This is a genomic window from Faecalicatena fissicatena (genome assembly GCF_016900595.1).
Lineage (GTDB): Bacteria > Bacillota > Clostridia > Lachnospirales > Lachnospiraceae > Claveliimonas > Claveliimonas intestinigallinarum.
In genome coordinates this window covers 1-109,932 of sequence record NZ_JACLYY010000011.1, presented here as the reverse complement: position 1 = coordinate 109,932, position 109,932 = coordinate 1, and the positions used below count along the sequence as shown (strand labels likewise).

At 52.3% G+C, this 109,932-nt stretch carries 98 protein-coding genes, 1 tRNA gene and 4 pseudogenes; 89 read left to right on the top strand and 14 right to left on the bottom strand.

Features of this window, described 5'->3' with window-relative positions:
• The 26 genes from H7U36_RS11640 to H7U36_RS11515 form a co-directional block, all read left to right on the top strand.
• On the top strand, positions 1-229 hold a 229-nt coding region (locus H7U36_RS11640), incomplete at its 5' end, for a hypothetical protein (protein WP_330637123.1).
• 128 nt (positions 230-357) lie between these two features.
• Entirely contained in the window at positions 358-603 is a 246-nt protein-coding gene (locus H7U36_RS11635) for a hypothetical protein (RefSeq protein WP_205156206.1), read from the top strand.
• 150 nt (positions 604-753) lie between these two features.
• On the top strand, positions 754-1,227 hold the full coding sequence (locus tag H7U36_RS11630; protein ID WP_052083945.1) for an RpnC/YadD family protein: 474 nt from the start codon (positions 754-756) through the stop codon (positions 1,225-1,227).
• A 385-nt stretch (positions 1,228-1,612) separates the two neighbouring features.
• A complete protein-coding gene (locus H7U36_RS11625; protein ID WP_033125122.1) occupies positions 1,613-1,798 on the top strand; it encodes an Nmad2 family putative nucleotide modification protein in 186 nt (61 codons plus the stop codon).
• A gap of 53 nt (positions 1,799-1,851) precedes the next feature.
• Positions 1,852-2,424 carry an Nmad2 family putative nucleotide modification protein gene (locus H7U36_RS11620; RefSeq protein ID WP_138304829.1) on the top strand — a complete coding sequence of 191 codons (573 nt, stop codon included), beginning with the start codon at positions 1,852-1,854 and terminating at the stop codon, positions 2,422-2,424.
• Between the two features lie 144 nt (positions 2,425-2,568).
• Complete coding sequence (gene spoIIID / locus H7U36_RS11615; protein ID WP_205156205.1) at positions 2,569-2,823, top strand: sporulation transcriptional regulator SpoIIID; 255 nt, start codon at positions 2,569-2,571, stop codon at positions 2,821-2,823.
• A 229-nt stretch (positions 2,824-3,052) separates the two neighbouring features.
• On the top strand, positions 3,053-4,729 hold the full coding sequence (locus H7U36_RS11610; protein ID WP_033125124.1) for a DUF8451 domain-containing protein: 1,677 nt from the start codon (positions 3,053-3,055) through the stop codon (positions 4,727-4,729).
• A gap of 4 nt (positions 4,730-4,733) precedes the next feature.
• The gene (locus tag H7U36_RS11605) at positions 4,734-4,943 is read left to right on the top strand and encodes a sporulation transcriptional regulator SpoIIID (protein WP_408610362.1); all 210 of its coding nucleotides are present in this window, start codon (positions 4,734-4,736) and stop codon (positions 4,941-4,943) included.
• A 207-nt stretch (positions 4,944-5,150) separates the two neighbouring features.
• The gene (locus H7U36_RS11600; RefSeq protein ID WP_138304833.1) at positions 5,151-6,389 is read left to right on the top strand and encodes an ammonium transporter; all 1,239 of its coding nucleotides are present in this window, start codon (positions 5,151-5,153) and stop codon (positions 6,387-6,389) included.
• 42 nt (positions 6,390-6,431) lie between these two features.
• Positions 6,432-6,791 carry a P-II family nitrogen regulator gene (locus H7U36_RS11595; RefSeq protein ID WP_081957977.1) on the top strand — a complete coding sequence of 120 codons (360 nt, stop codon included), beginning with the start codon at positions 6,432-6,434 and terminating at the stop codon, positions 6,789-6,791.
• 38 nt (positions 6,792-6,829) lie between these two features.
• Positions 6,830-8,182, top strand: coding sequence for a dicarboxylate/amino acid:cation symporter (locus H7U36_RS11590; protein ID WP_033125126.1), 1,353 nt, complete (start codon positions 6,830-6,832; stop codon positions 8,180-8,182).
• Positions 8,183-8,324: 142 nt separating this feature from the next.
• Positions 8,325-9,491, top strand: a complete 1,167-nt coding sequence (locus H7U36_RS11585; protein WP_205156204.1) for an SLC13 family permease — start codon at positions 8,325-8,327, stop codon at positions 9,489-9,491.
• Positions 9,492-9,818: 327 nt separating this feature from the next.
• Positions 9,819-11,780, top strand: a complete 1,962-nt coding sequence (locus tag H7U36_RS11580; RefSeq protein WP_205156203.1) for a PfkB family carbohydrate kinase — start codon at positions 9,819-9,821, stop codon at positions 11,778-11,780.
• A complete protein-coding gene (gene rbsK, locus H7U36_RS11575; RefSeq protein ID WP_205156202.1) occupies positions 11,749-12,666 on the top strand; it encodes a ribokinase in 918 nt (305 codons plus the stop codon). The genes H7U36_RS11580 and rbsK overlap by 32 nt, the downstream gene beginning before the upstream one ends.
• Positions 12,667-12,682: 16 nt before the next feature.
• Complete coding sequence (locus H7U36_RS11570; protein WP_205156201.1) at positions 12,683-13,303, top strand: ECF transporter S component; 621 nt, start codon at positions 12,683-12,685, stop codon at positions 13,301-13,303.
• A gap of 26 nt (positions 13,304-13,329) precedes the next feature.
• Positions 13,330-14,142, top strand: coding sequence for an energy-coupling factor transporter transmembrane component T family protein (locus H7U36_RS11565; RefSeq protein ID WP_205156200.1), 813 nt, complete (start codon positions 13,330-13,332; stop codon positions 14,140-14,142).
• Positions 14,143-14,164: 22 nt separating this feature from the next.
• Complete coding sequence (locus H7U36_RS11560) at positions 14,165-15,031, top strand: energy-coupling factor ABC transporter ATP-binding protein (RefSeq protein WP_205156199.1); 867 nt, start codon at positions 14,165-14,167, stop codon at positions 15,029-15,031.
• Positions 15,015-15,821: an energy-coupling factor ABC transporter ATP-binding protein gene (locus H7U36_RS11555; RefSeq protein WP_205156198.1), complete on the top strand. Its 807-nt coding sequence runs from the start codon at positions 15,015-15,017 to the stop codon at positions 15,819-15,821. The genes H7U36_RS11560 and H7U36_RS11555 overlap by 17 nt, the downstream gene beginning before the upstream one ends.
• Positions 15,811-16,770, top strand: coding sequence for a nucleoside hydrolase (locus H7U36_RS11550; protein WP_205156197.1), 960 nt, complete (start codon positions 15,811-15,813; stop codon positions 16,768-16,770). Before H7U36_RS11555 ends, H7U36_RS11550 begins: the two co-directional genes overlap by 11 nt.
• 148 nt (positions 16,771-16,918) lie before the next feature.
• Entirely contained in the window at positions 16,919-19,327 is a 2,409-nt protein-coding gene (locus H7U36_RS11545) for a glycoside hydrolase family 2 protein (RefSeq protein ID WP_205156196.1), read from the top strand.
• Between the two features lie 21 nt (positions 19,328-19,348).
• On the top strand, positions 19,349-20,707 hold the full coding sequence (locus H7U36_RS11540) for an MATE family efflux transporter (RefSeq protein ID WP_138304852.1): 1,359 nt from the start codon (positions 19,349-19,351) through the stop codon (positions 20,705-20,707).
• Positions 20,708-20,842: 135 nt separating this feature from the next.
• Positions 20,843-22,387, top strand: coding sequence for a glutamine-hydrolyzing GMP synthase (gene guaA, locus H7U36_RS11535; protein ID WP_205156195.1), 1,545 nt, complete (start codon positions 20,843-20,845; stop codon positions 22,385-22,387).
• Positions 22,388-23,217: 830 nt separating this feature from the next.
• Positions 23,218-23,940, top strand: a complete 723-nt coding sequence (locus tag H7U36_RS11530) for a hypothetical protein (protein ID WP_205156194.1) — start codon at positions 23,218-23,220, stop codon at positions 23,938-23,940.
• Between the two features lie 177 nt (positions 23,941-24,117).
• Entirely contained in the window at positions 24,118-25,323 is a 1,206-nt protein-coding gene (locus tag H7U36_RS11525; RefSeq protein WP_205156193.1) for a HEPN domain-containing protein, read from the top strand.
• The gene (locus tag H7U36_RS11520) at positions 25,305-25,838 is read left to right on the top strand and encodes a hypothetical protein (protein ID WP_205156192.1); all 534 of its coding nucleotides are present in this window, start codon (positions 25,305-25,307) and stop codon (positions 25,836-25,838) included. Before H7U36_RS11525 ends, H7U36_RS11520 begins: the two co-directional genes overlap by 19 nt.
• Positions 25,839-26,277: 439 nt before the next feature.
• Positions 26,278-26,469 carry a type II toxin-antitoxin system RelB family anti-toxin gene (locus H7U36_RS11515; protein ID WP_243426756.1) on the top strand — a complete coding sequence of 64 codons (192 nt, stop codon included), beginning with the start codon at positions 26,278-26,280 and terminating at the stop codon, positions 26,467-26,469.
• Here H7U36_RS11515 and H7U36_RS11510 read toward each other — a convergent pair.
• A complete protein-coding gene (locus H7U36_RS11510) occupies positions 26,453-26,902 on the bottom strand; it encodes a helix-turn-helix domain-containing protein (RefSeq protein WP_205156191.1) in 450 nt (149 codons plus the stop codon). The two genes, H7U36_RS11515 and H7U36_RS11510, sit on opposite strands and share 17 nt — an antisense overlap.
• Before the next feature lie 377 nt (positions 26,903-27,279).
• Here H7U36_RS11510 and H7U36_RS11505 point away from each other — a divergent pair.
• Positions 27,280-27,660 (top strand): annotated as a pseudogene (locus tag H7U36_RS11505) (tyrosine-type recombinase/integrase); the annotation flags it as partial.
• Positions 27,661-28,133: 473 nt separating this feature from the next.
• Here the strand turns inward: H7U36_RS11505 and H7U36_RS11500 are convergent.
• Positions 28,134-28,760 carry a TetR-like C-terminal domain-containing protein gene (locus H7U36_RS11500; RefSeq protein ID WP_052083947.1) on the bottom strand — a complete coding sequence of 209 codons (627 nt, stop codon included), beginning with the start codon at positions 28,758-28,760 and terminating at the stop codon, positions 28,134-28,136.
• A 198-nt stretch (positions 28,761-28,958) separates the two neighbouring features.
• Between H7U36_RS11500 and H7U36_RS11495 the strand changes: the two genes are divergently transcribed.
• From H7U36_RS11495 to H7U36_RS11475, 6 genes and pseudogenes are all read left to right on the top strand, one after another.
• The gene (locus H7U36_RS11495; protein WP_275951605.1) at positions 28,959-32,105 is read left to right on the top strand and encodes a YhgE/Pip domain-containing protein; all 3,147 of its coding nucleotides are present in this window, start codon (positions 28,959-28,961) and stop codon (positions 32,103-32,105) included.
• Positions 32,106-32,316: 211 nt separating this feature from the next.
• Positions 32,317-32,532, top strand: coding sequence for a site-specific integrase (locus H7U36_RS15555; RefSeq protein ID WP_052083948.1), 216 nt, complete (start codon positions 32,317-32,319; stop codon positions 32,530-32,532).
• A complete protein-coding gene (locus H7U36_RS11485; RefSeq protein ID WP_087156612.1) occupies positions 32,517-32,903 on the top strand; it encodes a site-specific integrase in 387 nt (128 codons plus the stop codon). The genes H7U36_RS15555 and H7U36_RS11485 overlap by 16 nt, the downstream gene beginning before the upstream one ends.
• A 17-nt stretch (positions 32,904-32,920) precedes the next feature.
• Positions 32,921-33,254: pseudogene (locus tag H7U36_RS15515) on the top strand (plasmid recombination protein); the annotation flags it as partial.
• A 44-nt stretch (positions 33,255-33,298) separates the two neighbouring features.
• Positions 33,299-34,237 (top strand): restriction endonuclease, encoded by a 939-nt coding sequence (locus H7U36_RS11480; protein WP_330637124.1) that lies wholly within the window; start codon positions 33,299-33,301, stop codon positions 34,235-34,237.
• 8 nt (positions 34,238-34,245) lie between these two features.
• On the top strand, positions 34,246-34,407 hold the full coding sequence (locus H7U36_RS11475) for a hypothetical protein (protein ID WP_205148278.1): 162 nt from the start codon (positions 34,246-34,248) through the stop codon (positions 34,405-34,407).
• 261 nt (positions 34,408-34,668) lie between these two features.
• Here the strand turns inward: H7U36_RS11475 and H7U36_RS11470 are convergent, their stop codons facing one another.
• Positions 34,669-35,514: a 4Fe-4S binding protein gene (locus H7U36_RS11470; RefSeq protein ID WP_205148279.1), complete on the bottom strand. Its 846-nt coding sequence runs from the start codon at positions 35,512-35,514 to the stop codon at positions 34,669-34,671.
• Between the two features lie 187 nt (positions 35,515-35,701).
• On the opposite strand from H7U36_RS11470, the gene bsh reads away from it, so the two are divergent.
• Entirely contained in the window at positions 35,702-36,673 is a 972-nt protein-coding gene (gene bsh / locus H7U36_RS11465) for a choloylglycine hydrolase (RefSeq protein ID WP_205148280.1), read from the top strand.
• 2 nt (positions 36,674-36,675) lie between these two features.
• Here the strand turns inward: bsh and H7U36_RS11460 are convergent, their stop codons facing one another.
• Both H7U36_RS11460 and H7U36_RS11455 read right to left on the bottom strand, forming a co-directional pair.
• Positions 36,676-37,392, bottom strand: a complete 717-nt coding sequence (locus H7U36_RS11460; RefSeq protein ID WP_205148281.1) for a GGDEF domain-containing protein — start codon at positions 37,390-37,392, stop codon at positions 36,676-36,678.
• 97 nt (positions 37,393-37,489) lie between these two features.
• The gene (locus tag H7U36_RS11455) at positions 37,490-37,792 is read right to left on the bottom strand and encodes a hypothetical protein (RefSeq protein ID WP_205148282.1); all 303 of its coding nucleotides are present in this window, start codon (positions 37,790-37,792) and stop codon (positions 37,490-37,492) included.
• Positions 37,793-38,009: 217 nt separating this feature from the next.
• Between H7U36_RS11455 and H7U36_RS11450 the strand changes: the two are divergent.
• From H7U36_RS11450 to H7U36_RS11430, 5 genes and pseudogenes are all read left to right on the top strand, one after another.
• Positions 38,010-38,166 (top strand): annotated as a pseudogene (locus H7U36_RS11450) (DUF2992 domain-containing protein); the annotation flags it as partial.
• Positions 38,167-38,215: 49 nt separating this feature from the next.
• A complete protein-coding gene (locus H7U36_RS11445; RefSeq protein ID WP_306465199.1) occupies positions 38,216-38,800 on the top strand; it encodes a GNAT family N-acetyltransferase in 585 nt (194 codons plus the stop codon).
• 129 nt (positions 38,801-38,929) lie between these two features.
• Positions 38,930-39,982 (top strand): helix-turn-helix domain-containing protein, encoded by a 1,053-nt coding sequence (locus tag H7U36_RS11440; RefSeq protein WP_205148283.1) that lies wholly within the window; start codon positions 38,930-38,932, stop codon positions 39,980-39,982.
• Between the two features lie 7 nt (positions 39,983-39,989).
• A complete protein-coding gene (locus H7U36_RS11435; protein WP_205156188.1) occupies positions 39,990-40,964 on the top strand; it encodes an alpha/beta hydrolase family protein in 975 nt (324 codons plus the stop codon).
• Positions 40,965-41,102: 138 nt separating this feature from the next.
• Positions 41,103-42,725, top strand: a complete 1,623-nt coding sequence (locus tag H7U36_RS11430; protein WP_205156187.1) for a phosphotransferase — start codon at positions 41,103-41,105, stop codon at positions 42,723-42,725.
• 74 nt (positions 42,726-42,799) lie between these two features.
• Here H7U36_RS11430 and H7U36_RS11425 read toward each other — a convergent pair whose 3' ends face one another.
• From H7U36_RS11425 to H7U36_RS11410, 4 genes are all read right to left on the bottom strand, one after another.
• Positions 42,800-42,994, bottom strand: a complete 195-nt coding sequence (locus tag H7U36_RS11425) for a hypothetical protein (protein WP_205156186.1) — start codon at positions 42,992-42,994, stop codon at positions 42,800-42,802.
• A gap of 211 nt (positions 42,995-43,205) precedes the next feature.
• A complete protein-coding gene (locus H7U36_RS11420) occupies positions 43,206-44,387 on the bottom strand; it encodes an iron-containing alcohol dehydrogenase (protein ID WP_205156185.1) in 1,182 nt (393 codons plus the stop codon).
• A 21-nt stretch (positions 44,388-44,408) separates the two neighbouring features.
• Positions 44,409-45,629 (bottom strand): MFS transporter, encoded by a 1,221-nt coding sequence (locus H7U36_RS11415; RefSeq protein ID WP_205156184.1) that lies wholly within the window; start codon positions 45,627-45,629, stop codon positions 44,409-44,411.
• 40 nt (positions 45,630-45,669) lie between these two features.
• Positions 45,670-47,610, bottom strand: coding sequence for an oxidoreductase (locus H7U36_RS11410; protein ID WP_275951604.1), 1,941 nt, complete (start codon positions 47,608-47,610; stop codon positions 45,670-45,672).
• A gap of 266 nt (positions 47,611-47,876) precedes the next feature.
• Between H7U36_RS11410 and H7U36_RS11405 the strand changes: the two genes are divergently transcribed.
• The gene (locus H7U36_RS11405) at positions 47,877-48,449 is read left to right on the top strand and encodes a TetR family transcriptional regulator (RefSeq protein ID WP_087175003.1); all 573 of its coding nucleotides are present in this window, start codon (positions 47,877-47,879) and stop codon (positions 48,447-48,449) included.
• 118 nt (positions 48,450-48,567) lie between these two features.
• Here H7U36_RS11405 and H7U36_RS11400 read toward each other — a convergent pair whose 3' ends face one another.
• Positions 48,568-49,434 (bottom strand): phosphoribosylaminoimidazolesuccinocarboxamide synthase, encoded by an 867-nt coding sequence (locus tag H7U36_RS11400; protein WP_275532591.1) that lies wholly within the window; start codon positions 49,432-49,434, stop codon positions 48,568-48,570.
• A 217-nt stretch (positions 49,435-49,651) separates the two neighbouring features.
• Between H7U36_RS11400 and H7U36_RS11395 the strand changes: the two genes are divergently transcribed.
• The 3 genes from H7U36_RS11395 to H7U36_RS11385 all read left to right on the top strand — a co-directional run bounded on the left by H7U36_RS11395 (position 49,652) and on the right by H7U36_RS11385 (position 51,596).
• The gene (locus tag H7U36_RS11395) at positions 49,652-50,008 is read left to right on the top strand and encodes a molecular chaperone Hsp90 (RefSeq protein ID WP_205156182.1); all 357 of its coding nucleotides are present in this window, start codon (positions 49,652-49,654) and stop codon (positions 50,006-50,008) included.
• Between the two features lie 86 nt (positions 50,009-50,094).
• A complete protein-coding gene (locus H7U36_RS11390; RefSeq protein ID WP_033126677.1) occupies positions 50,095-50,289 on the top strand; it encodes a DUF6472 family protein in 195 nt (64 codons plus the stop codon).
• 14 nt (positions 50,290-50,303) lie between these two features.
• Positions 50,304-51,596 carry a glycoside hydrolase family 3 protein gene (locus H7U36_RS11385; protein ID WP_243426755.1) on the top strand — a complete coding sequence of 431 codons (1,293 nt, stop codon included), beginning with the start codon at positions 50,304-50,306 and terminating at the stop codon, positions 51,594-51,596.
• A 469-nt stretch (positions 51,597-52,065) separates the two neighbouring features.
• Here H7U36_RS11385 and H7U36_RS11380 read toward each other — a convergent pair whose 3' ends face one another.
• A complete protein-coding gene (locus H7U36_RS11380; RefSeq protein WP_205156181.1) occupies positions 52,066-54,363 on the bottom strand; it encodes a glycoside hydrolase family 3 C-terminal domain-containing protein in 2,298 nt (765 codons plus the stop codon).
• A 212-nt stretch (positions 54,364-54,575) separates the two neighbouring features.
• Between H7U36_RS11380 and H7U36_RS11375 the strand changes: the two genes are divergently transcribed.
• The 18 genes from H7U36_RS11375 to H7U36_RS11290 all read left to right on the top strand — a co-directional run bounded on the left by H7U36_RS11375 (position 54,576) and on the right by H7U36_RS11290 (position 74,669).
• Complete coding sequence (locus H7U36_RS11375; protein WP_205156180.1) at positions 54,576-55,610, top strand: threonine aldolase family protein; 1,035 nt, start codon at positions 54,576-54,578, stop codon at positions 55,608-55,610.
• 80 nt (positions 55,611-55,690) lie between these two features.
• Entirely contained in the window at positions 55,691-56,809 is a 1,119-nt protein-coding gene (locus H7U36_RS11370; protein ID WP_205156179.1) for a 4-hydroxybutyrate dehydrogenase, read from the top strand.
• A gap of 29 nt (positions 56,810-56,838) precedes the next feature.
• The gene (locus tag H7U36_RS11365) at positions 56,839-57,135 is read left to right on the top strand and encodes a hypothetical protein (protein ID WP_205156178.1); all 297 of its coding nucleotides are present in this window, start codon (positions 56,839-56,841) and stop codon (positions 57,133-57,135) included.
• Between the two features lie 37 nt (positions 57,136-57,172).
• Positions 57,173-57,859, top strand: a complete 687-nt coding sequence (locus tag H7U36_RS11360; RefSeq protein WP_205156207.1) for a response regulator transcription factor — start codon at positions 57,173-57,175, stop codon at positions 57,857-57,859.
• Positions 57,856-58,776 (top strand): sensor histidine kinase, encoded by a 921-nt coding sequence (locus H7U36_RS11355; protein ID WP_033126674.1) that lies wholly within the window; start codon positions 57,856-57,858, stop codon positions 58,774-58,776. Before H7U36_RS11360 ends, H7U36_RS11355 begins: the two co-directional genes overlap by 4 nt.
• A gap of 114 nt (positions 58,777-58,890) precedes the next feature.
• On the top strand, positions 58,891-59,583 hold the full coding sequence (locus H7U36_RS11350) for an ABC transporter ATP-binding protein (RefSeq protein WP_033126659.1): 693 nt from the start codon (positions 58,891-58,893) through the stop codon (positions 59,581-59,583).
• Positions 59,573-62,128, top strand: a complete 2,556-nt coding sequence (locus H7U36_RS11345; RefSeq protein ID WP_205156177.1) for an ABC transporter permease — start codon at positions 59,573-59,575, stop codon at positions 62,126-62,128. The genes H7U36_RS11350 and H7U36_RS11345 overlap by 11 nt, the downstream gene beginning before the upstream one ends.
• 84 nt (positions 62,129-62,212) lie before the next feature.
• Complete coding sequence (locus H7U36_RS11340) at positions 62,213-62,815, top strand: hypothetical protein (protein WP_191493698.1); 603 nt, start codon at positions 62,213-62,215, stop codon at positions 62,813-62,815.
• Between the two features lie 110 nt (positions 62,816-62,925).
• Positions 62,926-63,729, top strand: a complete 804-nt coding sequence (locus H7U36_RS11335) for a MerR family transcriptional regulator (protein WP_205156176.1) — start codon at positions 62,926-62,928, stop codon at positions 63,727-63,729.
• A gap of 224 nt (positions 63,730-63,953) precedes the next feature.
• The gene (locus tag H7U36_RS11330; protein WP_205156175.1) at positions 63,954-64,187 is read left to right on the top strand and encodes a hypothetical protein; all 234 of its coding nucleotides are present in this window, start codon (positions 63,954-63,956) and stop codon (positions 64,185-64,187) included.
• An 88-nt stretch (positions 64,188-64,275) separates the two neighbouring features.
• Positions 64,276-65,976, top strand: a complete 1,701-nt coding sequence (locus tag H7U36_RS11325) for an SWIM zinc finger family protein (protein ID WP_052084105.1) — start codon at positions 64,276-64,278, stop codon at positions 65,974-65,976.
• Positions 65,977-65,985: 9 nt separating this feature from the next.
• On the top strand, positions 65,986-67,032 hold the full coding sequence (locus tag H7U36_RS15230) for an RQC-minor-1 family DNA-binding protein (RefSeq protein WP_242842867.1): 1,047 nt from the start codon (positions 65,986-65,988) through the stop codon (positions 67,030-67,032).
• A gap of 72 nt (positions 67,033-67,104) precedes the next feature.
• Entirely contained in the window at positions 67,105-69,789 is a 2,685-nt protein-coding gene (locus H7U36_RS11315; protein WP_330637119.1) for a DEAD/DEAH box helicase, read from the top strand.
• A complete protein-coding gene (locus H7U36_RS11310) occupies positions 69,773-71,905 on the top strand; it encodes an ATP-dependent helicase (protein ID WP_205156173.1) in 2,133 nt (710 codons plus the stop codon). Before H7U36_RS11315 ends, H7U36_RS11310 begins: the two co-directional genes overlap by 17 nt.
• 41 nt (positions 71,906-71,946) lie before the next feature.
• Positions 71,947-72,669: an AlkZ-related protein gene (locus H7U36_RS11305; RefSeq protein ID WP_033126653.1), complete on the top strand. Its 723-nt coding sequence runs from the start codon at positions 71,947-71,949 to the stop codon at positions 72,667-72,669.
• 38 nt (positions 72,670-72,707) lie between these two features.
• Complete coding sequence (locus tag H7U36_RS11300; RefSeq protein ID WP_033126670.1) at positions 72,708-73,559, top strand: Cof-type HAD-IIB family hydrolase; 852 nt, start codon at positions 72,708-72,710, stop codon at positions 73,557-73,559.
• A gap of 2 nt (positions 73,560-73,561) precedes the next feature.
• On the top strand, positions 73,562-74,299 hold the full coding sequence (yaaA, locus tag H7U36_RS11295) for a peroxide stress protein YaaA (protein ID WP_243425751.1): 738 nt from the start codon (positions 73,562-73,564) through the stop codon (positions 74,297-74,299).
• Between the two features lie 4 nt (positions 74,300-74,303).
• Positions 74,304-74,669, top strand: a complete 366-nt coding sequence (locus H7U36_RS11290; protein ID WP_033126651.1) for an MGMT family protein — start codon at positions 74,304-74,306, stop codon at positions 74,667-74,669.
• Here H7U36_RS11290 and H7U36_RS11285 read toward each other — a convergent pair.
• Positions 74,666-75,568: a DegV family protein gene (locus H7U36_RS11285; protein ID WP_205156172.1), complete on the bottom strand. Its 903-nt coding sequence runs from the start codon at positions 75,566-75,568 to the stop codon at positions 74,666-74,668. The genes H7U36_RS11290 and H7U36_RS11285 overlap by 4 nt on opposite strands.
• 63 nt (positions 75,569-75,631) lie before the next feature.
• Entirely contained in the window at positions 75,632-76,579 is a 948-nt protein-coding gene (locus tag H7U36_RS11280) for an L-lactate dehydrogenase (protein ID WP_138304246.1), read from the bottom strand.
• A 378-nt stretch (positions 76,580-76,957) separates the two neighbouring features.
• On the opposite strand from H7U36_RS11280, the gene H7U36_RS11275 reads away from it, so the two are divergent.
• The 26 genes and pseudogenes from H7U36_RS11275 to H7U36_RS11150 all read left to right on the top strand — a co-directional run bounded on the left by H7U36_RS11275 (position 76,958) and on the right by H7U36_RS11150 (position 107,847).
• Positions 76,958-80,044, top strand: a complete 3,087-nt coding sequence (locus H7U36_RS11275) for a SpaA isopeptide-forming pilin-related protein (RefSeq protein WP_205156171.1) — start codon at positions 76,958-76,960, stop codon at positions 80,042-80,044.
• Between the two features lie 4 nt (positions 80,045-80,048).
• Positions 80,049-80,264, top strand: a complete 216-nt coding sequence (locus H7U36_RS11270; protein WP_033126648.1) for a hypothetical protein — start codon at positions 80,049-80,051, stop codon at positions 80,262-80,264.
• A 5-nt stretch (positions 80,265-80,269) separates the two neighbouring features.
• Positions 80,270-80,809 carry a prolyl-tRNA synthetase associated domain-containing protein gene (locus tag H7U36_RS11265; protein ID WP_033126647.1) on the top strand — a complete coding sequence of 180 codons (540 nt, stop codon included), beginning with the start codon at positions 80,270-80,272 and terminating at the stop codon, positions 80,807-80,809.
• 85 nt (positions 80,810-80,894) lie between these two features.
• The gene (locus H7U36_RS11260) at positions 80,895-81,068 is read left to right on the top strand and encodes a hypothetical protein (protein WP_156111854.1); all 174 of its coding nucleotides are present in this window, start codon (positions 80,895-80,897) and stop codon (positions 81,066-81,068) included.
• Between the two features lie 74 nt (positions 81,069-81,142).
• Entirely contained in the window at positions 81,143-81,772 is a 630-nt protein-coding gene (locus H7U36_RS11255; protein ID WP_330635918.1) for a sugar O-acetyltransferase, read from the top strand.
• Between the two features lie 247 nt (positions 81,773-82,019).
• The gene (locus tag H7U36_RS11250) at positions 82,020-82,715 is read left to right on the top strand and encodes a response regulator transcription factor (protein WP_033126667.1); all 696 of its coding nucleotides are present in this window, start codon (positions 82,020-82,022) and stop codon (positions 82,713-82,715) included.
• Entirely contained in the window at positions 82,702-83,757 is a 1,056-nt protein-coding gene (locus tag H7U36_RS11245; RefSeq protein ID WP_052084103.1) for a sensor histidine kinase, read from the top strand. Before H7U36_RS11250 ends, H7U36_RS11245 begins: the two co-directional genes overlap by 14 nt.
• Positions 83,758-83,890: 133 nt before the next feature.
• Positions 83,891-84,841 (top strand): D-alanyl-D-alanine carboxypeptidase family protein, encoded by a 951-nt coding sequence (locus H7U36_RS11240; RefSeq protein ID WP_033126646.1) that lies wholly within the window; start codon positions 83,891-83,893, stop codon positions 84,839-84,841.
• 408 nt (positions 84,842-85,249) lie between these two features.
• Positions 85,250-85,900 (top strand): Rpn family recombination-promoting nuclease/putative transposase, encoded by a 651-nt coding sequence (locus tag H7U36_RS11235; protein ID WP_243426754.1) that lies wholly within the window; start codon positions 85,250-85,252, stop codon positions 85,898-85,900.
• Between the two features lie 181 nt (positions 85,901-86,081).
• Positions 86,082-89,241, top strand: a pseudogene (locus H7U36_RS11230) (UvrD-helicase domain-containing protein).
• A 54-nt stretch (positions 89,242-89,295) separates the two neighbouring features.
• A complete protein-coding gene (locus H7U36_RS11225) occupies positions 89,296-89,955 on the top strand; it encodes a YkgJ family cysteine cluster protein (protein WP_205156170.1) in 660 nt (219 codons plus the stop codon).
• Positions 89,952-91,040, top strand: a complete 1,089-nt coding sequence (locus H7U36_RS11220; protein ID WP_033126643.1) for a DUF3878 family protein — start codon at positions 89,952-89,954, stop codon at positions 91,038-91,040. The genes H7U36_RS11225 and H7U36_RS11220 overlap by 4 nt, the downstream gene beginning before the upstream one ends.
• Before the next feature lie 38 nt (positions 91,041-91,078).
• Complete coding sequence (locus H7U36_RS11215) at positions 91,079-91,714, top strand: endonuclease III domain-containing protein (RefSeq protein WP_033127101.1); 636 nt, start codon at positions 91,079-91,081, stop codon at positions 91,712-91,714.
• 93 nt (positions 91,715-91,807) lie between these two features.
• A complete protein-coding gene (locus tag H7U36_RS11210) occupies positions 91,808-94,099 on the top strand; it encodes an adenosylcobalamin-dependent ribonucleoside-diphosphate reductase (RefSeq protein WP_138303931.1) in 2,292 nt (763 codons plus the stop codon).
• Positions 94,100-94,280: 181 nt separating this feature from the next.
• Positions 94,281-96,113: an NAD(P)-binding protein gene (locus H7U36_RS11205; protein ID WP_205156169.1), complete on the top strand. Its 1,833-nt coding sequence runs from the start codon at positions 94,281-94,283 to the stop codon at positions 96,111-96,113.
• Positions 96,107-97,834 carry a [FeFe] hydrogenase, group A gene (locus H7U36_RS11200; protein WP_191429028.1) on the top strand — a complete coding sequence of 576 codons (1,728 nt, stop codon included), beginning with the start codon at positions 96,107-96,109 and terminating at the stop codon, positions 97,832-97,834. The genes H7U36_RS11205 and H7U36_RS11200 overlap by 7 nt, the downstream gene beginning before the upstream one ends.
• 118 nt (positions 97,835-97,952) lie before the next feature.
• Complete coding sequence (locus H7U36_RS11195; RefSeq protein ID WP_205156168.1) at positions 97,953-98,840, top strand: MurR/RpiR family transcriptional regulator; 888 nt, start codon at positions 97,953-97,955, stop codon at positions 98,838-98,840.
• Positions 98,841-99,023: 183 nt separating this feature from the next.
• Positions 99,024-100,316: an MATE family efflux transporter gene (locus H7U36_RS11190; protein WP_033126987.1), complete on the top strand. Its 1,293-nt coding sequence runs from the start codon at positions 99,024-99,026 to the stop codon at positions 100,314-100,316.
• Complete coding sequence (locus H7U36_RS11185; RefSeq protein WP_205156167.1) at positions 100,300-101,181, top strand: carbohydrate ABC transporter permease; 882 nt, start codon at positions 100,300-100,302, stop codon at positions 101,179-101,181. Before H7U36_RS11190 ends, H7U36_RS11185 begins: the two co-directional genes overlap by 17 nt.
• Before the next feature lie 15 nt (positions 101,182-101,196).
• A complete protein-coding gene (locus H7U36_RS11180) occupies positions 101,197-102,033 on the top strand; it encodes a carbohydrate ABC transporter permease (protein ID WP_076779217.1) in 837 nt (278 codons plus the stop codon).
• 62 nt (positions 102,034-102,095) lie between these two features.
• Positions 102,096-103,388, top strand: a complete 1,293-nt coding sequence (locus H7U36_RS11175) for an ABC transporter substrate-binding protein (protein ID WP_205156166.1) — start codon at positions 102,096-102,098, stop codon at positions 103,386-103,388.
• Between the two features lies 1 nt (position 103,389).
• Positions 103,390-104,895, top strand: a complete 1,506-nt coding sequence (locus tag H7U36_RS11170; protein WP_205148306.1) for a CehA/McbA family metallohydrolase — start codon at positions 103,390-103,392, stop codon at positions 104,893-104,895.
• Position 104,896: 1 nt separating this feature from the next.
• Positions 104,897-105,628 (top strand): HAD family hydrolase, encoded by a 732-nt coding sequence (locus H7U36_RS11165; protein ID WP_191429259.1) that lies wholly within the window; start codon positions 104,897-104,899, stop codon positions 105,626-105,628.
• A 51-nt stretch (positions 105,629-105,679) separates the two neighbouring features.
• Positions 105,680-106,762: an ABC transporter ATP-binding protein gene (locus tag H7U36_RS11160; RefSeq protein WP_191429258.1), complete on the top strand. Its 1,083-nt coding sequence runs from the start codon at positions 105,680-105,682 to the stop codon at positions 106,760-106,762.
• 149 nt (positions 106,763-106,911) lie between these two features.
• A complete protein-coding gene (locus tag H7U36_RS11155; protein WP_205156165.1) occupies positions 106,912-107,637 on the top strand; it encodes an alpha/beta hydrolase in 726 nt (241 codons plus the stop codon).
• Positions 107,638-107,685: 48 nt separating this feature from the next.
• Positions 107,686-107,847 carry a hypothetical protein gene (locus tag H7U36_RS11150; RefSeq protein WP_171031542.1) on the top strand — a complete coding sequence of 54 codons (162 nt, stop codon included), beginning with the start codon at positions 107,686-107,688 and terminating at the stop codon, positions 107,845-107,847.
• A 99-nt stretch (positions 107,848-107,946) separates the two neighbouring features.
• Here H7U36_RS11150 and H7U36_RS11145 read toward each other — a convergent pair.
• Positions 107,947-108,029 (bottom strand) — tRNA-Leu (locus H7U36_RS11145).
• A 162-nt stretch (positions 108,030-108,191) separates the two neighbouring features.
• Here H7U36_RS11145 and sdaAB point away from each other — a divergent pair.
• Both sdaAB and sdaAA read left to right on the top strand, forming a co-directional pair.
• The gene (gene sdaAB, locus H7U36_RS11140; protein ID WP_138303914.1) at positions 108,192-108,869 is read left to right on the top strand and encodes an L-serine ammonia-lyase, iron-sulfur-dependent subunit beta; all 678 of its coding nucleotides are present in this window, start codon (positions 108,192-108,194) and stop codon (positions 108,867-108,869) included.
• Positions 108,870-108,884: 15 nt separating this feature from the next.
• Positions 108,885-109,760, top strand: a complete 876-nt coding sequence (sdaAA, locus tag H7U36_RS11135) for an L-serine ammonia-lyase, iron-sulfur-dependent, subunit alpha (protein ID WP_205156164.1) — start codon at positions 108,885-108,887, stop codon at positions 109,758-109,760.
• The last annotated feature ends 172 nt before the right edge of the window (positions 109,761-109,932 follow it).

The following is a 109,932-nucleotide window of genomic DNA, read 5'->3' as shown; positions in this document are numbered from 1 at the left end:
TCTGAAGATTAATTTGTCAGATATTCTTCTTGATGACTGTATGAGCAGGATTGAAGAAATTCGGAGAAATCATCTTGGCTTTATGTTTGTTACATTGAATTCTACCAAAGAAGGCTATAGTCTATATTTAAGAAATGGTTTTGAAAACTTAGAGGAAGATATGCATTTTACTGCTGATGAGTCAGAAACAGAATGTACGCCCATGTATTTGTGTATTGATTTTAATTGAAACGCTTATGGAAACTTTTTGAAATATATGCTATTATATATTCAAAGCATTATATTTCTGGCAGTTTTTTTCTTTTGCGGCGTCTGCCGTGTCTGCAAGTCTGATAAGAAGATCTAAAAGAAATCTCAATGCTTTTTATTCCCATCGACAAAACAGAGAGGTTTTCTGGAGATCATGATATCTTGTCTTACTTTTACAGGCTGCCTCCTGCGATTCTTAAAAAAGGAGGTACCTATGAGCAGAAAATAAAAGAAGCAGAACCGGAAGAAGCAGGGCGGGGAAAAGAAGAGGTATCCTGTTCCAAACCGGAACTACAAATCTTCGCTTTTTACTATGGTGTTCAGCAACAAGAAGGAGCTGCTGGGACTCTATAATGCGGTAAGAGGAAAACAGTATAAGGATCCCGGCTCTCCCTGTACGAGCACCAGTCCACCTACAGCCCCAACCTTCCGCCGCCCCAGTCTATCATCTTCTACAACGGGGAGGAGAAACAGCCTGACAGGCGGATACTGCGGCTGTCCGACTTGTACGAGGTGGAGGAAGAGGAGCATAAGCTGGAGCTGGAGGCGGTGATGCTGAATATCAACGTGGGCCACAATCCGGAGCTTATGAGGGCGTGTAAGACCCTGGCGGACTATGCCAAGTACACAGCCCGCATAAGAAGCTATGCCGCGGAGCTGCCCATAGAAGAGGCGGTGGAGCGCACGATAACGGAATGTATTCGGGAGGGGATCCTTGAAGAGTTTTTAAGGAAATATCGAGCGGAGGCAAAGAGGATGAGCATATATGAGTATGACCAGGCGAGGCATATAAGACAAGAGCGGGAGGAAGCCTGGGAAGAAGGCAGACAGACAGGCAAACAGGAGGGAAAGCAGGAAGAAAAACGGACTATAGCTCTCAATCTTGTGAAAATGGGCATGGCAGCGGAACAGATTGCTCAGGCTATTGGAGAGGAGACTGTTCTGGTTGAAGAGTGGTTGACTGATACTGACAAATGAATGAGATGGGCATAAAGAAAAAATTTTTATAGAATAAAGGATAAAGGAGAAAGAGAGCGAGTCGTTTTTACCAGCCTTTATCTACCGTACAAGGCCTATGGAATTCGCCCATTTCTTTATACATGAAAAGATGATTTGGTGCCATGCCTTTTTCAGAGGTTTCCATAAGCTTCGCATGAGCAGAACTCTTTGGGACGGATTTTATGACAGACTGGTTTGTTGTTTCGATAGTGCGGTACTGTGGATAGACACCTGTTTTTTATAAATAGCAGCTTTTTAATCCGGATTATCTTTTACAGAAAGCCCCTGCTCCTCTAAAAAAGTTGGGATATGTTCCTGAAGGTTTGCGGATTCACGGCAGATAATGTTCAAGGAGGAACAGCCGATGATTGTTTATGAGTATGTTATGAAATGCGACACGGGGTTTGCGCCTAATCCGTTTTACGGAACATGCACATTGGCTTGCTGTAAGCCCAGGATACGAAAGGGGATTAAAAATTATTTGTATGAAAAAGTCAAAGAGAACATAAAAGAAAGGATAAAGCTTGAAAGAAGCAAACCGTTAGGATAAAAAAGGAAGTTATAGATCAAAAATGGAAAGGATTTTTAAAGAGTAATCCGGAAGTGTTATCTGAACTGGGCTGTGTGTCTAAGGAAGAGTTTATTACAAAACAGGATATCTTTGTCATCGGCCTGGCGGGTAAAAGCTTGCTGCCAAGGCTGGGACGAGAAAAAGAAGAAAAGCTGCCTATGGTATATGTCATGCGTGTCACTGACATATTAACATACGATGAATATTATGTAGATGGAAGATGCCAGAAGAAAATACCAAGGGAGTTTGATGTTCATGATGCAAACAATAATTCTAACATTGCTTACTGCGGAGATAATATTTATAGTGAGGGAAAACTTGCAGTAGAATCTTCATTTCATCATGAAAACGGTATTACAAATAAGAAAAATTTGAAAACGGATCTGTTTGGCGAATGTGTATTACTCTCCAGCCAGGGAAATTATATATATTACGGCCAGCACGCGGATGGAGAAACGGATATAGGGGAAGTATACAGGTATGCCGGTCATAAGAGGTTTTATTTTAACAATAATTCGGATGAAAATAAAAAGCTGAAGAATTTTATCAGTGGATTTGATGCGATTGAAAAAAAAGGGGATTATCGCACCGCCGATCAACAGTAAGATCAGAATGGAGGATATCATATAAAAGCTGTAATTTCCAGGAAGGATTACGAAGGCGATCATTGTACAGGATGATTTTGAAAGGAAAGCATGACTTTTTATTCCCCTGCATACATTGTAAAAAGAATGTATGCAGGGGTTTTTATGAAAGAGTATATTGAGGAGAGGGCAGTGGAGATCGCATGTTATATCATTGAACATAAGGCAACCGTGAGGCAGACGGCAAAGCAGTTTGGGGTCAGCAAATCAACGATACATAAAGACGTGACCGACCGCCTTCTCCAGATCAATCCGTCCCTGGCCCGGGAAGCGCGGAAGGTGCTGGATATGAATAAATCGGAGCGGCATATCCGGGGAGGGATGGCTACGAGAGAGAAATATCTTCATCAACATGGGTAAAGGGATATGGTCATCCGGTACAAAGAAATGTGCCGGGTGATTTTTTGTATATTCTTGTGTTTGGACTATAAATCAGATAGAATTAGCTTTAGAAAGTTATTGTTTAGCTATAGGATTAGTCATAAAAAGTTATAGAATTAGTCATAGAAAGTCATAGTTTAGTCATAGAATTAGCTATAGCAAGAAAGTACCAAAGGAATATGCAGATAATTGGAGAGGACAGAAGTATATGATTTATACAGATATTCAATTGAAAGAAAAAATCATACAAATGATAGAGTCGTTTGAAAGTGAAGTCGTTGAATTTAAAGAAGCGAAAACAAACTATTCATTTAATGATATTGGCAAATATTTTTCTGCGCTTAGCAATGAAGCAAATATCCGTGGCTTTCAGGAAGCGTGGCTGGTGTTTGGCATTTCTAATGACAAGAAATTTACAGGAACAGAATTCAGAAAACAAGGTGGGCTGCAGAGTCTGAAAAAGGAACTTGTAAATGGAACTAATGAACGGTTGACATTTTTGGAAATTTATGAATTGAGTATGCATAAATGTCGGATTATAGCATTTCAGATTCCTCCGGCAATCAGAGGCATTCCTACAACATGGCAGGGCGCTGCTTATGCGAGGGAGCATGAATCATTATGTCCGCTCCCAATGAATAAAGTTGACTTGATTAGAAGTCAGATTGGAATGGATTGGTCTAAAGAGATTGTCAAAGAAGCATCAGTGGAAGATTTGGATCCGGTTGCAGTAAAAAAAGCGAGAGAGCTATTTTCAAAACGACAGAGCGATAGGGGAAAAGCTCAGGAGATCTTAAGCAAGTTGTCGGACGTGGAAGTACTAAATAAAGCAGGAATTACGATTAAAGGGAAAATAACAAGGACGGCCTTACTTTTACTTGGGAAAAGTGAATCAGCTTATTTTTTCGATGGCTTTATTCCGAGAATAACATGGACGCTTTATAATGCGGATAATTCAGTTAAAGCATATGAACATTTTGACATGCCGATGCTGCTTGCTGTTGATAAAGTCTACAATAAAATACGAAATGAAAAATATCGATATATAGCAGGGCAGCAGACGTTGTTTCCAGACGAAGTAAATCAGTATGAGCCCGAGCTGATTAAAGAGATTATAAATAACTGTATTGCACACCAAGACTATCGCATGAGAGGGAAAATTAATGTAGAGGAATTTGAAGACAAGCTGGTTTTTATCAACGAAGGGGCATTTATACCTGAGACAATAGAGACAGCTTTGGAACCGGGATATAAACCGCCATATTATAGAAATGTGTTTTTATGCAATGCAATGGTTAATTTGTATATGATTGATACAAATTCAATGGGGATTCCAATGATGTATCAGATACAGAGGGATAAATGTTTTCCATTGCCAACATATGATTTAAGCATTGCGAACAGGGTAAGGGTTACGGTCTATGGAAAAATCCTGGACAAAAATTATACTCAGCTCTTGCATGCGGACACAGAATTAAATATGAGAATGGTATTTCTTTTGGACAAAGTACAAAAGAAAGAAGTAATCTCAAAAGAGAGTTTTAAGCTGCTGAAAAGACAGGGACTGGTAGAAGGCAGATATCCTAATATTTTTGTCTCTTTTAAGGTTGCAGATATTGTAGGGCAAAAGGCGGCTTATATTCGCAATAGAGGCTTGGAGGATGATATCTGTAAGCAGCTAATTGTGAAAGCATTAGAGGCAATGGGAGAAGCAAGTAAACGGGAAATAATGGAAGTGTTGGAAAATGCATTGCCGGAGGTTTTGGATGAGGGGCAGAAGTCAAAAAAAGTATCGAATTTACTACAGGCAATGAAGAAAGAAGGATTAGTGGCTGCAGAAGGAAAAACACGGCACGCGAAATGGATCTTACAGCAGAAGGAGTGAATTCATTTTAAATTTTGCACATGAACAATTATATCCGAAATTTTTTATTCCTACCTTGACACGACCAGACGTGACCGACCGCCTTCTCCAGATCAATCCGTCCCTGGCCCGGGAAGCGCGGAAGGTGCTGGATGTGAACAAGTCTGAGCGGCACATACGGGGCGGACTTGCCACCCGGGAAAAGTACAAGGGCATGCACCACCCGGCCTTGTGAATTTGACTGATAATCAAAGAGAAATCGGGAGATATTCTCTAATTTTTAACAAACTTGTTATTTAAAAAACGATTTTCCTTGATTTCAGGATTGCCATCTGCTAGACTTAGCCACAAGACAAAGACGCCTGACGGTGAGACGGTAAAACGCCTTCACCGGTCAGGCGTTTTTTCGTTTTAATCTAAAGGATACACGGGAGGTATTTTTATGGACACAGGAAACACTGGATTTATGATGGTCTGTGCGGCGCTTGTATTTATCATGACGCCGGGGCTGGCCTTTTTCTACGGCGGCCTGGTCAGAAGGAAAAATGTGGTCAACACCATGATGGCCTGTGTGGCGATCATGGGACTGTCCGTATTTATGTGGGTGCTCTTTGGCTATTCCCTTGCCTTTGGCAGCGATCACGGCGGGGTGATCGGGGATTTCGGATGGCTGGCGTTCAACGGCGTTGGCTGGGAGGCAGGCCCCTATTCAGACACGATCCCTCATCTTGTCTATGCGGGATTTCAGATGATGTTCGCTATGATCACACCGGCTCTTATCACCGGGGCTGTGGTGGGCAGGATGAAATTTAAGGCGCTGTTCGCGTTTATTGCCCTCTGGTCGGTCATCGTCTACTATCCGATGGCCCACATGGTGTGGGGACAGGGAGGCTTTCTCGCTTCCATCGGCTCTGTGGACTTTGCGGGAGGAAATGTGGTACACATCAGCTCCGGCGTGAGCGCCCTGGTGCTGGCCATTTACCTTGGAAGGCGCAAAGGCTACGAGAAGACATCCTACCGCATCCACAATATCCCCTTTGTGGTGCTGGGTGCGTCTCTGCTCTGGTTCGGATGGTATGGATTTAACGCGGGAAGCGCGCTGGCAGCAGACGGTCTGGCGGCCCATGCGTTTATGACCACGTCCGTGTCCGCGGCAACGGCTCTTCTGTCCTGGATGCTCATTGACACGGTAAAGGAGGGCAAGCCCACACTGGTAGGCGCCTGTACAGGTCTCGTGGTGGGACTGGTGGCCATCACGCCGGGAGCCGGATTTGTGCCTATCTGGTCTGCGTTTATCATCGGCGCTCTTGTGAGCCCTATCTGCTACTTCATGATCAATCTGATCAAACACAAACTGAAGATCGACGACTCTCTGGACGCCTTTGGCTGCCACGGTATCGGCGGTATCTGGGGCGGCATAGCCACCGGACTGTTCGGTCAGAGCTCCATCAACTCTGTAGCACAATGGAATGGCCTGGTGTTTGGCGAGACAGGACTGTTTATCGCGCAGGTCATCAGTATTATTGTCACCATAGCAGTTGCGGTGGTCGGCTCACTGATCTGTATCGGCATTATCCGCATTTTCACCAGACTCAGGGTGGATGAGAAGGATGAGATGATCGGACTTGACGTGACCCAGCACGGGGAAAATGCTTACCCGTCCTTCAATGGTTTTGACTAAAAGGAAATATTTTTGATAAGAGCATGAGGAGGAAGAAAATATATGCTGATCAAAGTGGAAGCAATTGTCAGAGAGGAAAAATTTGAGGAAGTGAAGGACGCCCTCAACCAGATAGAGGTCAACGGTATCACTGTGTCCCAGGTCATGGGGTGCGGCGCCCAGCGTGGGTATAAGGAAGTGGTCCGGGGATCGGAGATCGACATTTTCCTTCAGCCCAAAATTAAATTTGAGATTGTCGTGTCCTCGGAGGAGTGGGAGAAGAAAGTGATCGACACCATCCAGAAGGCAGCCTTCACCGGGGACGTGGGAGATGGAAAAATCTTCAGCTATGAGATCAGGAGTGTCATGAAGATCCGGACAAAGGAGACCGGATACGACGCGGTGCAATCGCAGTTTGAGTAAAGATTTTAAAAGATAAATAGAAAAAGGAGTAAAACGAAATGGATAAAACAGAGAACAAGAAAAAAATGTCCGTTGTTCAAAAGATGATCATCGCCCTGGTCGGCGGACTTGTAGTCGGACTGATCTTCATGTTTATCCGCAGCTCTATGCTGGACTCCGGAAATGAAGGCACATGGGACATTATCAACAAGATCCTGTTCCAGGATATCACAGCAGCTGACGGAACCGCGGCGCTTGGTCTTTTCTACATCATCGGACAGCTCTTTATGAGGGGCCTGCAGGCGGCCATCGTACCGCTGGTGCTCTGCTCCCTGAGCCTTGCCATGTGCAGCATCTCCAGCTCCTCCAAGCTGGGAAGGATCGCAGGGCGCACAGTCCTTGGCTTTGTCTGCTTCTACATCGTGGGCGCCTTCTTTGGAGGACTTGTGGCTTACGCTATGAAGACAGCCGGACTTTTCAATGTAAAGCTGCCTTCCGAGGCGGTTACAGACGCGGCCACCATCGACCAGTTCAACCCGCTGGCCACCATCGTGACAGCTGTTCCGTCCAACATCATCGAGTCCATGAGCAGCAACAACAGCATCCTGGCAGTCGTAGTAGTGGCCATCGTCATCGGCCTTTGCATGAACGTGCTGGGCGAGAAGACAGATCCCCTGAAGCATGTGCTGGAGGCGGGAAGTGAGGTCATCAACTTCTACCTGACCTTCCTCATCAACAAGGTGGGCCCTGTGGCTATCTTTTGCCTGGTATCCCGTACCTTCGCCATCTACGGCGCTGAGTACCTGGCGCCGGCGGCGGCCTACATCGTGGGAGCTATGATCACCCTGTTCATCCTGGTTGTGACCATCTATCCCATCGGTATCTGGCTGACAACAAGGCTGAACCCCTTCAAGTTTATCAAGAAGATCGCCAAGGTAGGCGTGTTTGGATTTTCCACAAACTCCTCCGCGGCGACCCTGCCCCTGAACACAAAGACAAACCTGGAGGAGCTGGGCTGCAGCAGCGAGATCACCAGCTTCGTGCTTCCGACAGGTATGACCATCAACATGAACGGAACCACCGTTATGCACATGTTCGCAGTGACCTTCATCGCCACAAGCGCGGGCATCGACGTGACACCGGCCAACCTGGTCGTTGTGGCCTTCCTCTCCATCTGCGCGGCTATGGGCTGCCCGGCTATCCCGATCGCAGGGACGACCCTGATCGTAACCATCCTCTCCGGTATGGGCTGGACCTCCGATCTGTGCATGATCGCCTACGCCCTTGTCGTAGCTATCAACCGTCCTGTTGAGATGGCGCTCCTGCCTCTGAACGTAATCGGCGACGCTGCCACAAACGTCATCGTAAACGCCAAGGAAAAAGAGATCAATCTGGACGTATACAACAGCTAAACAAACCAATTCTTTTAAATCGATCCCTTTAAATAGATGTTGCGTGAAAGAGAGACAGAATTTATAATAGAAAACGGCCCGCCGGGAGACGGCGGGCTGTTTTTGCGCCTCGGAAAATTATTCGGGGCAGGGAGAAAGAGAAATGGCGAAAAAGATTTTAAAAAATATCCTGAAAAATGAAACGGTATTCTGTGTGTCCCTTCTGCTGGCGGTCCTGTCCGCCTTTTTTGTGCGGCCGGACGGGGTCTATCTGACTTACCCGGACTGGCGCACCATTGCGCTGCTGTTCTGTCTCATGATCCTTGTGGCGGGGCTCGGGTCTAAAGGCGTGTTTACACTGATGGGACACGCCCTCCTCAGGAGAGCGGGGAGTCTGCGGGCGCTGTCTGCTATCATGGTGCTGCTCTGCTTTTTTTCCAGCATGATCATCACCAACGATGTGACACTGCTTACCTTTGTCCCCTTTACGATGCTGGTGTTCCGCATGACCGGCCACGAGGACCGGATCGTGAAGCTGGTGGTGCTGGAGACCATTGGGGCCAATCTGGGGAGCATGGCCACCCCCATTGGCAATCCCCAGAACCTGTACCTGTATTCCATCTCAGACCTCACGGCAGGCGGGTTTGCGGGGGCGGTTCTCCCTTACGCGGGGCTGTCGCTTCTGCTTCTTCTGGCTGCTGTGCTTGCGGGGAAGGATGAGCCTTTAATGGAAGTGGAGATGGAGAAGAAGACGGAAAAGCATACTGAGAAGACGGAGAAGGGGAGTGGAAGGGGCAAGCTGGTGATGGAGATCCTTCCTTTCCTGGTTCTCCTGCTGCTCTGCCTTCTGGTGGTGTTTCGGGTGCTGCCCTATATTCCGGTTCTCCTCTGCGTGGCAGTGGCCGTGGCGGTACTGAACCGGAGGCTGTACCTGGAGGTGGACTATTTTCTCCTCTTTACCTTCCTCTTTTTCTTCATTTTTGTGGGGAATCTGAAGCGGATCCCACTCGTCAGCGAGGCCCTGATCTCCGCTGTAAAGGGGCGGGAGCTGTTGACGGGCGTGCTGGCCAGCCAGGTCATGAGCAATGTGCCGGCGGCCATCCTTCTGTCGGGATTTACGGACCGGATCCAGCCCCTCCTGACAGGGGTCAACCTGGGAGGGCTGGGGACGCTGATCGCATCCCTGGCCAGTCTCATTTCCTACAAGATCGTGACAAGAGAGTATCCCCGGAGCAGGGGGAGGTTTCTGAAGGTGTTTACATTCTGGAACATTTTGTTTCTTGCGTTGCTGCTTCTGGAGGCGTTGCTCCTGGGCGGGATGCAGGGATAATATTTTTTACGGACAGTCGGCTTGCCGGCTGTTTTTTCATATCTCTGAACTTTTCTATCATATAAAGAGTTTTCCGGGCAGGATTTTTATTTATTGGAAATAATTACATCTGTTTATTCAGAATAAAAGCTGATAGGATAAGCGGAGAAAAATCTTGGCAAAAATCCCAAAAATGCAAAAGCGAAACTTGTTTAGTAAAAACCATAAATTATGCAAAATGTCGGAAAATAGTTTCGTTAACTTGTAATATTGAATAAATTCTCACAAAATGCTAATATTCAGACAAAATTAATTTACTAAAAACTTTCTGGATGGGAAGGAGGAAAAATGAACATACACGATATTGCAAGGCTTGCCGGGGTATCTGCTTCGACGGTTTCCAAGGTCATGAATGGCAAAGACCGAGATATCAGTGAAGAGACGAAGAAGAAAGTATTAGCAGTCATAGAAAAAGAAAACTATGTTCCATATTTCAAGTTCCGGGAGAAGGAGGGGCTGAAAAGCCATCTTCTCGGACTGATTATCAGACGGGATCACAGGGAAAGAGAAACAATTGTACTGAGCGCTGAACAAGCAGCAAGTTCTCTTGGCTATAGTATAGTCGTCAGCTATGCTGAAAAAGACGACGATCTTTCCCAATACGTGGATGAAATGGTGAAAAGGCAGGTCTGTGGATTGATCATTGATTCTGAGAAGAAAGTAGATTGCGGACGACTGGAAAGGGTGACCGCATATCTGAGTCAGACAAAGGAGTTTGACGAAAGGCAGCAGGTTACTTTTTATTATCGCCTGTCTGAGGCGGGACGGCTGGCAACGGAAAGGCTGATGGAGGAAGGGCATCAAAAGATTGCCTGTATTGTCCACAGGAGAGATGGGAGAATTTTGGATGGATATCGTCTGGCTGTTCAGAGCTGCAATCTTCCGCTCCAGTCGGTCTGGTCTTATGAAGGCGATTCTATTGAGGATATTGAAAAATATGGTATTCGGCAGTGCCTTGGGGAGAATGTGACGGCTGTGATTTGTGGATCCTGGGATATTGCCTGCTGTGTCTGGAAACTGATGGAGAGGACGAGGACAGTCATACCGGATGGATTGTCCATGATCGTAGTCGGAGACGGACCGATGCTGGGAATTCTTGGAGATGGTATTACGGCTGTACGGCTTCCGGCCGGCAGCATGAGCCGAGACGCCGTGGCATATCTGGTCGATATGATCGGTGGACAAAAGCAAATTGAGCTTATGAGGAAATTTCCGCCAACGGTTATAGAAAGGGGAAGTATAGTCAGGCCGGCTCAGGAAAAGCAGGGAGAGAAAATTGTTGTTGTGGGAAGTATGAATATGGATGTCACCATGGAGGTGTCCAGAATCCCGGTAAGCGGAGAGACTCAGATTGCTGAAAAGCTCCTTGTATTTCCGGGGGGAAAAGGCGGTAACCAGGCAGTGGGAGCAGGGAAACTGGGGGGACAGGTCTATATGATCGGCTGTTTGGGAAATGATATGGATGGCAAACAGCTCTATAGCGGGCTCACAGAGAACCATGTACATATGGACGGCGTGATTTTTGATACAGTTCTGCCAAGCGGAAAGGCTTACATCAGTGTGGACAGAAGCGGTGAGAGCACCATTGTTGTATACCAGGGAGCCAACAGACATCTGGATATTTCCCAAATTAACGGCTGTCGATATCTGTTCCAGGCTGCAAGATACTGTTTGCTGTCTATGGAAATTCCTGACGAAATTGTAGAATATACAATTAAATTTTGTAAAAGAAATCACACAGAGGTGATCCTTAAACCGTCGGCAACAGAGAAAATCAAAGAAGAACTCCTGCCGGAAATTGACTATTTTGTGCCAAATGAAAAGGAGTTGGATCTGTTGATCCCGGGCGAGAAAAGCCTGGAGGACAAGGCGCAGATGCTTAGAGAGAAAGGAGTAAAAAATGTTATTGTGACAATGGGGGCCAGAGGATGTTATTTGACAAACGAGGAGTATTCCCTTCATTTTTCGGGTACTGGCTTTGAGGCGGTGGATACTACCGGCGGGGCGGACTCTTTTATCAGCGCCATGGCAGTCTGCCTGAGTGAGGGGAAACACATCATACATGCGATTGGGTTTGCTATCTATGCATCCGGCATTACTGTGACAAGATACGGCGTACAACCGGCGCTTCCGGATCGGAAGGCGGTAGATGTCTATGAGGACGAGATTTATTCAAAATACAGTATGATTACAGAGCTTGCAGAAGGGAGGGAGAAAAGTGAAAAGGATTGTTGTGATCGGGAGCCTTAACATGGACTCAGTGATAGAGACGCCTCATATGCCTAAAGAAGGAGAGACCGTGTCAGGGCAGAGCGTGACCCTGGTGCCGGGAGGTAAGGGAGCTAACCAAGCCTATGCAGCCGGAATTCTGGGAGGAAATGTCAGCATGATCGGCGCGGTTGGAAATGATGCCTTTGGAACCATCCTTAAGACAAATCTGGGCAAGGCAGGGGTGGATATCTCCTCTGTGGCGGAGATAGAGGGAGCTACCACAGGACAGGCATTTATCACAGTAGATGACAGTGGAGAAAACTCTATCATCATCATCGCGGGCACAAACGGAATGGTCACAAAGGAATTTATCCAGGGGCACATAAAAAGGATCGAGGAGAGCGATATTGTGATCATGCAGCTGGAAATTCCGATTGAGACCGTGGAGTATGTGAAAGATCTGGCAGTCGGTATGGGAAAGACAGTCATCATTGACCCGGCGCCTGCAGTGGCAGATCTGCCGGACAGCTTCTGGCAGGGAGTGGACTATATTAAGCCCAACGAGACAGAGCTGGAGATCCTGTCGGGAAAATCGATGAAGACGCTGGAGGAATTGAAGGAGGGCGCCAGAGAATTTTTGAAAAAGGGTGTGAAGCATGTGATTGCTTCCCTGGGAGAAGACGGATGTCTTTTTGTCTCTGAGGAAGAAGAGAAATTCTTTCAGTCCAACAAGGTGAAAGCCGTGGATACGACGGCAGCAGGAGATAGCTTTACAGCAGCCTTTGCTTTGGCGCTGAGCGAGGGGAAGAGCTGTGATGAGGCGATACGTTTTGGGCAGAAGGTGTCTGCTATCGTAGTGACCCGCAAGGGGGCACAGACGTCCATGCCGACGTGGGAAGAAGTAGATAGAGAAGGCAGAATTTAAAAAAGGAGAAAAAGAAATGGCAAACAAGAAGAAAGAAAAAATGGATAAATTAGTATTGTTTTTACTTCCGATAGGTGTAGCTATCAACTTTGTGGGCGGACAAATTGCCGCTAATCTGGGACTGCCGGTTTACCTGGATGTGATAGGAACCGTTGCTGTCGGCGCTTTGTGCGGAGCATTTCCGGGAGCTATAGTAGGATTGGTTTCTAATCTGATTAACACAGTGACCTATCCTTTAAATATCTGTTATGCGCCGGTTAGTATCATCATCGGTATTTTGTCAGCGATCCTGTCGAAAAGAGGATTTTTCAAAAAGCCCTTAAAAATTGCGCTGGTGATCATTGTTTTTGGCTTGATCGGAGGAGGACTGAGCGCGGTGATTACATGGATTGTATATGGATTTGATTTTGGAATGCCGCCCTCATCATATATTTCAGTGCCGCTCTATAAAGTGTTCCATTTAAATAAGTTTATCTGTGAGTTTATCGGATCCTCCTGTATAGACACATTTGACAAAATTATCAGTGTTATTGTTGTGGTTGGAGTTTTAAGAGCAATTCCTCAGAGGATGCTTGCAAAGCTTCCGTTAGGAGATAATTACGTAAAAGAAGAAAATGATGAAGAAGAGGATTTTTGATAATAGCAGCGTAAGGAGCGAAAGACATGGGAAGAGATATAGAGTTAAGGGAATATTACAGAAAGAAATATCTTTCATACCAAAACAGAGGTAATTTTGTGCAGGATATGAATCCTTTGATTAAACTGAACGTATTTTTTGCCCTGGCTATATTGGGAGTCCTGATATCTGACTGGAGGATACAGCTTTCTATCTGTCTTGTCTACTATGTGATAGCCATGGCTGGAAGAAAATTAAAGTCTTTTGCGCTGTTGTACAGTGGTGTCGGAATTACTTTCTTTGTTTTTCTTGTCATTGTACGTCAGCTGTCTGTAGAAGGCTCACATGTGATGTTCTCTATTCTTGGATGGAAATGGACATGGGAAGGTCTGCAGAATGCGATTAGTATGACTCTTTCCTTATGGGTTTTCTCCGGGGCGATTATTCTGTTTTTTGACCTGACAGAAATACGGGATCTGATGTACTCTCTGGAAATGAAAGGAATGTCGCATGTGACATCCTATGTTATTTTGGCTTCCCTTCAGACGATTGTGGATCTGAAGAGAACCTCTCAGACGATTATGGATAGTCAGAGGGCAAGAGGGGTAGAGACAGAGGGAAATATTCTGGTTAGAGTCAGGGCTTTAATTCCGGTACTGAGTCCATTGTTCTTAAGCGCGCTTGCCTCCACGGAGGAAAAGGCAGTGTCTATGGATGCAAGAGCGTTTTCGGTAGAGAGAGCCCATACCTTTTTGCGGGAGCTGCGACCGACACCTAAGTATGAAGTAGTGATAGCAGTGTTGGTGGACATATGCCTGGCTGCAGTGATCTTATTGAAAATAACCGGACGGATTGGCTAGAATATAGGAAGAGGAGCACAATATGGCTTGTATTGAATTAAAAAATGTATCGTATCAATATCCGCTGAGTAAAGAAAAGGCGCTTGATGATGTGAATTATAAATTTGAAAAAGGCAGATTCTATGGAATTATCGGAGAAAACGGTGGAGGAAAGACTACACTGTGCAATCTGATCAGAGGATTGATACCGCAATTTTATAAGGGAAAACTTACTGGGACAGTCAAAATTTTGGGAAAGGAGCTACGCGAGTGGGATCCGGCAGAGCTCTCTTCAAAGATAGGATATGTGTTTCAAAATCCTTTTACTCAGATCAGCGGAATAAAGGAAACGGTATTTGAAGAAATCGCAATGGGAATGGAGAACATGGGAGTGACAAAGGAGCAGATCATTGATCAGGTAGTGACAATTTGTCAGCTTCTGAAAATTGAAGACCTGATAGAGAAAAATCCCAACGAACTGTCAGGAGGTCAGCGCCAGAGAGTCGCTTTTGCGTCAATTATTGCTATGAATACAGATATTCTTGTTATTGATGAGCCAACCAGTCAGCTGGATCCTCAGGGGACGCAGGATATATTTGAGATTATCAGGATGCTCAAAAAGGAAGGAAAAACTATTTTTCTGGTGGAGCACAAGATTAATCTTATCGCTGAGTACTGCGACGAAGTTGTTGTGATGGAAGGAGGAAAGATTGTCTTTGGAGGAACTGCCAGAGGAATTCTCTCAAATAGGGATTTGGAAAATCACGGCGCCATGATACCTGAGGCTGCAGTGTTGGGCCACCAATTAAAAGAACAGGGGATAGAACTTGACAGTATTCCGATCACAACGGAAGAAGCGGTAAGACTGATAAAGCAGAGGATAGGAGAAGAATATGGCAATAGAATTTAAAGAGGTGTCTTTTAAATATCCAAATGGCTACCTTGCAAATGAGAAATTAAATTTGACTATTCATGAAGGTGAGAAGGTTGCTATTGTGGGACAAAATGGTGCTGGCAAAACAACAGCAGTTAAGCTGATGAATGGGCTTCACAAACCTTCTGAGGGTACTGTTCTTATAGATGGAGTAGACACAAAGACAAAAACAACGGCACAAATTGCCAAAGCTGTGGGATATGTATTTCAAAATCCTGATGATCAGATTTTCAATCCTGATGTATATTCAGAGGTGGCATATATGCTGAAAAAATTAAAGCTTCCGGAAAAGGATTTAAAAGGACGTGTTAAGTGGGCGTTGGAACTGACGGATACGAAAAAATATCGAAAGAAAAATCCTCTGGATATTCCCTACCCGATCAGGAAGTTTGTTACCATTGCGGCCGTTTTAGCCACGGATCCTAAATATATTATTCTTGATGAGCCCACGGCGGGGCAGGACACGCATGGAATTAAAATATTGGAAAAGATTATGGATGAGATGACTGAAAGAGGAACGGCGGTCATTACAATCACACATGATATGGGCTTTGTGGTAAATAATTTCCAGAGAGTAATCGCTATGGCGCATAAGAACATTATTGCGGATGGCACGCCGCAGGATATTTTCTGGAATGAAAAGGTTTTAAGGGAAGCGAGAATCTGTAGGCCTCAGATCGGAGAAATATCAGCAGGACTTCAGCTTGAAAAGCAAACCTTATATATGAATGAAATAGTACGGGAGATCAAGAGATATGTGCAATGAGAAGAGAACTACAGGGGACAAAAGAAAATTTTTAATTGACTGCGATACAGGGACTGATGATGCGATCGCTATTATAGCTGCATTGTATGCCAAAGAGATAGATGTACAGGCAATTACAACGGTCACGGGTAATGTTTCGGTAAAATATACATCAGAAAATACTTTAAATCTCACTAGATATCTGGGAAGCGATATTCCTGTGTCGGTAGGTGCGTGGGGGCCGTTGAAATTACATTCAGAGATGTGTTATGCAGAGGAAACCCATGGTAAGGCAGGACTGGGGACAGTGCAGCTTCCGAAAAGTGCAGATCGGTTTGACAGGGAAAAGGCGCCGGCCTTGATTTATCGGAAAGCGGCGGAAGCAGAGGGACAGCTTGAAATCCTTGCGATTGGTCCACTGACTAATATCGCAATTGCGCTGCTTCTATATCCTTCATTAAAAAAATCTATTAAACATTTATGGGTTATGGGAGGAGCTGTTTACGGTGGAAATGTCACTCCAACAGCAGAATTTAATTTTTGGTGTGATCCTGAGGCGGCAAGACTTGTTTTGAAAAGTGGGATTCCGTGTACTTTGGTGGGATTGGATGTGACAACAAAAGCAGTTCTGACAAAAGACGATATAAAAGGGATGAAAGCTCTGGGAACAAGAGCCGGGAAAGTTGTGGCTGATATTCTGGAATTTATGGCTAAAAGACACGAGGCGGGAGGAGAGGACTTGTTAATGCACGATGCACTTGCTCTTGCGGCAGCGCTGTGTCCTTCCTGCCTGAAGTGTAAGGACTATTATGTGGATGTAGAGTGCGAGGGAGCCTATACGTATGGACATGCGGAAGTAGATGTCTGGGGCGAGACCGGGAGACAGGCCAATGCGTCTGTTGCGGTTGATATCAATGTTCCTCAATTTCGTAAATGGCTCTATGAAACGATAGCTGAAAGTAAAGAATAAAAAGAGATATATTAAGAAGCTGTTGCAGTTGATGTTAGTGCGACAGCTTCTTTATTACTGTCTTGTTAGCTTCTTGTAATATTCCTTTGTATAAGCTATCATATCTAATGAAGAAAATCGACAGTCAAACTCACAAAGGAGGGACAACATGCGCTATCAGATCAACCACAACTGGTACTTTACACAGCACTATACCGGAAGTCTGAACAGCATGCCGTCTGAGAGGCTGGAGGAGCTGGAGAGGGTTCAGCTTCCCCACACAGTGAAGATGCTTCCTCTGCGCTACTGCAACGAGAAGGATTATCAGATGGTAAGCGCTTACATAAAAGAACTGGACATTCCCAGAGACTGGGAGGGAAAATCCGTCACGCTGACACTGGAGGGCGCTGCCCACCAGGCGGAGGTGTACTGCAACGGAAAATCCGCCGGCGTCCACGGGTGCGGATACACAGCCTTTGAGGTGGAGCTCTCGGGGCTTTTGCGGTACGGCCAGACAAACCGGATCGTGGTCAAGGTGGACAGCCGGGAAACTTTGGATATCCCGCCCTTTGGCTATGTGGTGGACTATCTGACCTACGGAGGCATTTACCGCCCGGTCTACCTGGAGGTGAAGGAGAAAATTCATTTTCGGGATGTCTTTGTCATGCCGGATGACAGAAAGCATCTGGAGGTAAAGCTGGAGGCGGAGGGAGCCCGGGGCTGCCAGATCCGGGCCCGTGTGCTGGGAGAGGACGGCGAGATCTTCGCCCGGCTGGAGGAGCAGGGCTTCCAGGATCATTTCCACATGCATGTGCCCCGGGCAGGGCTTTGGGATACGGAGCATCCCCGGCTCTACACGCTGCACCTGGAGCTCCTGAAATTCGGGAATGTCATGGATACAGAGGAAGTCCGCTTTGGCTTCCGGAGGATCGAGATGAAGCCGGATGGATGCTGGCTGAATGGGAACCGGGTGAAAATACGGGGACTGAACCGGCACCAGAGCTGGCCCTATATGGGCTATGCGGCGCCGGCCAGAGCGCAGAGACTGGATGCGGACATCCTGAAATATGAGCTGGGCTGCAATGCGGTGCGCACCAGCCATTATCCCCAGAGCCATGCATTTATCGACCGGTGTGATGAGCTGGGGCTTCTGGTCTTCACGGAAATCCCCGGCTGGCAGCACATTGGCGGGGAGGAGTGGAAGGAGCAGGCTGTGAGAAATACGGAGGAAATGATCCGCCAGTACCGGAACCATCCCAGCATTTTCATGTGGGGCGTCCGGATCAATGAGAGCCAGGACGATGACGGACTCTACCAAAGAACCGTAGAGACAGCCCGCAGCCTGGATCCAACCAGGCCAACGGGCGGCGTGCGCTATCTGAAAAAGAGCCACTTGCTGGAGGACGTATACACCTACAATGACTTCAGTCACACAGGGGATAATCCGGGCTGTGATGCCAAGGCGGCAGTGACGCCGGATATGGAGAAGGCCTACTTTATCACAGAGTACAATGGGCACATGTTCCCCACAAAGGCATTTGACGATGAGGAGCACAGGAAGGAGCACGCCATGCGCCACGTCCGGGTACTGGACAGCGCGGCCTCCCATGCGGATATCGGCGGCACCTTCGGGTGGTGTATGTTTGACTACAACACCCACAAGGATTTTGGCAGCGGGGACAAAATCTGCTATCACGGCGTCCTGGATATGTTCCGCAACCCCAAGCTGGCGGCCAGCGTCTACGCCTCCTGCCAGGAGGATCGGCCGGTGCTTGCGGTCAGCAGCACCATGAGTATCGGGGACCACCCGGCGGGCCAGATCGGCGAGGTGGCGGTCTTTACCAACGGGGATAGGGTGCGTCTCTATAAAAATGATGCCCTGGCAGGAGAGTATTTTCCCACCAGGAAATATCCTCATCTTTCCCATCCGCCGGTGCTGATCGGGGGAGAGTCGCCAGCAGAGCGGACTGCGCCCGGGGCTGATGCCAGCCAGGCAAAGACATCCGGGACAGACGGAGGCCGAGCAGAGGCGGGACAGGCAGACGAGAGGCGGAGCGGCGGCCTGACAGGCTGGCTTCGCAGGCTGTATGAGGCCGTGCTCGGAAGGAAAGAGCAACCGGAAATGGATGTGAACGGCGAGGCTTCATCGCAGGAGGAGACCGACGAATACATGGGCAGCTGGGGCGTGGAGACAGCTGTGTGGAGGTTCCAGGCCCTGCGGGGCGATCAGGTCATCCGGACAGTCACCATCTCGCCGGTGGAGAAGATCCATCTGGAGGGCATCTGCGACACAGATGTGCTCACGGACGATGACACATGGGACATGGCCACCATCCGGCTGCGGGCTGTGGACCAGAACGGCAATCTGGCTCCCTACGCCCACGATGTGCTGCGGTTTGAGACGGAGGGATGCATTGAGCTGGAGGGCCCTGCTCTGGCAGCTCTCGAGGGAGGCATGTCAGGCTGCTATGTCCGCACCAGAGGGGAAGAGGGAACAGGAAGCCTGACGGTGTACCGGGGAGAAGAAAAAGAGCTGATCTTTGCGTTTGATGTAAAGGCTCACAGAGATAAGCTGTAGAAGGCTGGGGGAACGTTGAAGATAAGAACAGAAGAAACAGATAAGAAACAGTATATTTTTGATAACAGGGCATTGACGGCTCTTATCATTCCGCTGATCATTGAACAGATGCTGGCAGTCCTTGTGGGAATGGCGGACAGTATCATGGTGGCCAGTGTGGGGGAGGCGGCTGTGTCCGGGGTCTCTCTTGTGGACAATATCATGGTGCTGCTCATCAATGTGTTTGCCGCCCTGGGAACCGGCGGCGCCGTGGTGGCAGGCCAGTATCTGGGACAGCAGAGGAAGGAGAAGGCCTGCCAGGCAGCGGAGCAGCTCGTCTGGTTCATCACCGTGTGCGCAGTGGTCATCACCCTCCTTATCTACGCCTGCAAATACTGGATCCTGCACGGCGTTTTCGGTCAGATTGAGGCGGACGTCATGGGGCATGCGGACACCTACCTGATGATCGTGACTGCCTCCATCCCCTTTATCGCCCTCTACAACGGAGGGGCGGCCATTTTTCGGACCATGGGAAATTCCGAGATTTCCATGAGGGTTTCCATTGTTATGAATGTCATCAACATTTCCGGAAACGCCATTTTGATCTACGGCTTTCACAGAGGGACAGAGGGCGTGGCTATCCCCACGCTGGTGTCCAGGATGACGGCGGCCATCCTCATCATGATCCTGCTGGCGGACCGGCGGCGCGCCATCTATGTGAGACCCTCCCGCGGATACCGGCCCGACTGGGATATGATACGTAAAATATTGGGTATCGGCGTGCCAAACGGGTTGGAGAACAGCATGTTCCAGCTCGGGAAGATCATCGTGCTGAGCCTTGTCTCCACCTTTGGCACCTACGCCATCGCGGCCAACGCGGTGTCCAATGTGATCGCCTCCTTCCAGGTGCTGCCCGGCATGGCTATCGCTCTGGCAGTGACGACGGTGATCGCCAGGTGCGTGGGTGCCGGGGACTACGGGCAGGTGAAATACTACACGAAAAAGCTCCTGTGCATCACCTACGCCTGCATGGTGGTCACCAACGTGATCATTGTGCTGGCTCTGCCATTGATCCTGAAGGCCTACAATCTGTCCAGCCAGACAGCGGAGGTGACAGCGGACATTGTCATTTTCTATGCCGTGTGCTGCGTGCTGATCTGGCCGCTGGCCTTTACTATACCGGCCACCTTCCGGGCCTCCGGGGACGCCAGGATGTGCATGGTCATCTCCGTTGTGTCCATGTGGATCTTCCGCATTATTTTCAGCTATATACTGGGGAAATATATGGGTATGGGCGTGTTCGGCGTGTGGGTGGCTATGATCATCGACTGGGTGGTGCGGAGCATCTGCTTTATCGCCCGGTATTTCAGCGGGAAATGGAAGCACCAGGCTTTGACCTAGCCGACCAGACCGTCTGCCGGAGAAAAAACGGTTTGCGGCTGCCGGACAAAATGTCGGTTTTTGTTGCCAACAGAGCCCTGCTACTTTATAATAGAACTATTCCATTGAGGAAAAAAATACGAGGAGGAACAAGCGGTGAAAAGAGAATTAGTCATTGTACTGGATTTCGGCGGTCAGTACAACCAGCTCGTGGCGCGCCGCGTCCGCGAGAGCAATGTGTACTGTGAAATCTATTCTTACAGGACCGATATCGAGACCATCAAAAGTAAAAATCCCAAAGGGATCATTTTGACCGGCGGTCCCAACAGCTGCTATCTGGAAGACTCACCTACCTATTCCAGAGAGCTTTTTGAACTGGGCATCCCGGTTCTCGGACTTTGCTACGGCGCACAGCTTATGATGCATGTGCTGGGCGGAAAGGTAGAGCGCGCTGCTGTGCGCGAATATGGAAAGACGGAAGTGATGGTGGACCGCAGCTCCAAGTTGTTTGAAAATGTATCCGAGAATACAGTGTGCTGGATGAGCCATTTCGATTACATTTCCCAGGTGGCCCCGGGATTCCGTATCACGGCCCACACAGCTGACTGCCCTGTGGCGGCAGCAGAAAATGAAGAGCAGAAGCTGTATGCCATCCAGTTTCACCCGGAGGTGCTCCACACCCAGGAGGGGACAAAGATGCTCTACAATTTCGTTCGCGGTGTCTGTGGATGCTGCGGCGACTGGAGAATGGACTCCTTTGTGGAGAGCTCCATTGAGGGGATCCGCGAAAAAGTCGGGGACGGCAAGGTGCTCCTGGCTCTGTCAGGCGGCGTTGACTCCTCTGTGGCAGCAGGCCTTCTGTCAAGAGCCATCGGCAAACAGCTCACCTGCGTATTTGTAGACCACGGCCTTCTCCGCAAGAACGAGGGAGACGAGGTGGAGGCGGTCTTCGGACCGGAGGGTGACTTTGACCTGAACTTTATCCGGGTCAACGCCCAGGAGCGCTACTACAACAAGCTGGCAGGCGTGACCGAGCCGGAGCAGAAGCGCAAGATCATCGGCGAAGAGTTTATCCGTGTGTTCGAGGAGGAAGCAAAGAAGATCGGCGCAGTGGATTTCCTGGCCCAGGGCACCATCTACCCGGATGTGGTGGAGAGCGGCCTTGGCGGCGAGTCCGCAGTGATCAAATCTCACCACAACGTAGGCGGGCTCCCGGATTATGTAGATTTTAAGGAAATTATCGAGCCGCTCCGCGACCTGTTCAAGGACGAGGTCCGCAAGGCAGGCCTTGAGCTTGGCATTCCGGAGGAGCTTGTGTTCCGTCAGCCCTTCCCGGGCCCGGGACTTGGCATCCGCATCATCGGCGAGGTGACAGCTGAGAAGGTGCGCATCGTCCAGGATGCAGACGCCATCTACCGCGAGGAGATCGCAAAGGCCGGATTGGCCGGGGAGATCAACCAGTATTTCGCGGCCCTGACCAATATGCGCTCTGTCGGTGTCATGGGAGATGAGAGGACCTATGATTACGCCGTGGCCCTGAGAGCGGTGAAGACCATCGACTTCATGACAGCCGAGGCAGCGGAGATCCCCTTTGAGGTGCTGCAGAAGGTGATGAGCAGGATCATCAATGAGGTCAAGGGAGTTAATCGGGTGTTCTATGATCTGACGAGTAAGCCGCCCGGAACAATCGAGTTCGAATAGGAGAGTAAATCCCACAATCCCAGCATTTATGCGGGGTTGCGGGATTTTTCTATGTCTCGTGACAATCAAATGACAATAATTAGTATTTATTTAGAGAGTTTAGACTTCTTTATTAACAGTTTTTCTTGACGGTCTTGAAATTCATTTGCTTGAGACAACATTCCTATAGAAGTATAATAGTTAATAGCTTGTTCGCAAATATTTATTGCAGAATTGAAGTCTTTTGCTTTTCAGTCTTAGAAAGGAAAAACATATCATTAATCCTTTTTTCTTCTTCTTTGAGATAACTATTCTGCATTGTTGAAAGATTAGAAATATCTTCTAAACAGTATTTTATACATAGCTCCAAATATTTATCATCAATGGCCCGATATTTGTAATAAAAATTTTGAAGGGCAATTAAGGCAAAATGTTAATCAGTTGAACCAATTTTAGCTTTTTGGTAATCTGAAAGTAAAAGAGTTTCTTGCGAAGTATCAAAAGAGAGTACTTCTTTAGGATGTTTTTGGGGTGTGGCTTTTTTCTCTGGTGCAGTTCCTTTTTTTCGCAGTTCAGCTAATTTAGATTTAACCTCTTCATGGGTTTTTTCTAATAGAAAATAGATATCCTTTTTAAATTTGAATGAAGTTAAAATTTGTGGAACCTCAATATCCCTATCTCGAATAGAAATGTTTGCAAAAACAGGAATTTTCTGTTTAGGAAGCTTATTGAATTCAGCTTTTGTTAATAATTTTTCGCATGGGATTTCATTTCCGTTATATTTTACTCTTATATTTTCGGTTAAAATTTCAGAGAACGTATCAGGATAGTTTTTTATGTAAGTTGTTTTTGTGAATTCAAATGATTTTGCAAGGCGTATTATCTCAGGTACTGTTAATGAAAGGTTTAAACAGTATTTACATAAAAGGAAGAGATTATCAGAGAAAGCGGACTTAGCAGAGCATAATGCTACTATGCAAGAAGTTAATGAAAAATGGCTGGATCATTTGAAAAATATTGAGCAGGATATATCTTCGGCGCGGGAAAGTTGGAAAGAAGCCGATAAGAAGGCAGAACAGGCAAAGAAGAATGTGGCACAATATGAGAAAAAGCTAACGGAGATTGCGCCTATGGTAAAAGAGATGGAACGATTTGCAGAGAAATATTCTGCCAATCCAGATGAGGTGCTGCCAGAGGCTGGAACGTTGGAAACGGGGAAAACCTGCCGGGAAAAGAAAGCAAAGCCGCTGATCAAGAAGCTTGTGGTGGTGTTGCGGTCAGTTTATCGGGCATACCTTGATCTTTCTAAAAAGTTTAGTGATATGCAGAAATCTTATGATAGAGCGTTGAGTAAGGTTAATTCGCTTACTGCCCGTGTAGAAGAACTTTGGAGTGAAAACAAAGTCCTAGGGGAAAAACTGGGAGATCTTAATAGAGTAGAACGGGCTTTGGGAAGAGATACGGTTGAAACGATTGTTCAGAGGGAGAAAAGTCTGGAAGAAGCACAGAGAATACAAAATCGGGAGAGGAAAAGGAAGATAGATAGAGGAAACGATAAAATTTCTTTACATTGATATAAAAAATGCCTATAATCACACTAGGAATAATATGTTTTATAAAAGTGAAAAGAAAGTACGATTTCTTTTGGATTTACCTGTCATATTCAATAATAGAAACTATTAAAGTCTGTAGAAAAACGATTTGTAAAGTAATTAGTAAGAGAGGGATATATTTTGCTTATAAAAAGAGAGATGAATTTTGTTAAATCAGATTTAGAAGTAATACGTTTTGTTTGCTTTGAATTTGAACATTTTTCTGTTGATCAAATGGAAATATTATTGAGAGTAATTTCTAATTATTTTCAGACTGATACAGCTATATTTTCAAAAGGCAAAAATTGCATAGTAAAAAATGGTGACTCTTTTATTGAAAGAGAGCTTATAAATCAAGGCGTTAGAATATACGACGAATTACTTCCAACGTTGAAGATAGAAATTCATATTTCTGGAAAGCCAATAAAAAAGGCTATATTATATGTTAAGGCTCCTAAAGATTTGTGTAACGTAACCGATAAACATATAAAGCAGTGTGTGATTAGAATTACGAAGAAGATAAGTGCAGATATAAATTTTTTACTTTCTGCTATTGATAATGTTGAAATAAGAGAAAACTTTTTTATCCAAGATATTGCCATTTGGGATGGTGATTTCGGCGGACAATATGATTGGGGGTCGATTTATATTGATTTTGGCAATTTCATTCCAAATAGAAAAAATTATAAGGTGGCTCGATGTTGGATAAAATATGCACAATATAAAATAAATTTAATTAATCATCCTACTTTTAGTTTTATAGAAAGAACCAGTAAAATATATTTAACTCTTTTGCAATGTTTTCTGCGCTTTATTATTCATGAACCGACAGATAATCTTCCGTATATTCCCAGTTTTTTTGAAGGAAAATCTATTCTTGTTGATAGAACCGATTTATCTAATGAGTATATAAAAGATTTTGTAAACAATAGAATGGTTCCGAATGATATTGCTTCTCTTTTTTTAAAATTTGAAAAATTATCTGAAGCTGAAAAAAATGTATTTTTTAATAGTGTTAATGTTTATTGTGAGGGAATGAAACATGACGGAGCAGTCGCACTTTCTTACTATATCATTTCAATCGAGACACTTTCCGCTTATGACGCAAAAGAAAAGAATATCAATAATCAAAATAAAGTAGATATGATATGGGGATTTTTAAATAAATTATTTTCGAATTCTCAAGTAGGACATGAAATTATAGAGCAGATGTATTCTGTTCGAAGTGCTTATGTTCATAATGGAATTGCTAATAATAATTTTTTAGATGAAATATTTATTAAATCGGTAATTGATAATTCTCATTGTAAGATTATAGAAAGGATAGCTAATTTCGCACTAATATTATGGTTAAAGGCAAGATAGAACTCAGAGGATTGAATATATCGAGTAATCAAAAGTGGTATTGTAATAATATTACAAACCAAACAGCACGTTGTTGCGATACATATAATGAGGAAGGTAGCCTTGTTCAACGAATAAGTAGGTATATATTGACGGGAGAGGAAGATTGGGCGTATAATCCTCAATCTAAATGTTATTATTACCATGCAGAGAATAAGTATTATGACGAGATTGATGGTGGGAGATATGATACTATGCTATGTACGCATTTTAGATGGAGTGAAGATATAACATCGACACCGTTATATATGTTTTCAGGAGGGATTAAAAATGAAATACAATTTAATTATGATAATGGTACAGGTGGTTTAAATAATTTTATTGATTGGATAAAGAAACAATTAAATACTAAAATACCTGTTGAAGTAGTTTATATTTCAAAATATCCGTGCTATTTCGCTCCAGATTCTCACAAACGCGTGAATCAGTATCTTATGAATGTTTTTAATGAATCGTTGAAGAAATTTAACGAATGATAATTTGTATGACATGTTATCTATGTGTGGCCTATTTAAATAGAAATCTTTTATGATGTATATTTATTTTCACGTTGATGTTTTAATGGTTTGTTTTGGAATTCAATGGGGAATGTCTTAGAGAGATGCTTAATATTTCTAATCGGTATAATGCTGTTTGGTGTAAGGTTGGAAAGTGTTCTGTAAAGGGACATCCTCATCATCCGTTATATTTGAAAAAAGATTCTAGAATAGAAGCGTTTGATGTCAAAACATATTTGACTTCGTTATGAGGGAAAGAGCTATGAAATCCTTAAATGAAAGAGTGTGTTACAAAAGGGGATAATGATCGCAGGAGTGGTCCATTTTGTAGGTGTTCCACTCATATTCTACCAATAAGGGATTCGTTTTATTCTGAAAAAAAGTATCATTATATCATCAAATGAATGGAGGAATAGAAATGAATCAATTAGTTATAGGAAAATACATTTCCTTAAAGAGAAAACAGAAAAACATGACTCAGGAACAGTTGGCAGAAAAGCTAGGCGTTTCAAACAAAACTATTTCAAAATGGGAAACTGGAAAATGTATGCCTGATTATTCTATTGTTAAGAATCTATGTGATGAGTTGGAAATTACAGTTCCATTTTAGGATAGGTATAACGCCATTGATCATATTGCTCTTTGGTAATTTCGCCGGACTCCAGTTTCTCTGCCTGCTGATACCATGCGTTAAACATATCCCACATACTATGGTAGGTCATTCCGGCGTCTTTGTCCAGTCGGAGGCAGAGTTCGCCGTCCAGTTTTCCGATTTTCAGACCACGTGTATCTTCCAGTGTAAAGAGAGTGTGCATAAGTCCAATATCTGTGTCAATATCGGGAACATTCAAAGCGTTTGGCGATACTTCAAAGATCTGTGCCAATGCGTTTAAATATTTTTCTTTTGGGCTGCGAGCGCCTTTTTCATACTGGGCGATACGGACGTCTGCCTGAGAGTCGCTAAAACCCAGAAGTTTACCCAGATATTTCTGCGTAAAGCCACGGAGTAGACGGAAATAATGGATTCTTTCGCCAATAGCCATAATCATGCTCTCCTATCTGTTTTTTGATAGGTTGAGTATAACATAAAAGTATAGAAATAATCAAGAAAACCCATACAAAAAAGTTTAATAACTTCTGTAAAACCACTTGACCAATACAAAAATGTATAGCAATATGTGACTATACAAAAAGTATAGAACAATCAAAAAGAGAGGTAGACTATGGAGAAAATGTTTATGCGAGTAAGCGAAGTCATGGAGGCTCTGGATGTTTCCGAGTCTTATGCTTACAAATTGATCCGAAAACTCAACAAAGAACTGGAAAAGACAGGGTGTGTTACGATTCCCGGCAGGATTGACCGCAAGTTCTTTTATGAACAGTTTTACGGTACACAGTCATACGAAGGGAGGAATTAGAAGTGCCGGTATACAAAACTGAGAAAAATGGAACTTGGTACGCAATGGTGCGCTATAAAGACTGGAAGGGGGAGCGTAAGCAGAAATGCCAGCGTGGGTTTGCTACTAAGCGGGAGGCGCAGGAGTGGGAACGGCAGTTTCAGTTGCAGAAACAAGCAAATATGGATATGACGTTAGAGAATTTCTGCAAGTTGTATGAGGCAGATGTGCGTCCACGATTGAAAGAAAACACATGGCTTACTAAGGAAAGCATTATTCAAAGCAAAATTCTTCCTTATCTGGGACAGAGAAAAATGTCTGAGATTACGGCAAAAGATGTGATCGACTGGCAGAATGAAATGCGTAACCAGAAAGGGAAAACAGGTAAGCCCGTATCTCCCACCTAAATGAAGCTGGGAGAATTGCCATGCTCAATGAGGGTTTCGGGAATGTGGAGTTGAGCGAGGCAGAAATGCAGACGCTAATCTGGCTTGTAAAACGGGCGGAAAATACTGTGGCGAATGTAGTCTCTGCGATCCGAAAGGCGATGACTTCGGATGCAAGCGGCGGGAACTGTAGCCCCGTCCGTAGGGCGGGAAAAGCCCCCGGCAGGGCGCAAAGGCAGCTTTTGATGGACGGAACGGCTGTCAAAAGTGCTTTTGCGTTACTTTCGACGAAAGTAACAAAGCTTATGCGCCGTATCCGGCGCTGATTACTACCCGACAAGGGAGAAAGGAGAGTTATTGAAGAGGACAATCAGCTTTATGACAGGGAAAAGGAGGAAAAATCAAAGAACTGAAGGAAGAGTATCAGAAAGCTCTGGAAAAGCAATAAAAATCCCGGTCAGACACAGATCCTGAAGAAGTGTCTGCCGGATCTATTCCGGCAGAGGGCTTTTGGAACCTGACAGAGGTGTCTGTGAGGGCGTGTTATCAGGATACATATGACGGAGGGCGTTCATGATCAGCCGGAAGGTGAGCTGGGCCATATATTGAGGCGTTTCATCGGTATCGGATGTTAGCCAGGTTTTCACCAGACCGATGCAGCCGGAAAGACAGAAAGAATAGGAATATTTCAGGTCTTCAATAGTGTCCGGAAAAGTCCGGCGCAGTACGTTAAGACTGTGGGTGGAAATCAGATTTTCAATGCGATGGATAAACGCGATATCCCCGTTTGGCCCCAGCAAGGCGATGCAGATATCTTTGTTTTCTGCCAGGATATGAAAAATATCCTCAATAAAAGGAAAGCTGGATTCGTTAAAGGGACTGACCGGATGATTCTGAATGGTCTGGCGGATCTCTTCCAGCAGTTCTTCTTCAATGGTGGAAAGCATATTGAAAATATCCGTATAATGGAGATAGAAAGTAGAACGGTTGATATCCACTTCCTCTACCAGTTCTTTTACAGTAATTTCTTTAATACTTTTTTCCTGCATAAGTTTTGCAAGCCCGGCTCGAAGCTGGGCTTTTGTTTTGCGGATTCTCCGGTCAGTTTTTTCTTTCATAGATTTCTCCTTTCGAAAATATAAAAAAATTATAAACCATAGACACTAGATAGACATTTTGTCTATTAATAGACGCAACGAAGGATTATTGTCGGTTGTAAGGTATTTATAACCCTAGTATAATGCGGTATGTGTAAATAATCAACATAGTATCTATTAAACTATAACTAGTTGCGCAGACAGAAAGGAGACAGGAGAATGCTGAAACTAGAGTGGAAAAAGCTACTGAGTAATAAACTCATGTTGGTAGTTATTGTTGCGATTATTGCAATTCCTACCATTTATACCACCCTTTTTCTGGGATCCATGTGGGACCCTTATGGCAATATGGACAAATTGCCCGTGGCTGTGGTGAATGAGGATAAACCGGTAGAATATGAGGGAGAAACATTAAACATAGGAAAAGAAATGGTGGAGAATCTGAAAGAGGACAGTTCTCTGAATTTTTCTTTTACAGATAAGGAAAGGGCCCGGCAGGGGCTGAAAGACGGAAGTTATTATATGGTCATTACCATACCGGAGGATTTTTCAGCCAATGCAGCCACCCTTACCCGGGAAAAACCTGAAAAAATGGAACTTTCTTATGAAACAAACCCGGGTACCAATTACATTGCTTCTAAGATGAGCGAGACAGCTATGGAGAAAATCCAGAGTTCTGTCCGGGAAGAAGTTACCCGCACCTATGCAGAAGCGGTTTTTGAACAGATCGGTAAGGCCGGGGACGGAATGGAGGAAGCGGCAGATGGTTCCGGGAAGCTCCAGGAGGGAACTCGGGCACTTGCCTCAGGAAATGAACAGATCGAAGAGAATTTACAGGTTCTGGCAGATAGTACTCTGGTATTCAGAGATGGCAGTCAGACCCTAGAAGAGGGACTAAAGACTTATACAGATGGAGTAACAGCCGCAGACAAGGGAGCACGTGAACTTCAGGATGGGGCCAGTGAACTGAACAAGGGGACGAAAACCCTGGACAGCGGGGCAAAAGAACTTGCTGGCGGAAGTGAAAGCCTGGATGCAGGAGCCCAGTCCCTGGAAGAGGGCATGGGACAGTTAGAAGGAAAGATCCCGGGACTTTCTCAGGGAGTCCGGGCATTATCCCAGGGGTCTTCCCAGCTTGCCGCAGGTGTCAAGACAGCGGGAGAGGGAAGCAAAAGTCTGAAGGCAGGAGCTGAACAGACAGACAGGGGTCTTGCATCTTTACAGGAAGGACTGGATCAGCTGAACAGTGCAGCATCCCAGCTTCCCGGGCAGACACAGAAACTTCAGGAAGGTACAAATGAGGTTTATGAAGGGGCAGCTCAGCTTTCCCAGGGAATGAAGCTTCTGGAAGAACAGGCAGTCCCCGGCATTTCTGCCAGTATTGATCAGGTAAACGGACAGCTGCAGGATGGAGGAAAACAGGTTTTTGACTCTGTGAAAGAGGGCGCGGACCAGTTAAAGTCCAGTACCGATCAGCTCCTTGCGGGGATTCAGGGAACGGAGAGCATGTCCCAGGAAACAGGAAGTGGGGACCAACTGGGCGATACTTTAGAGGGGAATGCCCAGGAAGCCGGAAACCAGGCAGAGGCAGCCCAGGCTGCGGCAGAAAATCTGGGAGGTGTGGAAAGTACAGACGCCTCTTATTTAAGTGATTCCTTGCAGCAGGCAATTGATTCAGGAGATATAGATGCAGTGGCATCCGTTGCCTGGGAGGCAGTGGCAGCTGCACAGCAAAACGCCGATGCAGCCAATGAGGCGGGAAGCCGTCTCCAGGAAGCTTCTCAGGCTCTTGGGAACAGCAGTGCCGCCCTGTCTCAGGATCAGCAGACCATGGCAGAGGCAGCCCGGCAGGCCCGGGATATGACCGGGGCCGGTTTGGCAGGGGAAAATTCTACAGACCTGAGCAGTGTGGTAAAGGGTCTTCAGGCATTATCAGAAGGTCTGGGACAGTTGTCTGCTCAGACAGAAACAGCCGGAGAACAGTATCTGGCAGGAGTGGACAGCGGCATGGAGCAGCTGAAGAGCGGAATCGGCACACAGGTTGGAGACAGTCTGTCTCAGCTGAGGGAAGGTGCTGACCGTCTTACCCAGGGAAGTGGAGAAGTGAACCGGGGAGTAGAACAGCTGACTGAGGCGGCACCTGCACTTGCCGGCGGAATCCAGAGTGCAAAGGATGGAGCCGGAGCACTGAAGACACAGGGAACGGAAGCACTGGTACAGGGAGCCGGGCAGCTGGATGAGGGATTTGGCCGTCTGGTACAGGGGAGTTCTGATCTGGATAAAGGAGTACAGGAAATGCAGGGACAGCTTCCGGCTCTTTCCCAGGGAGTGGAACAGCTGTCCCAGGGAGCAAAGGATCTGAAACAGGGAACTGGAAGTCTGAAGACAGGAGCCCAGACCCTTTCTCAGGGAGCAGGAACTCTTTCGGCGGGTATGGATACCTTGGTAGCCGGAACCAGCAAGTTGTCCCAGGGAACCGGCCAGCTTACTGCAAACAATCAGGCTCTTCTTGGAGGAGCGGTACAGCTGGAGGACGGAGCCTCCCAGATCAGCAGCGGAGCTTCCCAGCTTCATGATGGAAGTAAAACTCTTGGATCCGGGATTGAACAGCTGGCGGAAGGAACTAGGACTTTAAAAGACAGTCTGGCAGAGGGGGCAAAACAGATCCGGGATACGAATAAAGGAGAAGATACGGAGGATATGTTTGCAGCTCCTGTGGAAACAAAAGAAACACAGATCACCAGGGTAGAAAATAACGGCCATGCCATGGCCCCCTATATGATGTCTGTGGCACTTTGGGTAGGCTGTATTGCCTTTAGTCTTATGTATCCGCTGACAAAGTACAGCGGAAAGCTGAAATCCGGTCTGGCCTGGTGGGGAAGCAAGGCATCGGTACTGTATCTGATTGCCCTGCTCCAGGCAGCGGTGATGATCTTTATGCTTCATCTGTGTGACGGTTTTGAGCCGGTGGAAATGGGGAAAACCCTGGCGGTGGCCTGTCTGGCTTCGGTGGCTTTTATGTCTGTGATGTATTTCTTTACCAATACTTTTGGCAAAGTGGGAAGTTTCCTGATGCTGGTATTTATGGTGATCCAGCTGGCAGGTTCTGTGGGAACCTACCCCCTGGAACTGTCCGGAAGCTTTGTCCCTTATCTTCATGACTGGGTACCGTTCACTTATACGGTGGAAGCCTTCCGAAGTACCATATCAGGAGGAGAAAGTATTCAGGAAGCCGTAATATTCCTGACCGTTTTGTGGATCGTCTTTACCCTGCTGACCATTCTGGAGTTCCAGATCCGAACCCTTAAGATGAAAAGAGGAAAAAGGACTCTGGATAACTGGTTAGAGGAAAAGGGACTGGCATAAGAGAAAAAAGAAGGGAAAGGACTTTGTACTGCCTTTGAAAAGACAGTGCAGGGTCCTTTTTTTCGGCCATCCATACACTATAATTTATATAAGGTATGATATGGACAGACAGCGGGAACGGAAGCCTACGGGATTTTTCTTCAGACACCCTCCCCGGACAGTAAAAGGATAAGAAGGTATCATTGGAATTGTATGAACAGATAGGAGAAAAATGGAGGGGCCTATGGAATATAATAAGGAACAACAGGAAGTCCTGATCCAGGACTTTATTGATATGCTTTTTGTGCAGAGAAACTTGTCATCCAATACCCTGTATGCCTATAAAAATGACCTGCAGAATTTTTCCAGGTGGCTGGAAAGACGGCATTACGGGGATATCAATGACCGGAGCATCTATGAATATTTTTTTATATGCAGAATGAGATAGAATTAGCACCCCGTTCTATCCGCAGAAAATATGTTTCCATTCAGCAGTATTGTGATTATCTCAGAATGGTTTTGAACTTAAATGAGATTTTCTTCCGGTTCACGGCCAGAAAATTTCAGTTGCCAAGGACATTGCCCAGGACATTATCCAGGGAAGAGATTAAAGAGCTGATTCTGGCGGCTACTTTCCAGTATCAGCAGGCCTGGTCAGAATATAAAGAAAGACTGGCTGTCCGGAATATGTGTATAATCGAGCTGCTTTTCTGTCTGGGGCTTCGGGTGGGAGAACTTTCCGCTCTGGATATGGCAGATTACTGGCCGGAAGAGAATACAGTGCTGATTCGTGGAAAAGGGAGAAAGGAGAGTTATTGAAGAGGACAATCAGCTTTATAACAGGGCAAGGCTTTGTCAACCACAACAGCAGAAAATTCCATGCAAAGAATACAGATCCGAAACGGAGTCGCTGGAATGTGGAATACTGCAATCAGGATATTCAAGAAATATACCATGAATTATTTGATGAGGCACTTGAAAGGTATAATGTAAAGCAGACAAGGAAAGATCGAAAATCATTATGAAAAAATCCGTTCTGGAAAGCAGGAAAAACCATTTCATGAGATAATCCTTCAGATTGGAAATAAAAATGATATGGGAGCGGAAACGCCTGATGGACAGATTGCAGCAAGAATATTGGATGAATATATGATATCTATATTGCAACGCCTGCAGCGAAAGCATGGTGTGAGACTGGCGACGATTTGGATTTTGTGCGGATTCTTCATGCTCATATGCGTTTTGTAGGAGAGATGATTAAGGCCGCAGAAAGAGATGTTGTGCGAAATGATCTTTATGCTCAGGCAAAAGTATATGGGTTAAATACTGAAAAGGCCAGATGGATTGCAGGATTTTTACTTGAAGCAGGACTTTTGGAAGAACCTAGATATCTGCATTTAAGGGCTACATCGTTAGGAAAATGCTTTGTTGCTGAACTGCCCTTGGCAGAAGAGAATGCTTGTGAAACAACAGAAGAAATAAATAGGGACAATAACTGTATCGCTTCTTCTAACATGCTGATAGATAAAAATGAGCAGATTTTTGAACAGTTACACACAGCTTCAATTGATCCTAGCGCAGAAGGGAAGGCTTCTGGAGTTGCATTTGAAGAAGCTATTGCCAATATCTTTAATTTTATGGGATTTGATGCAAAACGAATTGGTGGGTCAGGTGATACAGACGTAATTGTACGTTGGAAAGACAATGAAGGAAAAAATATTATAGCGATAGTGGACGGTAAATCAAAATCCGGTGGAAGCGTATCTCATAGTGATATAAGTGATGTAGCAATAGATGCACATAAAGAAAAAAATAATGCAGAGTATGTAGCGATTATTGGGCCAGGATTTAGTGGAGATACCATACGAAACCATGCCCGCAAGAAAGGGTTTGCATTAATTACGGATGCGGAATTAATTGAAATTGCAAGAATGTCTTGCTCATTGGGGTTAAGTTTACAAGAAATCGCTCTTATCTTTCAAGTTCCCGACGGACTTTCACGTCTTGAAGAACTTATAGCCATCCGGCAAAGGGAGATGGATATTATTACATATGTAGTTTCCATGTTTGAAAAGGAACAAGATATGCTGGGCAGCCTTTCTGCTCGCGATATGTATTATTATTGCGCAATACTGATGTTTCTCCATCCTTAGAAGAACTGTTGGATGTATTTGAAACGTTGGCGCAAAATGATATAGGTGTCTTAGATCCAGTGAAGAGAGTATCCTCTGCCGAAAATATAACATATATATTGAAAAATGAAAAAAGAACAGTAAACAGACTTCGGGCATTGGCACTTGCAATAGAAAAGGGATTGGGATAAGGTACGAACCCTAGAAAAGAATAAAGGGAAAGCAAGTCGTGAAATTAAAAATAAGGCAGAGGTTTACAGTCAATAATAAGAGGAATAAAAGGATAAATTTCGGCTACCAATGTTATGAGCGAAACGGATTATGCATATAGAATGGATAAAAGCGAATAAATAAAGCCAATCATTCATAATCGGACAAATCTAAAAGCAAAGTTCGGGTAGTAAACAAAGAGCCTGAAATCCATTCAACAACGGATTTCAGGCTCTTAACAATTAAGCTTGACGTTTACCCCTTCTCTCCGGTATCCCCCTTTCGCAGGGCACATCCACCTGGCACTTCCCGCAGCCGTAGCGCATCTTCTGACTTGGGCCGCAGACTGCCCGGGTATTTTCGTTTATATAGGCGGAGCAGAGTGTGTGATCCTTGCCAGCCAGACAGCCCTTTGTCCTGTCGATGGCCTGGGCCGGACAGTTGCGCTGGCATTTCCCGCACATGATGCAGTAGTCTGTGAGTCCCTCGTAGGGGCGTTCTGTAATGGGAAGAGCGCAGGAGGTAATGACGCTGCCAAAGCGGCCGGCTATGCCCTTCCGGGTGATGAGGCCCTTTGAGAGGCCAAAGGTTCCCAGGCCGCAGATGTAGGCTGCGTGCCGCTCTGACCAGTTGGACACGTAATCGGCCACCATTCGGAAGCGGGGATCCAGGGAGGGACAGACGGCCGCGTAGCCTTTCTCTTCCAGGATGGAGCACAGCTCTCGGCCCACGGCGGCTATCATCTCCTGGCCCTCGATGCGCCCGTGAAGCCACTCATCTGCCGGACGGATACCGGCTTTTGCATTAGCTCTGCGGACCTGGTCCGTGAAGGGGAAGAAGTAGGAGATCACGGTTCTGGCTCCGGGCAGCCAGTCCTCCGGCAGCAGGACATCCGGGTGCATGACCTGAGGCTTTTTCCACGTGTGGAAGAGTGGGTCATGGGCGTCCCCAAAGCCGAAGATGGGAGCGTCGTAAATGGGCATGCCGGCCAGCTCCTTTCGTATGGCATCCTCCGGCTTTATGCGGTTCCAGCCGCCGGCGAGGATTTTCTGCTCCAGCCTGTCTGTGATTTCTTTTTCTGTGATCATATCCGCAGCACCTCCTGGTAAAAATTCATCTAAATGGATCTTCCTATACGTCAATATGAATATCCTCTTTCTATAAATATATCATATAAACAGAGAAAAATAGAAGACAAAGCTCTTCTGGTATGAGATCATGTATATGGATCATATGTACGGCAGATACTGAAAATACAAAAAGGAGGCGGCAAGCATGTGTACCTGTATCACATACGAAAATGGAGATTTTTATTTTGGGCGAAATCTGGACCTGGAGTATTCCTTTGGCGAACGGGTGGTCATCACGCCGAGAAATTTTCCCCTCACATTCAAAAGGATGGAACAAATGAGTCATCATTACGGCATGATTGGCATGGCGGCGGTGATGAGAGAGTATCCCATGTACGCCGAGGCGGTCAACGAGAAAGGACTTGGTATGGCGGGGCTGAATTTCCCGGGAAATGCCGTCTATCCCAGGGAGAGTAAAAAGAAATACCAGGTCACTCCCTACGAGGTGATCCCCTGGATACTGGGGCAGTGCTCCTCTGCGAGGGAGGCTGTGGAATATCTGAAGGAGACAGATCTGGTGGGCCTTCCCTTTGCGCCGGAGGTGCCCCTGGCGCCGCTGCATTTCATGCTGGCGGACCGGCAGGAGGCATGGGTGGCTGAGCCGATGGAGGAGGGGCTGGAGCTTTATGAAAATCCCTTCGGAGTGCTGACAAATAACCCGCCATTTCCCTTTCATCTCATGAATATACGGCAGTACATGAACCTGACAGCCCGGGCTCCGAAGAACCGGTTTGGCGAGGGGCTGGACATGGAGCCCTTCGGGCAGGGGATGGGAGCCATCGGACTTCCGGGGGACGCGTCTCCGGCCTCCAGGTTTGTGCGGGCCGCCTTCCTAAGATGGAACTCCAGGGCGCCCCGGGAGGAGTCGGCAAATGTGTCCCAGTTTTTCCATATCCTTGATAATGTGGCTATGGTGAGGGGGATGGTCCTGACAGAGGAGGGGAGGGAGGACATCACCACCTACTCCTGCTGTGTCAACGCATGTACCGGAGTCTACTATTTCAAGACCTATGACAACCACAGGATCCAGGCAGTGGATATGAGAAGAGAAGACATGAATGGAAGCGGGCTGATTTCCCATGAGCTGCCACTGGGGGAGGATATTCGGCTCCTGTAGTCCTATGAAGGGTATGTGTCCAGCAGACAGTGGCAGTTTTTCCCCATTCCCTTGGCTGTGTAGAGAGCCTTGTCTGCCAGTCGGAACAGTTCATCGTAGGATTCTATAAAGCCGCTGGAAATCCCGCATCCGATACTGCAGGTGATGTGAGTGCTTAATCCGGGAAGCTCGATTTCAGAAATCTGCCGGTGGATGGAGCGGCATTTCTTCTCAAGCATATCCTGTGTGAGCGCTCCGATGAGAAGGATCACGAACTCATCGCCTCCAAATCGTCCGACAATGTCAGTGGATCGGAAAAGCTCCGGAAGCCTGTTTCCGATGCGGCTCAGCAGCTGGTCGCCGGCATAGTGGCCCAGACTGTCGTTGACTGCCTTAAAATTGTCGATGTCAAAGATCAGGAGCGCGCAGGGGTGGGGAAGAGAGGAGATGTCTTTTTGCAGATAAGCCTTTACGGAATCCTCAAAAGCCTTTTTGTTTAAAATGTCAGAGAGAGCGTCCCGCTGGCTGAGCTGCTGGTATTGCAGCCTCAGGTCAAAATCCCTGGCCCGAAGGTGAAGAATCGTGTGCGCGATGACAAAGGAGAAGGCAATACCTACAATAGAGGCAAAAATATCATACTGTGCAATGAAGGCCATTTTGTAGGACAATGTCAGCGTAACGAAGAGCGCTTCAAAGCAGAAAATGAGCAGATAGCTCAGCCAGAGCGGCAGGATAAACATAGCGGGCAGCGCAAGGCAGAGGGGAGCAAAGAAGGATGCGGGAGCTTCCCTTGAAGTATATACATCAATGAGAATGATAAAGAAAGCGACAACCACTTCAAAAACAATGCACAGGAAAGTTACAAAACGGAAATTCCCCCGCTTCAGCTTCTGATATAAAAGAGGAAATGAAGAATAATACCAATGAGGAGGGAAGGAACCAAAAATGCTGCGGCGTCATTTTCCACCCGGGGATAATCAGGGGAGTCAGCAGAAAAAACAGGAGAAGAAAGCCCACTGTGGACAGGCTGGCAAGCTGGAGAAGCCGCAGATTCTGCTGCGTGATTTCCGGAGATGCGGACTGAAAATACTGCCTTTTCTTTTCAACATCATTTTTAACGTATTGCTTTAAAGAAACCATAGCGCCCTCCGGTCTAATTTTGCTTATATTATATACCAATTAGGTAATGAATGCTATATCATGAACGACAAGGTTTTGACAAGGCAGAGGAAGTTTAATAGTAAAAATGCCGGAGGCTTTCCGGTGTTTTGTGGATAAAATGCCGGCAATGTGATAAAATCAGAGGGCAAAGATAAAAACGCAACGTGGGAGCCCGTCTCCTGCAGAGCCGGTAGGTAGTCCGGCTGTGGCAGCTGGTGTAAAGGAGCCTGCCCGCAATCCCAAAAGGATCCAGCGGGATGTGAAAAGGCAGGTACAGAGCGCAGGGATAGGCACAAGAGCGCAGGTTTGAGCTGAAACAGCAGAAAAAGAAGGAGAAACATAAGGGCAGGTGACGCTGCCCGTTTTCTCTTTGAGATGAAAAAAGCAAAGGAAGAGCAGAGGATGACTGAGAAAAGAGCAGAGAATACGACTGAAAAAACGACCAGGAAGATGACCGTGAAGACGACCGAAAAGGAAAGCGGCCGCACAGAAGAGCGGTTTGAGATCCGCCTGATCCGACGGCCGGAGGTCCGGGAGGCAGCGGAGGCAGAGCGGCTGTGTTTCCCGCCCAATGAGGCGGGGGCCAAGGAGGTCGTAAGGGACAGGGCCTTCCTGGCGGGAGAGCAGTTCCTGGTGGCTGTGGACAGAGAGACGGGGAAGATCGCGGGCTATCTGAATGGCCTTGTGACGGAGGAGTCCACCCTGCGGGATGAATTTTTTAAGCAGACAGAGCTCCACGACCCAAGGGGAGTCAATGTCATGATCCTCAGCCTGGGGGTACTGCCGGAATATCGCCGGCAGGGGCTGGCCTCGGAGCTGATGGCCTGCTATGTGAGGCAGGAGCGGGAGCGTGGACGCAGGATGCTGGTTCTGACCTGTCTGGAGGAAAAGGTGGAAATGTACCGGAAGATGGGGTTTGAGGACAAAGGCATGTCCCAGTCCTGCTGGGGCGGCGAGAGCTGGCATGAGATGACATACATCCTGTGATAAAACATAACCTTCGGTTAAAAAAACTTCCTGAAAATTAAGAACCGTTCAATATACACCCGGATATCCGTCTGCTACAATAACAGTAGTGAAGGCCTTCGCAATAAAAATGAGGAGGAACAGACTGTTATGCAGATGAAAGATGTGATACGAAGAAAACGCAGGGAATTCAATCTTACCCAGGAGCAGATGGCGGAGTATCTGGGCGTGTCGGCCCCCGCTGTGAACAAGTGGGAGAGCGGCGCCACCTACCCGGACATTTCCCTTGTCCCCGCCCTGGCCCGGCTTTTGAAGACAGATCCCAACACGCTGATGTGCTTTCGGGAGAGCCTGACCCGGGAGGAGATGGCAAAGGAGATGAACGAGGTGGCCCTGATTTCCCAGGAGGATGGAATAGAGGCAGCCGTCACCCGGGTCAGAGACCTGGCGGAGGAATATCCCTCCTGCGGGGAGCTCCTGTGCCAGCTGGCCACTATGCTGCGGGGGCTTGTGATCCTTAGGACGGCAGGAGACGAGCTGCGGCAGGAGTGCCAGGAATATGCGGTCCGGCTGTACGAGAGGGCGGCAAAATGTGACGACCCCGTGTCCGCGGACCGCGCCACATATGCGCTGGCCTCCCTCTGTATCCAGGAGGAGGACTATGAGAGGGCGGAGGAATACCTGCAGCGCCTTCCCGAGTACAGTTCGCTGGACAAGAGACAGCTGCAGATTTCCATGTATATGAAGCAGGAGAAAAATGAGGAGGCCGCCAGGCTGATCGAGCAGAAGCTGAATGGCTCCGTCGTGGAGGTCTATCTGCTTCTTAACAATCTGGCCACTGTGGCTGTGCGGGAGGGTGACCGGGAGCGGGCCCGGGAGATTGCCGGCTACGGGCGGAAGGTGATGGAGGCCTGGCAGTGGGATTACAGCGGCCTGTCCCTGGAATTTACGGTGGCCGTGGAGGAGAGAGACGGGGACCGCTGCGTGGAGCTGCTGCGGGAGCTGCTGGACTCCCTGTCCAGACCGCGGGATATGGGAAAATCCTTCCTCTTTGCCCATATTGCCACGAAGGAGCTGGATCCCGATTTTGGAGGGCAGATAAAGGATGCCCTCATGACGGCCATTGAGAAGAATGAGGAGTACGCATTTTTAAGAGAAAGAGAAGATTTTCAGGAGCTTTTCAGAGGCTTAAGAAAGAGGTGACAGAAACGTGAAGAGAGCAGTCAGCATTATTGCAAAGGGAAGCTATCACATTGGAGGGAAAAAGGTGACCATTGAGGGGAGCGCCCCGATCCAGACCAGTTTCTGGCCCGGGGGCCCGCCGGTGACCTACGACCCCAACGGAGATTTCCAGGCCGGACAGATGTACGTGCAGTACACAAGGCTGGAGGATCCGGTGGTGCCTTACCCGGTCTGCATGATCCACGGAGGCGGCTCCTCCGGCGCGCTGTGGGAGAGCACTCAGGACGGGAGACCGGGATGGGAATTCCGCTTTCTCCAGAACGGCTTCAACGTCAATGTGTCTGACGGCGTGGAGAGAGGGCGGTCCTCCTGGGCCCAGTTTCCGGAGATCAACCAGGGCCCGCCCATGTTTAACAGCTACGCGGAGCGGTGGACTACCTACCGTCTGGGGCCGAAATACGGTGTCCCCTACGAGGGAAGCCGATTCGACTACAGTAAATACGACCAGTTCATGAAGCAGCATGTGCCCAGATGGACCACCTCCAACGCCATGGTGCAGGCGGCCTATGACGAGTACTTTGCCAGCATGAAGGAGGGCATGATCGTCATGGCACACAGCCAGGGCGGACTCTTTGCCCTGGAGGCTGCTCTCAAAAACGCGGAAAATGTCAGGGGCGTCATCCTGGTGGAGAGCTCCTCCAACATGGACGTGGACAAGGTGGACGTTTCGCCCTTTAAGGATATACCGTTTCTCTTTGTGTATGGAGACTTCCTGGGCGAGGAGTACTGTATCGACGGCTACAAGTGGCCCGGCGCGTTCGCCTGGGAGGACAGCATGCGCAGGCTTCACGAGTGGCTTCTGGAGCTGGGAGGGGACAGCACCTGGATGTCTCTGCCCGAGATGGGCATAAGAGGAAACACCCACGCCTTCATGATGGAGGACAACAGCGACCAGATTGCGGATCTCATCTGCGGGTGGATGAAGGAGCATATCCACGGATGATTGGTGGGAAGAGTATATCCGTTGAGTATATCCGCTTTGATAAATGCTTCCGTTTTCCGTGCGATATGTTATAATATATCTATTTTAACAAGAAGAAAGGGGACAGGAGAGCCGGTGCGCTCTCCTGCAGAGAAGGTTATGAAAAGTTTACTGATACTTGGGGCCGGCGGATTTGGCCATATGATCCAGGAGACCGCAAAGCTTCTGGGATACGAGAAGGCAGTGTTTCTTGACGACGCGGTGAGAGACCCGGATGTAGTGGGAAAGTGCTGTGACTATGAGAGCTTTCTGGGGCAGTACGACACGGCCGTGGCAGCCCTGGGGGACAACAATATGCGCCTCCACTGGACGGAGAAGCTGATGGAGGCAGGGTACGATGTGCCGGCCATCATCCATCCGTCGGCGGTGGTAAGCCCCAGCGCATCTGTCGGCAAAGGGAGCTTTATTATGCAGAGGGCTATTGTCAACACCCACACCGTGGTGGAGCACGGAGTCCTCATCAACAGCGGCGCTGTGGTGGACCACGACTCCTACGTGGAGAGGGGCGCCCACATCGGCCTGGGGAGCGTGGTGAAGGCGAACTGCCGCATTGCGTCAAAGGTGAAGGTGGAGGCCGGAGAAGTGATCTTCTCCACCAGAAGGAAGATTGACGGCGTGGAGGACAGGAATCTGGAGGATGCCATCTACGCCTTTGGCTTTGGGAACCGGTGCAGCTATGTGAAGCCCTTTGGAGCCGGCCATATCAATGAGACCTATGCCGTGTATATGCCGGGGCAGGAGGGAGACGAGCTGTCCTACGTCCTGCAGAGGGTAAACAGCAATGTGTTCAAGGACCCGGCCGGGGTCATGGACAACATCTTCGGCGTGACTGAGTATCTGAGAAATGTGATCCGCAGGGAGGGCGGCGACCCGGACAGGGAGACGCTCTCCTACATCAAGACAAAGAGCGGATGCAACTACTTTGAGGACAGCGAGGGAGAGCCCTGGAGATGCTACAACTTCATCCCGGACTCTGTCTGCTACCAGCTTGTGGAGGAGCCGGAGCAGTTCTACCAGTCCGGCAGCAGCTTCGGCCATTTCCTGAAGCAGCTTTGCGACTATCCGGCTTCAAAATTAAATGAGACCATCCCGGATTTCCACAACACGGTAAAGCGTTTCGGCGCCTTCCAGGTCGCCCTGAAGAGGGACCTGAAAAACCGTGCCGCCTCCTGCCAGCCGGAGATTGATTTCGCGCTGGCCAGGGAGAAGGACTGCGGTGTGCTGGTGGAGCAGCAGGACGCGGGTATCCTGCCCCTGCGGGTGACCCACAATGACACAAAGCTGAACAACATCCTCTTTGATGAGAAGACGGGGAAGGGGCTGTGCATCATCGACCTGGACACGATCATGCCGGGGCTTGCGGCCAATGACTTTGGTGACTCCATCCGCTTTGGAGCCGCCACGGCAGAGGAGGACGAGCAAAACCTGGACCTCATGCACTTTGACATTTCCCTCTATGAGCTGTATGTGAAGGGGTATCTGGAGGAGACGAAGGACGTCCTGACTGAGGCGGAGATAAAGAGCCTTCCCTGGGGCGCCCGGCTCATGACGCTGGAGTGCGGCATCCGCTTCCTGACAGATTATCTCCAGGGGGATACCTACTTCAAGACGGATTATCCGGAGCACAATCTGGTGCGGGCCAGGACGCAGTTCCGCCTGGTGGACGAGATGGAGCAGCAGTTCGACCGCATGCAGGAGCTCGTGGAAAAGTATACAAGATAGTAGAAAGAAAAAGGAGCAGCGCTCTCCGGGAACCTGTGAGGACAAGGTTCTTAAGGGGCTCTGCTCCTTTTGTGTTATGTGGAATAAATCCCGTCTACAGTGATCTTCTTAAAAAAGCGGGAGAGACCGAGGGTCACGGTGTCGGCCGTGCGCAGCGGCTCCCGGTAGATCAGGACCTCGCCAAAATCGTGGGCGAAGCTCTGAAATCCCTTTCCCTTCAGGGCAGCCGCTTCATCCGGATCAGCAAACCTTGCTGATATGTTCAGCATCGGGCCGCCTCATGTGGAGCACACATGGGGGCTGAGCAGGATGTGGCGGAGACCTTTTTCTTTCATGTGGTCAGTCAGACGTTTATCCAGCTTCACTTTCATGATCATCCATCCCTTCTGTAAATGTTGTAACTGTATTGTACAGAAAAGGCAAAAGGATTTCTGTGACAAAGTTACACTTCCTTACATTTCCAGAAGGAAAGCGGAGGTATTACAGACACATCTTGAAAATGTGCTCTACATCATCTGTTGTCAGGTCCGTTATGCTGTGGAGGATGCCGCCGTGGTTCCCGGTAGCTTTCACCGCCATATCGTGGAGACGTTCCTCTGTGACGCCGAAGGCGGAAAGCCTGCTCTCAAGCCCCATCTCCTCATACAGCCAGTGGCTCAGGGCATCGATGGTCTTTTGCGCACCCTCCGTATCCTCAAGGCCGGAAGGGATGCCAAAGCATTTCTGACCGAAATGGTAGAAGACAGGAGCCGTCTCTTCGCTTAAGACATACTGCATCCATCTGGGGAAGAGGATGGCGATGCCGTGGCCGTGGGGGATTTCATAGAAGGCGGCAATGCCGTACTCTGTCATGTGGAGCGCCATGTCCTGGATACCGCCCATATCCATGATGCCGCCGGTGATCATGGCCGACAGCCAGGACAGGTTCTGGCGGGCCTCCGTGTTGTTCGGGTCTTTCACGGCAATGGCTCCGTATTTTACTGTGTTGGCAGCCATCACCTCCATCATTTCGCTCACAAATTCAATCTTGTGGTCCTTCAGGAAATAGCGGATTTCCACGATGTGGGAGAAAATATCCGCCGCTCCGACTGCTGTCTGGTAGGGGCTCACCGTGTAGGTGATGGACGGGTCGATGAAGGCAGCGGTGGGCTGGTAGCCGGCGTGCCAGGGATCCAGCTTCTCGTTTGTGTCCGCATTGGAGATGACAGCCCAGGCGTCGTTCTCTGAGCCGGCAGATGCCATGGTGGGGACTGCGATGAGGGGGAGAGCCCGGGGCTCGTCCACTTTTTTGGTCACCAGATCCCAGCAGTCTCCCTCGTAAAAGGCTGCCTGGGCGACCACCTTGGAAGCGTCGATGACAGAGCCGCCTCCCACGGCGATCACCACCTGACACCCGGCATCCCTGCATATTTTTGCAGCCCGGTTGACCGAGGTGTACTGGGGATTGGGCTCGATACCGCTGCACTCTGCTGTCTCGATGCCTGCTCCGGAGAGGATGGATATGATCCTGCCATAGAGACCGTTTTTCTTGATGGAGCCGCCTCCGTAGACGAGGAGAGCCTTGTCCCCGTGCCTTTTGACCTCCTCTGCAAGGTGGGAGAGCTGCTGGTCTCCGAAATAGATTTTTGTAGGGTTGTAGTAGACAAAGTTATTGATCTTCATAGTGAAATCCTCCTGTTTGTTTTATCTGGCGTTTTTTGTGGACGCTGCCTTTTTGTTGTGGTCCAGCTCTGCTATGGACCAGATGACTGCAAATATAATGACAATGACAAGTCCGATCTGACAGGGGAGCCTTGGGTCTGCATTTCCCGTCAGGTCAGCAACTCCTGTGATGTAAAAGCTGGTGAGAAAGCAGCCTAAATTCATGCCGCTGACAAAGAGGGCGGAGGCCATGCTCTGTTTTGACGGCGGGACATAGCCGGCAAAGCTGTTGATCGTCCCAGGCCAGACGATCTGCACGGCAATCCCGCACACGACCACACCGATGACGATCAAGGGCAGATTGTGGCCGAAGCTGAAAATGGCTGTTCCCGCGGCCCAGAGCACAAGCCCGACGGGGATCGTGAAGCGCCCTGCGGCCTTGTATACGCCTGCGAAGATCACTCCGGCGATGGCGTTACCGATGGTAAACAGGGAGGAGATGATCCCTGTCACGGCAGCTGTGCCGAGCCCCTCCTGGTCCACAATGGCGGACATGTTCAAAAGTATTGGGTAGAAGGCGAAAAACACGATCATAAACATGGCAGAGGCGAAGACTGCCATAGGGGGAAGCTTTTCGCCGGGGCTGTTCTGTGAGCGGTCAGCTGCACTGCCTTGTATACTCTGTTCGGTTTCATTTTTTTCCGGTTCCTTCAAAAAGATGAGGACCAGGATCAGCGGTATGATCAGGATGCCGTGGACGAGCCAGACATAGGATGCGCTGATGTCGCAGACGGCTCCGGATACAAGCATATAGATGATAGAGCCGGCGGACATGGCTACGGTGGCTTTTCCCAGGACGCCGGGGCGCTCGCTGTCATCAAAAAGCTTCAGGGCAAGAGTGCTCTGCAGCGGAAATCCCAGACCGATGCAGAAACCTACGATGATGCGCAGTATAAGGACTGTGGTAAAATTTGTGATAAAATACGGCAGGACGCCGGCGATGATGGTCCCACCGAGAGAGACTACGGCCATCTGTTTAAATCCTACCTGCTTCCCGAGGACAGCGCCGGCTGCCAGGGATCCCGGGATCATGAAAAGGGATGAGATAGTGGACAGCAGAAGCACAGTGCCGTAGGTTATGTCCGGGTAAAGTTCCGTGGCAATGGAATTCATGGCAGGGCTCATGATGAAAATGACATTTGCGGCAAAATACACTGCCAGAACGCTGATAAAGTTTCCTCTTTTTTGGTTGGTATTGTTCATAATAAAAATTCCTCCTCCGCTCAGACTGACAGGCGGGCTGTTAGATGCGCATGGCCACATCTACTGCTTCGTGAGTGGCTGCGTACACTTTTCCGGCCTTTTTTGCATCCCCGATGACGTATACCTCGTCGGCCAGCTCCTGGAACTCCTGGCCGAAGGGATTGTAGTTTCTTGTGCCCAGAGCCAGGACAACGCTGTCAAAGCCCTTCAGCGTGCGAACGGTCCCGCTTTCCTCTGTCAGATCGCTGTACGTGACACCATCAGTCAGGAATTCCTGAATAGCTGCATTTGTCAGAAGGGTCACATCGTGGTCTTTCAGCTCTCTGAGAAGCATGGGCTTTGCGTAGGGATCCAGGTCTGCTGCAATCTCCGGTTTCATCTCGATGACCGTTACCTCCCGGCCCTGCTCTGCCAGAAAATCAGCCGTTTCCGCTCCGATCAGGCCTCCTCCTGCCACCAGGACTCTGTGCCCGGTGACGGCCTTGCCGAGAAGGACATCGCAGGGGTTCAGCACGCCGGCGCTGTCCAGTCCCTTGATGGGCGGGGTCAGGTTTGTGCTCCCGGTCGCAATGACCAATACATCGGGATGGATTTCTTTTATCTTTTCAGTGGTCAGCTCGGTGCCGGTCATGATGTTGACTCCGTATTTCCTGCACTGCCGGATATTGTAGCCGATCATCTTGGCTATAGGGCTCTTGGAGGGTGGATAGGCGGCCGGCAGAAAAGCGCCTCCAAGGTAATCCTCACGCTCGGCCAGGTCTACCCTGTGGCCTCTGGCTGCCAGGATCCAGGCAGCCATCAGGCCTCCCGGTCCGCCACCTGCGACAAGGACGTGCCTGGCATGCTCGGTCTTATTGGAGATGTAGGACTCTTCCGTGCTGTTGAAGGGATTGACTACGCAGCTTATGGGCTCGTCGGAAAAAAGATGCATGATGCAGCCCTGCCCGCAGCTGATGCAGGGAATGACAGAGTCGTAGTCCCCGGCTTCTACCTTCTCCGGGAAATGGGGGTCAGCTATGGACTGGCGCCCAAAGGCCACCATGTCGGCGCTTCCGTCTCTAATGGCAGCCTCCGCGATCTCCGGATCCGTATACCTTCCAACCGTGATGACCGGGATGCGCACGGAGCTCTTGACCCTGGCTGCGGCCTCTGTCTCATAGCCGGGAGCCAGATAGGTGGAGCCGATACAGTAAGCCAGGCTTCCGTAAGTGGAGATGCTGACATGGATGGCTGCCGCGCCTTCCTCCTCGCACATCTGACAGACAGCTTTTGTCTCCGCTACTTCCCGTCCGCCTGTGATCATCTCAGAGCCGCTGATCCTGACAATGACAGGGAAATCGTCTCCCGCTTTTTTTCGGATATCCCGCAGCACAAGGCGGAGAAAGCGCATCCGGTTGTGGAGGGAGCCTCCGAATTCATCCGTCCTTTTGTTGGCGTGCCCGGACAGGAACTGAGCGATGAGATAGCCGTGGGAGGCGTGGAGCTCCACTGCGTCAAAGCCGGCCTTTTTGCCTCTCGCCGCAGCGTCTCCGAAGGCCTGCACCATCTCGTATACCTCTTCTGTTGTCATCTCCCGGGGCATGGACTGGCAGGAGGGACAGGGAACCTTCGAGGGAGCCAGGACAGGAACGCCGCCGGTGTATTTTTCTTCTGTCTCCCGTCCGCAGTGCCGCAGCTGGACCGCGATCTTTGCCCCTTCTCTGTGAACGGAGCCGGTCAGCCTTTCGTAGCTGGGAATCAGCGAGTCATCCCAGAGTCCGCATTCATTGACCAGGGATCTTCCGTCGTAGCGGACCGCACAGCATTCCAGTATCAAAAGCCCGAAGCCGCCCCTGGCCCTCTCGGTGTAGTAGGAGATCAGTTCATCGCCCGCCTCGCCGCTGTGAAGGGCCAGGTTGGTTCCCATGGCAGGCATGACAAACCGGTTCCTTATTTCCATAGGACCGATTTTTACAGGTGTAAATAATTTCCGCTCTTGCATTTAAATTTCCTCCTTCGGATCTGTTTGTTAAAATTATGGCAAATAAGGAGGGGTTTTACAATTGATAAACAGGGAGCTGTCATCTGTATACAGATACACGGCACTGTTTTATCTGTGGACAGGCAGACGGGGAGTAGATGTCTATATGTAGACAATTTACCTGAAAATGTCAAAAAATAACTGCTTTTTTCGGGGAAATATGCGGTGCGATGTGATAGAATAGTCACAAAAGAAAAAGGAAGCAGAGAACCGGGAAGTGATGTAATATGGCGATCGATATTCACAATATGCTGGCGGAGGCCATGCTGGAGCTGTGCACGGAAAAGCCCCTTGCCTCCATTACAGTCAAGGATCTGCTGAAAAAGACAGGTGTCAGCAGGCAGACCTTCTACAATCGATTTAAAGACAAAAACGACCTGATCCAGTGGATCTATGAACACAAGGTGCTGGGGAATTTCCTGAACAATGACCCCGATTTTACATACTATGAGAACACGCTGAGTTTTTACAGAAACATAGATGCCTACCGGAATTTCCTCAAACAGGCATGCGCCATCCGGGAGCAGAACTGTCTGATGGACTTTATGCTGTGGTTTGTAGTGGACTATGACATTCGGTGGCATACATACCACAATGGCGGGAAGCCCCTGTCGAGGGAGCAGCTTTTTGCTACAAAGTACCATTCTATCGCCTCCATACAGACGGCTGTTGAGTGGATCATGAGCAGCGACCCGGAGCCTCCGGAGGTCATGGCCAGGCGCATTACCCTTATCCGGAAGATCAGTCTCAGCGACACGCTGTTCGGAAAGGACTGTAAGATTTACGATATAGAAGAGTAGAACGATATAGACGAACAGCGCGGATATAAGGAGATAAAAAAGGGAGCCCCCAGGTCGGGAATGTTGTACCGACCTGTGAGTTCCCTTTTTCTATGGTCTGTTTAATGGAAAAACCAGTCTACAGCTTCTCCCCTGTCAGCATCTCGTATGCCTGCAGATATTTGTCAATGGTCTTCTGCACGATGTCGTCCGGCAGAGTCCAGTCGTTGTCCGGGTTGGCCTTCAGCCAGTCGCGGGCAAACTGCTTGTCAAAGGAGGGCTGTCCGTGTCCCGGCTCATACCCCTCTGCGGGCCAGAAGCGGGAGCTGTCCGGTGTCAGCATCTCGTCGCCCAGGACGATGTTGCCTTCCTCGTCCAGGCCGAATTCGAACTTGGTGTCCGCGATGATGATGCCCTTTGACAGTGCGTAGTCAGCGCATTTCTTGTAGAGGGCGATGGTGCAGTCACGGAGACGGGCTGCGTACTCCTCGCCTTTTCCCGGGAAATATTTCTCCAGGTGGGCAACGCTCTGCTCGTAGGAAATGTTCTCGTCGTGGTCGCCGATCTCCGCCTTTGTGGACGGTGTGTAGATGGGCTCAGGCAGCTTGTCGGACTCCTTCAGGCCTTCAGGCAGCTTGATGCCGCACACAGTGCCGTCCTTCTGGTAGCTGGCCCATCCGCTTCCTGTGATGTAGCCCCGGACGATGCATTCGATGGGGAGCATCTCCAGCTTGCGGCACATCATGCTGTTGCCGTCAAATCTGGGCTGCTGGAAGAACTCCGGCATGTCCTTTACGTCTGTGGATATCATGTGGTTGGGCAGGATGTCCTGGGTCATATTGAACCAGAATTTGGACATCTGTGTCAGCACGGTGCCCTTCTTGGTCACTTCATTTTTTAGGATCACATCAAAACAGCTGATGCGGTCTGTCGCGACCATGATCAGGCTGTCGCCGTTGTCGTAGATCTCGCGTACTTTTCCTTCTTTGATTGGCTTCATATTCAATACCTCATTTCTATGATATTTCTATGCTCTGTTGATGCTAAAGAGATTATAACACAAAAAATATTATTTGCTCTAATTTTTACATATTCTTTTATTAGCTTTTATAATAAGTGCTTATAATCATGCCAGTATCGCGCCGGCGGTCCGATTGCCCTCTTGTAAATCAGTGCTGTTGTGATAAGATAGAGACAGAAAAAAAGAAAGGAAGGTGTCTGATATGAACAGAGAAGTAAAAGACTATGTTACAGAGAAAACCCATGAGCTGATGGAGGCACACTCCTGCAGCAGAGAGGCAAAGGAGGCCGCCCAGGCATGGCTTGACGCCGTGGGGACAGAAGGGGAGGCTGAGGAGACAAGGAAATATATCGCTGAGCTGGAAGCAGACATCATGCCACTGGATGGCCTGATCGCCTTTGCCGAGTCTGATATGGGAGCAAAGGTGTTCGGGGACAATGCCAGGGGTGTGGCAGAGCACGGAAGAGAGCTCAAGGCTGCCGGGAAAAAATATTGTGACTGTCCGGCCTGCGCGGCTGTGGAGGCCATCCTGGAGAAGAAAGAGGAGATGCTGGCCTGAGTAGGCAGGGCAACACGTATCTGAAGCCGGGAGAGAGGTCCGAAACTACATTTCCCGACGGAAATCAAATGAAAACAGGAGCAAGTATGGCAGATAAGAAGAAAACGGTCCGGAGCTGTGCAGATTGTACCTACTACAGCTACGATGAGGAGTACGGCGGCTATGTCTGCGATGTGAACATGGACGAGGACGAGTATGTCCGGCTCATATCGGACAGCCGCTATGCCTGTCCCTACTACCGCAGCGGGGATGATTACAGGATCGTACGAAAACAAATGTAAGGGAATAGGGTAAGATGATGAGAAGACAGGGAAGAAGCTCCTCCGCAAAGAAAAAGGCGGCGCTGGCGGTCCTTGGTATCCTGCTGGCGGCGGCGCTGTGCGGGGCGGCCTGGATACTCCTGAGAGGCGGCGGACAGGGGAAAACAGACACGGCCGGGACAGACCAGGACGGCCGGCAGGCAGAGGAAGAGGGACGGCCGGCAGAGGAGGACGATGCAGCCGGGGAAGAGACCGAGGATCAGACCCCGGAGGAGCAGCTGGCGGCGAGAGTGCAGGAGACGCTGGATGGGATGACACTGGAAGAAAAAGTGAACCAGCTCTTCATGGTGACGCCGGAGCAGCTGACGGGAGTGGGCACGGCTGTGCAGGCGGGGGAGGCTACCAGGGCGGCCCTTGAGCAGCACCCGGTAGGGGGTGTGATCTATTTTGCCCAGAATCTGCAGAGCCCGGACCAGACCCGGCAGATGCTGGCTAATACAAGCCAGTATGGGGAGGAGGCCGCGGGCTTTCCTATATTCCTCTCCGTAGACGAGGAGGGAGGCCAGGTGTCCAGGATTGCCTCAAATCCTGCCTTCCAGGTTCCGTCCTTTGAGTACATGAGCCAGGTGGGGCAGAGAGGAAATACCCAGGAGGCCTATGACATCGGGAGTCAGATCGGGGCCTACCTGCGGGACCTGGGCTTTAATATGGATGCGGCGCCGGATGCGGATGTGCTGACCAACCCTGCCAACGAGGTGGTGAAATACCGCTCCTTCGGGGCGGATCCCCAGCTTGTGGCCTCTATGGCGGAGGCGGAGCTGCAGGGGCTTCGGGAGCAGGGCATCATCGGCATGTACAAGCATTTTCCGGGCCACGGAGGGACCACGGCGGACTCCCACCAGGGGTATGCCTATGTGGAGGAAAATCTGGAGCAGCTCATGAGCCAGGCGCTGGTGCCCTTTCAGGACGGCATCGACAAGGGGGTGCAGGTCATCATGGTGAGCCATATTGCCTGCCCCAACGTGACAGGAGACAATACGCCGGCCACGCTGTCTTCCGTGATGATCACGGATGTGCTGCGCGGTCAGATGGGATTTGACGGGATGGTCATGACAGACGCCCTCAATATGGGAGCCATCACCTCGCAGTACTCCTCCGCCGACGCGGCGGTGAAGGCACTGCAGGCGGGAGTGGACATGCTGCTCATGCCGGAGGATTTTGAGAGTGCCTTCCAGGGAGTGCTCCAGGCGGTCAGCGACGGACGGCTGACAGAAGAGCGGATAGACCAGTCTGTGGAGAGGATACTGAGGATCAAGCTCTCCATGTGACCCCTCCGCGTGTTGGACATGCTCCTGAAAAGTAAATAAGAGCGCAAAGAAAATCCACTGTATCTTTTGATCTTTAAAGGTACAGTGGATTTTCAGCTTATTCCATCCATTGGAATTTACCTCCTTATTTACTTGATATCTATTTGAAACTATTATCTCAAATAGTGAATTTTTTGGATTTAAATTACTTTCCCATTGGTCTTTACCTCTTTCATTAGTTTTGTTGATAATTTGGATTTAAGATTAAGTTTTCGGTGGTCCGTCCTCCTTTTCTTTTGTTGTCATTATAATACCTCACAAAACTGGAAATGTCAATATAAAAAACAGAAAAAATAAAATAAATAACGAAAATAACAGATTAAAAAGAATTATAAACAAAATAAAAATTTTAATTTGCATATAAAAATCAAAATTTTCAGATAAAACAGGAGCGGACCTTTAAGGTCTGCTCCTGTGTGGATCTCAGGGGCTACCTGACGGTGTCGGCAGCCTCCTGGAGTGTCTGGATGAGGGAAGTCAGCTCCTCCTCCGACAGTCCGGAGAAGCTCTTGAAGGAGCGGAGCGGAGAGTTCTCCAGCATTTTCAGAGTCATTTCCGGGGTGATAGCCTCGGAAGCGGCCTCTGAGGAGTTGTCTCCGCCTCCGGTCATGTCTGAGGCCAGATCCGTCATCATGGAGCGGATGACAGGGGCGGTCCGCTCATCGGCCAGAAGCTCTGCCACGGTGGTGTTCCTGTGGATGTGGAAGGGAAGCTGTGTCTCTGTGACAAAGTGGACGGTCTTTGTCAGGCGGATGTCCCTTGAGGAGGCCCCGGCCAGGATCTCGTAGTCGCCGGTGGCCGCGTACCAGTCGTGTATCCGCGTGTTGTACCAGGCGAAGCTGCGCTTGTCCAGTGCCATTTCCACGGTCTTCTCCTGCCCTGGCTCCAGGAAGACCTTGGCGAAGCCCTTCAGCTCCTTCACCGGCCGGTTCGCCGCTCCTGTCAGATCCGAGACGTAGAGCTGTACGATCTCCTTTCCGGCTATGTCCCCTGTGTTTTTCACCTTGAGGGACACGGCCAGTGTGTCGCTGTCCGAGAGCTGGTTACGGGAGAGCTTAAGGTCGCTGTACTGGAAGGAGGTGTAGGAGAGTCCATGGCCGAAGGGGAAGCGCACGTCCATCTCCTTCTTGTCATAGTACCGGTAGCCCACGAACACCCCTTCTTTGTACTCTACTGTCTGCCCGTCTCCCGGGAAGTTCAGGTAGGAGGGATTGTCCTGAAGCTTTAATGGGATCGTCTCCGCCAGCTTTCCGCAGGGATTGGCAAGGCCGAAGAGGAGGCGCACCTGGGCCGCCCCCACCGCCTGGCCGCAGAGGTAGGCCTCCAGGATAGCCTTCACATCGCCGGCCCAGGGCATCTCCACGGGGGAGCCGTTGTGGAGGAGGACGACGGTGTTTTTCTGCACCCGGAGGATTTCCTGAATGAGCTCGTTCTGGCACTTTGGCATCCCCATGTGGGCCCGGTCGTAGCCCTCGGATTCAAAGGCGTCCGGAAGGCCGGCGAAAATGACCGCGATGTCCGCCTCCTCTGCCACCCTTACCGCCTCGGTGAGGAGAGCCGGATCGATTCTGTCCTCCTCTACATTGTAGCCCTGGGCGTAGGTGATCTTGGAGGTGATCTCCGGTATCTGCCCGGCCGCCTCCAGAGCCCCCGTGATCTTATAGGAGTTGATGTGGGAGCTGCCGCCGCCCTGGAACCGGGGCTTCTCGGCAAATTTCCCAATGAAGGCGATCTTCTTTCCCTCCTTCGGAAGGGGGAGAAGGCCGTCGTTTTTCAGGAGGACCATGGACTCCGTTGCAATCCTTTCCGCAAGGCGGTTATGCTTCTCCATGTCAAAGTCGCCGGGTCTGCGGCCGTCCGCGAATTTAAAGATGATCCGAAGGATGCGCTCCACAGCTCTGTTAAGGACAGCCTCGTCCAGGGTTCCATTCTTGACAGCGGCCACGATCTCTGCGTCCGTGTGCCCGCCGCTGGCAGGCATCTCCAGATCCAGTCCGGCGGCCAGTCCCCTGACTCTGTCGTTGACAGCGCCCCAGTCGGACATGACATAGCCCGCAAAGCCCCACTCGTCCCGCAGGACCTCTGTCAGAAGCCAGTGGTTTTCGGAGGCAAAGGTGCCGTTGATCTTGTTGTAGGAGCACATGACAGTGTCCGGTTTTCCATCCTTGATGGCTGCCTCAAAGGCGGCCAGGTAGATTTCCCGGAGAGTCCGCTCGTCGATCTCTGAGGAGCAGGACAGACGGCGGTACTCCTGGTTGTTGGCTGCGAAGTGCTTGATGGAGGTGCCCACATTTTTGGACTGCACGCCCTGGATGTGGGCGGCTGCCATCTGGGAGGCCAGATAGGGGTCCTCGGAAAAATATTCGAAATTGCGCCCGCATAAGGGTGAGCGCTTGATGTTCACCGCGGGCCCCAGGATGACGGACACGTCCTCCGCCTGGCACTCGTCTCCCAGCGCCTCCCCCAGCTCTCTTAAGAGCTCCCGGTCAAAGGAGCAGGCCGTGGCGCAGGCAGTGGGGAAGCAGACAGCCTTGATGCTCTCGTTTGCTCCCAGGTGGTCCGCCTTCTCGTTCTGCTTGCGCAGGCCGTGAGGGCCGTCGCTCACCATGACCTCCGGGACGCCCAGGCGCTCCACGCCCTTCAGGTGCCAGAAATCCCTGCCGGAGCACATGTCGGCCTTTTCCTCCAGAGTCATCTGGCTGACAATGGATCTGATATCGCGTTCCATATGATATACCATTCCTTTCTAAAACGCCGGGGTCTGCCGGCGCTGCCTTTTCTTTTACCATAGCATAAAGAGAGGGGAAATGACAGATGAAAATTTTCGGATTGCGGCGGCAAATGATATTGTATAAAATGATGTTAAGGCCAAAAGCCCGGGGCTATGATGCCTGCAGATTGATACAAATTGATACAAAGAGATAAAAAAGGAGAGGGAAAATGATCAGATGGAACAATGACTACAACTGCGGGGCTCATCCCGTTATTTTACAGGCGTTTATGGATACGAACGGCGAGAGCTACGGAGGCTACGGCATGGACGAGTGGTGCGAGCGGGCGGCCGTTGAGATAAAGAAGCACCTGGGAGGGGCGGATGCGGATATCCACTTCATGCTGGGAGGCACTCAGGTGAACTACACCATGATCGCCGCGGCGCTGCGCCCCTACCAGGGGATCATCTGCGCGGACTCAGGGCACATCCAGGTCCATGAGACCGGGGCGGTGGAGCACACCGGGCACAAGATACACGTAGTCCCGGGGGTGAAGGGGAAGATCACGGCCCGGGCTGTGGAGAGGGAGGCGGAGGACTACCGCTCAAGCGACATCCCGGAGCATGTGACCCAGCCGAAGATGGTATTCCTGTCCTTCCCCTCCGAGTACGGGACTATCTACACAAAGGAGGAGCTCTCGGACATCAGCCGGGTCTGCCGCAAGTACGGCCTGTACCTGATGGTGGACGGCGCCAGGATGGGCTACGGGCTGGGCGCTGAGGGAAATGACGTGACCCTGGCGGACATTGCGGCTGCGGCGGATATTTTCTACATCGGCGGCACCAAGTGCGGGGCCATGATGGGGGAGGCTGTGGTCATCGTGAATGAGGAGCTGAAGGACCATTTCCGCAGCTACATGAAGCAGAACGGGGGACTGCTGGCCAAGGGCTGGGTGCTGGGTCTCCAGTTCTACACCCTGTTCAGGGACGGCACCTACTTTGACATCACAGAGCGGGCGGACAGGTACGCCATGGACATACGCCGGGCTTTTGCCGAAAAGGGCATAGAGTCCTACATCGACAGCCCCACAAACCAGCAGTTCCTCCTTCTGACAGAGGAGCAGAAGGAAAAGCTGGCCAAAAACCATATCTTTGAAAATCAGTTCCAGACCAGGGACGGCCGTTTCTGCGTCCGCTTCTGCACGAGCTGGAGCACAAAGGAGGCGGATGTGCAGGCCCTCCTGAGGGATATCAGGGCGCTCTAGACGGAGAGGATTTTGCCGAAAAAGCGGACAGATATGATACAATGATACAAAAGCTGATTTTTGACGGGAGGACAGAGGATATGAAACTATTTCAGGAGAAGCCGGAGGTGCATCAGTACGGCGGCGCGCAGGAGTTTGTGGAGGATTTCCAGATCGGGGAAGGGGATTTTGTCCTGGCGGGGAAATCCGTGCTTGAGGCCCATTTTGCGGGGCTGGAGAAGACCGGTGCAGTGATACGCTGCAAGAGCCGGTATGGCCAGGGAGAGCCTACAGACCTGATGGTGGACGCGCTTCTTGCGGACTTCCGAAAGACAGGCTGTGGAAGGATCATTGCCATCGGCGGCGGTGCGGTCATCGATATGGCCAAGATACTGGTGCTGGACGGAGATGCCCCGGCAGCGGATATTTACCAGAGAAGGACAGAGCTTAATAAGGTGCGCTCCCTGGTGGCTGTGCCCACCACCTGCGGCGCCGGCTCGGAGGTGTCCAGCGTGTCCATCGCGGAGGTGACGGAGCTGCACACAAAGCTGGGACTGGCCTGTGATGAGATTTACCCGGACCACGCGGTGCTGATCCCGGAGCTTTTAAAGGAGCTGCCCTGGCATTTCTTTGTCACCAGCGCCATCGACGCCCTGATCCACGCCATTGAGTCCTATGTGTCGCCCAAGAGCAATCTCTACACAAGGATGTTTGCAAAGCAGGCCATGGAAATGCTGCTTGGAGGCTTTCGGAAGCTGGCAGGGGAGGGGCAGGGCTGCAGAGAGAGCCTGTATGAGGAGTTCCTCGTGGCCAGCAACATGGCGGGCATCTCCTTTGCCAATGCGGGGACCGGCGCTGTCCACGCTATGTCCTATCCTTTGAGCGGGGTGTACCATGTGACCCACGGGGAGGCCAACTACCAGTTCCTCACGGCCGTGTTCCAGGCCTACCAGGAGAAGGCTCCAAATGGCGGCATAGGCGGGCTCAATGAGTTCCTGGCAGGTATCCTGGGATGCGGGCCCGGGCATGTCTACCGGGAGATAGAGGAGCTTCTGGGCAGCCTGATCCAGAGGAAGCCCCTCCGCGAATATGGCATGAAGGAGGAGGAGGTCAGGGCCTTTGCCGAGAGCGTGGAGGCGACTCAGCAGCGGCTTTTAAACCAGAGCTATGTGAAATTCACGGCGGACGAGATGGAGGAAATCTACCGGAAGCTGTACTGATAGGAAACGCCGGATGGGAGTGACGGAATATGGAGAAGACGGATATTTATATCACTCAGGGAAAGGATTACTGTGAGATGACCAGGGAGCTTTTGGAGGCCTGCTACGGCTCCCTCATCTACGCCCTGGACCGGCTTGACGAGACGGGGTACCTTAAGGGCAAGGTAAGAGAGAGTATTACCATCGGCCAGGGGTTCCGGGGGAAGGAGGGAGAGCTGGGTGTGGGAAACTGCACCCGCTGCTTCCGGAGATCACTGGCAGGCTGCCCGCCCAAGGCGGTGGACATTGCGGAATTTTTTAAGAGGGAGTGGGAAGATGAGAGATAAGATGCCGGACAAAAGACCAGGCATGGCACCGGGGAAGATGCCGGGCGGGAGGATCCTGGTTGTGGAGGACGACCGGGAGCTGGCAGAGGGGATTGCCTGGATGCTGGAGAAGGAGGGCTTTATCCCCCTTGTGGCCCGCTCGCTTTCGGAGGCCGGGAGACTGCACCGGGGAGAGGGGGCGGACCTGGTCCTTTTGGATGTGAACCTGCCGGACGGGGAGGGCTTTGACTTCTGCCGGTATCTGGCGGAGAGCGGGGGAGGCCGGAGCAGGACCCCGGTCCTCTTCCTCACGGCCCGGGACCTGGAGGAGGACATGCTGAAGGGCTATGAGCTGGGAGCCCAGGACTATGTGACCAAGCCCTTTTCCATGAAGGTGCTCTTGAAGAAGATCGACGTGATACTCAGGAGGGAGAAGAAGGACGCGGGGCAGATTTTTGACGACGGGCATCTGCGCCTGGACCTTCTGGGGGCAAAGGCGGAGGTGGAGGGCCGGCCCTGTCCGGTGACGCCCACGGAATTCCGGCTCCTTAAGGAATTCCTCACCCATAAAGGGCAGCTCCTCACCTACGACCTGCTGCTGGACCGGCTCTGGGAGGGCGGCAGTCAGATCGTGGACCGGCACGCCCTGACGGTCAATATCGGCCGCCTCCGGGGTAAGATAGAGGACGAGGACCACAAATATATTTCAAATGTGTACGGGATGGGATATCAGTGGATCAGATGATGGCGATCACAGCCGCGGCCCTTGTCCTGGCAGGGATTTCCATCTGGAGGATGGGGCGGCAGAAAAAGGATATATATACATTTACAGAGGAGCTGGAGGAGAACCTGGATGCCCTCCTTGCGGGGGAACCCCTGAAAAATGACCAGGAGACCAGGGATACCCTGTCCGGGAAGGTAAATGAGAAACTGGCCCGCATCCAGCATATCCAGGAGAGAAGAGAGCAGGAGAGCCTGGAGGCCAAGGAGCAGATGAAGGAGCTCATCTCAGATATTTCCCATCAGACAAGGACGCCCATCGCCAATCAGAAGCTCTGCCTGGAAATCCTCAGGAGGGAGGAGCTCCCGGAGGAGACCGGAGTTTTTCTAGACAGGCTGGAGCACCAGACGGACAAGCTGGACTTTCTCTTTCGCAGCCTGGTGAAAATGTCCCGGCTGGAGACGGGGATCATCCAGATAAAAAAGAGGGACTGCGATCTGGCGGAGACGCTGAAGCGGGCCATCTCCGCCGTGGTGGCCGCCGCTGCCGCAAAGGATATCGAGATCCGGGCGGAGGCGGAGGGGCCTTTCCTTTTATCCCACGACCCCAGGTGGACAGAAGAAGCGGTGTTCAACCTTCTGGACAACGCGGTGAAGTACACCGGGCGGGGAGGCCGGATAGGACTGTCTGTCAAGAAGGGGGAAATCTTTGCGGAAATCCATGTGAAAGATACGGGAAAAGGAATCCCTCTGGAGAGGCAGGCGGAAATCTTTACCCGGTTTTACCGGGAGCCGGAGGTCCACGACGTGGAGGGGATCGGGATCGGCCTGTACCTGACAAGGCGGATCGCAGAGCTCCAGGGCGGATATGTGGAGGTCCGCTCCCGGGAAGGGGAGGGGGCCGACTTTGCCATCTGCCTTCCCCTGCAGGAGAGGGAGTGACGCGGTCACAGTTTTGTGATGATTCGGAACTGAGACTGGTTTGTGACTTTTGCGCTTTACAATAAAGCCATGGCCAGAGGGATCTATGGCCGGACGAGAAAAGGAGGCGTAAAAGTGGATAACTGGATCGTAAAGACGAAAAATTTAAAGAAATACTATCAGCTTGGAAAGAACACGGTGAAGGCCCTGGACGGAGTGGACTTTGCCGCGGCAGAGCGGGAGTTTGTGGCCATTATCGGAAAATCCGGAAGCGGCAAGAGCACTCTTCTGCACATGATCGGAGGGCTGGATGAGCCCACCTCCGGGGAGGTGTACGTGGACGGCCGGAGGCTTGCGGGCATGAGCCGGGAGCAGCTTGCCGTCTTCCGGCGCAGGAAGGTGGGTTTTGTCTTCCAGAGCTACAACCTGGTGCCGGACCTGAACGTGTATGAGAACATTGTCCTGCCCATCGAGCTGGACGGGCGCAGGATCGACCGGGCGTTTGTGGATGAGATCCTGTCCCTTCTGGCACTGGAGGAAAAGCGGGAGGCCCTGCCCGGCACCCTGTCCGGGGGACAGCAGCAGCGGGTGGCCATTGCCCGGGCCATCGCCAGCAAGCCCGCCATCATTTTGGCAGACGAGCCAACAGGCAACCTGGACACGGCCACCAGCCACGACGTGATGGGGCTTTTGAAGGTGGCGGCGAAACAGTTTCAGCAGACTATCATCCTCATCACCCACGACAGCGACATCGCCCAGATGGCGGACCGCATCGTGCACATCGAGGACGGACGGATCGTGAAGGCAGGTGATACCTATGCTGGCTAACAACAATCAGGGAGTCATCCGCCGGATGGCGAGACGGTCTCTTGCAAGCAGCCGGCGCAGGACCGTCATCATGGGCCTGGCCGTGGCCCTGTCGGCCTTTATGCTCTTTTCTGTGTTCACTGTGGGGATCACCTGGTTCCACATGTACCATCTCCAGAATATCCGCCTGGCAGGCGGGGACTTTGACGCGGTCATGTACGGCATGACAGAGGAGCAGAGGGAGAAATGTGAGGAAAATCCGGACATCGACAGGATCGGCATTGCCGCCGTGGCCGGCTCCGTCCTCTCCACGGATTACGACAATACTGTCAATGTGGGCTGCATCTGGGCGGACGATGTGTACTGGAACGATATCATGGCGCCTGCCAGGACCCAGGTGAAGGGTTCCTATCCTCAGGAGGAAAACGAGGTCATGCTGACGCAAGGGGCGCTTGAGACCTGCGGCTTTGAGGACATGGGGCTGGGCATAGGCGACACCTTCCGGGCCCTCTGGCAGGACGGACAGGGCAACCAGATGGAGAGGGAGTTTAAAATCTCCGGCATCTGGGAGGGCTACGGGTCGCAGAACGAGTTCTACGTGTCCAAGGCCTTCTATGACCAGTGCGGCTACCAGCTCTCGGAGGTGGCTTCCGGACGCTATTTCATGACCTTTCACAGGAATTTCTGGACCCAGGAGGAGCAGACGGCCTTCATCGACAGCATGGACCTGGAGAAGCAGCAGAATATCTTCTTCTCTGTGGAGGCGGGGTACTCCATCCCCATTGTCCTGGGGCTTGCGGGCATCGCCCTTGTCACCTGCCTGTGCGCCTGTCTTCTGATTTACAACATCCTGTATCTGTCTGTGGCAGGGAATGTCCGGTACTACGGACTCCTCCAGACTATCGGCATGACAGGGCGGCAGATCCGCGCTCTGATGGGACGCCAGAGCGTCCTTGTGGGCGGTGTCGGCATAGCGGCGGGGCTGCTTTTGGGGACAGGGGTGTCCTTCTTCCTCATCCCCTCCATCGTCCGGTTTCTCGGGGTGAGGGCGAAGGAGGCGGGGCCCATAGAGATCAGCTTCCACCCGGCAGTCTTCCTCCTGACTATCCTCCTGACCGGCGCTACGGTCTGGATCGGCAGCCGCAAGCCGGTGAAGCTGGCGGTCTGTGTCTCCCCTATCGAGGCGGCGGGCTACCGGCCGGTGTACGGCGGGAAGAGCGTGCGAAAAACCGGGAAAGGCGGCCTTCTGTGGCGGCTGGCGCTGCAGCAGCTCACAAAGGACAAACGAAAGACAGCGGTTATCATTTTGTCTCTGGCGGCCGGCTTTTCCGTGTTCCTGTGCCTGGTCACTATGATACAGAGCCAGGGTCCCCGGACCTACGTCTCCAATTTCATGGACCAGGACATGGAGATTGAAAATGAGACCATGGCCAGGGCGGACAACCGGCAGTGGAAGGACATCCTGGGCGGGGACTTCCTGGAGCGGCTGTCAGACACAGAAGGGGTGGCCCGGGTAAACCCGGTGCTGGCGGCCCAGATCACCGTGCCCTGGGAGCCGGATTTTGCAGACATGTGGATGCGCGAGTTCTATGACATGTGGATGTATATCCCCTATGAGGATGACCTGCAGGAGTATAAGGAACACCCGGAAAACTTTGGGTCCTTCCTGGTGGGCATCACGGAGTCGGATCTTGACTATCTGACGGACTTTGTGGACGCGGAGATTGACAGAGAGGATTTCCTGGCGGGCAAGACCTGCGTCCTGTACCGGAACAGCCTGGAACTCACCGATGCGGACGTGATGGGAAAGACGGTGACATGCGGGGAATACCCGGTGGAGGGCCTTGCCGGGGAGGCGGACGCCGTCCTGAACGAGGAGGCCCTTGGAAACACCTGCAGCTTTGAGATCGCAGGCCTGACGGATGAGAGCTATTTTACCGGCCCCATGCTGGGCTGCCCGCCCGTGGTCATTGTGAGCGAGCAGGCGGTGCGGGAGTTTACAGACAGGTACTACGTGTCCAAGGCGGCGGTGCAGTACAAGGAGAGCTACGACGAAGAGACGGAGAGCGCGGTCCTCTCCCTTATGGATGCGAGCCCGGACGCAAAGGACTTTTCCTATACGTCCAGGATCCGCGAGGCGGAAACTGTCAAGAGCGCCCAGGGGAACATGATGGAGGTGGGCATCGGCGTGGCGGCCGTCCTGGCCTTTATAGGCATCCTCAACTATATCAACACGGTGATCGGCAATATCCAGAGCCGGAAGAGAGAGCTGGCGGCCCTGGAAAGCATCGGCATGACGGACCGGCAGATGAGGCGGATGCTGGTCATGGAAGGGCTTCTGGTGGCGGCAGGCTCCCTCCTTCTCGTGGGAACCCTGGGGCTTGGAGTCACCTACGTGATCTATCAGTCCATGAATTATATGGGAGCAGATTTCTATGTGCCCCTCTGGCCCGTGGCCGGCATGGCCGTCTTTGCGGTCTTTATCTGTGTGCTGGTGCCCCTGGCCTGCGGCCGGGCCCTGATGCGGGGCGGAAGCATCGTGGAGCGGATCCGGGCTGTGGAGTAAATAGGGGCGTGGAGTCGAGCAGGCTGTGGGCCTCGGGCTGGGGCGTGGAGAGAAGGCCGGGCAGGAGAGAAAGGAGTACGGAATATGAGGATTTGGATGGAAGAACAGGCGGGGGAGAGGGACCATTTTGCGGCAAAGATCACGCTGGCTTTTGCGGGGCTGGTGGCTGCCGTCATCGCTCTGCCCTGCGGGATTGTCGTACTGGCCCTGATATTGGACTGGCCGGTGGCGGAGGTGTCAATGGCAGCCTGCCTGATCGGAGTGGCGCTGGCGCTGTTTTTCGCAAGGCAGATCGGGAGGAAGGTCCATCAGTACTGCACGGTCTTCTGCCAGGACGATGAGGGAAGGCTCTTTGCGGTGGATATCCGGAAATTTGTGGGATATCAGAGAGGCCTGCCCGGGTTTATCCAGATGCTCTTTCAGATGCAGAAGGCAAAGACCAAGATGAAGAAAGATCACATCCTGGAGCGGTATCTGCGCCAGAGACCCAGCCTTACAGGAGTGGAGACCCAGATCTTATCTGTGGAGAGGATGCAGCCTGCGGGAGACGGCCTGCGTGTGAGATGCCTAGTGGAATACCCCAATAAAAAGCAGGGGAAGAGGAGCTACCTGCTGGTGAGCGGGTACGAGAACGAGGGGGAGCTGGTGGCTGCCTTTGAGAGGCGGCTTCGGGGAGCCGTGATGTGATCTGTTAAAAATAAAAGAAAATTCCCAAAAAGGGGTTGACCCTCCTCCTGGGGCAGGGCCTACACTGGTATCAGATCCGGATCACAGACTGCAGAAAGGGGAAGAGGAACATGCTTCAGAGTGGTGAATTTTCAAGAATATGCCAGGTGAGCGTAAAGACGCTGCACCACTATGACAGGATCGGGCTCCTGGCGCCTGCCAGGGTGGACGTCCTGACAGGGTACCGCTACTACGAGCCGGAGCAGATCGACGTCATGAATTACATCCAGCGCCTGAAGCGCTACGGATTTTCGCTGGAGGAGATACAGAAGCTGCTCACCCTTTCAGAGGACAGAGAGATTTTGACCATGCTGCGGCAGCAGAAAGAAAAGATCAAGTGGGAGCAGCAGGAGAGGGCCCTCATCCTGAACGAGCTCCAGACACATATTTCTGTATTTGAAAGGACAGGTGACATGATGACATACCAGAAAGGCTACAGGATCGAAGTGAAGGAATCGCCGGCCATGAACGTGCTGACAAACCGGGCCATGATGAGCGTGGATGAATTCGGGAAGTACTACAGCCCCCTCTTTGAGCGGGTGCCAAAGGAGCGGGTGACCCCCACCGGAATAAACGGGTCCAGGTACTACGACAAGGAGTTTGACCGGGAGTCCTCGGATATTGAGCTCTTTATCGGAATAAAAGAGAAGGACAAGGCGGATGAGGTGATGGAGCCCTGCCTGTGCGCCATGACGCTCCACAGGGGCAGCTACTCCACCCTCTCGGAGGCCTACGGGGCGGTGGTCTCCTGGATCATGGAGAACGGCTATGAGATGGCGGGGGAGCCCTTTGAGCTCTATCTCAGGACCCAGTTTGACACACTTTCCCCGGAGGACTGGGAGACGGAGGTGTATTTTCCGGTGAGGAGGAAATAAAGGGAGAGAAATAATCATAGCGTTAAGACTTACAATCAAAGAAGGCTGGAGGGACAATTAAGTCCGGTTTATGGGACTCACTTTCTGTTATGATATGGGTGGATAACAGGAAGTGAGTTTCTTGTTAATTAAATTTAATAATGGTACAATGATCATACTAATTTTGTTTGCGTGTTTAACAGTGATTAAACACTATATTCTGGATAAAGAGATAAGGAGAGTAAATGTTTGAAAAGGCACAAAATGAAAAAAGCAAGGTAACATATGATTTTACAAATTTGTGGTCAACACAATTTTTCGGATTTTATCAATTTAAAAATTTTTTGGAATTTGCATCGGATAAGAGTGTACAAATCGATTATCTGAAAAGTAGAGATGTGATATGGGGGAATGAAAATGGGGAAGGCCATTTGTATGATATGAAAATTCCGATTTGGAATTCTATTATGAAGCTATAGAGAATTTACTGACAGTACTGGCAACAGCGCTAAAAAAAGTTGATATATATGTTAAAGATGAAGGGCAAATATTAAATGGAGAACACCAATGAAAAACTGGCAGGAATATTTTCTTCCCCGCATCCTGGAGCGGGGCTGGAACTATTATAAGGACGGTGCGGTACAGTCTTTCACCACAACGCCTACAGGCTATAGGGCCACTGTGTCGGGAACAGAGGACTATGAGGTGGAGATTGAGTTGGATGGGGATGAGATTGCAGAAATGTACTGTGACTGCCCCTATGCGGACGACGGCAATTACTGCAAGCATATGGCGGCAGTGCTCTACGCGGTGGAGGAGGAAGATGTAGAAGTCTTCGCCTCCGGAAACCGCGGCAAGAGTGCCCAGGCTGATAAAGTAAAGAAAAGCAAAAATAAAAAAGAGGATCAGATACAGGAAATCGTAGCGTCTATTCCTGAGGAGGAGCTTCGGGGTATTGTCATATCCCTGGCGCGTCAGGATACATCTTTTTGCAATACTCTCCTGACAAAATACGGACCCAGGGATCCGATGATGCTTGTGCGTCTGGAAAAAGAGGTGGATGAGATCGGATGGCGACACTCTGACCAGAGCGGCTTTGTGGACTATGAGGAAGCCTATGATTATGCATGTGAATTACAGGATGTCCTATACGAGCACGTGCCTGAGCTGATCGGGAGAAATTGTCTGAAGGAGGCATTTGAACTGACCAACCATGTCTTCCACGAAATTGGGACCAGGGATATGGACGATTCTGATGGTGGGACGATGGAGGTGGCAGGCGCGTGCTATGAGATGTGGCGCCGGATATTGGATGCGTCAGATGAGAGGGAAGAGGAAGAAATGATCCGGTGGTTTCAGGAGCATCGGAAATGGTATGTCCTGGACTACCTGCAGGATGTCATGGAAGAGTTCATGATAAGTGAGTTTGGCAATGAGGAGTTGCTCCACGAACAGCTGCGGGATCTGGATGGACAGATCAGGGAGCTGGAGCAGAGCGTGGACAAGGACTGGTATGCCGGATATCAGTGTGAGGAGGCAGTCCTGCGCCGGATCAGCATTATGGAGCGTCTGGGATATTCCAGGCAGGACATACGGACGTACAGAGACCAGTACCGACAATTCTCCGGGATACGCATGCAGGAAGTCAGAGAGTACCAGCAGGATAGAGACTATGATAAGGCTGCGGAGGTGCTGAGAGAGAGCAAAGAGCTGGATAAGGACAAGTGCGGCCTGGTGTCAGATTACAGTCAGAAGCTGATCGACATCTATGAAAGGACGGGAGATCAGGTTTCTTACAGGAAGGAGCTCCTCTGGAATATATTTCACTGTGGACAGAGCGACCTGGAACGTCTTATGAGACTAAAAAAAATATGTACTGAACAGGAATGGAACGGATACCGGGAGAAATATCTGGAGCAGTCGGGAAGAGAGCCTGTGAAGTTTATGCTGCTGGAGCATGAGAAACTATACGGGCGGCTTCTGGCGGAAATAGAGAGGGAAGGATGGATCAGTCGGCTTGACCAGTATGAAAAAGTGCTGAAGGAGCATTTCCCGGAGAGAGTAAGGGATATGTATATCCGCTATGTGCAGAGTCAGGCGGAAAGGACATCCTACAGGAAAATGTATAAGGAGCTTGTGGTATATTTAAAGAAGATAAAGAGATATCCTGACGGAGAGAAGATGGCCCGGAAGATTGCAGACGAATGGAAACAAAAGTACCGGCGAAGATCCGCCATGATGGACGAGCTTGGACGGGCTGGATTTTAGGAGGTCTTTATGGGAAGAAGACGGCAGAGAGTCGGGGTATCCCTGGACTCGGGAGATGTTGTAAAATTGAGGGACGAGGAGATACGGGCCATTCTGCGGGCGGCGGATGAGCTGATCGGTGTGGGAGGACGAAGCATGCTGGTGAAAATATTGAAGGGCTCCAAAGATAAGAAAATCCTGGAGCATCACCTGGATGAGTGTCCTGTATACGGATATTACCGCAGCCTGACGATGGAAGAAATATCCAGAAGAGTGGACTGGACTCTGGAGGAGGACTATCTGCGGATTGAGTACAGCGGAAGGCTTCCCATGCTTGTTTTTTCCGAAAAAGGATGGGGGATTGAGGAGAAGACGTTTGCGGAAGAGATTTACGCAGAATTTTGCCGTGCCCTGAGCGAGGGGGAACAGTCTGTCATCACCAGGATGAAGGATATTAACCGGCAGGTGGTGTTTGATGTGCTGGAAATGATCCGAAACAGCGGGAAAAGAGAGTTTATCCCTCTGCTGGAAGCTTGGAAGAAGGTTGAAGTGCGCAAGGTTCGGGAGAGGATAGAGAGTGTTCAGAAATCGCTGGGCAGCCCTGCATATGAGCCGACCGTTTCGTTTGTGAAGGCGGGGAAGACCAGCGCCAGGGAAATTTCGGAACTGGTGCAGAAGACAGTGCGGACAGTTTACCCCAAATATTATCCGCAGGCAGTGGCAGATTTTTTCGCTATGTTTCACAGCAAGGACAGGATTTCGCAGGATATACTGGAGGGGAAGGTGTGGGTGCTGCGATTGGACGGGCGCATCATCGGAACCGGGAGCCTGGAGGAGGAGCACGTTACAAGAGTGTATGTGCTGCCTGAGTTCCAGGGAAAGGGATATGGCGCCTGGATCATGGGGGAACTGGAAAAGGAAATCCGCAAGCACCATGACAGGGCAGTGCTGGATGCCTCTCTCCCGGCCTGCTGCTTTTACGAGAAGCTCGGGTATAAGACGGTCTCCCATCAGAGCATGTCTGTTTTCGACGGGGCGGTGCTTGTATACGAGATTATGGAAAAAAGGCTGCATTGAGGATTGTATCCGGCACCACAATATGTTATGATACATAGACAAACACATGTTCGAAAAAAGGAAGTGGCTACAGTGCGAGAGCAGACGAGCGAAGACCTGACAATCTACACAAAGACCGTTCCGGCGCGGACAGGAGAGTATGCGGACTTTCCCAGCGCTCTCCTGCCGGAAATAAGGGCCTATCTGGAAGGGCAGGGGATTTCCAGGCTCTACACCCACCAGGCGGAGATGTTCGAGAAGGCAGCCGCAGGGAAAAACGTGGTCATCACCACATCCACGGCCAGCGGCAAGACGCTGAGCTTTCTGCTGCCTGTGCTGCAGGCTGCCCTTACAGACCCTCTGACGAGAGCTGTTTTTGTCTACCCCACAAAGGCTCTGGCCAGCGACCAGTACCGGGCGCTGCAGCCGGTGCTGGAATATTTCGGGGAGGGCCGTATCTCGGCGGGGGTGTACGATGGGGATACTCTGCCTGCTGAGAGGAGCAGGATCCGGAAGAATGCCAACATTATCCTTACAAACCCGGAGATGCTGAACGCGGCCTTTCTTCCCAATCACAGTAAATATGGATTTGACTTTATCTTTGCAAATCTGAAATACGTGGTGATCGACGAGCTCCACAGCTACCGGGGCGCCTTTGGGGCCCACCTTGCCAATATTTTCCGGAGGATGAAGAGAGTTTGCGGGTACTACCGGTCTGCTCCTCAGTTCCTCTGCAGCTCGGCCACGATCGCCAATCCGGTGGAGCTGGCGGAGAAGATATGCGGGGCACCCTTTGGGCTGATCGAGAGGGACGGATCTCCGGCGCCGGAGAAGGAGTACCGGATCCTGCAGCCGCCCGTGATCAAGGGCAGAAATGACAAGGCCTACGGCCGGTACTCCGCCTCTTCTATGGCGGCGGAGCTGATCCCGCGGCTTGCCAAGGAGGAGCACCATTTCATCGCCTTTGGGAAGAGCCGGAGAAATGTGGAGGTCATTTTAAAGGAGGCCAGGGACAGGCTGGACGGAGCTGGATTTCTGTCCAGGGCGGACAGCTCCCGGATCGCCGGATACAGAGGGGGCTACACCCCACAGGAGAGGCGAAAGATCGAGGGAAAGATGGCTGCCGGTGAGCTGTTGGGCCTCGTGTCCACCAACGCTCTGGAGCTGGGGATCGACATCGGGAAGCTGGACTCCACGGTGATCGTGGGCTACCCGGGGACGAGAGCCTCCTTCTGGCAGCAGACCGGGCGGGCCGGGAGAAACGGGGAGAAGTGCGTCAACTATCTGATCCTGGAAAATCAGCCCTTTGATCAGTATATTGCCATCGACCCGGACTGGCTCTTTGCCGGCGGCAGCGAAAATGCCATTGTGGATCCGGACAACCTGCTGATCCAGCTCTCCCACATACGGGCGGCAGCGGCGGAGCTCCCCCTGTCGCTGGACGACGCGGCTCTTTTTCCGGATCTGGGGGAGGTGATCCCGGTGCTCCTTGGAGCAGAGGAAGTGAGGACACTGGCGGGGAGATTTGCCTGGTCAGGCCCTGCCTTCCCGGCAGGAGATTACAGTCTGAGAAACATGGACAAGACAAGGTACAAGCTGCTCCTCCGGTCAGGGGAAGATGGGGACATGCGGGAGATCACAGAGATGGATGAGTCCCAGGCCTACCATGAGCTTCACCCGGGGGCGGTCTACATGCACGATGGGGAGCTCTACGAGGTGCTGAAGCTGGATCTTGTACGCCGGACCGCGGAGGCAGTGCCCTTTGAGGGCAACTACTACACTGTGCCTTCGGGAACCCAGGAGACCAGAATCCTTCAGGTGTTCCAGCAGGAGGAGTTTGAGCGGAGCCATATCTGCTTCGGGGACATCAATGTGAACGAGGTAATCTCCATGTACAAAAAGCTCCAGTTCCACAACCATCAGAACCTGGGCTATGTCTCTCTGACCGTTCCCCTGCAGAAGGACTATGACACGGAGAGCACCTGGATCAGGATTCCGGAAAATGTGGTTCAGACCTACCGGAGCCTTCTGGCCCCCACCAGGACGGGAGAGCTGGCGCTGAATAACCACTTCGAAGGACTGGCTTACGCTATTAAAAATGCAGCTATGATGGTGACCATGACAGAGCGGGACGATATAGATGTTATCGTCTCCAACAACGCACTTATCCCAAACGGCAGCAGGGAAGAGGAGGTCTCTCTCTTTATTTACGACAAATATGAGGGCGGGCTGGGCTATTCCGAGAAGATCTATGACCTGATCCCCCAGATCGTGGACGCGGCTATCCGGATGGTAGGAGGATGTGCCTGCGAGGACGGCTGCCCCGCCTGTGTGGGGGATTATAGCCTGAATAAAAAGATGGTCCTGTGGGGCCTGGAAAACCTGAGAGAACAGACAGAGCCCCCGGCCTTTCACGGCAAACAGATGGAGGCGGAGGTGCCTGCTATAGAGAAGGAATTTTCCTTTTTCAGGCTGGCGGATCAGTGGCCTGCTTTCTGTGACCGGGTAGTGAGAAGCGGGGAGAGCGGAGGTGCCTTCCTGGGAATGATCCGGAAAGTGGAGGTGGAGGGGCACTGCCTGACTCTGACTCTTGGAAGCCGCTTTTACGAGACCTGGCTGGAGGATCCGGACAACCGGCGGGGCCTGGAGAATACCCTGCGATACTATGCGGTCTGTCCGGCGGACATGCAGGTGCGCTTCCGGGTGGAGGAGGACGCAGAGCGGGTGGAAAAGACAAAGGGAAAGCTGAGGCGCAGATACGATGACAGACTTTCATAACACATATCGGCTGAATACCTATCAGATGGAGGCGGTGTTGGATGAGAGTCCCGCCTGTATGGTCAACGCCAATGTGGGGAGCGGGAAGACTACGGTGCTCATTGAGAAGATCCTCCACCTGCACTTTGAGAAGCAGGTGCCCCTTAAGGACATGGTGGTGCTGACCTTTACCAACAAAGCCGCAGATGAGATCCTGCAGCGGCTTGCCCAGCGGGAGCCCTCTGTCACAAAAGAAGAGACAGCCTGCTTTGGGACGTTTCACAGTGTGGCGCTGTATCTGCTGAAAAACTGCCTTCCCACAGAGGAGGCGGGGTGGACCAGGGAGTTCTCGGTGATGGATCCGGATGAGGAGGCGGAGCTTGCCCTGGCCATCGCGGCGGAGCGGGGCTTGAAGATCAAGTATAAAAACAGACTGAAAAAGCGTCTGGAGCAGGAGTACGCTTCCTGGCTGAAGGGGAGAAATTCCAGGTATAAGGACGAGCTTTTTCTGCTGTTCCCTCTGCTGGAGGAGGAAAAGAAAAGACAGAACAAGATGACCTTTTCCGACCTGATCCGGGTGAGCACAGCCCTTCTGAATAAAGAGAACAGGTGCCCGGAGTGGATCATTGTGGACGAGGTGCAGGACAGCGACTCCCTCCAGATGGATTTTCTGGAGGCGCTGGGGACAGACATTGCCGGAGAGCGCCGGTCCCGGCTTTTTGCCGTGGGCGACCCCAACCAGGTGATCTACAGCTGGCGGGGGACAACGGAAAATATGTTTTTTCTTCTCAAGCACAGATTCCAGGCAAAGGAGCTCTCCCTCCCTGTGAATTACCGGTCCAACGCCTCGATCCTGGAGGCGGCGAACCGTTTTCTCCAGTTCGGAGGGAAGATTGAGGGAAGCCGGGGCGGGGGTGAAAAGATCACGGTCCGCAACCACTACGATCCATTCCAGGAGGCGGAATATCTGGCTGACCGGATAGAGAGTCTCCACAGGGACGGGCTGGCCTACAGAGAGATAGCTGTCTTTTACCGGCTGCAGCGACAGTCGGAGGTTCTGGAGAAGGTCTTTCAGAAGGCAGGTATCCCCTGCAGTCTCTCACTGAAAAAGACACTGGGGGATGTGCCAGTACTGGACTACCTGGTGAAGATCCTTAAATTCTCTGTCAATCCCGCTGACCGCCAGACGGGACTGCAGGTGCTGACGAACCGGAAATATGGAGAGAAAGCCACTCCGAAGAGAGCAGCCTCCATCCTGGAAAAGGGAGAGGGAGGCGCCCTGCCTCTCCTTGACAGAATGACCGGGTTCCAGGAGGCAGCGGTGGAAAAGGATAAAGATAAGGATGGAATTTCAGCCCAGTGGCTGTTCGATTACTTTGACCTTTGTACCCGACTGCACCCTACCTCGGCTGACTATGAAAAGGATGCCAAGGAAGCCGAGAAGCTGCTGGAGCATCTGTGCCGGTTCTGCCGGGAGCAGGACGGCTCCTTTCTGGAAAACCTGCGCCGTTTCCTGGACAGCTCCATGCTCTATGGACTGGAGTTCCTGAAGGGGAGCGAGCAGGAGGACGATGGCGTCCGGCTGATGACGCTCCACGCCTCCAAAGGGCTGGAGTTTGATACAGTGTTTCTGATTGGCGTGAACCCGGGGCTGATCCCTCTGCGGTGTCAGAGCTATGAGCAGGAGGAAGAGGAGAGGCGGCTCTTCTTTGTGGGCATTACAAGAGCCAGGAACCATCTGGAGCTGTCCTACTACACAAATCCCGGAGAGCCAGGAGTGCTGGAGGGATACAGCTCCTATTTGCGGATGATCCCGGAGCATCTACTGGACTGGAGCGAGGCTCGGAGTCAGAAGGAAAAGAAAGCTGATCTGCAGGAGCTCCGAAGAGAGGTGGCGGCGCAGATGCGGAAAAGCCGCGCAGAGCGGAAGACAGACCTTAACCCTGGCTCCAGACCGATGGAGTCCTGTGTGGGAGATGCACATCCGGCGGAGGAAGAGGTCCGCAGAGCCCGACATCGGAAGTATGGAGAAGGAACCATTGTGGGGGAGGATGAGATGATGGTCGAGGTGGAGTTTGAGGGCTACGGGCGCAAGAAGTTCCTGAAGGCTTTGGGGGAAGTGGAAGAGATAGGGTGAAAGGCTGTTGATACAGCTGTGATATAGAGGAGATGATGACCATGGCAGTTGAAAATGGAGAGTGGATCCTACACGGCACGGCCTGGGACAGCCCGGAGCGGATCCGTTCCTGGAGGGAGCTGATAGACTATGTGGACAGGGTTGGCTTTCTTCCCCTGTTTCAAAATGAGGTGAAGGGGTTTTCCGTGGAGGAGAAGACCTCGCCCCTCTTTTGGTGGACCGGGGATCCGGAGCAGGATCCCTGGGAGTGGCGTGCCATCGTTGCCAGAAGCGGGAGAGTGGCGTACGGGAAATTTTTCAACAAAAAGGCCGGTTTTATTTCCCTGGAGTGGTTTCCCTGGTTTGCCAACTACAGGCGGGACGGCTACGACTTCGACGCCAGGTGGGAGGACGGCCTGGCCGGATACCGGAGCAAGAAGATCATGGATCTCTTTGAGGCGAGGGAGGAGTATGCCTCCCACGAGCTGAAGAAGGAGGCAGGCTTTGGCAAAGGCGGGGAGAAGAATTTCAGCGGCATTGTGACGGAGCTGCAGATGCAGACCTACCTGGTGACAAAGGACTTCCGCCAGAAGAGGAACCGCAAGGGACAGGCCTACGGGATGGCGGCCTCCGTCTATGCCGCTCCAGAGGCGTTGTGGGGGTATGAGCTGGTGTCATCCGCCTACAGGGAAGCGCCGGAGAAATCCTTCCAGAGGATACTGGATCATGTGAGAGAGCTGTACCCTGAGACAGATGAAAAGCAGTTGCGGAAGGTGTGCGGATGACAAGTGCAATATACAGACAGAACAAAGGAGAGCAGACTATGAAGATCACAAGCATTGCCCTGGATCTGGATGGGACTACGCTGAACAGCCGGGGCATACTGAGCGAGAGAACAAGGCGGGCCATTGCGGAGGCGCTGGAGAGAGGAATCTGTGTCATCCCGGCCAGCGGACGCTCCTTTGATTCCCTGCCGGAGGAGATTCTGAGCATCTCCGGGATACGATATGCTATCACCTCCAACGGGACAGCTGTGGTGGAGGTTCATACGGGAGAGTACCTGCGGAAATTCTCGCTGACAGAGGAGTCTGTGGAGAAGATCCTTTGGCTCATGGACGGCAGGGATGTAGTCTTTGAGGCTTTTATAGATGGAAAGCCCTATGCCCAGAAGGAGTATGTGGAAGACCCGGTGCGGTATGGAGCCATGCCCGCAGCCATCGGCTATATCCAGAGAACCCGGGAGCCGGTGGCGGGTATGGAGGCCTTTATCCGGGCGCATGCGGCAGAAGGGAAGCTGGACTGTCTGGACGTGGTGGTGAAGGGGGAGGAGAAAAAGCGCAGTCTGTGGTGCCTCCTGGAGCGGGAGGTGACGGATATCTATGTGACTTCCTCAGTCCCCCAGCTTCTGGAGATCTCCTACAGGGATGCGGGCAAGGAGTCTGCTCTTAAGTTTCTGCTGCGGTATCTGGGGCTGGAGCAGACGGAGTCGGCAGCCTTTGGAGACGGGGACAACGACAGGGGGATGCTGGCGTTTGCGGGGATTGGCATTGCGGTCTCCAACGGATCTCAGGGCTGCCTGCAGGCGGCGGACTACATCGCAGGCTCCAATGATGAGGACGGAGTGGCCAGGTTCATTGAATGGCTTTTGGCCATGCAGAAGGAGGAACAGCTGTGAAAATGATTATCTCACCCGCAAAGAAAATGAAAAGTGAGCCGGATCTGTATCCCTGCAGCGGGCTGCCAGCCTTTTTGGGCAGGACCCGGGAGCTGGCGCAGTGGATGAAAAAGCTGACCTGCCAGGAGGCAAAGGAGCTGTGGAAATGCAATGACGCCATTGCCCGGGAAAATTATCAGCGCTTTCAGACTATGGAGCTGGAGAAGAACTTGACGCCGGCCATCCTCTCCTACGAGGGGATCCAGTACCAGTATATGGCTCCGTCCGTATTCGAGGGAAAGGAAATTCAGTATATCCAGGAGCACCTGTACATACTCTCGGGATTTTACGGTGTCCTGCGGCCTCTGGACGGAGTCACGCCCTACCGCCTGGAAATGCAGGCAAAGGCGGCGGTGGCCGGGACAAGGAACCTCTATGAGTTCTGGGGAGATGCAATCTGCCGGGCGGTGACGGCAGGGGATGGGACTATCCTCAATCTGGCCTCCAAAGAGTATTCTAAATGTGTAGAAAAGTATCTGGGGCCGGGGGATCGGTTTGTGACCTGTGTGTTCGGGGAGCTGGTTGATGGAAAGGTGCGCCAGAAGGGGACTCTGGCCAAGATGGCCCGGGGAGAGATGGTGCGCTATCTGGCGCAGACAGGGGGGCGGGAGCCCGAGGATGCCCGTGGATTTGACCGCCTGGGATACCGGTTCAGGGAAGAGCTTTCCGGACCGGCGGAATATGTATTCATAAAGGAGTAAAAAAGTGGATTTTTATCAGAGAGCCGGCATTGTGTGCAGGTGTATTCCCAGGGGGAAGGTGGCCTCCTACGGGCAGATTGCTCTTCTTAGCGGAAAGCCGAAGAACGCCCGACAGGTGGGGTACGCTCTGAACAGGGGAAAGCTGGGGGAGGATGTACCGGCCCACAGGGTGGTCAATGGAAGAGGGCTGCTCAGCGGAGCAGCGGCCTTTGAGACATTTGACATGCAGAAAAACCTTCTGGAGGGAGAAGGGGTGGAGGTTTTTGGAACCAGGGATGGATGGCAGGTGGACATGAAGCGGTTTGGATGGAGGCATACCCTGAAGGATGCGGAAGAATTCCGCACCCTGTTCCGGAAAATGGGTATTTAGAGCCTGCTTTTCTGGATCACGCCGAAGCCGACGGAGTAGGGACCTGCGTGGACGCCGATTGTGGCGCCGATCTGGCAGAGAGGCAGGTCGGGTGTCTGGCCAAATTCCGAAAGAAGCCGGGATTTTGTCAGATCCCGAAAGCTCTCTGCCTCCTCCCGGTCATATCCGTAGCCGGCCAGGATGCGACAGTCTGAGGGGGCCAGGCTGTTGTCTTTCAGGTAGGAGACAAGGAGATCCACCACGCCTTCTATGGATCTGCGCCTGCCCCGGCGGATGCCGGAGGAGTGGATTTCCCCGTCCTGCAGTGTGATCAGAGGCTTGATCTGTAGGAGAGTTCCCGCTATGCCGGTCATCCTGCCGATGCGTCCGCCGTGCTGTATGTAGTCCAGACTGCCTACCGTGAAAAGGATGCGGGCGGTACTGCGCAGGCCTGACAGAAGGTCGGCGGCCTCTTCCAGTGTGTACCCTGCGTCCCGCAGACGACAGGCCTCCAGCACGTAGGCGCTCTGCATCAGGGTGGCGCAAAGAGAGTCCTGGACGATGACCGGGATGTCCGGGTATTCATTTTCCAGCATCCGCTTTGCAATCTGGGCAGACTGCATGGAGGAGCTCAGTTTGGTGGAAATGCAGATACACAGGATGGGCCGACCCATCCTGGCGCAGTCTGCAAAGGCCTGATAGAAGTCTTCAGGAGAAGGGGCCGCGGTTTTGGGGAAATGTCCGGGCTCGTCCACCATTTTCTGATAGAAATCCTTCAGTTCGATCTCTACGCCCTCCCTTTTGTAGGCCTGTCCATCGAAAGAGACGAGAAAATGGACGATGTGAATGTGGTTTTTTGCGGCTTCCTCTGCGGGCAGGTCGCAGGAGCCGTCGCTGACGATTGCAAATTTCGTATCCATAGAAATCCCCCTTTACTGTTATTGATTATCCTGCCCTTATCATAGCATAAATTCGGGGAAATGTCAGATGATGCCTTCGTAGCTGCGGCAAAGAGTGTCGCAGGAGGCGTTCAGCTTGTCCTGCTCCTCCTCTGTCAGGGACAGGGGCAGGATCCCCTGGATGCCGGTCTGGCCGATGATGGCGGGCATGCCGGTAAATACATCCCTTTGCCCATAGAGGCCGTCAGCCTTGACAGAAACAGTGAGGACGCTGTGCTCATCCCCCAGGACTGCCTTTGTGATCCTGGCCAGAGCCATGCCGATGCCGTAGTAGGTGGCCTTTTTTGCCTCGATGATCTTGTAGGCGGCGGTGCGAACTTCCTCCTCAATCTGCATGAGGCGGGCGGGGGAGATGTGGTATTTTGTCTCTCTGGCCAGCTCCAGGATGGGCTTGGTTGCCAGCAGGGCCTGGCTCCAGGGGACAAACTCGCTGTCCCCGTGCTCGCCAATCACGTAGGCGTGAATGTTGCGGGGATCCACCTTCAGATAGTCGCCGAGAAGGTAGCGGAGCCGGGCGGTATCCAGAGCGGTGCCGCTACCGAATACTTTTTGGGAGGGAAAGCCTGAGAGGTCGCAGGTGATCCTTGTCATAATGTCCACCGGGTTTGTGGCTACAAGAAAGATGCCCTGGAAGCCGGAGGCCGTGACGGGCTCCACGATAGAGCGGAAGACGGCTGCGTTCCTCTTCAGGAGGTTCAGCCTGGACTCTCCGTTTTGCTGGGCTACCCCTGCGCAGATGACCACCAGATCCGCGTCGCGGCAGTCCTGGTACTCCCCGGCGTAGATCTGCATATTGGAGCCGGCAAATGCCAGGCCGTGATTGAGGTCCATGGCCTCCCCCTCGGCCCGCTCCCGGTTCACGTCGATGAGAACCAGCTCGTCGCAGACGGACTGGTTCAGGAGGCAGTAGGCATAGCTCATCCCCACCATGCCGGTGCCTACAATGACAACTTTTCTCTTTTCTGCTTTCATTTGCTCTGTCTCCTTTCAGTTTTTATGTATTTATATATGTTCTAAATGCGAGAGAAGCTCCGGCCTGTTTTAGCTTTTCCTGGCAGGCGGTCTTTTATACGGCGTATAAAAATATTGATAAATGTATTTTTCTCTTGCATTTTTCGAAAGGCTATGTTAACTTTGTACATATAGAAAAGCAGTTCTGCTATTCTTATTTATCACTATATTCTATTTACTTAATCAGGCGTTTCGCCGGACAATTACCAGAACATTTACAGGTTCAGCCGAGACGGGAGGTGATCTGCAAGCAAACTTTGTTTTTAGACGACAGGTATTTTACAGAAAAAACGGAGGTAAACATAATTGAAAAGATTTGTATGTATTCTTTGTTGTGCTTTGTTTTTGTTTGCAGCCCTTCTGGGCAGCTCTGCGCTGCAGTCCCGGGCGGAGGAGGACAGCCCGGAGACAGATCCGGGAGGCGGCAGTGAGATCAGCTGGACGCTGGGGCGAGACAGCGAAAGAGTGGAGACGGACCGGCTCGGTGTGACGGAGGGAGGCATTATGCCCAGGTCAGCGGTCGGCTCTCTTTGCACCATCTCCTACGGCGGCAGCCACAGCTACGGGAGCTGGTTTACGAGGGAATTTTACGTGGCGGCTGAGACAGGAAACTATACGGGGTACTGTGTGCAGCCTATGAGCCCGCCACCCTCGGGGACATACCAGGTGTCCCGACTTGACAACGATGTGATGAAGGCGCTCCTGATGATGGCACCGGGCTATCCCTATTATGAGGCATATGGGAAAATTATTTATAATGAGGCTGACAACAATACCTATGCCTACGCTCACGCGGCGCTGAGCTACGCCTACGAGGGAAGCCTTACCGGCCTGAGCGCCAGCATGCAGGCAGGTGTGACAAACATGGTCCACTATGCCACTGCCGCCGTGCAGGGGTCCTGGGCGCCGGAGATCCACGAAAATCTGGACCGGTATCAGGTGTACATTGCCTACAATGATCAGCAGGACATTGTCTGGCTGGAGGAGCAGCCAAAGGGAAATGTGCAGCTCCAGAAGGTGTCCGCACAGACCGACATAACGGAGGGAAACTTCTGCTACAGCCTGGAGGGGGCTGTGTACGGCGTGTATACAGACGCAGGCTGCACGGCCCAGGCAGGGGAGCTGGTGACAGACGCGTCCGGAAAGAGTGGGCTTCTGTCCGTCAACGCGGGAACCTACTATGTAAAAGAAAAGACACCGCCCAGAGGCTACGCCCTGGATGGGACCGTGTACAGGGTGGACGTCCAGGCAGGACAGACAGCCCAGGTGAGCGCAAAGGACATTCCCCAGAAAAATCCGGTGGAGGTGTTGCTGAAGAAATATGACGGAGAGCTGGATTTCCAGGAGGAGGGAAATGCGCCTCAGGGGGCGGCCTCTCTGGCGGGAGCGGAATTTACCTTCCGGTTTTACACGGGAGACTATGACAGCCTGGAAAAGCTGGAGGGAGTGAGCCCTGCCAGGACCTGGGTATTCCGAAGCGACGACAGGGGATTTGTGTCCACACAGGAGGAGTATTTTGTGGAGGGAGATCCGGTGTGGCGGGATGGAAACGGCGGATTTTTCCTCCCTCTTGGTACAGTGACGATACAGGAGACAAAAGCTCCACAGGGATATAATCTGAACAGTGAGACGCAGCTTGTGCGCGTTACGCCGGAGGGAACCGGTGAGCAGGTGCAGACATACCAGACGCCGGCCTTTGAGGAGGATGTGATTCGGGGAGACCTGGAGCTCATCAAGGTGTACCAAAATGAGGAGGAAAAGGAGGATGTGCTGGAGGGCATCGAGGGAGTGGAATTTACGCTCACTTCCAGGACAACAGGGCAGGAGGTCCTGCGGATTGTGACAGACCGCGAGGGGAAGGCCACCACCAGGAGCGAGGACTATCCAAGGGGCAGACTGGTGTATGATACCTACCTGGTGACAGAGACCAAAACGCCGGAAGGGTACAATCCCGTCAAGCCCTTTGAGGTGGAGATCTCGGAAGAAAATGTGACGGTCAGCGGCATATACCGGCAGGACACGCTCATCACCAGTCCCATCCAGGTGTTGAAGGTGGATGCCTCCACGGGTAAGACGATCCCCGCCGCGGGGACGGAATTCCAGCTGTTGGACGCAGACCGGAATGTGGTGACTATGACATCGCACTATCCGGAATATCAGGTGTACGAGACCTTTGTCACAGACGAGGAAGGGCGTTTTACATTCCCGGAAAAGCTGAAATACGGGACTTATTATCTGCGTGAAGTGAAGGCGCCCAAGGGGTACCTCCTGAACGGGGAGGAGCTTGCCTTCACCGTGGAGGAGGACAAGGACTGGGGAAGTCCTCTGACCGTGCGGTTTGCCGATGAGAACGCCATGGGAAGGATCAGCATCGACAAGTATGAGGAGGGGAAGGAAGAGTACCTAGCGGGAACAGAGTTTGAGATACAGGCAGCGGAGGACATCGTGACGCCTGACGGGACGGTTCGCCTGAAAAAGGGGGAGCTGGCCGGGACCCTAACGACGGGGAATGAGACAGCTGTGTCCGAGGAGTTGTTCCTCGGGAAATATACGGTCAGGGAGACAAGGCAGGTTCCCGGATTTGCTCTTCCGGAGAAAGCGTTCCAGGTGGAGCTGAAATATAAGGATCAGACGACCCCTGTGGTGGAGGAGCATCTCACTGTCTATAATGAGCCGACTTCTCTTGTGCTCCTGAAATATGAAAAGGGCTCGGAGGAGAAGACAGCCCTGGCAGGAGTCAGGTTTAAGGTGTGGCTGAAGCAGGATGAGGCTGTGGAAGAGGAGGCAGTCATGGGAGAGGACACAGTCACGGAAGAGGATGCGGTGGACCCCGGATACACGCTGGAGGAGATCTATGAGACAGATGAAGAGGGAAGGATTGAAATCCCTTATCTTCTCCCGGACAGCACCTACTGTATACAGGAGGCGGAAACTCTGCCGGGCTACATTCCCGACGGGACAGTCCATGAGGTCTATGTGGACGCCCAAGGACGGATAGAAGGCGGGGCTGTCTGTGTGATGAAATTTGAAAACGATTATACGAAGTTGCGCGTCTCCAAGCTGGACGGGGGAAACCGCCAGTATCTGCCCGGGGCCGGGCTGAAGCTGGAGAGAGTTCTGGAGAGCGGAGAAAGGGAGCTGGTGGAGAGCTGGACTTCCGGTAAAGAGGAAAAGAAATTTGACAGACTGGAGCCCGGGGAGTACGTGCTGACAGAGGAGCAGGCGCCGGAGGGCTATGAGAAGGCAGAGCCTGTAAGCTTCACTCTTAAGGAGACGGGAGAAGAACAGAAGGTGGAGATGCTGGATCAGCTACTGGTGAAGGCTCCAAGGACAGGAGATATCTCTTATATTCCATGGCTTGGAGCGGCGCTGGCCGGATCCCTTGCCCTGATGCTGTGGGCGCTGCGTATAAGGAAAAGGAAGTGACAGGATGGATTACTGTGTGATCTGCGGAAGGATTGTCCCGGAGGGGACCCATGTGTGCGTGAACTGCAGGTATGCTGTGCTGGGCACTTCGATAGATACTGCAGGCGAAACGGGCGTTGTCATGGAAGATAAATGCGGATATAATAAGGGAAGGGATAGGGGAAGACCCGTTCCGGAGCCATCAAAAGGAACCATACCAGGATACAGGACGAAGGAGTGAGAGCAATGCGGATATATGAGGGCCGCCCGGCCCAGGCGGTGGGCAGACTGGAAAAGGAGATGAAGGTCTACGATCTTCTGGACGAACTGGGGATACCCTATGTCCGGACCGACCACGAGGCTGTGATGACTATTGAGGCCTGCAGGGAGGTGGACGAGGCGCTGCACATAGAGATCTGCAAGAACCTGTTCCTGTGCAACCGGCAGAAGACAAACTACTATCTTCTCGTCATGCCGGGCGGGAAAAATCTGCAGGCAAAGGAGCTTTCGCCCCAGATTCCCTCATCCAGGCTTTCCTTTGCGTCCGGGGAGGATATGGAGAAATATCTGAATGTGACGCCTGGGTCCGCCACTATCATGGGGCTGATCTTTGATCCGGAAAACAAGGTACAGCTCCTGATAGATGAGGAGGTGCTGGGAGAGGAGTATTTTGCCTGCCATCCCTGCGTCAACACGTCCAGCATCCGGCTGAAGACAGAGGATGTGCTGGGAAAATTTCTGAAGGCAGTGCATCACGACTATATACCCGTAAAGCTGAGCAGATAAAAAGGACTCCAGGCAGATGGTATATATTTTCCTCTTCTGGTATAGACTGTAAAAAACAGGACTTGCCGGAAAGGGGACATGCAGGATGGAGGAGACATACCGCCAGGCCGCAGAGGACGAAGAGCTGATGGAAAAATGTGTGCTGTGCGGGCGTATGGTTCCGGTGCGCAGAGACAGTCATATTGCAGGCAGGAGATACTATGTGGAGGGGGCGGGCCAGCTCTGTGCCAGATGCTTTTACGAGGTGTATCACAATTAGCTTGCTTTTTATCCGCAGAGGGTGTAACGTTAACCGTGACTGAACATGCATGAAGGATAAGGAGGAGGCAGGCAATGGCTGAAAAACCGACACAGAAAATGTCACAGAGAGAGCGGATGCTGGCGGGACTTTTGTACAACGCAGCAGATCGGGAGCTCTGTGAGGCCCGCATCCGGGCAAAGCATCTGACATACCTTTACAATACATGTGATCCTGCGGACATGGAGAAGCGGGCCGCTATCATGAAGGAGATTATCGGTGAGCAGGCGGAGCACACGTGGATCGAGGCGCCCTTTTACTGTGACTATGGGACGAACATAGAGTTTGGAGATAACTTTTATTCGAATGTGCACTTTACCGTGTTGGACTGTGCGAAGGTGACCTTTGGGCATGATGTGATGATAGGCCCCAACGTGGATATCTACACAGCCGGGCATCCGGTGCACCCCGAGACCCGCTGTACAGAGTGGGAGTACGCCATGGAGGTGAAGATCGGAGACCGGGTGTGGATCGGCGGCAGAAGCGTGATCAATCCCGGAGTGACCATTGGGAATGACTGCGTCATCGCATCCGGCAGCGTGGTCACAAAGGACGTGCCGGACGGCGTGATCGTAGGAGGAAACCCGGCAAAGGTGATCCGCTGTATCACGGAGGAGGACAAAAAGTATTATTTCAAGAAGCTTCCCTACGACAGGGGGCTATAGACAAAAAAGCTGTGCGATGAGATTGCCCGGTGGGCGGAGGACGACTTCCGCTCCATGAACGGGCAGATCGAGTATCTCCTGACAGAGTGCGTGAAGCACAGAAAGGGGAAAAAGGATTTATAAAATCTTAAGATTTTGCAAGGAAAACATTAAAGTCTTCCTGCTATCATGAAGGTACCATTTCTTACAGGAGGTGGTACCTTTCCCATTTGTTTTATTTATGGGAGGGCAGGAAGGAGAGAAACAGATGAACGAGAGGATTTTAGTGGCAGACGACGAACCGGATATCGCGGATCTCGTCTGCCTTTATCTTCAGAACGAAAACTATGAGACAAGAGTGTGCTATTCCGGCCAGGAGGCGCTGGAGGAAATACGCCGGGAGAAGCCGGACCTTGCCATCCTGGACATCATGATGCCGGGGGTGAGCGGCCTTACGGTCTGCCGGGAGATACGAAAAAAAGACACCTATCCGGTTATTTTCCTGACGGCAAAAGGGGAGGAGATCGACAAGATCAACGGCCTGGCTCTGGGGGCGGACGACTACATCACAAAGCCCTTCCGCCCTCTGGAGATGGTGGCCCGGGTGAAGGCCCAGCTGCGGCGCTGCAAGAAGTACAACTGTCCCGGCCAGGAGGAGGATCTGCTTGTGCGGGGAGGCCTCACCTTGAATGTGAGAACCCATCAGTGCACCCTTGGGGGAAAGGACCTAAAGCTGACTCCCACAGAGTTTTCCGTACTGGAGATCCTGTGCCGGAAGAGAGGCAGCGTGGTCAGCTCCGAGGAGCTGTTCCACGCCATATGGAAGGACGAGTACTACAGTCGGAAAAATAACACTATCACCGTGCATATTCGGCATCTGCGGGAGAAGATGGGGGACTCCATCGACCATCCGAGATACATTAAGACAGTCTGGGGGTGTGGTTACAAAATTGAAGAACAGTAAAAAGTACTGGAAGGCAGCGGGCGGGGTCCTGGCAGCTCTGCTGGCGCTCTATTTTCTGTTTGATTTTGTGGATTATGTCTGCAACGGCGTGTTTGTAGAGTGGTTTACGAGGAATTTTGTCACCTCGGTGCCGGCCTGGTATGATCCCCAGACAGGGAACACGGTTATGAGAGATGAGATTTTCTGGCCTTCCCTGAAAAATTTTATCTTCTGGAGCATGGCCGTGGTGGCGGCCGCTGTCATCCTCCTTGTCTTTGTTTTTACAGAGAGAAATACGGCAAAAATCCGGCAGGAGGCCAGGGAGAGTATGGACAGCATGAAGGAAGAGCAGAAGAGGCAGGCCCAGGTCATCGAGGACGAGATGCGGCGAAAGGATGATCTGATCGCTTACCTGGCCCACGACCTGAAGACGCCCCTCACCTCAGTCATCGGATATCTGAGCCTTCTTGACGAGGCGCCGGACATGCCGGGAGAGCAGCGGGGAAAATACCTGCACACGGCCCTCTCCAAGGCGGAGCGTCTGGAGGGGCTGATCAATGAATTTTTTGACATCACCCGGTACAATCTCCAGAAAATGCCTCTGGAAAAACGGCGGGTCAATCTGTGCGCCCTCCTTGTGCAGGTGACAGAGGAGCTCTACCCTGCCCTTGAAAAGCACGGAAACGAAGTGGAAAATGAGGTGGATGAGGAGGAGTATATTTACGCTGACCCGGAGAAGATGGCCCGGGTCTTTAACAATCTGCTGAAGAACGGGGCGGCTTACAGCGACCGGGATACCCCCATTAAGATATGGACCCAGCGAACAGGGGAGGAGATCGCTATTATTTTTGAAAATACAGGGGTCACCATACCCGGGGAAAAGCTGGAGATGATCTTTGACAAATTCTTCCGCCTGGACGATGCACGGGGTGCCCAGACAGGGGGATCCGGCCTGGGGCTTGCCATTGCGAAGGAGATCGTCAGCCAGCACGGCGGCAGCATCGCCGCCTACAGTGAGGAGAGGATTACCAGGTTCGAGGTGCGCCTGCCGGCCTGGTGTTAGGCGCAGCTGCCGGGCAAATCCTTTCAGATACTCACAAAGTCTTAATCTTTTCTTAGCAATCAAACAATTTCATATTAAAGTTCCACTCTCCCTCCTCTGGTAGATTAAGAGCCAGAAGAAGGGAGAGAACGCTATGGATAGAAGAAAGAAAAAGCTGCGAAGACGCAGGAGAAACCGGCTCACCGCTGTCTTGCTGGTGCTGATGCTGTTTTTCATATGGCTTGGAGCGAGAAATTATATGAATATGGAGGGACTGGGACTTCCCGGATCCGGGGACGGAGGGAGGCTGTCCGCCTGTCTGGAGGATCTGTACAGTCCCTCGGCGGCTCTGGTGGATGCCGGAACCGGTGAGAAGCTGGGAGCCGCCGGCGGGAGCAGGCGGATCTATCCTGCATCCATGACTAAGATCATGACCGCCGTGGTGGCGCTGGAGCACATCTCCAGCCTGGATGAGACTATCACCATGCCGGGAGATTTCTACGGGCAGCTCTATGAGGAAAACGCCTCCATGGCCGGATTTGAGCCGGGTGAGGAGGTATCGTACCGGGAGCTTCTCTACGGAGCGCTCCTTCCCTCCGGGGCGGAGTGCTGCATGGCCTTTGCGGAGAAAATTGCGGGCAGCGAGAGCGGCTTTGCGGAGATGATGAATGAAAAGGCGCGGGAGCTGGGGATGAGGGACACCCATTTTACCAACTGCACCGGGCTCCACGACAGAAAGCATTACTCTACGGCGGAGGATATGGCCCGGCTTGTGGTGTATGCCCTGAAAAATGACACCTTCCGGCAGGCCTTTACCAGCAGATCCTACACCATGGCATCCACCGCCTTTCATCCCGGGGGATTTACCGTGACAAGCACTCTCTTTGCCAGCCTTTCAGATCCGTCCGTCACAGGGGGAGAGATACTGGGAGGAAAGACCGGGTACACGCAAGAAGCGGGCCTTTGTCTGGCCAGCCTGGCTGAGGTGAATGGAAAAGAGTATGTCCTTGTGACAGCCGGGGCGCCGGGAGATCACCAGAGTGAGCCCTACCACGTGCTGGACGCGGTGAAGGTGTACGGGCGGATCGGAGAAAACGCGGAGTAAAAAATGAATTTCAATCAGATTTAACAACCGGATTTAAATACAAATTTTCTATTGCAGTCCAAAATGAATTATGTTATTCTGAATATGTCAAGGCGGCGCATCTGCCGCCAGGCATACACATCAAGTGCACCGCAAAGTCAAGGCGGCGCATCTGGCTATTCGGAGCCTGATTTCCAGGCATGACCCGATTGTTGCACAACTGAACAGAGCAGGAAATGAGGGCCGTGCCTCCGGTATTCGGACCGGATATGCCAAAAAACAGACATGCCCCTTTTCTGCATGAGCTACCCAGGAAAGGAGAAGGCAAGTGACGAAGAAAAACGACAAGTTTATTATGCTTCCCACCGTGGACGTGTGCTTTAAGGGACTGATGTACAATCCCAAGGTGAGAAAGGGGCGCAGGTCAACATGGAGATGCAGGCGTACCCCTTCGGGCAGTGGGACGCCAGATCCCTGTTTTATCTGAGTAAAATGTACACAGATCAGATCGGGAGGGGCGATCCCTACACGAAGCTGAAAAAGTGTATCCATGTGAGCATACTGGACTTTATCCGCTTTGCGGATGACAGGAAATGCCACCGGATCATCAGCCTGTGCGATGAGCAGACAGGGGAAAAGTACACAGACCATCTGGAGCTGCAGATCCTGGAGCTGAAGAAGCTGCCGGGGGATCTGCGGGAGGACGATGAGGTCATCCAGTGGATGCGCTTCCTGGCTGGGAAGGACCGGAAGGAGTTGGAGGATATGGCAAGTACAAGCGAATATATCGAGGAGGCTTACAGGGAGCTGGAGAGGATGAGCGCGGACGAGAGGGCCAGGCTGGAGTACGAGGCCCGGCAGAAGGCCATCCGGGATCACGATGCCATCATGAGCAGCGCCTGGGAGACCGGCATGGAGAAAGGAATGGAGAAAGGAATGGAGAAAGGTCTGCAGAAAGGCAGAGAGCAGGGCCGGCTGTCTATAGTCCGCCGGATGCTGGAGGGCGGCACCAGCCCGGAAGAGATCATGCGCCTCACCGGGGCCACGGAGGAGGAAGTGGAAAAGGCCCGGAACATGTAGGCCTGCCTGTGACGGGATGCGTGAAAAATGTGGAATAGAAATCTATATATAGAAAATCCAGAATAGAAATCTCCGGGAATTGTATTTTTCCGCCATCCATATTATAATAAATAAGATAAGCCCTGCCCGGGAAAGCGGAGCTGTGGAAACGGGCAGGGCGCAGACGAAAGAGGGAATGATCATGTACATAGCGGACCTTCATATACACTCCCGGTATTCCCGGGCTACCAGTAAGGACTGTACGCCGGAGCACCTGGATCTGTGGGCCAGGCGGAAGGGGATCCACATTGTGGGAACCGGAGATTTCACCCACCCGGCCTGGAGGGAGGAGCTGAAGGAAAAACTGAAGCCCGCGGAGGACGGGCTGTACGTGCTGAAAGACGAATACAGGATAGAGGATGAGACAGTGAGGGGCAGTATGACTCCTCGTTTTGTTGTTACGGGGGAAATCAGCTCCATCTACAAAAAGGGAGGGAGAGTGCGCAAGGTTCACAGCCTGATCCTTCTGCCCGGTCTGGAGGCGGCGGAGGAGATTGCGGGCAGGCTGGAAGAGATCGGAAATATCCATTCTGATGGCCGGCCTATCCTGGGGCTCTCCTGCCATGACCTGTTGGAGATCCTGCTCACCTCCTGCCCGGAGAGCATCTATGTGCCGGCTCATATCTGGACGCCCCACTTCTCCCTGTTCGGGGCTTTCTCCGGCTTTGACACGGTGGGAGGAGTGCTTTGAGGATCTGACGCCCTACATTCACGCAGTGGAGACGGGACTCTCGTCAGACCCACCCATGAACTGGAGAGTGTCTGCCCTGGACAGATACCATCTCATCTCCAACTCAGATGCCCACTCCCCGGCTAAGCTGGGGCGGGAGGCCAACCTACTTGACATCGAGATGTCCTACGAGGGGCTGCGCAGGGCTATCCAGGATGGGACGGGGCTTCAGGGTACCATTGAGTTTTTCCCGGAGGAGGGGAAATACCATCTGGACGGGCACCGGAAATGCGGCCTGTGCCTGACGCCCTCTGAGACGGAAAAATATGGCGGCGTCTGCCCGGTGTGCGGTCGGAAGATTACCATCGGCGTCTCCCACCGGGTGGAGGAGCTGGCCGACCGGCCGGAGGATTATGTCAGGACTGACGGCGCTGCCTTTGAGAGCCTGGTGCCGCTGCCGGAGGTCATCGGCGCATCTCTGGGTCATTCTTCGGTCAGCCGCAAGGTCTTAAGAGAGTATGAGGAAATGCTGGGAAAGCTGGGGCCGGAGTTTGAGATCCTGCGGACGATCCCCCAGGAGGATATCCAGAAGGCGGCGGGCCACCGGATCGCCCAGGGCATCATGCGGCTCAGGCAGGGAAAGGTGGAGCGGATCCCGGGATTTGACGGGGAGTACGGGACAATCCGGCTTTTTACGGCGGACGAGCTTGAGAACACGGATGGGCAGATGGATTTCTTCAGCCTCATCGGCGTGGAGCCGGAAGCCCTCGAAAAGGGGCAGAGGGAGGCGCAGCCCGTCCTTTCAGAAAAGGAGCCGGTGAGCGCTTTGAAGGAGGAGCGGCAGGAGGCAGCTGCCGGCGGCGCTCCTTCCCTCAACCCGGAGCAGCGGGAGGCTGTGAGGAGGATCTGCCGGCATTTGGCGGTGGTTGCCGGGCCGGGCACCGGAAAGACAAAGACCCTGGTGTCCCGGATCCAGTATCTGCTGGAGCACAGGAAGGTAAAGCCCTCCGAGATCACCGCTGTTACCTTCACCAACCAGGCTGCCGGTGAGATGCGGGAGCGGCTGAAAAAGGAGCTGGGAAGCCGGCGGGTCAGCGGTCTGCAGATCGGCACCTTCCACAGCATCTGTCTGCATTTCCTGCGGAAGGCGGGAGTGGAATTCTCCCTGGCAAGCGAGGCTCAGTGCCGGCAGATGGCCGGGGAGGCTGTGTCGGAGGCGGGGCTTTCCGTTGGTGCCGGAAAATTCCTGGAGAGCCTCTCGCGGAAACAGGCGGGCCTGTCCGTGTATGAGGAGGAGCGCTTTCGGCAGGCGGAAGAGCTCTACAAAAAGAAGAAGCAGGAGATGAGGCTCCTTGATTTTGACGACCTGCTTCTGGAGACGCTGAGGCTGCTGGAGGGCGGCGCCCCTGCGGGAAAGCAGTTCACCTGTCTGCTTATCGATGAGTTTCAGGACATCGATCCCCTCCAGTACAGACTTGTGAGAGCCTGGGACCGGGATGCCAGAGAGCTCTTTGTCATCGGGGATCCGAACCAGTCTATCTACGGCTTCCGAGGGGCAGACGCCGGCTGCTTTGAGCGGCTGCGGGCGGATGTGGAGGCGGCCGGCGGGGAGTTCTGTCTGGTGGAGCTTAGGGAGAACTACCGCTCCACGCCCCAGATCCTGGAGGCAGCCCGCAGGACGCAGGGTTGTGAGCCTCTGCATCCCAACTGCCCGGAGGGAGCGCCTGTGCGTCTTCTGAGAGCGGGAAGCGAGCTGGGGGAGGCCATTTTCATCGCCAAGGAGATCGGGCGTATGGCCGGAGGCATCGGCATGCTGGAGGCTCAGGAGCTGTCCGGCAGCAAAGAGAGACAGACAAGGTCCTTTGATGAGATCGCTGTCCTTGCCAGGACCCACTGGCAGGCGGATCTGGTGGAAATGTGCCTGCGAAAAGAGGGGATCCCCTATATCGTGGCCGGCAGGGAGGGCTTTCTGGAGGATGACAAGGTGCAGGGAAGCATCTGCTTCTTTCAGTATCTGGAAAATCCGGAGAACGAGTCCGCGGCGCAGACGGCGGCGGAGCTTCTCCTGGGACTTTCCTGGAACCAGCTGACAGAGGAGATGATCCGTGCCATGGCGGAGAAATACCGCCCTCTCTTTGAAAAGAAGAAGCCGGGGAAATTCCTGGAGATGTGGATGGAGGAACAGGGCCTTCAGAAGGAGGACGCTGTGAAGAAGCTGGCAGCCATGACCGTCTTCTACAAGACCATGCCGGACTTTTTGCGGGATCTTGTGCTGGGCGTGGAGAGCGACCTGAAGCGATGCGGCGGGAAAAATTACACGTCAGGGGCTGTTACCCTGATGACCCTCCACGGTTCCAAGGGCCTGGAGTTCCCGGCAGTGTTCATTTACGGCGCCAGAGAGGGGAATATCCCTCTGGAAAATGAGAAGCGTCCGTCGGATGAAGAAGAGGAGCGAAGACTTCTCTACGTGGGCATGACCCGGGCAAAGGAGGAGCTGATCCTCACCTGCTCCGGGGAGGAGTCCAGGTTCCTGGCAGAGCTGCCTGAGACAGTTCTCAAACGGGAGAAGGAGATCCCGGTAAAAAAGGAGGAGACCTGCCATCAGATGAGCCTCTTTGAGCTGGGAAATTAAGGAATAAAGGCAGCAGCCGGACAGAACAGAAGGAAGAAACAGGAGGATGAGTGGATGAGGAGAAATGTAAGACTGGAGGATATCTCTGACGGAAAGCTCTACACGGCGCAGGACATGGTACGGGCGGACTGCAGAGGCTGCCGGGGATGCTCTGCCTGCTGTCACGGCATGGGAAGCTCCATCCTGCTGGATCCGCGGGATATCTGGCTTTTGACAAAGGGAACCGGGAAGGACTTTGAGGGACTTCTGGCAGAGCATGCAGAGCTTGTCCTGTCGGACGGGATTGTCCTGCCCTGTCTTCGGATGGCGGGAACGGAGGAGACCTGCACCTTTCTGGACCGGGAGGGACGGTGCTCCATCCACCCCTTCAGGCCGGGGATCTGCCGGATGTTTCCCCTGGGGCGGTACTATGAGGAGACGGGATTTCGCTATTTCCTCCAGGTGCACGAGTGCCCCAAGAAGGATCGGACCAAGGTCAGGGTCAGGAGCTGGCTGGACATTCCGGATCTCAAGAGATATGAGACCTATATCTTTGACTGGCACAGCTTTTTGAAAGTCTGTGAGAGGGAGTCAGAGGGGCTGGACGGGGACAGCCTGAAAATACTGCAGATGTATCTGCTTCGCGCATTTTATCAGACGCCCTGGGACGGGGAGGACTTCTATGGGGAGTTCTACAGACGCCTGGCGCAGGTAAAGGAGAAGCTTGGTTTATGATAGAAAGATTTGAAGAGCTGAAGGAATTTCTGCCGGGGCTTCAAAGGGACATGCCGGAGAGCTACGGGAAGCTGGCGGAGATCTTTCAGTTTCATGTGTTTGAACTGCACCTGGGAGAAGACAGGGGCAGGAAGGTGGATTACTATATCCCCTACATGATGAACGATGCCCTGGAGTGCTATCTGGTGCTGAGGGATGCCTGGATGACCGGAGATTATCTGGATCTGGATCAGGAGGAGTACCCTATACAGGGGCAGCTTGCCTGGAGGGATGACCGGTCGGCTCTCATCGTAAAGCAGGGCAGGGAGAATGTATTTACCATCTGGTTTTCTGAGCTGACAGAGGTGTTCCAGTGCTATCAGTATCACCGGATCGGCCACTTCTGGGTAAAGGGGCAGGAGCAGTGGAGACAGCTCGTCTATATGGCGGGGACGGTCTACGAGAAGTACCAGTATCTGGGCGACGCGGCCTGCAATGAGGGCGAGAAGAAATTCATGCGTCTCATCGAATTCCCGCCCTTCCGCTACTGGTCCCCCATAGACGAGCCATTGGACGACCGGTATCCCTCCACCCGGGAGGGAGCCCTGTGCATGCGGGGGCTGGCGCTGGAGGCGGGGGATAAGAGCTACGCCAGGCTGGCCGGCCTGTATGCCAGGTTCCCCTTCGGATTTTTAAAGAAAAAGCTGGCAAGGAAGCTGTGTGACCCGGCAAGGCAGAGACTGTACGAGACGATCTACGGGAAGGTGAGGGCCGCTTCCCTGAAATATCCGAAGAGAGTCTACGGGGAGGCCCTGGACGGGGAGATCCTGAGGGCGAGAAAGCGTGTTCACCAGAGACTGCACCGGGCCGGATTTTGCGGGAAGTATCCCGTCTATACGAGGGGAAACGTGGAAGTGGTGGCCGCGGAGGAGCATCCCTTTACCACCATGGAGGCGGAGGATTTCACCTTCCGCATCCGGTTCATGGTCTCCCGGTGCAAAAAAGAGAAGGATATGGGAAGAAACTGCGGCTTTTTCAAGGGCAGAGGACGTGAGGGCCGGATTGAGGATGATCTGGACATGCTCATGGGAGAGCTGGAAAAATAAGAAAAAGTTGGAAGATAAATCGAAAAGGAGAAGGACAGATGACAAAAAAGCAGAGAGCTCTGGAAGTGATCGAGAGGCTGAAAAAAGAGTATCCAGACGCAGGCTGTACCCTGGACTATGACCAGGCGTGGAAGCTTCTTGTGAGCGTGCGCCTGGCGGCCCAGTGTACAGACGAGAGAGTCAATAAGATTGTGGAAGTGCTGTACGATAAGTACCCTACAGTGGACGCCCTGGCCGATGCGGATGTGGTGGACATCGAGGAGATCGTGCGCCCCTGCGGCCTGGGAAAGAGCAAGGCGAGGGATATCAGCGCCTGTATGAAGATCCTGAAGGAGGAGTACGGCGGGAAGGTGCCGGATGACTTTGACGCTCTTCTTAAGCTGCCCGGTGTGGGAAGAAAGAGCGCCAATCTGATCATGGGCGACGTGTTTGGCAAGCCCGCCATTGTGACAGACACCCACTGCATCCGTCTCGTCAACCGGATCGGGCTGGTGGATGGCATCAAGGAGCCAAAGAAGGTGGAGATGGCTCTCTGGAAGATCATTCCCCCGGAGGAGGGGAGCGACCTGTGCCATAGACTGGTGTATCACGGCCGGGATGTGTGTACGGCAAGGACAAAGCCCCACTGTGACAAGTGCTGTCTGGAGGATATCTGCAAGAAGCAGGGGGTTTAGATAAAGTGCAGATAATGTATAATGTACACTTGAAAAGCACATGATATAGTGGTATTCTGGTATAGCTGACTATGAAAAAAGGAGAAACGTGAAATGACTGTAGAAGAATGGCTGGGCGAGGACAATCAGCTCGGCACAGACATATGGACTAAAAAGTACTGTAATGAAGGCGAGAGCTTTGACGAGTGGGTTGGGCGTATCAGCGGAGGAAATGAAGAGATCGCCCAGTATATCCGGGAAAAAAAGTTCCTGTTCGGCGGCCGGATCCTGTCCAACAGGGGATTGGACAAGGAGGGCAGGAAGGTAACCTACTCTAACTGCTATGTGGTGGATCCTCCGGAGGATAATATTGAGAGCATCTTCGACTGTGCCAAAAAGCTGGCCCGGACCTACAGCTATGGCGGTGGCTGCGGGGTGGATATCTCAAAATTAAGCCCCAGAGGGGCACGCATCAACAATGCGGCAAAGGAGACAAGCGGCTCCGTGTCCTTTATGGAGCTGTATTCCCTTGTGACGGCTCTGATCGGACAGAACGGAAGACGCGGAGCGCTGATGATCTCCATCGACTGTTCCCACCCGGATGTGGAGGAGTTCATTGACCTGAAGACCGATCTGGAGAAGGTCACAAAGGCCAATATTTCCGTGCGCATCCACGAGGACTTCATGGAGGCGGTAAAGAAAAATGAGGACTATCTCCTTCACTATACAAGAGAGGCTACAGGCCAGGTCATCGAGAAGCAGATCAACGCCAGAGAGTTGTTCCGCAAGATCGCGGAGACAAACTGGGACTATGCGGAGCCGGGTGCTCTGTTCTGGGATCGCATCGAGGGATGGAACCTCCTGAGCAACACAAAGGATTTCTCCTACGCAGGAGTCAATCCCTGTGCTGAGGAGCCTTTGCCGGCAGGCGGAAGCTGTCTTCTTGGCAGCATCAACCTGTCCGCCTTTGTAAACGACCCATTTACGGATCACGCTCAGTTTGACTTTGAGGGACTGAAGCACTGCGTGGAGGTATCTGTAGGAGCTCTGAACGAAGTGCTGGAGGAGGGACTTCCTCTTCATCCCCTGGAGGAGCAGCAGGAGAGCGTGGCCCGGTGGCGTCAGATCGGACTTGGCATCATGGGACTTGCCGACTGCCTCATCAAGCTGGGATTGGCTTACGGCGAGGAGGACGCTGTGGCCATGTGCGACAAGATCGGATTTGCCATGGCGGATTCAGCCATTGCCGCTTCCGCAAAGCTGGCAAAAGAGAAGGGCGCCTACCCGGCCTGTGAGATTAACGAGGTCATGAGCACCCCCTATTTCCTGGCAAACACGTCAGAGAAGACAAGGGAACTGGTGAAAAAGTACGGCCTTCGCAACTCCCAGCTTCTGACTATCGCCCCCACAGGAACCCTGTCCACTATGCTGGGCATTTCCGGCGGCATTGAGCCTGTCTACGCAAACTACTATGAGAGAAAGACCGAGTCTCTTCATGGGACAGACGTCTACTATAAGGTGTACACAAAGATCGTGGAGACCTATATGAAGCAGTTTGGCATCAAGAGCGATGCGGAGCTGCCGGATTACTTTGTGACGGCTATGACTCTGGACTACCGCCAGAGGATTGACATGCAGTCCGTATGGCAGCAGCACATTGACGCTTCTATCAGTTCTACGGTAAATGTGCCCAACGGCTTCACCGTGGAGGAGACGGAAGGTCTCTATATGTACGCCTATGAGAAGGGTCTGAAGGGAATCACCATTTTCCGCGACGGCTGCAAGAGGATTGGTATCCTCAATACAGACCTGAAGAAGGAGAAGAAGGAGGTCACCGCAGGCGAGGGCCTGAAGAGAGGCGAGATCCTTCTTGTGACAGACGACGTGGTGGGCAAGAAGCGCAAGCTGGTGACAGGCTGCGGAAGCCTGCACTGTATCGCCCTGTTTGACCCCAACACAGGCGCCCTTCTGGAGACATACCTGAGCAAGGGCTCCACAGGCGGTTGCAACAACTTCATGGTGGGACTGTCCCGTATGATCTCCATCAGCGCAAGGGGCGGCATCAGCATTGAGACCATTGTGGACCAGCTCAACTCCAGCGGCTCCTGCCCCTCCTACACAGCCAGAAGAGTGACCAGGAAGGACACCAGTAGAGGGGCCTGCTGTCCCATGGCAGTGGGAAATGCTCTCATGGATATGTACAATGAGATGCAGGCTGAGCTGGCAGCAAAGGAGAACTGCGAGGCGGAAAAGCCGGTGAAGAAGGTAAAGAAGGTTCCAAAGCCAAAGGCAGTCTCCACAGAGCTGGACAAGGACAAGATGTACTGCCCAGAGTGCGGAGAGCCTCTGATCTTTGAAGAGGGATGTAACATCTGCAAGAGCTGCGGATGGAGCAAATGCCACTAAATAGAATAATATAACAATTAAAGGAAGCTGCACAGCGGCCGGACTCGTAAATGAGCCGGCCGCTTTTTATGACCTTTTTTCGTTAAAAAATCTACTTCCGAAAAATGGGATTACAACAGGCGGCAGGGGTGATATAATAAACAAATCTGTGGTAGGAAAACATTGAGAGGAGAAAGAGAAAATGAGCAGACTAGAGATTAAGGCTCCCAACAGAGCCAGGATTGTCATGGAAGGTCTCTACAAGGATCTGGAGAGACGGATCGAGTCCAGCCCTCCGGGACTGTGTCCCGTGGACATGTCCAGAGCCTTCCTGGAGCTGTGCCACGCCCAGACCTGCGGGAAATGCGTGCCCTGCAGGATCGGACTTGGACAGCTGAACCATTTTATCAAGGACGTGCTGGACGGAAAGGCCACCATGAAGACACTGGACTACATGGAGGAGACAGCCCTCTCCATTATGGAGTCGGCGGACTGCGCCATCGGCTACGAGGCGGCCCGCATGGTCTACAAGGGACTGATGGGCTACCGGGATGACTATGTTGAACATATCAGGAACGGCAGATGTACCTGCAGCTACAACCAGCCTGTGCCCTGCGTGGCCCTCTGTCCGGCTCATGTGGATGTGCCGGGATACATAGCCCTGATCGGGGAGGGGCGCTATGCGGACGCGGTGCGGCTGATCCGCAAGGACAACCCGTTCCCTACCACATGCGGGTTTATCTGTGAGCATCCCTGCGAGGCCAGATGCCGCAGGAATATGGTGGACGATTCGGTCAATATCCGGGGACTGAAGCGGATGGCGGCAGACTATGCAGGTGAGGTGGATCCGCCGGCCTGCGCTCCGTCTACAGGGAAACGGATTGCCGTGCTGGGCGGCGGCCCCGGGGGCCTGAGCGCTGCCTACTATCTGCAGCTCATGGGACATCAGGCTGTAGTCTACGAGATGCTGCCAAAGCTGGGCGGCATGCTCCGGTACGGCATCCCCAACTACCGTCTTCCAAAAGAGCGGCTGGAGGAGGATATTGACTGTATTTTAAAGACAGGAGTGCAGGTAAAGTACGGCATGAAGATTGGCCAGGACATCACCATCCAGCAGCTCAGGAAGGAGTACGACGCAGTGCTCATCACTATCGGCGCCAGCACGGACAAGAAGCTGGGCCTGGAGGGAGAGGACGCACAGGGCGTGCTCTCGGCTGTGCAGTTCCTTCGGAATGTAGGAAAGAACATCATCATGGATCTGACCGGCAAGGAGGTGGCTGTCGTTGGCGGGGGAAATGTGTCCATGGACGCAGTCCGCACGGCAAAGCGCCTGGGAGCCAGGAAGGTCAGCATTGTGTACCGCCGCCGGAGGGCGGATATGACAGCCCTGCCCCAGGAGATCGAGGGGGCCATCGCGGAGGGCGTGGAGCTGCAGACGCTGAAGGCGCCATCATCCATTGATGTGGACGAGGCGGGCCAGGTCAGAGGGCTCTATGTGACGCCCCAGATGGTCAGCGCCATCCGGGACGGCAGAGCCAGCATCCGCCCCACAGGGGAGGAGGACGTCTACATCCCCTGCGACGTGCTCATCGTGGCCATTGGGCAGAACATTGAGACCCGCCACTTTGAGGAGGCAGGCATCCCGGTGGAGAGAGGAAAGATACGCACAAAGAGCACGGGAACCTTTGAGAATATGCCGGGTGTATTTGCGGGGGGAGACTGCGCCAGCGGCCCTGCCTCTGTCATCACGGCCATTGCTGCCGGCAAGGTGGTGGCGGCCAATATTGACGAGTATCTGGGCTATCACCATGAGATATCCTGTGACGTGGACATCCCAGAGCCGGACCTTACGGATCGCTCCCCCTGCGGAAGAGTCAATCTGACAGAGCGGGAGGCCTGTCTGCGGGTGAAGGATTTCGAAGGCGTGGAAAACTGCATGACAGAAAATGAGGCAAAGCAGGAGGCGGGACGTTGCCTGCGGTGCGATCACTTCGGTTACGGCATATTCAAAGGAGGGCGCGAGACGATATGGTAAATCTGACAATTGACGGGAAATCCATTTCCGTAAAAGAAAATACGACAATTATGGAGGCTGCCAGACAGAACGGCATCCCCATCCCCAGCCTCTGCTATCTGAAGGGCATCAACGAGATCGCGGCCTGCCGCGTGTGCGTGGTGGAGCTGGTGGGAAAAGAGCGGCTCATCACATCCTGCAACAACGTGGCCGAGGAGGGCATGGTAATCTTTACCAACAGTCCAAAGGTGCGCAAGGACAGACGGACCAATGTGGAGCTGATCCTGTCCCAGCACGACTGCCAGTGCGTCACCTGCGCCCGCAGCGGCTGCTGCAGCCTGCAGAAGATCGCCAATGACCTGAACATCATCGACATCCCCTACCGCCAGGAGATCGACAGGCGGGAGTGGAACCAGGATTTCCCTCTGATCCGGGACTCCGCAAAGTGTATCAAGTGCATGCGGTGCATCCAGATCTGTGACAAGGTGCAGAAGCTGTCTGTGTGGGATGTGGAGGGGACGGGATCCCGGACCACAGTCAACGTGTCCGGACATATGAATATCGAGGACGCCCCCTGCTCCCTCTGCGGCCAGTGCATCACCCACTGCCCGGTGGGCGCCCTGCGGGAGCGGGACGACACAGAGAAGGTGTGGGACGCCATGGCAGACGAGAAGAAGACCGTGGTGGTCCAGGTGGCGCCTGCTGTCCGCACATCCTGGGGTGAGCAGACGGGGCTGGCCCCGGAGGAGGCCTCTGTAGGGAAGATCATGGATGCCCTGAAGCGAATGGGGGCGGACTATGTGTTTGACACTGTCTTCTCCGCGGACCTGACTATCATGGAGGAGGCCAACGAGTTTGTCAGGAGATTTACGGCGGGAGAGCTGAAAAGCTATCCCATGTTCACCTCCTGCTGCCCGGGCTGGGTGCGTTTTGCCAAATCCCAGTACCCCCACCTTGTGAAATATCTCTCCACAGCCAAGTCGCCCCAGCAGATGTTCGGCGCGGTCATGAAGACCTATTTCGCGGAGAAGATCGGAAAGCGGCCGGAGGACATTTACACGGTATCTGTCATGCCCTGCGTGGCCAAGAAGGCAGAGCGGGAGCAGGAGCTCTTCTATGAGGAATACGCGGGCCACGATGTGGACGCGGTCATCACCACGAGAGAGCTGGTGAAAATGATGCGCTCCGCCCACATCAGCCCGGAGACTCTCCGGGATATACCGGGGGACTCTCCCATGCAGGAGGGGACCGGCGCCGGCGTCATCTTCGGCGTCACAGGGGGCGTCATGGAGGCGGCCCTGCGCACAGCCTACGCGGTGATCACAGGGGAAAATCCGGACGCAGACGCCTTTGAGGCTGTCAGAAGCCCCGGATTTAACGCAAACGAGGGCGTGTCGGAGGCTGAGCTCACCATCAACGGCATCCGGATCCGTACTGCTGTGGTGAGCGGACTTGGAAACACCAGGACTCTTCTGGACAGGATGGAGAAGGGGGAGGTGCAGTACGACTTTGTGGAAGTCATGGCCTGCCCCGGCGGGTGCGTGGGAGGGGGCGGACAGCCCATCCACGACGGGCAGGAGCTGGCCTTTGACAGAGGCAGGCAGCTCTACCGGCTTGACAGCGACTGCAAAATCCGTTTTTCTCATGAAAATCCGGATATCCGGAAGCTCTATGAGGAGTACATGGGGCAGCCATTGTCCCATAAGGCTCACATGCTGCTCCACACAGAGCACGGAATGTAGGTTAAATCTTTGTAAAATGGTAGAATTTCTACACCATCCTCCGGCGGACAGTGCTAAAATGAGACATTGAAAAAAGTCGAAAAAACGGAGCGCTGCTCCGCAGGGAGGAGAGAGAACTATGTGGGAGATGGAGCTGAGGCTCTGCTATGCCATGCTGAGCAAAAATCAAAAGAAAGCGGCGGACATACTGCTGGAAGACCCGGACGCCGCCCGGACCATGACTGTGCGGGAGCTGGCCGGGAGGGCCGGGGTGGGGCAGGCCACCATCCTCCGGATGCTGCAGGCGGCGGGCTATGAGGGCTGGTCCGCCTTTCAGCGGGAGGTCTGGCGGGAGAAGGGGCAGCAGGAGAGGGAGCTGCCTGAGGCCGCTGCCAGGGAGCCGGCTCTGGGAGGGAAGAAATCCCCGGCAAAGCGGGAGCACAGAAAATACGAGGCCGTCTTCCAGATCATCAGGGACGACCTGACCATGATATCGGACATGGCGAAGCATCTGGACCTGGGACAGCTGGAGGAGGTTGTGAAGGTCATAAAGAAGGCCAAGATCATAGACGTGTACGGGACGGACAATTCCGCCAATGCGGCGGCGGAGCTGTCCGGCAGGATGCTCCACCTGGGGCTCACCAGCAGGAACTACTCGGATTTGTTCTTCCAGAAGGTCAGCGCAGGCCATCTGGGAAAAAGGGACGTGGCCATCGGCTTTTCCATATCCGGGGAGACCCAGGCTGTCATAGACTCCCTGGCCGCGGCCAAGCAGGCGGGGGCTGTGACAGTGGCGGTGACGGGGGACCAGGTGTCAGGCCTGGCACAGATCGCAGACTATATCTTTATCACCCCCACCATCCATTTCTCGGAGATCAGCCGGTGGATCTCCTCCCGCATCTCCCAGATGGCCTTTGTGGACGCCCTGTGCGGCGCCATCATGGTCAGCGATCCGGACCGCTTTGACCAGATGCTGATACAGTCCACAAAGGAGTTTGAACAGGATATGCACAGGAAGGACGCGTAGAGCGATCGAAAATGCAGCAGAAGGGACTTTTCGGAGCATTGCTCCGGAAGGTCCTTTTTTCATGCGGATTTACGGGAAAGAGCTTTACACAGACTTTACATTTTTTTGAAGATTTCTTAAAACTCATTGTTTATAATCCGGGTTGTGTCCGAGAGGACCGAAGAGAAAGGAACCAAGACACCCATGTTCAGACGAATTTTAAAACAGGCTCTCCCCACCATGATCGCTTTTACCATGTCAGGTATGTACAGCGTGGTGGACGGACTATTTGTGGGAAAGGCGGCGGGGGACACAGGACTTGCGGCCATCAATATCGCCTGGCCCATCCCGGCTGTGATCACAGCCCTGGGAATCGGGATCGGCACAGGGGGAAGCGTCCTCTATTCCAATATGCTGGGAAAGGGTGACCGGGACGGCTGCAGGAGAATGTTCAATACAACTGTGACATTCCTGGCGCTGGCAGGCATCCTCCTGTCGGTCATCCTCTTTGCGGCGAGGGATCCCCTCCTTCGCATCTTCGGAGCAGAGGGGGATGTGATGGAGCAGGCACAGCAGTACACCGGCATCATCATCGCCGGGGGCGTGCTGCAGGTGTGCGGCACAGGGATCACGCCTCTCCTTCGGAACATGAACCTGTCTTTTGCGGCCATGATCAGCATGGTGACCGGGTTTGTGGTGAACATCGCAGTCAACTACTATCTGATGTTTCCCCTGGGAATGGGGATACGGGGCGCGGCCTTCGGAACAGTGACCGCCCAGCTCGTGGTGCTGGCCATCAGCATCCTTGTCCTTGCCAGGGCCTACAAGGAGAAGGCAAGGCCTGCTCTTGAGAGGAGGCTGGCGGCCGGGATCTGCCGCAGCGGCATCACCGCCTTCGGCGTCTCCCTGGCGCCCACCGTGGCCCTCATTTTCACCAACTGGCAGTGCCTCCGGTACGGGGGAAACGCAGCGGTGGCCTGCTATGCCGTCATCTCCTACATCGTCTTTCCGGTACAGTACCTGCTGACCGGCATAGGAGACGGAGTGCAGCCCCTCCTGAGCTACTACAACGGAGCGGGGCGGCCTGTGGAGCTTGGACAGGTGAAACGGATTGCCCGCATAGGAGCGGGCGTGCTGGGAGCAGTGACTATGGCGGCGACATGGATCTGCACGCCCTACCTTGCCCGGTGGTTTGGCCTCTCCGAGGAGGCGGCCGCATTTTTCGGAACAGGCATGAGGATCAGCGCTCTTGCTTTCCTGGTGACAGGATTTGCAAAATTTAATCTCTCTTATCTGAACGCGGTGCTGAGGGCCAGGCTGGCTGTGATCCTCACATTTGCGGAGAGCCTGGTCGTATCACCTGTATACCTGTTCCTGATCCCGGCAATTACCGGGATGACCGGCATATGGATCTCGCTGCCGGCCACAGCGGTCACCATGCTCGTGATTTACGGAATGATAAACAGAAAGGAAATGAGTTATGAGAAAAAAGATTAGCTTTCGAAAAGTGGGGACTGTGTGGCTGTTTGTCCTGCCCGCCCTGATCCCCCTGATCGTATTCTGGATTTACCCCATACTCCGGTCTGTGTATATCAGCTTTACAGACTGGGACTACATGTCGCCAACATACAATTTTGTATTTCTTGACAACTTTATAGCGCTCTTCAAGGATGCACGTTTCTACGATGCCCTGTGGAACACCATCGTGTTCACAGTGGGGACCCTGATCCCCACTATTGTCCTGGGACTGCTCCTGGCGCTGCTGATGCAGAAGGCGTTCAAGGGAAGCGGGATCATCAAGTTCATTCTCTTTTCCCCGTGGATCACGCCTACAGTGGCAATTTCCATTGTGTGGACCTGGATCTATGATCCGGACACCGGAATTGCAAACGCAGTGCTGGAATTTCTGCATCTTCCGGCACTGCAGTGGATAAAAAGTTCCGAGACAGCCATGCTGGCGGTGATCATTGTGACTGTCTGGAAGAGCCTGGGATACGCTATGATCTTCTACCTGTCGGCTCTGGAGAAAGTTCCGGGAGAGCTGTACGAGGCAAGCGGCCTTGACGGGGCGAAGAGCTGGCAGAGATTCCGGGATGTGACGCTGCCGTGTATCTCCCCCACCACATTTTTCCTGGTGATCATTACAATGGTCAGTTCCCTGCAGGCCTATGATCAGATACAGATCCTGACCCAGGGCGGCCCGTCGGGAAGCACAAGGACGCTTCTGTATATGTACTATCAGCTTGGATTTGAGGAATTTAATATGGGACAGGCTACAGCGGTGGCTATTGTCATGATCATTTTGACGGTGCTCCTGTCAGCCATACAGTTCACAGCATCCAAAAAATGGGTCCACTATTAGAAAAGAGGGAAAAATATGAAGATAAAAACAGGAATTCAAAAGACAGGAAAAATCATCATACTTCTTGTGTTCTGCGTGTTTACAGTGTTCCCTTTCATCTGGATGGTGCTGAGTGCGCTGAAGACAAAGGCGGAGGTTATGGATGTGTCTGCCTTCTTCCCGGCGGAATTTCAGTGGCAGAATTTTTATGAAGTCATCTTTAACTCCCCGCTTCTGAAATACGTGGCAAACAGCTTGTATGTATCTGCATTTACACTGCTGATACAGATTGTCACAGGGGCCATGATCGCCTATGCCATCGTGTTTATGAACTTTAAGGGTAAGAAAGTTCTGTTTGCCATTATCATGGGAACCTACATGCTGCCAACGGCGGCTACCTACATTCCCAGCTATATCATCCTGGCAAATGGGGGTCTTCTGAATACATACACAGGACTGATCATCTCCGGATGTGTCAGCATATTCGGCATCTTCCTTCTCAGACAGGCCTTCATGCAGGTGCCTGCGGGAATGATCGAGGCGGCCAGGATAGACGGGGCAAGCCACTGGCAGATCCTCTGGAGAGTGGTGTGCCCCATGACAAAGTCCTCTTTTATCACCATGGGACTTATGAATTTTATCACCTGTTACAACAACTACATGTGGCCCTCCCTGATCACGGACTCAGACTCCAAGATGCTGGTATCCCAGGGACTTCGGAAGTTCTTTATCGAAGGCGGAGCCTACGGGACCGAGTGGCCCCTTGTCATGGCCGGCAGCGCCATCATCGTACTGCCCCTCCTGATACTGTTTGCCTTCACCCAGAAATGGTTTATCAACGGTATCGGCGGAGACACGGGTATGAAGGGATAAAACCCTCTTACATATATAAATGAAAACAAAGGAAAGAAAAAGAAGCAAAAAGGAGAAATATCATGAAGAAAAGAATTGTATCTGCACTTTTATTATGCGCTATGGCAACATCCCTTCTGGCGGGCTGCGGCGGCGGCTCCTCCTCTGAGCCAACAACGACAGCAGACGGGAAAATACAGATCGACCTGTGGTACTCAGGTGGAAAGACTGCTGTGAACGTGTTCCAGGAGATCGTTGACGACTTCAACGCATCCCAGGATGAGTACGAGGTGGCCACCACCACACAGGCAGACTACACAGAGACCTACGAGAAGCTCCAGGCGGGGATCGCAGGAAAGAACGCGCCGGATATGGCCCTTCTCGGCACAGACAATTCCAGGAACCTCTCAGAGAAGAACCTGGTGGCAGACATCAATGAGTTTGTGGACGCTGACGACGAGTTCGACAAAGAGGACTACGTTCCGGTCTTCTATGACCAGGGCGTGGACGCGGACGGAAAGCTCTTTGCCCTTCCGGCCTACGGGACCACACAGGTGCTCTACTACAACAAACAGATATTTGCAGACGCAGGGATCGACCCCACCACCATTAAGACATGGCAGGACCTGGAGGCGGCAGCAGAGAAGATCACAACAGACAGCGTGGTTGGATGGGAGCCCATGTGGGGCTACGGGAACCTTGTGGATGCAGCTCTCAGCAACGGAGCTTCTCTCCTCAGCGAGGACGGCGAGACATGCCTGATCAACTCCAAAGAGTGGGTGGACGTATGGGAGAGCTTCCGCAAATGGATCCACGACGACAAGATCATGAAGGTAAACTCCGGCGGACAGGGCTGGGAGTACTGGTACACCACCATTGACGATGTGCTCCAGAACAAGGCCGGCGGGTACACGGGATCCTCAGGAGACCAGGCAGACCTTGACTTCAATATCGTAGGCGCCATCGAGCAGCCCGGATTTAACGACAACCCGTCAGCGCCCACAGCGGACGCGCTTCAGCTTGTCATGTTGGAGGGATCTTCCGACGAGGAGAAGCAGGGCGTGTACGAGTTCATGAAGTACTTCACAACACCGGAGAACCAGGCGAAATGGTCCATGGCGACAGGGTACGTGGCTGTCCGCGAGTCCACCCAGGAGGTGCCGGATTTCAAGGCCTACACAGATGAGAACCCCCACGCTCTTGTACCGCTCCAGCAGGCAATGCACGGCACATCTTCCCTCATCGACCCGACGGGCGGAAAGATCCTGGACGCTCTGAAGATCGCGGCAGACCAGGTGGAACTGGAGAACGTACCGGCGCAGGAGGCGCTGGACGCAGCACAGGAAACAGCACAGGAGGCGCTGGACGCGTTATAAAATGAGACAGGAACTGAAATTTACCATCAGCCGGGAGGCTGAAAATCTTCACAGGGAGCCGATAGAGGTTCCCTGTGATACAGAAAGACTGTATATCAAGGTGGATCTGCCGGATGAATTCCGCTATATGAGCTTTATCATCCTGGAGGACCCGGAGGGACATATCCGCCTGCAGAAGCAGCTGGCCTGGGGAGACCAGGACCTGTGCGTGGGAAAAGGCCCAAAGGACACCACCATAGGAGGCGTGCCGGGCAGGATCCAGCCGGGAACCTGGCAGGTGTGTCTGGGCATCTTTACAGAGTACCTGCACCAGAGGCTGGGAGACCAAAGAGGCTGTATCACCATGACCATGTCCGACGGGGAGGGCCCTGTGTCAGACCCCATGGGAGGACTCGCCTGGGTGGAGGACACCCTGGAGATTTCTCCGAAAAAGTACCGCTGGGACAAGGTGTACGGGACAAAAAAGCAGTGGTATAAGGGGGATTTCCACACCCACACAAGGCTGTCCGACGGAAAGGAGCCCCTGGAAAATGCCATGAAGAAGGCAGAGGATATGGGCATGGACTTCTATGTGCCCACAGAGCACAACCTGATGCACACAGGCTGGTGCGACACATCCCTGTGCATCCTTCCCGGCATAGAGGTGACGACGGACAAGGGACATATGAACCTGTTCGGCATCACAAAGCTGCCGGAGCGGATCCTGGACATTGTGGCTCACAACGGCGAGGAGATCGTGGACAGCTACATGGAGGAGACGATCCGGGAGGCGAGGGAGAATCACTGGATCACAAGCATCAACCACCCCTTCCTCACCATATGGAAATGGCGCTATGACCAGACTGACCTGGATGATATTGACTGCCTGGAGATCATCAACGACCCAACCTACACAGACGCCAAAGACGCCAACGAGAAGGCCGTGCGCTTTCTGGACGCCCTCTGGCAGGACGGACATCGGATCTACGGCGTGGGCGGCAGCGACTCCCACAATCTCATAGAGGAGCGCTACGAGGGGGCGGACCTTCCCTCCATTCCCGGTGACCCGGCTACCTGGGTCTGCTGCGGGGAGCTTACGCCGGACAACCTGATGGCGGCCGTAAAGGCCGGGCACATGTGCGTCACCCGCTTCTGCAGGATGACTCCCGTGATCCACGGAGCCGGCAGGACCTTTCTCCCGGGAGATGAGCTCCCGGAGGACGTGGACAGAGTAACGATACAGGCACTGATCGAGGGGCTCTCTGAGAGGCCGCAGGTCTCCCTGGTGAGAAACGGCGCTTCCCAGGAGCTGGAGATCAGAGAGCTGGAGGTCAGGGAGCTGGAAGGCGGAAAATGGGAGGTGCTGGCTGACGCTGAGCTTGAGAAAGGACAGTGGCAGTGGCTTCGCCTGGACGTCCGCAGCCGGGAGAGGGAATTTCTCGGCTATATGAACCCTGTGTTCAAAGGGGCGGCCAACTCCCGGTACCGCACCTTCGGCGAAATAAAAAAGACAATGGAAGAACCTTAATATGATCAGAGGAATTTTATTTGACAAAGACGGGACACTGGTGGACTTTTTCTCCCTGTGGCTCCAGGCAGCCCTGGCTGTGACGCCCGCATTTCTCGAGGAAAACCGCATCCAGCCGGACAAGGACATGACCGACTACGTGCTCCGTGCCATGGGAGTGGAGGACGGGAAGGTGGATCCGAGAGGAGCCCTGGCCTACAAGTCCTACCAGGAGATAGCGGCAGATATCTGCCAGGCGCTGGAAAAGAAGGGGATCACCCTGGACCCGGCCAGAGCCCAGGAGCAGCTGGAGCGCCTCTTCGACGAGAATGTGACCGGAAAAAATGTGAGCTACACGCAGGTCACAGACATTAAAAAGATGCTGCGGGCCCTGAAGGAGAAGGGCATCTGCGTGGGACTTGCCACGGCAGACACCATGCGCTCTGCCAAGAGCTGCCTGAAAAAGCTGGGAACCTACCAGGAGTTTGACTACGTGGGAGCCGATGACGGCGTGAAGAGACCCAAGCCGGAGGCTGACATGTTCCTGGAGTTCCAGCACAAATTCAACCTGAAGCCGGAGGAGATCGCTGTGGTGGGGGACACCTACAATGACGTGGTCTTCGCCAGGAACAACGGCGGCATAGCCATAGGCGTCTTGAGCGGCGTCAGCAGCGAGGAGGATTTCCGGGGAGAGGCAGACTATATCCTGGACTCTGTTAAGGACCTGCCCGGGCTCCTTGAGAGGATGGATTGAAAAGACGCAAAAGAAAGCATATCAGACACGGATGGACAAGGAGGAATAACTGTGGCTGAAATTCAGTTAAACCATGTATATAAAAAATTTGAAGACGGAGTTACCGCGGTAAAGAATTTTACCCTGGATATTCACGACAGGGATTTCGTGGTGTTCGTGGGACCTTCCGGATGCGGAAAATCCACAACGCTGCGCATGATCGCCGGACTGGAGAAGATTTCTGACGGCACTCTCGTGATGGACGGAAAGACCATGAATGACGTGCAGTCCTGTGACCGTGATATAGCCATGGTATTCCAGAATTACGCACTCTATCCCCACATGACCGTGGCGGAAAACATGGCCTACAGCCTGAGACTGAAGCATGTGCCGAAAAAGGAGCGCAGGCAGAAGGTGGAGGAAGTGGCAAAGATACTGGGACTGGAGCAGGTGCTGGACAGACGTCCGGCAGAGCTCTCCGGCGGACAGAAGCAGAGAGTGGCCATGGGGCGGGCCATTGTGCGCCAGCCCAAGGCCTTCCTGATGGACGAGCCTTTATCCAATCTGGATGCCAAGCTCAGGACCCAGATGAGGAGGGAGATACAGAAGCTGTACAGAGAGCTGGACAGCACCTTTATCTATGTGACCCACGACCAGACAGAGGCCATGACTCTGGGCACGAAGATTGTGGTCATGAAGGCCGGAGAGATCCAGCAGATCGCCTCCCCGGAAGTGCTCTACAATGAGCCGGCCAATGTGTTCGTGGCAGGATTTATCGGCATGCCGCCCATGAATTTCTTTAAGGGCAGATGCCAGATGCGCTATGAGAAGGTCTACGCCAGCACAGCGGGCATGCAGATTGAGCTGCCTGCGGAGCTGGCGGACAGAGTGAAGAAAAAGAGCGAGCTGGGCAAAGACATCATCATCGGTGTGCGGCCGGAGGATATGCTGATCGCTGACACGGGCATCGAGAGCCGCGTCCGCGTGTACGAGATGCTGGGAGCAGAGACCTACCTGTACTTTGACCACGACGGCGGGAACGTGGCGGTCAGAGTGGAGGCCGACACGCCCATCCGCAAGGGCGACCGGGTGCACTTTAACTTCCGCCCGGAGAAGATCCATCTGTTTGACGCCCAGACAGAGGAGAGAATATAGAAACCGCGAAAAAAAGGAAAAGCTTTGGCAAGATCAATCTGAGCCAAAGCTTTTTGTTATTTTCCTTGATCAGTATTTTGCTCTTTATAAAAATATCTATTTTGTTTTTATCTATCGACATAGTATAATTTACATATCAGGAATAATCGATGGGATGTGACACAGAAGTGGAAAGAGAGCGGATTGACAAATACGAATTCAATACAGCGGATAAAAGGATAGAGGTCTATCCAAGCCCCGAACCTGACAGCCCTATTGTGTATATCAATACTTTTGAGGGAGAAGGCGATAATGTATGCCGGGCGCTGGAAAACATGGACAATCCCGCTTTTACCCTTGTCGCCGTGAGCGGTCTGAAGTGGGAGCACGATATGGCCCCGTGGGATATCCCACCGCTCTCGAAGAAAAGCATTCCCTGTACCGGAGGCGCCGACGACTATCTGCGGCTTTTAACGGAAGAAATCATGCCGCGGGCAGAAAAGATGGCGGATGGCGTCTCGTGGAGAGGGCTGGCAGGTTATTCTCTGGCCGGGCTGTTTACAGTGTATTCTCTGTACCGGACAGACCTTTTTTCGAGGATCGCAAGCGTGTCCGGCTCACTCTGGTTTCCGGGCCTTATGGATTATATCACTTCTCATGAGATGAAAAGGCTTCCGGACTGCGTTTATTTTTCCCTCGGGGATCTGGAGAGAAGGACAAGAAACCCCTGTCTGAAAACAGTACAGGAAAGTACCGAAAGGATCCGGAGTTTCTATGCAGGCCACGGTATTGATACGTTCTTTCGGCTCAATCCGGGCAATCATTTTAAAAATGCCGACCAGAGAACAGCAGCAGGCATTTCGTGGATTTTGAACAGGCAGGTCAAAGGAGCGTAAAGTAATCAAAAGGGTAAGCAATCAATTTTTGTGGAGGGAGATATCATTATGATATCAGCAGAAGTATTAGCCTACGAAAAAGAATTGGAAGAAAATCAGAGGACTGTTCGGCAGATGGTTTTAATCAGCCTGGAAGATGTTAGAGCGGGAAAGGGAAGGGACTTTGCCGAAGTCTTTGATGAATTGGAGAAACGGTACCAGAGTTTATAGATGCTTTGCAGGGAAAGAGAGGAAAAAGGGAAACAAATTTTACAAGTCTTAAGCAATAAAAAATAGGAAGTCTTGATCTCTCAAGGCTTCCTATTACTATGCGGAGAAAGGGACTTGAACCCTCACAGGATTGCTCCCACTAGAACCTGAATCTAGCGCGTCTGCCATTCCGCCATCTCCGCTCGACAAAAAGTATAATATCACATACCGAAGCAAATTGCAAACATTTTTTTGAAAAAAATAAAAAATTTTTCTAGAGCGCCGAATGATGGGGTATGGTATAATAGTGCCAGACATGTAGACGTGCTTTGCTGAGAAAAAAAAGAAAGGAAAGGTATAGCAGTATGGCAAGTATTTTTGACATTTTGGGTCCCGTCATGGTGGGGCCATCCAGTTCCCATACGGCAGGCGCGGACCGGATCGGTCTGATCGGCAGGCAGCTTCTGGGGAGGCAGCCGCAGAAAGCCACCATCTATCTCCACGGCTCCTTTGCGGCTACCGGGGAAGGGCACGGCACTGACCGGGCCATCGTGGCCGGGCTTCTGGGGATGAAGCCGGACGACATGAGAATTCCGGACAGCTTCCGGATCGCGAAGGAGGAAGGACTTGACTTCACGATCCAGAAGAAGGAGATCCGTGGCGCGCATCCAAACACAGTGCAGATGATCCTTGAGGCGGACGGAGCGGACAGCCTGGACATCCAGGCCTGTTCCATCGGCGGCGGCCGCATCGTGGTGAGCAAGCTGGACGGGATCGAAGTGAATTTTAACGCGGAGAGCAACACGCTGATCGTGCACAACCAGGATCAGCCGGGACATGTGGCCCAGGTGGCCAACATTTTAAGCCAGAAGAACATTAACATCGCCACTATGCAGCTTTTCAGGGACAAGAGAGGCGGATATGCTGTCATGGTCATTGAGACGGATCAGATTATTCCGGACAGCGCGATTTCCTGGCTGGAAAATCTGGACGGTATTATCAAGGTGACGTTCCTCAATGTGAGCGGAGCAGAGGATGAATAGGAGGGGCGCGAAGCTATGTCATATGGATCAATAGAAGCAATCAAAGAGAGATGTAAAAAAGAGGGAATTGAGTTCTGGAAGGCAGTCCAGATTGAGGACTGCAGCGAGAGAAATGTGTCTGAGGAGAGCTCCTGGAAGGAGATGACCCGCATGTGGCGGATCATGTGTGAGAACGTGGACACCTATGAGCCGGACCGGATCTCCAGGAGCGGCCTTGTGGGGAAAGAGGGCGGCCTCATGGAGGAGTATCAGAAAAAGGGAGACACCCTGTGCGGAGATTTCATGGCCAAGGTCATGACAGTGGCTCTGAAGATGGGCTGCAACAACGCCTGCATGAAGCGTATCATCGCAGCTCCCACAGCGGGGGCCTGCGGCGTTCTCCCGGCTGTGCTCATCCCCTATTTTAAGGAGCACGAGGTGCCGGAGGAGACTATGGTGGAGGCTATGTACGTGGCTGCCGGTGTGGGACAGGTCATCGCCAACCGTGCCTTCCTGGCCGGGGCGGCGGGCGGCTGTCAGGCTGAGATCGGATCCGGATCCGCGATGGCGGCGGCTGCCATCTGCCACGTGAAGGGGGCGGATGCCGAGACTATGGGACATGCAGCTGCCATGGCACTCAAGAACCTGATGGGCCTTGTGTGCGACCCGGTGGCTGGCCTTGTGGAGGTGCCCTGTGTCAAGAGAAATGTGGGCGGCGCTGTCAATGCCCTGGCGGCGGCGGACATGGCCCTGGCGGGCATCACGAGCCGCATCCCGGTGGATCAGGTCATCGACGCCATGCGGGAAGTGGGCGACAAGATGGACGTGACCCTTCGGGAGACCGGAGCAGGCGGCGTGGCTGCCAGCATCACGGGCGTGGAGATCGCTGAGAGGATTATACAGACAGAATAATGGCAGGTAAAGGATCAAAACTGGTATACAGACACTCGGGAAAAGAGTAGATAATAATAAAATGCTGTCAGTCGGTTATCGGCTGACGGTATTTTTTTTGTGAAAAAATTGCATACAAAAAGAGAATTAATCTGAAATGATATACAGAAAATTCTGTCTCTTATACACATCT

Coding starts and splice junctions, on each gene's coding strand:
- H7U36_RS11500 (WP_052083947.1), bottom strand. CDS start 28,760: ATGAAAGAAAAAACTGACCGGAGAATCCGCAAAACAAAAGCCCAGCTT.
- H7U36_RS11510 (WP_205156191.1), bottom strand. CDS start 26,902: ATGGCTATTGGCGAAAGAATCCATTATTTCCGTCTACTCCGTGGCTTT.
- H7U36_RS11520 (WP_205156192.1), top strand. CDS start 25,305: ATGGTTAAAGGCAAGATAGAACTCAGAGGATTGAATATATCGAGTAAT.
- H7U36_RS11410 (WP_275951604.1), bottom strand. CDS start 47,610: ATGCAAGAGCGGAAATTATTTACACCTGTAAAAATCGGTCCTATGGAA.
- H7U36_RS11310 (WP_205156173.1), top strand. CDS start 69,773: ATGACAGACTTTCATAACACATATCGGCTGAATACCTATCAGATGGAG.
- H7U36_RS11225 (WP_205156170.1), top strand. CDS start 89,296: ATGAGGAGAAATGTAAGACTGGAGGATATCTCTGACGGAAAGCTCTAC.
- H7U36_RS11345 (WP_205156177.1), top strand. CDS start 59,573: ATGCTGGCTAACAACAATCAGGGAGTCATCCGCCGGATGGCGAGACGG.
- sdaAA (WP_205156164.1), top strand. CDS start 108,885: ATGTCATATGGATCAATAGAAGCAATCAAAGAGAGATGTAAAAAAGAG.
- H7U36_RS11625 (WP_033125122.1), top strand. CDS start 1,613: ATGATTGTTTATGAGTATGTTATGAAATGCGACACGGGGTTTGCGCCT.
- H7U36_RS11380 (WP_205156181.1), bottom strand. CDS start 54,363: ATGGAACGCGATATCAGATCCATTGTCAGCCAGATGACTCTGGAGGAA.
- H7U36_RS11365 (WP_205156178.1), top strand. CDS start 56,839: ATGGAGAAGACGGATATTTATATCACTCAGGGAAAGGATTACTGTGAG.
- H7U36_RS11325 (WP_052084105.1), top strand. CDS start 64,276: ATGAAAAACTGGCAGGAATATTTTCTTCCCCGCATCCTGGAGCGGGGC.
- H7U36_RS11355 (WP_033126674.1), top strand. CDS start 57,856: ATGATGGCGATCACAGCCGCGGCCCTTGTCCTGGCAGGGATTTCCATC.
- H7U36_RS11555 (WP_205156198.1), top strand. CDS start 15,015: ATGGCAATAGAATTTAAAGAGGTGTCTTTTAAATATCCAAATGGCTAC.
- H7U36_RS11395 (WP_205156182.1), top strand. CDS start 49,652: ATGAACAGAGAAGTAAAAGACTATGTTACAGAGAAAACCCATGAGCTG.
- H7U36_RS11165 (WP_191429259.1), top strand. CDS start 104,897: ATGATCAGAGGAATTTTATTTGACAAAGACGGGACACTGGTGGACTTT.
- H7U36_RS11220 (WP_033126643.1), top strand. CDS start 89,952: ATGATAGAAAGATTTGAAGAGCTGAAGGAATTTCTGCCGGGGCTTCAA.
- H7U36_RS11285 (WP_205156172.1), bottom strand. CDS start 75,568: ATGGATACGAAATTTGCAATCGTCAGCGACGGCTCCTGCGACCTGCCC.
- H7U36_RS11545 (WP_205156196.1), top strand. CDS start 16,919: ATGCGCTATCAGATCAACCACAACTGGTACTTTACACAGCACTATACC.
- H7U36_RS11470 (WP_205148279.1), bottom strand. CDS start 35,514: ATGATCACAGAAAAAGAAATCACAGACAGGCTGGAGCAGAAAATCCTC.
- H7U36_RS11385 (WP_243426755.1), top strand. CDS start 50,304: ATGATGAGAAGACAGGGAAGAAGCTCCTCCGCAAAGAAAAAGGCGGCG.
- H7U36_RS11255 (WP_330635918.1), top strand. CDS start 81,143: ATGGCTGAAAAACCGACACAGAAAATGTCACAGAGAGAGCGGATGCTG.
- H7U36_RS11570 (WP_205156201.1), top strand. CDS start 12,683: ATGGCAAACAAGAAGAAAGAAAAAATGGATAAATTAGTATTGTTTTTA.
- H7U36_RS11595 (WP_081957977.1), top strand. CDS start 6,432: ATGCTGATCAAAGTGGAAGCAATTGTCAGAGAGGAAAAATTTGAGGAA.
- H7U36_RS11330 (WP_205156175.1), top strand. CDS start 63,954: ATGTTTGAAAAGGCACAAAATGAAAAAAGCAAGGTAACATATGATTTT.
- H7U36_RS11175 (WP_205156166.1), top strand. CDS start 102,096: ATGAAGAAAAGAATTGTATCTGCACTTTTATTATGCGCTATGGCAACA.
- H7U36_RS11235 (WP_243426754.1), top strand. CDS start 85,250: ATGGAGATGCAGGCGTACCCCTTCGGGCAGTGGGACGCCAGATCCCTG.
- H7U36_RS11260 (WP_156111854.1), top strand. CDS start 80,895: ATGGAGGAGACATACCGCCAGGCCGCAGAGGACGAAGAGCTGATGGAA.
- H7U36_RS11560 (WP_205156199.1), top strand. CDS start 14,165: ATGGCTTGTATTGAATTAAAAAATGTATCGTATCAATATCCGCTGAGT.
- H7U36_RS11415 (WP_205156184.1), bottom strand. CDS start 45,629: ATGAACAATACCAACCAAAAAAGAGGAAACTTTATCAGCGTTCTGGCA.
- H7U36_RS11270 (WP_033126648.1), top strand. CDS start 80,049: ATGGATTACTGTGTGATCTGCGGAAGGATTGTCCCGGAGGGGACCCAT.
- H7U36_RS11195 (WP_205156168.1), top strand. CDS start 97,953: ATGTGGGAGATGGAGCTGAGGCTCTGCTATGCCATGCTGAGCAAAAAT.
- H7U36_RS11460 (WP_205148281.1), bottom strand. CDS start 37,392: ATGTTTATCCTGCCGCTCTGGCTGAGCTATCTGCTCATTTTCTGCTTT.
- H7U36_RS11190 (WP_033126987.1), top strand. CDS start 99,024: ATGTTCAGACGAATTTTAAAACAGGCTCTCCCCACCATGATCGCTTTT.
- sdaAB (WP_138303914.1), top strand. CDS start 108,192: ATGGCAAGTATTTTTGACATTTTGGGTCCCGTCATGGTGGGGCCATCC.
- H7U36_RS15555 (WP_052083948.1), top strand. CDS start 32,317: ATGGAGGGGCCTATGGAATATAATAAGGAACAACAGGAAGTCCTGATC.
- H7U36_RS11425 (WP_205156186.1), bottom strand. CDS start 42,994: ATGCTGAACATATCAGCAAGGTTTGCTGATCCGGATGAAGCGGCTGCC.
- H7U36_RS11250 (WP_033126667.1), top strand. CDS start 82,020: ATGAACGAGAGGATTTTAGTGGCAGACGACGAACCGGATATCGCGGAT.
- H7U36_RS11150 (WP_171031542.1), top strand. CDS start 107,686: ATGATATCAGCAGAAGTATTAGCCTACGAAAAAGAATTGGAAGAAAAT.
- H7U36_RS11525 (WP_205156193.1), top strand. CDS start 24,118: ATGAATTTTGTTAAATCAGATTTAGAAGTAATACGTTTTGTTTGCTTT.
- H7U36_RS11445 (WP_306465199.1), top strand. CDS start 38,216: ATGACTGAGAAAAGAGCAGAGAATACGACTGAAAAAACGACCAGGAAG.
- H7U36_RS11360 (WP_205156207.1), top strand. CDS start 57,173: ATGCCGGGCGGGAGGATCCTGGTTGTGGAGGACGACCGGGAGCTGGCA.
- H7U36_RS11600 (WP_138304833.1), top strand. CDS start 5,151: ATGGACACAGGAAACACTGGATTTATGATGGTCTGTGCGGCGCTTGTA.
- H7U36_RS11550 (WP_205156197.1), top strand. CDS start 15,811: ATGTGCAATGAGAAGAGAACTACAGGGGACAAAAGAAAATTTTTAATT.
- H7U36_RS11240 (WP_033126646.1), top strand. CDS start 83,891: ATGGATAGAAGAAAGAAAAAGCTGCGAAGACGCAGGAGAAACCGGCTC.
- H7U36_RS11300 (WP_033126670.1), top strand. CDS start 72,708: ATGAAGATCACAAGCATTGCCCTGGATCTGGATGGGACTACGCTGAAC.
- H7U36_RS11170 (WP_205148306.1), top strand. CDS start 103,390: ATGAGACAGGAACTGAAATTTACCATCAGCCGGGAGGCTGAAAATCTT.
- H7U36_RS11205 (WP_205156169.1), top strand. CDS start 94,281: ATGAGCAGACTAGAGATTAAGGCTCCCAACAGAGCCAGGATTGTCATG.
- H7U36_RS11340 (WP_191493698.1), top strand. CDS start 62,213: ATGAGGATTTGGATGGAAGAACAGGCGGGGGAGAGGGACCATTTTGCG.
- H7U36_RS11180 (WP_076779217.1), top strand. CDS start 101,197: ATGAAGATAAAAACAGGAATTCAAAAGACAGGAAAAATCATCATACTT.
- H7U36_RS11485 (WP_087156612.1), top strand. CDS start 32,517: ATGCAGAATGAGATAGAATTAGCACCCCGTTCTATCCGCAGAAAATAT.
- H7U36_RS11200 (WP_191429028.1), top strand. CDS start 96,107: ATGGTAAATCTGACAATTGACGGGAAATCCATTTCCGTAAAAGAAAAT.
- H7U36_RS11515 (WP_243426756.1), top strand. CDS start 26,278: ATGAATCAATTAGTTATAGGAAAATACATTTCCTTAAAGAGAAAACAG.
- H7U36_RS11495 (WP_275951605.1), top strand. CDS start 28,959: ATGCTGAAACTAGAGTGGAAAAAGCTACTGAGTAATAAACTCATGTTG.
- H7U36_RS11210 (WP_138303931.1), top strand. CDS start 91,808: ATGACTGTAGAAGAATGGCTGGGCGAGGACAATCAGCTCGGCACAGAC.
- H7U36_RS11420 (WP_205156185.1), bottom strand. CDS start 44,387: ATGAAGATCAATAACTTTGTCTACTACAACCCTACAAAAATCTATTTC.
- H7U36_RS11280 (WP_138304246.1), bottom strand. CDS start 76,579: ATGAAAGCAGAAAAGAGAAAAGTTGTCATTGTAGGCACCGGCATGGTG.
- H7U36_RS11215 (WP_033127101.1), top strand. CDS start 91,079: ATGACAAAAAAGCAGAGAGCTCTGGAAGTGATCGAGAGGCTGAAAAAA.
- H7U36_RS11335 (WP_205156176.1), top strand. CDS start 62,926: ATGCTTCAGAGTGGTGAATTTTCAAGAATATGCCAGGTGAGCGTAAAG.
- H7U36_RS11455 (WP_205148282.1), bottom strand. CDS start 37,792: ATGGTTTCTTTAAAGCAATACGTTAAAAATGATGTTGAAAAGAAAAGG.
- H7U36_RS11430 (WP_205156187.1), top strand. CDS start 41,103: ATGAAAAGTTTACTGATACTTGGGGCCGGCGGATTTGGCCATATGATC.
- H7U36_RS11585 (WP_205156204.1), top strand. CDS start 8,325: ATGGCGAAAAAGATTTTAAAAAATATCCTGAAAAATGAAACGGTATTC.
- H7U36_RS11370 (WP_205156179.1), top strand. CDS start 55,691: ATGAAACTATTTCAGGAGAAGCCGGAGGTGCATCAGTACGGCGGCGCG.
- H7U36_RS11610 (WP_033125124.1), top strand. CDS start 3,053: ATGATTTATACAGATATTCAATTGAAAGAAAAAATCATACAAATGATA.
- bsh (WP_205148280.1), top strand. CDS start 35,702: ATGTGTACCTGTATCACATACGAAAATGGAGATTTTTATTTTGGGCGA.
- H7U36_RS11590 (WP_033125126.1), top strand. CDS start 6,830: ATGGATAAAACAGAGAACAAGAAAAAAATGTCCGTTGTTCAAAAGATG.
- H7U36_RS11440 (WP_205148283.1), top strand. CDS start 38,930: ATGCAGATGAAAGATGTGATACGAAGAAAACGCAGGGAATTCAATCTT.
- H7U36_RS11185 (WP_205156167.1), top strand. CDS start 100,300: ATGAGAAAAAAGATTAGCTTTCGAAAAGTGGGGACTGTGTGGCTGTTT.
- H7U36_RS11635 (WP_205156206.1), top strand. CDS start 358: ATGCTTTTTATTCCCATCGACAAAACAGAGAGGTTTTCTGGAGATCAT.
- H7U36_RS15230 (WP_242842867.1), top strand. CDS start 65,986: ATGGGAAGAAGACGGCAGAGAGTCGGGGTATCCCTGGACTCGGGAGAT.
- yaaA (WP_243425751.1), top strand. CDS start 73,562: ATGATTATCTCACCCGCAAAGAAAATGAAAAGTGAGCCGGATCTGTAT.
- H7U36_RS11565 (WP_205156200.1), top strand. CDS start 13,330: ATGGGAAGAGATATAGAGTTAAGGGAATATTACAGAAAGAAATATCTT.
- H7U36_RS11375 (WP_205156180.1), top strand. CDS start 54,576: ATGATCAGATGGAACAATGACTACAACTGCGGGGCTCATCCCGTTATT.
- H7U36_RS11580 (WP_205156203.1), top strand. CDS start 9,819: ATGAACATACACGATATTGCAAGGCTTGCCGGGGTATCTGCTTCGACG.
- H7U36_RS11405 (WP_087175003.1), top strand. CDS start 47,877: ATGGCGATCGATATTCACAATATGCTGGCGGAGGCCATGCTGGAGCTG.
- H7U36_RS11265 (WP_033126647.1), top strand. CDS start 80,270: ATGCGGATATATGAGGGCCGCCCGGCCCAGGCGGTGGGCAGACTGGAA.
- spoIIID (WP_205156205.1), top strand. CDS start 2,569: ATGAAAGAGTATATTGAGGAGAGGGCAGTGGAGATCGCATGTTATATC.
- H7U36_RS11305 (WP_033126653.1), top strand. CDS start 71,947: ATGGCAGTTGAAAATGGAGAGTGGATCCTACACGGCACGGCCTGGGAC.
- H7U36_RS11155 (WP_205156165.1), top strand. CDS start 106,912: ATGGGATGTGACACAGAAGTGGAAAGAGAGCGGATTGACAAATACGAA.
- H7U36_RS11390 (WP_033126677.1), top strand. CDS start 50,095: ATGGCAGATAAGAAGAAAACGGTCCGGAGCTGTGCAGATTGTACCTAC.